Source organism: Neobacillus sp. NPDC097160, from assembly GCF_044762155.1.
Lineage (GTDB): Bacteria > Bacillota > Bacilli > Bacillales > Cytobacillaceae > Neobacillus.
Genome location: NZ_JBIWDU010000021.1, coordinates 14,286 through 100,804, shown reverse-complemented (window position 1 = coordinate 100,804; position 86,519 = coordinate 14,286). Strand labels below are relative to the sequence as shown.

Genomic DNA, 86,519 nt, shown 5'->3' with positions numbered 1-86,519 from the left:
GAGAATTGTCCAGCTCCAGCGCCCTAGCGGCTAGTGTCCTTCGCTCTCCGCCCTACGATAAGTCAACATCGAATCGCCTCCGGCTCTTCGTGTTTACTTTATCTCAGTTGGAGTGCTCCAGGCCATACGCCGCTGACCAGGGCGCTTGCGCTTTTCTTATCCATTCACAATCGTCCCGCCATTTACGTGAATCATTTGCCCGCTGACATAGGTAGAGTCATCGCAGGCTAGGAATACATAGGCAGGTGCAAGCTCATAAGGTTGTCCGGCCCGCCCCATTGGGGTAGTTGATCCAAATGTCGCGACCTTATCTTCGGTAAATGTCGATGGGATCAGCGGTGTCCAGATGGGTCCCGGGGCTACACCATTTACGCGGATCTCCTGTTGTGCGAGTGATTTTGCTAACGACCGGGTAAAGGAGACAATTGCTCCTTTTGATGCAGAGTAATCAAGTAATTGTTCATTCCCCTCATAGGCCGTAATCGAGGCAGTGTTAATAATCGATGCCCCTTTCTTTAAATAAGGCAGAGCCATTTTGGTCATATAAAAGAAAGAAAAAATATTGGTGCGAAATGTCTTTTCCAGCTGTGCGGATGTAATATTTAGCAGGCTTTGTTGTGGATGCTGCTCCGCTGCATTGTTTACAAGAATATCAAGTTTACTAAATTGATCGATTGTTTTATTAACGATCTCCTTACAAAAATCCTCATTGCCAATATCGCCTGCAAACAGGAGACAGCTGCGTCCTTCTGCTTCGATGAGCTGCTTTGTTTCCTCGGCATCCTGGTGTTCTTCCAGATAAACCACTGCGACATCCGCGCCCTCTTTAGCAAAATAAACCGCAACAGATTTTCCAATTCCGCTATCTCCTCCAGTAATAATGGCTGTTTTACCGGTTAATTTACCTCCAGCTTTATAATTGGGATCAACAAAAATCGGAAGAGGATTCATTTCACTTTCTATTCCAGGCTGATGGTTTTGATGCTGCGGCGGGAATGTCTGCTTTTGTTGATTTTGATTACTGCTCATTTCTAAAACCTCCGTAACTTTATTCATGTGTTAGTTTTAGATAAATGAGCTAATTTATGAAAAAAATAAAAAAGGCAAAAGGATTTAACTCCTTACGCCCTTATCCTTACCGGTAATTGATGAATTGGACATCGATGCTAAGGTCAGCTTCACGTACCAAAGCGATGATTTTTTGCAAATCATCTCGGTTTTTACCGCTGACCCGAACTTGATCGTCCTGTACTTGGCTTTTAACTTTTACACCGCTATTTTTAATAATCGTATTTATCTTTTTGGCATTTTCTTTATCGATTCCTTGAGCAATTTTGGCTCTTTGACGCACGGTGCCTCCTGAAGCCCTTTCGATTTTCCCGTAATCAAGATTCTTTACAGGAACACCTCGTTTAATTAATTTACTAAACAATACATCCTTTAATTGATCCATTTTATATTCGTCGTCAGAAATGAGGACCAGCTCTTCCTTATCAAGCGATACTTCACTTTTGCTGCCCTTAAAGTCGTAACGGGTACCGATCTCTTTCATTGTTGCTGTAATGGCATTTGTGACTTCGGTAAATTCAACTTTGGATACAATATCAAATGAGCTGTCTTTAGACATCATCTTAACCTCCATTTTAAATGTAATAGAAACATTAGCCTCTGCAAAAGTTTCCCTTTATGGGTACATTATAGTAAAATATATCAGTCTAAACAACCTACAGGAAAAATCTCCGAAAAAAGAAAAGGGGAGTTATATATGACACTCAACGAACTAATAGGTCAAGCAACCACGCTAACTGTTGAGCGGAAAGCGGACTTTGGCTATTTTTTATCAGATGGAAATGAAGATGTTTTATTGCATAGTAACCAAGCACATCAAGAATTAGCGGAAGGGGACGAAGTTGAAGTCTTTTTATTTGTGGATTCACAAGGAAGAATCTCCGCTTCGATGACGATTCCAGAAATATCGGTGGGCAGCTACGCCTGGGTAAAGGTGACAGACACTAATCCGAAAATCGGTGTATTTTTAAATATAGGTTTGCCTAAAGATATTTTATTAGGTGCCGATGATCTTCCTGCACATCAATCAGTCTGGCCGAATGTAGGGGATTTAGTCTATGTTACTTTAAGGGTAAATCGCAATCATCTGATTTATGCAAAGCTGGCAAGTGATCAGATCATTCAATCCATATCCACCGAAGCAACAAGAAAAGATTTTAACAAAAATGTACAAGGACATATTTACCGAACAGCAAAAGTCGGAAGCTGGGTCTATACAATTGAAGGCTTTAAAGGGTTTATTCATGAATCACAGCGGCCAAAAGAGCCTCGTTTAGGTGAAAAGGTAGAAGGGCGGATTATTGACGTCAAGGAAGATGGAACCATTAACGTTTCCATGCTAGCAAGAAAAGAGGAATCACAAGACTTGGATTCAGAAAAAATTTATGAATATTTAATGAGTAGAAATGGTGCGATGCCGTATAATGATAAAAGCACGCCGGAAGATATTCAAGAACGATTTGGCTTAAGCAAAGGGGCATTTAAGCGTGCCCTTGGAAAGTTAATGAAAGAGGGCAAAGCATACCAAGAAGGCAGCTGGACATATGTAAAAAAAGATTAATCGATTTTTACATACTCTTATTCTTGATGACAGACAATAAGATTGTTGCAAGAATTTTGAAAGGGGTACGAAAATGCCGCACACTTCTGATAACGATAAAAAAGCAAAAGACAATAATGCTCTTCACCACGAAAAGAATATGATGCGTGAAAAAAATCGTCAGGCAGGTAAAAACCAATACTCTAAAAAAACGGATCATAAATAAGAAAAGCGGAAGGGCGCTAGAGCTGGACAATTCTCAAAGTCGAAATTCTTTCTTATCTTATAAAAAAATGAGTGAGGTGACACCTCACTCATTTTTATTAATATTATGATGGCAGCTTCTTTAAAAAGAAAATGGAAATAGTGCCCGCACCTGTATGGGCCCCAATGGCTGAGCCAATCTCAGAGATATAAACTGCTTTAGGATGAAACTCTTCCTCCATCATTGCTTTAACTTCCATTGCTGTTTCTTCATTATCTGCATGACTGATTCCAATGACTTGCTCCTGCAAATTTGCCCCTCGTTCATTCATGATTTCAATTAACCTACGGAATACTTTCTTTTTTCCTCTGATTTTCTCAATCGGAACAAGTTTGCCGTTTTCCATATTTAAGATTGGCTTAATATTTAATAATCCACCCAAAAACGCGGAAGCTTTAGAAACCCTGCCGCCTTTTGCCAAATAATCTAAATCCTCGACAGTAAAAATATGCTCCATATGTTGGCTTCTAAATAGTACATCTTCTAAAATCTTTTCTTTTGAAGTATTAACTGAAGCGAGACTTGCTGCTTCTTGAACGATAAGGCCAAATCCAAGCGAAGCACATTTCGTATCGACAATCGTTAATTGAAAGTTTGGATATTTTTCCTTCACTTGGTCAAGAATCATAACAGCGGTTGAATATGTACCGGATAACTCAGAAGAAAAGGCAATGTAGATTCCATCTTCATTCTTTTCCGCCATTTCTGTAAAGACTTCCTGAAACAAAAGAGGAGATACTTGAGATGTTTTCGGAACAATCCCACTGCGGATGGCATCATAGACAGTTTTTGGATCAATGGTTTTTACATCTTCAAATTCCTGTTCATTAATTTCAACCTTTAATGGAAACAATGTAACATGATTTTCTTCATAAAAACTTTTAGGTAAATCGCATGCGCTGTCAGCGAGTATTTTTACCGGCATGAAGCTCACCTGCTTTCACAACTTATATTGTTAGTTTCAGTTTATCGGTTTAGATTAAAAAATACAATTACCTAATTTGAGATTTAAAAGGGGGACATACCAGTGATTTGGCTGCAATCGAAAAAATTATTTATTGTAATAGTAGGCGCGTTATTAAATGCGCTTGCCATGAATTTATTTCTCATCCCTGCTAATGTTTACTCCAGCGGTTTTACAGGAATTGCGCAATTACTTTCGAAGGTCATAAGTGATTATACACCAATACAGGTTTCTATGGGTTTTTTATTACTTGTGCTAAATATTCCTGTAGCCATTCTTGGATGGAGGAAGGTTGGAAAGTCATTTACGATATATAGTTTTATAAGTGTTGTCCTTTCCTCATTATTTCTCACAATAATTCCAATCCACAAATTTTCACAAGATATTTTACTTAATGCAGTATTCGGTGGTGTCATTCAAGCTGTTGGGGTTGGAATTACCTTAAAATGGGGAGCTTCCACTGGCGGTGTCGATATCATCGCTATGGTATTATCAAGGATGAAGGATAAACCCGTTGGGCCCTATATGTTTGCCTTAAACGCGATTATAGTAATGACCGCTGGGTATTTATATGGGTGGGAGAAAGCCCTTTACACCCTTGTTGTTTTGTATGCCTCGACAAGAGTAATTGATGCGATACATACAAGGCACGCAAAACTAACAGCGATGATTATTACCAAAAATGCGGAAGAACTTAAAAAAGCCATTCATGCTTCACTGGTAAGAGGAATCACGATGATTCCCGCTAAAGGGGCATTTTCCAATGAAACAAAAGATATGATGATGATTGTAATCACCCGCTATGAACTTTATGATTTGGAGAAAATAATAAGGGAAGTGGATCCCCACGCCTTTACTAACATCGTTCAAACAACGGCAGTATATGGTTTTTTTCGGCGAGAATAAAAGAAAAGCGGAAGCGCCACAACAAGGTGCTTCCGCTTTTCCCGCTATTGGATCTGTTCAAGCTCTTGTTGCATTTGTTGGAGCTGGGCTTGCTCTGCTACAGTCGAGTTTGCGAATGCAGAACTTAGGGCATTTTTTGCTTTTGCGACTGCAGAATCAAGGTCATTTGGGTTAGCGAATTTCGCCATCTCCACAAATCTTCGTGCTTCCTGGAATAATTGGTTACCCATTTTATATTCCTCCGAGCGAGGATTCATGCACATTGGCCATCTTCTGAGCTTCTGCTTCAGCGTAGGTCATGTGGTAAGGAATACGTTCGGCATGTTTGTTGACAGTATCCTTTCCTTGCTGGACAAAGCGTTTTGATTTGTTTGATTTACCCATTCGAATCCCTCCAATATGCTCAAAGCTCATATTGAAACAGCAACGCTGCCTCAAAAATAGTATGCTCCAAATGGGATAGGTTCAATTAGGTAAACAATGGTGAAAACACGTTATTATTTTATATTTAACAAATCCGCCAAATATTGACCTACTCCGTCTTCTTCATTACTAAGGGTCACATCATTGGCGATATTTTTTACTTGATCAATGGCATTCCCCATTGCAATCCCATGTCCGGCATATTCAAGCATTTCCAAATCATTATCCTCATCGCCAAATGCAACTATCCTTTCAGCTGGTATCCCAAAGTAATCAGCCGCCTTTTTTAAGCCAACAGCCTTGTTTAAACCAACCTTAATAATTTCGATAACATGCCATGGGGCTGCCCAGCTTCGTTGCTCAATCACTTCAGCATGCACCTCAGATAGATGGTCACGAATCTGTTTAAGCTGATCTTCCTCTGTGTGGATCAGCATGCTTGTAGGTGAATCGTTTAGAAAATTTTGTAGATCACCTGTGGTGATTTTTGGATTGCCAAAGCTAAAAATATCTAATAGCTTTTCATCGTGATAATGAAAATAAACATCGTCTATCACTTCGGCGATAATATTATGAAAATGAAAACTTCTGCATGCCTCGACAATGTCTTTTGCTACCTTGATATCAAGCGGCTCATGATAAAATCCCCAGTTATTGTTGCGTGGGTGATGCATGAATGCGCCGTTAAAATTAACAATTGGTGTGTCTAGCTCCAATTCGTGATAATACATTTCACTGGAACGATAAGGTCTTCCGGTTGCAATCATGACAATGTGGCCTTCCGCTCTTGCTTTTTGGATTATTTCCTTATTTTTAGGGGAAATTGTTTTATCATCTTTTAACAATGTTCCATCTAAATCTAATGCGATTAAATGTCTCTCTGCCATATGAACTCCTTCTAATTTTGAATTTCATTAAATGAAAGCAATGATTTAGGAAAAAATTTGTTTACATGATAAACTAGATTTAAGATAACTTTTTCAAACGAATAGAAACTTTTTATCTCTATACTCCCTATGTTAACAATTTTATATCTAAACTGTAAAAAAATTCACACCAAAGGCCATTAAAAGACTATATACTTTTGGAAGTAGATTTAATTAATCGCTTTTTGGAAATTGTAATAAAAACCTTCCATGAAGTAAATAAAAATATATTAAGGAGTGAATCCATATGAATGAAGAATTAAAAGAAAATATTATGGGGGCATTAGAACTAGTTATTGACCCTGAGTTAGGTGTAGACATTGTCAATTTAGGCTTAGTTTATAATGTTGAAATGGATGATGAGGGAAAAGTCTCAATCACAATGACTTTAACTTCAATGGGTTGTCCGCTTGCAGGAACAATTGTTGACCAAGTGAAAAGATCGCTGGCAGATATTCCTGAAATAAAAGAAACGGATGTAAATATTGTTTGGAATCCGCCTTGGAACAAAGAGATGATGTCACGCTATGCAAAAATTGCTTTAGGCATTCGCTAAGGAGTTAAAAAACAAATGAAAAACAAAGTGATTTTAGTTAGCTCGAACCAGCTTGGCAGGGGTGACCAAATTCTTGGTGAGAATATCCTTGAAACATTTTTTACGATTTTAAAGCAAAAAGAAGAACTTCCTGCAGCTGTTTTTTGTATGAACAGTGGTGTGTTAACGATGACCGAAGAATCATTTGTTTCGGTGCATTTGAAGGAATTGGAAGCAAAAGGTGTCGAGATTTTAGCGTGTAAAACATGTGCTGATCATTATGAAGTGACAGAAAAATTGGCAGTTGGAAAAATTAGCGGAATGGGCGACTTCATTGACCTGGCAGCAAAATATGAAGTTTTAACGATTTCCTAAAACAGCAGAAGATCTGCTGTTTTTTTTGATTCTACATACTTCACAAAACGGACATATATAATCTCAAGGTTGTGAGATAGTTCACTTTTTTCAAACATAAACACCTTTATAATACACAGTATTAAGGCTGTTTGAGTTTGAAATGGCCGTTTAGGAGGCGTTTCATTTGTCTTTTCACCGAGATTTTAATAAAGATCCATTTATCGTTATTTGGGAGCTGACACGTGCTTGCCAATTAAAATGTCTGCATTGTCGTGCAGATGCACAATACACACGAGATCCACGCGAGCTATCATTCGAAGAAGGAAAAAATCTTATCGATCAAATATATGATATGAATAACCCAATCCTTGTCTTTACAGGCGGCGACCCTTTGATGAGGGAAGATATCTTTGATATCGCTAAATATGCTGTGGAAATGGGAGTACGGGTATCGATGACACCGAGTGCGACCCCGAATGTAACAAAAGAAGCGATTGAAAAAGCAAAAGAGGTCGGTCTTTCTCGCTGGGCATTTAGTATTGACGGACCTACTGCCGAAATTCATGACCACTTCCGGGGAACTGCAGGTTCTTTTGATTTGACAATGGAACGGATAAAATATTTGCATGAGCTTGAAATTCCGATACAGATTAATACCGTTATTTCCAGGTATAATGTTGAATACCTTGATGAAATGGCAAAAATGGTGGAGGAATTAAATTGTGTGCTTTGGAGCGTCTTCTTCCTTGTTCCTACTGGAAGAGGTCAAGTTTCAGATATGATTTCACCTGTTGAACATGAAAAGGTCTTACGCTGGCTGTATGATCTTAGTAAACGGGTATCATTTGATATTAAAACGACAGAAGCAATGCATCACCGCCGTGTAGTTATTCAGCAAAAAATGCGTGAAGCAAAGGCGCAGACAGATGAAATCGACTATTTATCTGCCTTAACTGAAAAAGGCCTAACCGGCTCCATCGACGGGCTTGGGCGTGCACCTAAAGGTGTGAATGATGGTAATGGTTTTGTGTTTATTTCGCATATTGGTGATGTTTATCCAAGCGGATTATTACCTGTTAAGGCTGGGAATGTTCGCGAAACACCATTAGCAGAAATTTACCGTGAATCTCCAATCTTTAAGGCGTTAAGAAATCCAGACGGATTTAAGGGTAAATGCGGTGTCTGTGAGTTTCGCTATGTTTGCGGCGGTTCAAGGTCAAGGGCATATGCCATGACAGGTGACTACCTTGAAAGCGAGCCATTCTGCGTCTACATTCCAAAAGCATTAAGAGAGAAGCAGGAACAGAAATAATTAGTAAGTATAAAAAACAAGGCTGCCTCACGATGGTGAGACAGCCTTGTGAAAAAAAGACGTGGAATTCGTCTTATTCTATATTACAGTAAACAGTTGAGCAATTTTCACAGCCAATTTCATCTTTTAAATATTGCAAATCTAGGATTGTTATCTTCCCTTTTTTAATTTGAATAATTTTATCCCGTTTTAACTCACTAAGGATTCGGTTTGTACTTTCTCGAGAGGTACCGCAGAAGTTTGCCAATTCTTGATTGGTTAATGGCAAGTCAATTAAGATTTCATTGTCCTTTGGGATTCCATAGCTGTTGGACATCCGAATAAGCGTTGAAAATAAGGCGCCGCGTTTCCCATTTAAGACAAGGTCGCGAAATTTTGTTTGCGTTTTTCGAAAATGATCACTCATCCATTTCATGAACTCAAAGGCAAGCTTACTATTTTGGAAAATTTCACTTTCGATTACATCTTTTTTGATCGCAGCAATTTCCCCTTCTTCAAGAACCTTTGCACTTAATAAATACCTTGGATTGTCAGTAAAAAGCGTTAATTCACCACAAATATCATTGGCACCGCATATTCGGAGCGAAAGCTCACGGCCGTCTGACGTAATTTTACTAATTTGAATTTTACCAGAAATAATAATGAAAAGCTCCTCTGCTACCATTCCTTCTTGAAAAAGGTAGCTTCCTCGTTCACTTTTAAACTTCCGATCAGCAAATTTAAGTAATTCTTTTATCTCAATCGAATGTGTTGGCTTCATTGTAGTCATCATCTGATTCACCTCTAAATCATTTTTTAAACCAGTCAATTTCCTTTATGTTAGGATTCATTAGTATCATTTTATCGCAAGACTAGTCAAAAAAATGAGGTAAACAATGACAATATAGTGAAAACTTCAGCTGAAAAATAGGATTCAACCATTGTATTTTAAAATGGATAATATTTTCCAAAAACAATCGTTATTTCATGTGCAAACATCTGTTAAGATTAGAACTATATTAAAAAGTATTTTAATAGTGAATAAAGTAACAGTATTTTTGGGTAAATCCTGATACACTAACAATAAGAACTTTTTTGAAAATAATGGAGTTGATATAAATGGAAAAAACCATTATTAAAGATAAATTAAATAGACCTTTACGTGACTTAAGAATTTCTGTTATAGACCGTTGTAATTTTCGTTGCCAATACTGTATGCCTGCTGACCAATTCGGTCCGGATTTTGAATTTCTTCCTCGAAGCGCCTTGCTGACGTATGAAGAAATTGAACGTCTCGGAAAAATATTTGTTCGTTTAGGTGTAGAAAAAATCCGCTTAACTGGCGGAGAACCGCTGCTTCGCAAGGATATGCCGATTCTTGTCAAAAAACTTTCTGCTATTGAGGGCTTAAGTGATATCGGCCTAACAACAAATGGCGTCTTGCTGCCGAAATTGGCTGGTGAGTTAAAAGCGGCAGGTCTCAAAAGGGTGAATGTCAGTCTTGATACCTTAAACGATGAATTGTTTGGACAAATTAATGGACGCGGTGTTGGTACTGGCCCTGTATTAGAGGGGATCGAAGCAGCTAAACAGGCCGGTCTTGGGGTCAAAATCAACATGGTTGTAAAAAAAGGTCTAAATGATTCAGAGATTATTCCAATGGCAGAATACTGCAAAAATCATAGTCTAGAGCTTCGATATATCGAGTTCATGGATGTTGGCGCAACAAACGGTTGGAAGATGGATGATGTTGTGACCAAAAAACAGATTTATTATTTATTAAAAGAGCATTTTGAGCTGGAGCCAGTTGATCCAGCATATTATGGAGAAGTAGCAAAGCTTTATCGGTATAAAGATGCTGACGTAAACGTCGGGTTTATTACTTCCGTTTCTGAATCATTCTGTTCAAGCTGTACACGTTCACGCCTATCTGCAAATGGCCAGATTTTCACCTGTTTATTTAATGGTAATGGCCATGATATTCGGAATTTCATGAGAAATGGGGCAACCGATGAGCAAATAGCTGAGCGGGTTACCGCTATTTGGAATGGAAGAGATGACAGATATTCAGACGAAAGAACAGCAGAAACCAATAAAAATCGCAAAAAAATTGAAATGTCGTATATAGGTGGATAAAATGCAAGCTCTCTTCGTAAGGAAGAGCGCTTTTTTACAAAAACAGCCCGCTTATGGTAAGCGGGCTGTTGCTCATTACGCAATATATCTTGGGAATAAAATGTTATTTTCTAAATGTACATGCATGAAGGTCAAGCCTTCTAATGCTTCCAAGCGGGCATAGACTAAACGGTACGTACCGCAGGCATCCAATGGAAGTTCAAAGTCAGAAGTTACTTCACGGATTTGTCTTAAGATCTCGCCGGCATGATCATGTTCTTTTTCAAGCTCAACAATCATATTGATGGCTTCTTCTCGATTTTCGACTGTTCCATCTGCAAGCTGCTTAATTAATGGGAATAAAATTGCTTCTTCTTTTTCCATATGCTCAATTAATTCTTTTTTGAATTCATAAAACAATTCATTTACTTTTAATAGTTCTGGGTGGTTGTTACCATGAACACGTGATACCTTTGTTACATATGGGCTGAGCATCTTTAATTCTTCTTCAGATACACGATGATAATTTGAAATGACATGATCAATGATTGTGTTTGAGTCAGATTCAGTCCAAACCTCTACATCTTTCTCAGCGTTTTCGTATTTTTCAAAAACGACCTTTAATTCTCCTAAAAGAGAATCCATATTAAGCCCATTTTGAACAACTGCTTGTGATAAAAGAATGTTTCCGCCACAGCAGAAATCAATGCGGTTCTTTTTGAAAACATCACTTGTCTTCGGTAATTCGTTTACAATATCTTTAACTAATGAATTTTCAGTAATGGTGAAAGTCATAATTAAAATCCTCCTTGAGTTTGTAAAGGTTATTTATTTCTGACTTAAGCATAATTGATAATGAATATTATTTAGGTGACCTGCATCACACATTCACTATGATTTTAAATATTTTCCTTCATTTTGTGACATTTGATATGTTAGCAAGTTTTTAATAGGCTTATAATGAATATTAGCTGTTTAAATTTAATACATAGTTGAAATATAACCAGTATTAGGCAGGAGTTGAGGAAGTTTGTTAGAAAGAAGAAAACCGATTCCAATAGGGGATGCAGTTCAAAAAATAATGGAATTTCAATTACAGGGTGTAACGGAATATGTTTCAATAAATGAAAGCTTTGGCCGTTTTTTATCAGAGGATTTAATTGCCACAAGTGATGTACCACATTTCGATCGGGCACCATATGACGGCTTTGCTATCAGATCAATTGATACACATGAGGCATCGCAAGCCAATCCGGTTGAATTTGAAGTGATTGACCATCTTGGTGCTGGAATGGTTTCAACAAAGGTTGTTGGCCAAAATCAAGCTGTTCGAATTATGACAGGGGCGATGATGCCGGAGGGAACCGATGCGGTCGTCATGTTTGAAGTTGCACAAGACAACGAAAAAAATGGAACCCCGTATATGTCGATTAAACGAAGCTTTAATAAAGGTGATAATGTTTCCTTCACAGGGGAAGACGCAAAAAAAGGTGAAGTCTTAGTAAAAAAAGGGACATTGATTAATCCAGGTATCCAGGCCATGCTTGCAACTTTTGGCTATAAGGATGTACCTGTGGCTAAAAAGCCGCTTGTTGGTTTATTTGCGACTGGCACTGAGCTTTTAGAGGTGGAAGAAGCATTAGTTCCAGGAAAAATTCGCAACAGCAATTCCCATATGATTGCTGCTCAAATTGAAAGAGCCGGTGGTAATGTTAAATATTTCGGAAAACTGCCCGATGAATTTGATACATGCTTTGAAGCCGTAAATAATGTGTTAAATGAAGTTGATTTATTAATCACAACAGGCGGTGTATCCGTTGGCGACTTTGATTACCTTCCCGCCATTTATGACAAGCTGGGTGCAGAGGTTCTTTTTAATAAGGTGGCGATGCGCCCTGGAAGCGTGACAACAGTTGCCGAATATAAAGGGAAAATCCTGTTTGGCCTTTCCGGAAATCCGTCAGCATGTTATGTTGGCTTTGAATTGTTTGCCCGTCCAATTATTCGGAAAATGTTGTTTTCGGAAAAAGTGCATTTAAGGAAAGAAATGGCATTGCTCCAGGCTGATTTCCCAAAAGCGAATCCATTTACAAGATTTGTTCGCAGCTCCGCGTTTATTGAGGACGGCAGGCTTAAAGCAACCCCAAGCGGTTTAGACAAATCAAACATTATTATGAGCCTTGCAGGTGCGAATTCTTTAATGATTCTTCCAGGCGGAACAAGGGGCTTTACAGCTGGCAGCGAGGTGGAAGTGCTTTTGCTTGAAGATCAGACCGGCAGTGAGTGGCCGTGGTAAAACCAATCATTTTTCAAGTGGTTGGGTATCAAAATAGTGGAAAAACAACTTTGACTTCCAAACTAATTGAAACACTTTCTACCCAGGGGTTAAAAACGGTGACCATCAAGCATCACGGACATGGCGGAAAGCCGGATGTTGTGGAGCAAAAGGATTCAACAATACACCTGTCAGCAGGTGCGATTGCATCCCTTGTTGAGGGAAATGGCAGGTTGATTCTTCAAGCAGAAAAGTGTGAATTTAGTCTTGAACAACAAATAGAATTGATGAAATTTTTTCATTCCGACGTCATTTTAGTTGAAGGCCATAAGTCGGAAAATTATCCAAAGCTTTTATTGGTAAGGGACAACCGGGATTTACCTTTATTAGATTTAGTGAATAATGTTCAAGCCGTGGTGTACTGGAAGGAAGAGATGATAGATCTTATTTCTGCCAAACTCGATGTGCCTGCCTTCCTTATTTATGACGAGGCAGTGATAAACTGGACAGTTCAATTGATTAAGAAACTTGTTCATAATATGGATGAAAAAAATTAATAAATTTGTCAAATCTGTTACATTTATCACTGCGACAATGAATCAAACCCGCTACTATACAACTTAGGGGCTATGATGTTTGTTCATATAATAACTTAGTGTTTTGAAAGAAGGCGAAAGCCTTCTTTTTTACATTATTATGTGATGCTCTTCACTTATTTTTCCGAATGGCTATTTTATAGTAGGGGTAAGTAGGAATAAGGAGTGAAAGAGATGAATTTATTTTTACCGAAACAACATGGTGCTTGGGCAATGCTGATCATCCCTTTTTGGCTGGGTGTGATGGATGGAGGATTTTTGTGGCAGCAGATCCCATTTTTTATTGGCTGGCTTCTATTGTACTTGGCAACATATCCGATGCTCCTTTTATTTAAAAAGAAAAAGATCCCTTTTTATACAAAGTGGACGCTTATTTATATGGTGCCGGCGTTATTGCTATTATTGATACCACTTTTGGAAATGCTATCTATCGTTTTCTTTGGTCTTCTTATGATTCCGTTTTTTACTATAAATGCCTACTATACCTCAAAAAATCAAGATCGTGCTTTTATGAATGATATGAGTGCTATTTTCGCTTTTTCGATTGCCGGTTTGGCAAGCAGTTATTTAGGGCAAGGTGTGGTCACGTTTGAGGCGATTATTTTCACCTTTTTAACATCTGTGCTATTCTTTTTAGGTTGTACTTTCTATGTTAAATCAATGATTAGGGAAAAGAAAAATACGAAATTCAAATGGATTTCTTGGTCATACCATTTACTGTTAGTTGTAGGTTGGTTCGTATGTGGTTATTGGATTGCTGCGCTTGCTTTTATCCCAAGTTTACTTCGAGCAATCATCTTTTATGGGAAAAAGTTATCCCCAAAACAAATTGGGATTTACGAAATTATCAATTCAGCCATTTTTTTCATTATCATTGTCATTCAAATATATTTACTAAAATAAAAAAATCGGTCGAAATGACCGATTTTTTTTGAGAGATAAAATTCCACTTCGAGAATTGGCCAACATCAGCGCCTAGGGGCTCGGGGTCATAAGCCAATCAGTCAAGAAGGTTAAAGAGCAACCTTCTCGCCTGCTCGTCTTATGCCTGTCGCCCCTGTGCAAGGCGCTTCCGCTTTTCTCCTAGTCAACTTTACAAATTTCAATCGGACAATCCTCGCAATCGATTTCACGTTTTAAATAATCTAAGTCATGAATGGTTATCGACCCTTTATCGATTGAAATAATCCCAGCTTTTCGTAAATCACTAAGTAGTCGATTGACAACTTCACGAGAGGTGCCGCAGAAATTTGCCAGCTCTTGATTTGTTAATGGTAATTCAATCAAAATTCCTTTATTTGTTTTAATCCCATAACTATTACTTATTCGAATAAGAGTTGAATACAAGGCACCCTTTTTCCCATGAAGAACTAAATCACGAAACTTGGTTTGCGTTTTACGATATTGCAGACTCATCCATTTAATAAATTCAAAGGAAAGTGGGAGATTTTGTGATAATTTTTCTTCCAGCACTTCCTTCATAATCACTGCAACTTCACCACTCTCAACGACACGTGCACTTAATAAATATCTTGGAGAAGGGGAGAATAAATTTAATTCACCAACAAAGTCTCCTTTGGAGCACATTCTTAGAGTAAGTTCTCTTCCATCAGGAATAATTTTACTAATTTGAAGAATCCCGCTTTGCACAATATATAATTCATCCGCTCGCGATCCTTCTTGAAATAGAAAAGTACCTTTTTCAATCTTTTTCATATATTGAACCGTATCAAAAAGATGGGACAATGTAACGGGTATTTCTTTTACTGACTGCATACGACTAACCACCTTTAAAGGTCCGAATTAATTTTTAAAAAATAAATGCCAGTCAAGGTTGGATTTGCAAGATATTACTATCATTATATTGTTAATAAGGAATATTTAGCAATAAATGTAGAATATGTTCATACAATCGTCAAAAACTTAAATTGCCTATGACATATTTCTTAGGAAATATTGTCGGGCTTTGATGGAATTTGAAAGAAATTCCTATAATGGACAAACCAGAAAAGGAAATAATAAAAAATGTAGTAAATAAGGAGGGAAAATTGTGGGACAAAATCATCAGTTTAAATCAGGAAAAAAGGCTCCGAATAATGGTGTGTATATAGAAATTGGAGAAACCGGCGATAATGTGCTCCATCCTAAACAAATAAAGCTTAAAGCCGGGGATCCATTTCCGGAGACATCGAATCATAACAGAGTTTGGACCTACCAACGGAAACCATAATATAAAAAAATGAAAAGTCATCCAAAGGGGATGACTTTTTCCCTGTTCAAAATTTTACTTCTATTTATGAAATGTTTTATAATAAAAACAAATAGGTCAATAATGGTCAAAAAGGAGTGAGAACCATGGACTTAAACCGAATGACGGAGCGATTACAAAAAGGCATAATGGATGCACAGACCTTAGCGATTAAAGAAAATCATCAAGAAATTGATGAATCTCATCTATTTTTAACGCTCATGGATCAAGACGATAGCCTTATTGCCGCTATTATCGAAAAAGCTGGTTTGTCGTCTGAGAAGGTCAGGCAAAGCTTCATTGAATCATTGGCTAAAAAACCTCAGGTTACCGGAAGCGGGGTTGAACAGGGGAAACTGTATATTACAGCAAAACTGCAAAAATTATTGGTTAGTGCGGAGGAGTTTGCTTCAAAATTTGCTGATGAGTATATCTCGGTTGAGCATTTTCTATTGGCTGCTTCCTATGATAGTGATTCAGAAATGAAAAAAATAATCCATGCATTTGGGCGAACTCCAGAAACTATTTTAAAAGCAATAAAAGAAATAAGGGGGAACCAAAGAGTGACATCACAAAATCCGGAAGCAGGTTATGATGCTCTTAAAAAGTACGGCAGAGACCTCGTTGCCGAAGTGAAAGCGGGTAAAATGGATCCGGTTATTGGCAGGGACACAGAAATTCGCAATGTGATTCGGATTTTATCAAGAAAGACAAAAAACAATCCTGTATTAATAGGCGAACCAGGGGTAGGGAAAACAGCTATTGTTGAAGGATTGGCACAAAGGATTGTCAGAAAGGATGTTCCGGAAGGATTAAAGGATAAAACGATTTTTTCGCTGGACATGAGTTCCCTAATCGCCGGAGCAAAATTTAGAGGTGAATTTGAAGAAAGACTGAAGGCTGTTTTAAACGAAATTAAAAAAAGCGAAGGTCAAATTTTGCTGTTCATTGATGAAATTCATACCATCGTTGGAGCAGGAAAAACCGAAGGTGCGATGGATGCAGGTAATATGCTAAAGCCGATGCTTGCACGCGGGGAACTTCATTGCATTGGAGCAACCACACTCGATGAGCATAGGAAATATATCGAAAAAGACCCGGCACTTGAACGGAGATTTCAACAAGTACTTGTTCAAGAACCGAATGTTGAAGACACGATCTCGATATTAAGAGGGTTAAAGGAACGATTTGAAGTGCACCATGGCGTAAAAATTCATGATCATGCGCTAGTGGCAGCAGCTACTTTATCAGATCGCTATATAACTGACCGATTTTTGCCTGATAAAGCAATTGATTTGGTAGATGAAGCATGTGCCTTGATTCGCACTGAAATTGATTCTATGCCAACAGAACTTGATGAAGTGACACGCAGGGTAATGCAGCTGGAAATTGAAAAGGCAGCCTTAAGAAAAGAGAGTGATGAAGGCAGCAAATTAAGACTTGAAGTACTTTTGAAGGAACTTGCCGATTTAAAAGAACAAGCCAATGCGATGAGGGCAAAATGGCTTCAAGAGAAGCAAAGCATACAGAAAGTACAGGAAAAAAGAGAGCAGCTTGAAAAGCTTCGCCGTGAGCTACAGCAGGCAGAAGATAAATATGATTTAAACCGGGCGGCAGAACTCAGGCACGGACAAATTCCATTAGTAGAAAAAGAACTTAAAGAATTAGAGAATGGAGCTGCAAAGGATGAGCGGCTGCTACGGGAAGAAGTCACAGGGGAAGAAATTTCGAATATTGTCTCGAGATGGACAGGTATTCCGCTCTCTAAACTTGTTGAAGGTGAAAGAGAAAAACTGTTGAAATTGGAATCGATCTTGCATGAAAGAGTCATTGGTCAAAATGAAGCCGTTAACCTTGTGGCAGATGCGGTCCTTCGGGCACGTGCCGGCATAAAGGATCCAAACCGGCCAATCGGATCATTTTTATTTTTAGGGCCGACGGGTGTAGGGAAAACAGAGCTGGCAAAGGCGTTGGCAGAGTCCTTATTTGACAGTGAAGAACAAATTATTCGGATTGATATGTCGGAATATATGGAAAAGCATGCGGTATCACGCCTAATCGGTGCGCCTCCAGGATATGTTGGTTATGAAGAAGGCGGGCAGTTGACGGAAGCTGTTAGGAGAAGACCTTATTCGGTAATTTTAATGGATGAGATCGAAAAGGCTCATCCTGAAGTGTTTAATATTCTCTTACAAGCACTTGATGATGGGCGAATCACGGATTCACAGGGCCGGGTAGTGGACTTTAAAAACACGGTTATTATTATGACATCCAATATCGGCTCACACTTCTTACTAGAACGAAGTGAAAATGAAATTGAGATTTCGGATGCCACAAGAGAAATAGTAATGAGCCAATTAAAGGCCCATTTCCGCCCGGAATTTTTAAATCGTATTGATGAGACGATCCTATTTAAACCGTTATCATTAGGAGAAATAAAAAATATTGTTGTTAAAATGATGAAGGAACTGCAAAACAGGTTAAGACAACAGCAAATAAATATTTTGATTAGTGAGGATGCGAAAGAATTTATTGCCGTAAATGGATTTGATCCAATTTATGGGGCAAGACCACTAAAACGATTTATCCAACGAAATATTGAAACAAAGCTTGCACGTGAAATAATAGCTGGCCGGGTACATGAGAAGTCAAATGTAAAAATCATGGTAGAAGATGGAGAAGTGGCTTTGAAGCTGCAGTAAACAATCAAAAAGGTCATCCATTAAAACGGAAGACCTTTTTTACCCATTATTAATGTTTTTCAACAGGTTCATTAGGAATCACAGCAGCAGCAATGAAAATTAATACGGTTACTCCAAGAGAAACAATAACACCTGGCATAAATTCAAATTCTGCACCTGGGGTCATGGAACTAACGACATATGTAAGCATTTGCACTAAAAGAAAAGACCAGAAAAAAGTCCAAAAGAATCGCACTATTTTTTCACCTCTTACCTATTTTTCATCAATTTTAATAGTACCATACGATTTTAAAAAAATATAGATAAAATCATTTTCTGCTTATACTTTTCGAGTAAAATCAGAAAAATGGGCAAACTCCCTTTCATCTTTTGTGAAATGGCATACAATATTTTGAGGAAATATGTAAAAGGAGATTTATCGATGGAAAATCGCAATTTTCAGATGGATACCCAATGGAATATTGTTCATTACCCGGAAAAGCCTACAGGATTTGGGATCTTGATCATCGGAGATGAAAGGCATTTTGTGGACGAGAGTAAATGTTTTTGGACACAAAACGAAGGAAAGCTTGCCATTATCAACGAACTAAAAGATGCTGGGTACACCATTTTTTCCTCAAATCTTTATGGGCGAAACTGGGGGAGCGAAAGTGCTATTGAGCTTGCTCAAAGGTTATATCAGCATGTAATACGGAGCGAAATCCTAAACAATAAAATTCACATATTGGCCGAAGGTATGGGGGCGCTCGTCGCAGTCAGGTTAATGGAGAAAATGAAAGGGAGTATCAGATCGGTCATCCTACTGAACCCTATTCTTTCCTTAAAGCATCATCTTGAACAGGAGAAGGAACACAAATTCTTTTATAAAAAATTAGTGAGGGAATTAACAGCAGCACATAACATGGATCAGACAGGGATCGAAAGTACTATTTTTAGCATGGAAGATTTTGTTCATCTCGAGTTCGACAGTCCAGTTAAAATTATTCATGTCCTATCCGGCGGAAAATCATATACACAATCAAAATTATATCAGCAAATCATCAAGTCTCCAGAAATCAATCCTACTTATATCCTTCCAGAAAAAAAGCCACAGCTCGGAAAAATATTCATCAAATTTTTGAACAGTCATGAATCAGTACTTTAAGTTTGGATACTCCCCAAAAGAAATAATTCCTCAGCGAATTGCATAGGATTCATTAAGGCACGTTTGGGGAGGAAATTTTAATGGACAAGGCCGTAATTCTTGGAATCTACAATTTTGTTAGTTTTCATTTTTGCAAAACCCTGCTAAATCAAGGTGTAGAGGTGGTAGGTGTACAAATTGATAAATTAGATAAAAGCCCATTTCTCGAGGAAAAACGACTTGAAGTGGGAAGGAATGCAAACTTTAGCGAACGCTCTTTAACTGAGTGGGAAAAGAAACGAAAAGAAGACACGACACAAACAACATTAATATTTTCTTTGTACGATTTATACATGGAAAATAAAGAAATCATTTTACAAAATGAACAGATTATAAGACCAATCATTCAATTTATCGAGGAAAATAAAAATAATCCGGATATAGTATTCATTCTTCCAATTCAAATGCTCAGGTCAAAGCAAGAAAAGACAATCGAAGCTTTTATTGAACAGGTAAGGGGATTTAGGAAGAACATTCAGATGTTTTATTTACCAGCGGTGTATGGCCAATGGCAGCCACCGTCTTTTCTGTTTCAACAAGCCATTCTTTCTACATTTTTGAAGACAGACATCATAAAGGACGAAAGAGAATGGACAGGGGATGTCCTTTTCGTTGATGATGCCATTGAAACTATTATTGAAACGATTGAAACCGGTAATCATAGGGATTCCATTCTGGAAAGCGGGAGGAAGAATTATTGGGCCGAGTGTGCTGCTTATCTTCAATTAAATGAGAACATCGCACTTGACAATCGCGATCAATCATTGCAAATGGATAAGCAAATTGGCCTGGTTTCCGTGAAAAAGGTAACACCAATTGCGGATTCTATCGACGCACAAATTGAACATGTCCAGCGTTTGTTTCAAAATGGTTTGTAAGTCAATTTTTAAATATGGCAAACTCGGTCGAAGGAAAGAAGATGTGCAGGAAATTTGTCTTTTCATTTACTTGTTCAAAGGTTAGAATAAAAGGAAAATAGGCGTTTTCTTTGCTTTTAGGTTCAATATTCGATATATAATCATAGAAACATGTGATGGAAGTGGCTGCCGTATAAAGGAGTGTCTGGAATGTTTAACCGTCTCGGAATCATTCTTTTATGTCTTCTTCTACTTGGGGCTTGCGGGGAAACAAAGACAACAGGAAAATTACAAAAGGTTGGCTTGTTAGTTCCTGAAACAGTCAATGACCAAGTATGGGGAACAAAGGGCTATAAGGGAATGTTAAAAATACAGTCCAAATTTAATGTGGATGTATTTTATAAAGAAGGAATGAATTCACAGGCCGTTGTTGAAAGGGCTGTGAAGGAATTTGCGCAAAAAGGGGTCAATCTCATCTTTGGACATGGTTCGGAGTATGCGGAATACTTTAACAATATTTCTAAAGACTATCCTGAGATTCATTTTGTTAGTTTTAACGGTGATGCAAAAAATCCTAACACAACCAGCCTTAACTTTAAAGCACATGCGATGGGCTTTTTTGGCGGCATGGTTGCTGCTCATATGTCTAAAACCAATAAAGTGGGTGTTTTAGCTGCATATGAATGGCAGCCGGAAATTGAAGGTTTTTATCAAGGTGCATTGGCTGAAAATAAACAAACTCATGTAAGTATAGAATATGTGGGAAATTGGGATGATGAGAAAAAGGCGATTCAATTAGCCAATCAAATGTTGGAAAACGGTGTCGATGTGGTTTACCCGGCTGGGGATGGCTTTAATGTTCCAGTTATTGAGGAGGTTAAAGGTCAAGGCTCCTATGTGATCGGCTATGTCTCAGACCAGTCTGACCTAGGTGAATCAACAGTATTAACCAGCACCATACAGCAGGTTGACACACTATATGAAAAGGTTGCTGAACAATACAACGATGGAAAGCTAAAATCAGGTAATCTTTCTTTTGATTTTCAAGACAATGTTATTTCCCTTGGTAATTTTAGTCCATTAGTATCTAAAGATTTTATTGGAGAAATGAATAGGAAAATTGATAAATATAAGGAAACGGGAAAACTGCCTAAATAAATTTTATTAAGGAGTACATATGATAAACCAAGATAAGACCTTACAATTTATGCAGATTGCGATGAAATACTTACCAGAAGCTAAAGAGCAATTAGATCAAGCTGGGGTCGAATTATCGATGGAGCTAATTCAGCCATTTATGAATTTGTTTACAAATGTAATGCAAGAAGCCTATGACCTTGGCAGGGAAGATGCCCTAAGTGAAAAGGAAAAGAAATAAGCTGCCATATCGGGCAGCTTATTTCTTTTTCCAAAATTGTTCGATAAACGGGTAAACCTTTAAAAACAATGGCTTTAATCCCCGTACAGATTCCATTAGGTTATCGATATTCATCATTAGCTCCCCATAATCAATGGTGGATTGATTCTGAATAGGTTCTTGATGTGGCTGATGGTGGTTTTGATGTGGTTCTCTCCGAGGACCAAACATTAAATTAGTGAACCGATCTTGCACTATATGCTCTTGGGATTCCACTTGCCTTTCTAAGTCATTCAAATCTTGCCCCTTCTGCCCCTTCTGCTCAATATCTTCCATTCCTAGCTGCCTCCTTCCTGAAAGTACCTCTTGAATTAGAATATGTCTAAACGAATAAAGGGAATGTACATTAGCGGAGTATAATAGGAAGAAACAGTTGCTTAAAACAGGTTTTATTTGTTAAAATTAGTACCAAGTCATAATAATTGATATTAATCCTTATGATAAAGAAGAAAGTAAGACATTTAAAAGGAGTTGGGACTTGTGAGAGCTGGTATTGTCGGGATTGGCAGGTATTTACCGGAAAAAGTTGTCACCAATCATGATTTAGAAAAAATAATGGATACCTCTGATGAATGGATTCGTACCAGAACAGGAATCGAAGAACGGAGAATCGCAACTGACGATGTTAATACATCAGACATGGCGTTTGCTGCCGCTCAAAAAGCGATTCAAGATGCAGGAATTACTGCTGAAGAGATTGATTTAATTTTGGTTGCGACGGTTACACCGGATTCACCGTTTCCATCCGTTGCCTGCAGAATTCAAGAAAGATTAGGTGCAAAAAAAGCAGCAGCGATGGATGTAAGTGCGGCATGTGCTGGATTTATGTATGGAATCATCACAGCAAAACAATTTATTGAGTCTAGTGAGTATAAATATGTGCTTGTAGTAGGTGTTGAAAAGCTATCAAAAATTACCGACTGGAATGACCGTAATACCGCCGTATTATTCGGGGACGGTGCCGGGGCCGCAGTTATCGGCCAAGTTTCAGAAAACCGGGGCATCCTTTCTTTTGAACTAGGTGCAGACGGCACGGGTGCGAAACACCTATACCAGGATGAATTTATCATTATGAATGGACGTGAGGTTTTCAAGTTCGCTGTTCGTCAAATGGGCGAGAGCTGTATCCATGTTCTTGAGAAGGCAGGTTTAACGAAAGAGGATGTCGATTTTCTCATTCCTCATCAAGCCAATATTCGCATCATGGAAGCATCAAGGCAAAGATTAGAGCTGCCAATAGAAAAGATGTCGAAAACAGTTAATAAATATGGTAATACATCTTCTGCATCGATTCCGATTTCACTTGTGGAAGAATTAGAGGCGGGTAAAATTAAAGATGATGACCTCATTGTAATGGTGGGATTCGGCGGCGGCTTAACGTGGGGAGCAATTGCCATCAGGTGGGGTAAATAATAAGAGATAGAATGGTCACAAATAGGGAAAAGTTAGTGTAGAAAAGGAGATGTACAAATGGAAAAGCGTAGGGTTGTAGTTACTGGCATCGGTGCCGTATCACCACTTGGTCTTGATGCAGAAACAACATGGAAAGGGATATTAGAAGGTAAATCAGGCGTTGGGCCGATGACAAGGGTAAATGCTGATGAGTATCCCGCGAAGGTAGCTGCAGAAGTAAAAGATTTTAATCCAGAAGTTTATATGGAGAGAAAAGATGCTAGGAAAATGGATCGTTTTACCCAATTTGCCGTAGCAAGTGCATTAATGGCAGTAAAGGATGCAAATTTAACGATTACTGAAGAAAATTCTCCACGTGTGGGAGTATGGATTGGTTCCGGAATTGGCGGTATGGAAACGTTCGAGCAACAATTCGAGATCTTCCAAAAAAGAGGGTACAAACGGGTCAGCCCATTCTTTGTCCCAATGTTAATTCCTGATATGGCAACGGGCCAAGTGTCCATCACACTTGGTGCAAGGGGTTTCAATTCCTGTACAGTTACCGCATGTGCAACAGGGACTAATTCAATTGGCGATGCTTTTAAAGTAATCCAGCGCGGTGATGCAGACGTAATGGTAACCGGCGGTGCTGAAGCGCCAATTACGAAAATGTCTGTTGCCGGTTTCTGTGCCAATACAGCTCTTTCTACAAATCCAGACCCGGAAACAGCAAGCAGACCTTTTGATAAAAATCGTGACGGTTTTGTCATTGGCGAGGGAGCAGGAATTGTTATTTTGGAAGAATTAGAGCATGCCTTAGCACGTGGTGCAAAAATATATGCAGAAATCGTTGGCTATGGTGCAACTGGTGATGCCTATCATATCACAGCTCCGGCACCAGGCGGTGAAGGCGGTGCGCGTGCAATGAAAATGGCCATTAACGATGGAGGGTTAATGCCGGAAGATATTGATTATGTTAACGCCCATGGAACAAGTACCGAATATAACGATAAGTTTGAAACACTCGCAGTTAAAGAGGTATTTGGCGAACATGCTTACAAACTGGCCATGAGCTCAACAAAATCAATGACCGGACATCTTCTTGGTGCTGCTGGCGGTGTTGAAGCCATTTTCACTGTGCTGGCCATAAGAGACAGCATGATGCCACCGACTATTAATTATGAAACACCAGATCCAGATTGTGACTTGGACTATGTGGTGAATACTGCTCGTTCGAAAGAAATTAAGGCAGCTATGAGCAACTCGCTCGGCTTTGGCGGTCATAACGCAACAATCGTCTTTAAAAAATACGAATAAGAATAAGTCTCAGCCAGGCATATGTCTGGCTGTTTTTTGCGTTTAAGGAAGAAACCCACTAAAACAAAGCACTTCTTCTAAAAAAATTCATAAAATGTCTAGAAGGAGATCTTGAGTTAATGGGGTGAAGTAATGGGAGTCATACGAACAGATCAATGGTTACAAGAGGAGTTTGATCGCCCGTCTAAAATCTGTGAAAAGCTCCTTCCATATTTTAAGGGGCAAAAGGCAAATGAAATTTACAGTTTACTAATGGATTTTGGAATGTACCGTCCGTCAAGAGCCGCTAAAAACAACTTAAACAATATGTTGGAACATAAAGCATGGGACAAAGTGGATCGGCTTTTTTCTAAATATAAAAATAAATGGAATGGACCTGATGTGCCAATCTTTCTCTTTCCGTTAGCACAGGCAGGAGGATTTTTTTTTATCAGAGAGGAAAAAAGTAAAGCAGGCGTCTCCTTCCCTGATAAAATGTTTCTCTTTCTTTCGCATTATGAAGATCCAAAAGAAATTGAAGCACTTCTGGTTCATGAATATCACCATGTCTGCCGGTTGAGAATGTTAAATAAAAAAATGGAAGACTATACATTGCTTGACTCCATTGTCATTGAGGGACTGGCAGAATATGCCGTATTAAAAAATTGCGGAAGGGAATATTTAGCAAAGTGGTGCCGGATGTATACAGACAAAGAGCTATCAAATTTTTGGGAAAAATATTTAAAAAATCAGCTTAACAAAAAAAAGTATGAAAGAAGACACGACGAACTTTTATATGGGGGCGGGAGAGTTCCCAAATTACTCGGCTATGCAGCGGGGTATAATATAATTGGAAAATTCTACGAAAGCCATAATTATTCTACAAAACTATCTTTTACCATTCCTGCTGGCAAGTTTATAGAATAGAAAAGTAAAAAAGCCTAGTATATCAGGCTTTTTTATTTTTCATTAACACGAAAATTGCCAATTTTGTAAAAAAGTCTTGCAATTGTAACAATTCTGTAATAGAATTCTATTTAAATATAACGAATTAACAGAATAATTCAATAAAGTTAGAGGGTGTACTATGAGCATAAAAAAGTCACATCGCAAAGAGGCACCACTGCTCGAGGTGAAAAATTTAGAGACAGCCTTTGATATTGATGGAATTGATTACAATGCTGTAGACAACGTTTCGTTTCAGGTGAAACCACGACAAATTGTTGGAGTTGTAGGTGAATCTGGCTGTGGTAAATCTGTCATGAGTCTTTCGATTATGAAGTTGCTTCCAAAAGGAATTGGAAAGATCAAGTCAGGTGAAATCATTTTTGATGGAATTAATCTTGAGAAGATGTCCGAATCCCAAATCAATAAAATCCGCGGGAAAGATGTTTCAATGATTTTCCAAGAGCCAATGACTTCCTTGAATCCAGTATTTACTATTGGTTATCAACTGATGGAAGTTCTTTTTAACCATTTGAAAATTTCGAAACAAGAAGCACGGCAAAAAGCAATTGCCTTATTAAAGAGTGTTGGAATTTCTCGTCCTGAAAAAATTGTGGATGAATATCCACATCAATTATCGGGCGGTATGAGACAAAGGGTTATGATTGCGATTGCGATTGCCTGCCAGCCTAAACTATTAATTGCAGACGAGCCGACAACTGCCCTTGATGTTACGGTTCAGGCACAAATTTTGGAACTATTAAAAGAGATTCAAGAAGTCAATGATATGTCTGTTATTTTAATTACACATGATTTAGGTGTAGTAGCGGAAATGTGTGATGAAGTCATCGTTATGTATGCAGGGAAGATTGTTGAACGAACAGATGTTGATACTTTATTCCATAATCCTAAACATCCATATACAACATTACTATTGGGAGCAATACCGAAAATGGATGAAACGGAAGAGCGCTTGAGCTCCATCCAAGGAATTGTTCCATCACTTACAAATATGCCGAAAGTTGGCTGCAGATTTGCCCATCGTTGTCCAAAGGCAATGCCTGAATGCACATCCATTACCCCACTGTTAGAAGATGTCGAACAAGGCCATGAGGTTGCCTGTTTGCTCTTTGAAACAAGTAAACCAAGAGAAGGGGTGAAATGATGAGTTCAGTTTCCGTACATAAAAATAAAGAAAGCGCTTCCGTAAAATCTGACAATCTTTTAGAGATTCATAATCTTAAAACCTATTACCCTGTCAAAGGCGGATTTTTTAAACGTACCGTCGGAAATGTAAAAGCGGTTGATAATATCTCTTTTGAGATTAAGAGAGGGGAAACACTGGGACTAGTAGGCGAATCCGGCTGCGGGAAGTCTACTGCCGGCAGGACAATATTACGATTATTGAAACCAACTGAAGGCAGCATCCTTTTTGATGGAAAAGATATTACGAGAAGTCACGGTAAATCATTGCGAGAGATTCGTAAAGACATGCAAATGGTTTTCCAGGATCCATACGCTTCCCTAAATCCAATGCAAATGGTAGGCGATATCATTGCTGAACCTATTTATAACTTTACAAAGAAAAGTAAAGCTGAATTAAAAAGAGAAGTCATGGATTTACTAGATAAAGTTGGTCTACCGCAAGATGCCTATTATAAGTATGCACATGAATTTTCCGGTGGCCAGCGGCAAAGAATTGGGATTGCCCGTTCCCTTGCACTTAGACCTAAATTAATCATTGCGGATGAACCGGTTTCCGCACTGGACGTATCCGTGCAATCGCAGGTTTTAAATCTATTGAAGGATTTACAAGAAGAATTTGATTTAACCTTCCTCTTTATTGCACATGATTTAAGTGTTGTAAAACATATGAGCGATCGAATAGGCGTAATGTACCTTGGTAACATGGTAGAGATAGCGGATAAGGATCTTCTATACGCAGATCCTCTCCATCCATACACACAGGCTTTAATTTCGGCAATCCCATCTCCAGATCCAAGGATTAAAAAGAATAGAATTATCTTAAAAGGAGATGTTCCGAGTCCTATAAATCCTCCATCAGGATGCCCATTTCATCCGCGCTGTCCAATGGCAATGGAGGAATGTTCTAAACAAAAGCCAGTATTAAAGGAGGTGAAGCCTTCTCATCGAGTAGCTTGCCACCTTTACTAGAAAAGCCGAAGCGCCTTGGCGCAACAGCTAGAGGGTAGTCAAATCAAATTTTATCGAAAAAATCTTATAGGGGGGAAACAAATGAAGAAACGAAGTATGCTTATGTTAGCTGCGTTAATGCTAGTTCTATCGGCGTTTTTAGCGGCTTGTAGCGGCGGTGGAGAAAAAGCAGGTACAAAGGAAAAAGAAAAAGAAGGCACTAAGAGCGGTGAAACGGCTGATAAACCGAAGGATGGCGGAACATTAGTCTATGCACTTGATTCTGCTCCAGAGGGTAAATTCAATTACTCATTCTACGGTACAGCGGCTGATGATGAGGTTCTTCAATTCATTGATGAAAACCTAATTAAGTTTGATGAAAAATTACAAGCACAACCGAATATTGCTTCATGGAAAACTTCAGACAACAAGGTTTATGATTTTGAAATAAAAAAAGGAGTTAAATGGCACAACGGTGATGAACTATCAGTTAAAGATTGGGAATTTGCACTAAAAGTCATTGCTGATAAAGATTACGAAGGTCCACGATTTGAAAACGTAAAAACTATCGTAGGTGCGCAAGATTACCATGATGGTAAAGCTACAGAAATCTCAGGAATTAAAGTTGTTGATGATTACAACATCCAAATTACTTTTGATAAAGCCCGTGTAAATAACCTGGAAAACCTTTGGTCATATCCGATGAACCGTACTGAATTCAAAGACATGGCTGTTAAAGATATGATGTCTTCTGAACAAGTTCGTACAAAACCTGTAGGTTTAGGACCATTTAAAGTTTCGAAAATTGTTCCAGGGGAATCTGTTGAAATGGAGCGTTTCGATGATTACTTTGGCGGAAAACCTCACATCGAAAAAGTTGTCTTAAAAGTAATCGACCCATCTCTATCAGTTGGGGAATTAAAAAATGGCACACTTGATATGACTTCTTTCCATCCAAGTATTATTGATCAAGTAAAAGCACTTGATAATGTTGAAGCAATAACATATCCTGGCCTAAGCTACTACTATGTTGGATTTAGATTAGGTACTTGGGATGGCAGTCAAAACGTTATGAATGAATCAAAATACCAAAACATCAAATTACGTGAAGCAATGTACTATGCAATCAATCGTGAAGAATGGGTTAAAGCGTTCTTCTTTGGTGTAGGTAAACCTGTAAACCGTCCAGTTCCTACAAATCACTGGATTGCAGCAGACAATAAAGAACTAGAACAGTTCAAATACGATCCTAAAAAAGCAAAAGAATTGTTAGATGAAGCTGGTTACAAAGATGTTGACGGCGATGGCTTCCGTGAAGATCCAGATGGTAAGAAATTTGTTGTAAACTTTTCTCATTATGCAACACAAAATCCAACATTTGAATCACGTGCAAAAGCATTGACTCAATATTGGGAAGCCGTTGGTTTAAAATCGAAACTTACAATGACAGATGCTAACCTTTACTACGATATGCTTGAAAAAGCAGATAAATCGATGGAAGTATTCTTCGGCGGCTGGTCAACTGGTACCGATCCAGATCCAACTCCACTTTGGAGCTCTAAAGCACTTTGGAACTATCCACGCTGGGTAAATGCTGACAGTGATAAATTACTTGATCAAGCAGTAGATATGAGCGTTGTTGGGACTGACACTGATAAACGTAAAGACCTATATGTACAATGGCAAAAACTATTCATGAAGGAACTTCCTGCATTGCCAATTGCTGAACTCGAAGAAACAATGGCAGTAAGCAAACGAGTTCAAGGTGTGAAATTTGACGTATCAGGTAAAAACCGTCCAAATGAATGGTGGATTAAACAATAATTACAGCAGACTAACATGCAGTAGACTATGTTAAATACTTATATTATTTAGATTGAAGCTCAGGGAAGTAATTTGGGAGGGGCAGGGAGAATCTGTTCTCCTAGCCTCTCCCATTTTTAACGAACTTGTGTTACATAGACCTGCCTATTTAACATAGTTTAAAGACAAGGAGAATGCACATGCTGAAGTATGCATTTCGAAGAATTTTAGGCATGATTCCGATGTTATTTTTAATTTCCATTGTAGTCTTTACTTTGGCAAAATTAATGCCTGGGGACTCACTTTCAGGAGAAATCGACCCAAGAAATACGAATCCACAATATATCGCTGAGATGCGCGAAAAATTAGGCTATAACGACCCATTGCCACAACAATATGCCCGCTGGATTGGTAACTTCGTGCAAGGAGACTTTGGTAAATCCGCACGTTTTAAAATTTCGGCAGCGGAGGTAATTGGAGAACGGATACCAAATACATTGTTACTTGGATTTACTTCCATATTAATCACCTATATTCTTGCCTTTTTTATGGGAACATACGCTGGAAGAAAACCATACACTCTTGGAGATAACCTAATAGGAGGAATAAATTATTTGGGTTTATCGATTCCGTCATTTATCGCCGGGGTATTTGCCATCTTTTTCTTTTCTTTTACGCTTGGATGGTTTCCATCAAATGGATCAATTGATATAGGCATGACTGAGGGCACACTTGAATATTGGTTAAGCCGTTTGCACCATGTATTCTTACCGGCCGTGGTCCTCGGATTATTAAGTACTGCTAGCTATACCCAATTTTTACGCAATGATATTATTGAAAACAGCCGAAAAGATTTTGTCCGTACTGCCCGTGCAAAAGGGACAGCAGAAAGAAAGATTTACAACGTTCATATTTTAAGAAACTCGATTATACCGCTTATTACCTTTTTAGGCTTTGATTTAGTTGCCATTATAAGTGGGGCAATTATCACCGAAACGATTTTTACTTATCCTGGTCTTGGACAACTATTTTTGCAATCTGTTGGAACAAGAGATTACCCGGTATTAATGACGTTGACAATGTTATTCTCTTTCTTAACACTAATCGGCAACCTTATCGCTGATATCCTATACGGTGTTGTAGATCCGAGAATTAGGCTAGATTAGGGGGAAGAAAGATGGAAGTTATGACTCAGAAGGATACTAATATTATCGTAGCACCCCCGAAAAAAAGTTTATCACCATGGGCACTTGCCCGGAAGAAGTTTATTAAAAATAAACTGGCTATGATTAGCCTAGTCTTTTTATTTATTGTAGCGGTCATATCCTTCCTTGCTCCATATATTACGACGGCAGATGTTACTAGAATAAATATCGGCCAAATGTCGTTAGAGCCATCCGGTAAGCATTGGCTTGGGACGGATAAAGCAGGTAGGGATGTATTTACAAGATTACTGTATGGCGGCCGAATCTCCTTGTTAGTTGGAATGAGCTGTACATTATTTGTTATTTTACTCGGTACATTAATCGGCTCGATTTCAGGTTATTTCGGCGGTGCAGTTGATAGCTTATTAATGAGATTTACAGATTTTATTTTAAACTTTCCTTTTCTCGTATTTGTCATTGTTTTAAATGCGATTCTTTTTGGAAAAGTAAATGGGTTATGGGTTTTGATAGGAACCATCAGCATACTGAGCTGGGGTGGAATAGCACGGATTGTTAGGAGTAAAATCCTAGCAGAAAAAGAAAATGAGTATATCGTAGCTGCTATTTCTATTGGATGTTCTCCTGCTAAAATAATTGTCAAACATTTATTACCCAATATTTTATCAACCATTATAGTACAGGCAACAATTACATTTGCAACGATGATTGTGGCTGAGACAGGTTTAAGCTTTCTTGGCTTTGGTGTGCCTCAAGAAATTCCAAGCTGGGGTAATATGTTGAATTCTGCAAATGAGCCCGACGTACTCCAATTTAAGCTTTGGATATGGGTACCGCCAGCACTCATAATTACGATCACCATTTTATCGATTAACTTTATTGGCGAAGGGTTAAAAGACGCTTTCAATCCTAAATCAAGAAGATAAAAATCTACCATCCTGATATGGTAGATTTTTTTTTGTTCATATAACCTCATTCGGGTATACGAAATGGTAGACCCTCATATACATAAAGGAAAATAAAAAGACATGTTTTATTAAGGACCAGTAAATAACTGTAATTGGAGCAAAATATATATAAAGGAATAATTTTACTAAGGTCTGCCCATACTGATTGACAAACAGTTTCTTGAAGTGAGGGGTTGTACAATGTTGTATCTTCATGATGTTTGGGTAAATTGGTTTGAAGGTGAAGAAAATGGATATAATATATGCCACTTTCATGAATGGCGTAAGGATGATGGAGTGGAGCTGTTAGATCAAGCACCACTTATTAAAGTCGAGCCGATTTTATTTAATTACATTGAAAATGATCTTTCAGAGTTACCACAACAGCTTCTAGACGATATTTATCAGAAGGCATATTTAAGAAAAAATCATGAAAGAGTTCAGCTTGACTACTGCTTTGTTGTCACAGACGGAGTGGGAATATTAGCAATTGATACAATTGGCTATACTATTCCGATTCGAAAGAGCAGGTTAATACCAAGACAAGAACAGCTAGTATATGAAATGATCAGTCAGCATGAAGCAAAACCATATCATTTTTATTCCCAGCCTAAAACGAAGGATTTCCATATTTTATCTCCTGAACCTGAACTAATGAGAGGGTTAACTAGAAAGGAACGACAGTTAAAACAACTGTTATTTATGGCTCTTGATCAGTTGCTTTCATCCAGTAACGAAGCAGAGATACGGTACTGGTATACGGAATGGTGTCCGGAGCAATATTCAATGATCCAAGAAATGAACTTTGAAAATGCTTGGGAGCAATTGTTTGAGGAAACAAAGGATGGCTGGTCAAAGCGACATGAAACATTCTGTGAAAACCTAATTAAAGGACAGCCATTTTTTGAAAAGCTATGGGAAATGGAACACGGCCCAAAAGTAAACTAAAAGCCTGACCCAAAAGGGATGCAATGCACACCTTTTGCGGACAGGCTTTTTCATTATTAACGGCGTTTTCTGCCCAATCCCATCGCATTTTCCATTTTCTTAAGCGTTTTACTGGCAACCAGGTTTGCTTTTTCGGCACCGCGGTCTAAAATATCATCCAGCTCACTGGATTCCATTAAGTTGTAGTACTTTTCTTGGATCGGAATAAAGAAGTTAGCGACCACTTCAGCTAGATCACCCTTAAAATCTCCGTAACCTTTCCCCGCATACATCAATTCAAGTTCAGCAATCGATTTTCCTCCTAAAATGGAGTAGATCGATAACAAATTAGAAACGCCAGGTTTATTTACGGTATCAAATTTTACAATTCCATCTGAATCAGTAACAGCACTTTTAATTTTCTTCACTATTTGATTTGGTTCATCTAACGGAGTGATAAAGGCCTTTTTGTTTGGATCAGATTTGCTCATTTTTTTTGTTGGCTCTTGAAGTGACATGATCCGTGCACCAACTTTTGGTATGCTGATTTCAGGAATTGTCAGAATGTCATTATATTTCTTGTTAAAACGTTCTGCTAAGTCCCGAGTCAATTCCATATGCTGTTTTTGGTCTTCCCCAACAGGAACCAAGTTCGTATTATACAATAAAATATCAGCGGCCATTAACGGCGGATAGGTTAACAGACTTGCTGAAACCGCTTCTTTTCCTGTAGATTTATCTTTAAATTGCGTCATTCTTTCCAATTCACCGATATAAGAGATACATTGCATCATCCAGCCTGCCTGTGCATGCGCAGGAACCTCTGATTGAACAAACAATGTGGCCTTCTCTGGATCAATTCCTACAGCAAGATATAATGCTGCCAGACTGCGAATATTTTTCCTTAATGTTTGCGGATCCTGGGGAACTGTGATGGCATGCTGATCCACAATACAAAAGAAGCAATTGTATTCGTTTTGCAATTCCACGAATTGTTTCAATGCTCCAATATAGTTCCCAAGTGTAATCGTTCCACTCGGTTGAATTCCTGAAAAAATTGTTTTCATTTCCGTTTCCTCCTAAAAATAAATAAAAAAACCATTCATCCCTAAAAACTAATAGGGACGAATGGTTCGCGGTACCACCCTAAATTACTCAAAAAAGAGTCACTCAGATCCAAAACATCACAAGAGTTCTGGAGTCCTTTTAACGCAAGGCTAACGTCTACTCCTACTAGTTTATCGATAGGATAAATGGTTCAGAAAGAAGCTCCAAAGTCCATTCCGTATTGCTTCGTGTTTGTTTTCACCAGCCACAAACTCTCTGAATCGAAGGAAAATACGTACTACTCTTTATCATTGCTTAACAGCTTTTATTCGATTAATCACATTATAAAGGAATTGCATAATTAATTTCAAGTGAGTTAAAAATAATATGCAATAAGGGCAATCAACATAAATAAAGCATTCATTAGCCCGTGAAAAAGGAGAGGCTTTTCATCGACAGTAATCATTTCAGATAATCTTGGAATGTCTTCAAGTCGCCGTTCATCTTTCCCTCGTGAAAAGGCAAGATTAAAGGATCTAGAAATGGCATCATAGAAGCCGCTATGAATGGTATAAATTAGTAATGTTAATAAAAGTAATGCTGCAGTGAAGAGGAAAGATATATTGATATAGCTTATTAAAGAAATTTTTCGATAAGAAATAAAAGAAATAATAATTATTGCCAACTGTGTAAAAAGCAAAATATAAAGTTTTTTCTTAAAACGGAAATTCACGGAATGACCTCCAAAACATTGATTTATAAAGGAATACCTTAAGAATATTATACAAAAAAATCTTTATAAGTCTAAATTATATCACAGCTATTTGTAATCCTAACGTAAAGAATGTTTCTAATTTGTAAAATTAAATATAAAAAATTATGTACAATTAATTTTAATATATGTATAATAGGGAATGTAGTAATTTTTCAGAATAATAGAAAAGGGAGGTCTACAAGTGAAAAAATCAAAACTTTCACTACTCTTAGTTTTAACACTAGTACTTAGCATGTTTCTAGCAGCATGTTCAGGCGGCAACAAGGACACAGGCTCAGACAAACCAAAGGACAAGGGCGGCGAAAAACCAGCTGCTGAACAACTTGCCGACAAGCAGGAACTTAATGTTCTTGAATCTGCTGAAATTCCAACAATGGACAGCGTTTTGGGAACTGACGTTATGAGCTTCACAACAATGAATGCTGTTAACGAAGGCATGTATCGTTTGGACGCTGATCAAAAGGTAGTACCTGCTGGTGCTGAAGCGATGCCAGAATACAATGCAGACAAAACAGAATTAACTGTTAAATTAAGAAAAGATGCAAAATGGTCTAATGGTGACCCTGTAACTGCAAATGACTATGTATTTGCATGGCAGCGTGCAATCAATCCTGACACAGCTTCAGAATATGGTCCATACTTCATGAGCGGCAAAATTAAAAACGCTGATGCAATTGCTGAAGGAAAAGCAAAAGTAGAGGATCTAGGAATTAAAGCTGAAGATGACTACACATTAAAAATTACATTAGAAAGACCAATTCCATACATTGAATCTTTCATTACATTCCAATTGTTCTATCCACAAAACCAAAAGTTTGTTGAGGCACAAGGCGCTGACTATGCGAAAGATGCTGCACACATCCTTTACAACGGTCCATTTAAGATGACAAAATGGGATGGCCCTACAGCAACTGAGTGGGTATTAGAGAAAAACGATACTTACCATGGTGCGAAAGATGTTACATTAACTAAAATCAACTTTAACGTTTCTAAAGATCCACAAGCATCTGCAAACGCATTTACTGCAGGTGAAGCTGATATTACACCGAAGCTTGCACAAGCTGCGATCATTTCACAATTTGAAGGATCTAAAGAATTATTACAATACCAAGAACCAACAATTTTCTGGCTTAAAATGAACGAAAAGATTCCAGCATTGAAAAATGTTAATATCCGTAAAGCAATTGCTTTGTCTGTTGATAAAAAAGCAATGGTTGATGATGTATTAGCTAACGGATCTATTGCTGCTGAATTCTTAGTACCAAAAGGATTCACATTTGACACAAAAGGTAAAGACTTCCGTGAAACAACTAAGTCTTACCAAGCAATGAATAAAGATGAAGCTAAAAAGCTTTGGGAAAAAGGTTTATCTGAGCTAGGTGTGAAAGAGGTTGCTTTAACTTATGTGGGCGGCGATACTGAAACATCTAAAACTACAGATGCATTTGTTAAAGATCAGTTAGAAAAGAACCTTCCTGGCTTAAAGCTTACAATTGAAAGTGTACCGTTCAAAATCCGTATCGACCGTGAACAAAAAATGGATTATGGTTTATTATTCAGTGGTTGGGGTCCAGACTATGCTGATCCAATGACATTCATGGATTTATACCTAACTGGCGGAGATCACAATAAAATGGATTATAGCAATCCAAAATATGATGAGCTAGTTAAAGCTGCACAAACAGATTTAGCTGCTAAAGACGAAGAACGTTGGAAAGCACTTCAAGATGCTGAAAAGATTCTTTTAGAAGATGATGCAGCGATTGCACCAATGTATCAACGTTCAGTTAACCTTTTAATCAATCCTAAGGTTAAAGGCTTTGCTCACCATGCATTCGGTCCTGATTATAGTTACCAATGGATTAAAATCCTTAAATAGTAGCTATCTTAACCAAATAGAAAGAGAGTATATTCAAAAAAATATACTCTCTTTTTACCTGTATCGAAATTGTCGAAAAACGTCGAATATTTAACTAATTAGGAGGTGTAGGCATGGCGAAATATTTATTGCAACGTGTTTTGTATATGATTATTACACTGTTTTTAGTTGCATCCATTACTTTTTTCCTCATGAAGTTAATTCCTGGAAGCCCGTTTAATAACTTCCAAAAACTTTCAGCAGTCCAACAGAATATTCTGCTTGAGAAATATAGCTTAAATGACCCATTGCCTGTTCAATATTTTAATTATATGAAGAGTATGGTAAAGGGTGATTTGGGAGTCTCCTTTCAATTTAATAATACCCCTGTAACAGAACTACTCGCAAACCGAGTTGGTCCTTCTGCTATACTAGGTTTGCAAGCCATGGTTTTTGGTGCAATCGCAGGTATCTTTTTAGGTACGATTGCGGCATTAAAGCAAAATACCTGGATTGATTATGGATCTACTTTTATTGCTGTTGTTGGTAAATCAGTTCCATCGTTTATCTTTGCTGGGTTATTACAGTATTACATTGCAGTTAAATTGGGCTGGCTGCCGGTCATGTTATGGCGTGGACCGGAATATACAATCCTGCCAACCATTGCATTGGCGATGTTCCCAATTTCGATTGCTGCCCGATTTATGCGTACTGAAATGATTGATGTTTTGGGTTCTGATTATATAACCCTGGCAAAAGCAAAGGGCGCCAGCCGCTTTCAAATAAGTGTTAAGCATGCACTTAGAAATGCGTTAATTCCAGTTGTTACCGTAATGGGACCTTTGGCTGTAAGTTTAATGACTGGATCGCTAGTAATCGAGCAGATTTTTGGTATTCCTGGTATCGGGGAGCAGTTTGTAAAATCAATTAACACAAATGACTACCCAGTAATAATGGGGACAAACCTAATGTTTGCTGCTTTATTCGTGGTAGTTATCCTTATTGTTGATATTTTATACGGAGTCATCGACCCACGTATTCGTATTTCGGGGGGGAAAACTAAATGATGGATAAAAAAGCTATCATTACAAAAGATTTGTTTGAACCTGCCCATATTGACCCATCAAATAGCGAAAAGATTTCTAAGCCAAGCTTAAGTTTTTGGCAGGATTCTTGGTTACGGGTTCGAAAAAATAAAGGTGCGGTTATCAGTATAATTATTCTGGCAATCCTAATTATTATGGCTTTCGTTGGTCCAATGATTTCTCCTTATACCTACGATAACCAAAATACAAAACATAACAATCTTCCGCCTCGAATTCAAGGCTTAGAAAATGTCCACTGGTTGCCGTTTGATGGAACATTAACACGACGCAATGGAACAGAATTCAACGCCTATGAAGTGCGCAAAGTTGATGCATATTACTGGTTTGGAACTGATAACCTAGGCCGCGACCTGTTCGCTCGTACTTGGAAAGGGACACAGGTTTCCTTATTCATTGCCTTCATGGCTGCATTAGTTGATATGCTTATTGGGGTTTCCTACGGAGCTATTTCCGGCTACCTCGGCGGCCGTACTGATAGTGTGATGCAGAGGATCATAGAGGTTATCGTCGGGATACCAAACTTGATTATAGTTGTATTAATGATTCTGATCTTAAAGCCGGGAATTTTACCAATTATTATTGCCTTAGGGATTACTGGATGGACAAGTATGGCTCGTGTTGTTCGGGCGCAGGTTTTAAAATATAAGGGTCAGGAATTTGTTTTGGCTGCAAAAACATTGGGGTCATCAGATTCTTCCATTATATTCAAGCATATGATTCCAAACATGTTTGGTATTATCATTATAAATACAATGTTTTCGATCCCGAGTGCCATTTTCTTCGAAGCATTCTTGAGCTTTATTGGACTGGGATTACAAGAACCACATGCATCATTAGGGACATTGGTAAATGACGGATTTAAATCGATGATTGCATTCCCATATCAAATGATTATTCCTTCAATCGTGATTGCATTAATCATGGTTTGCTTTAACTTAGTAGCAGATGGATTACGTGATGCACTTGATCCAAAAATGCGTGATTAGAAGGCAGGTGAACTGTAATGGAGAAAATATTACAAGTAAAGGATTTAAACATATCGTTTCATACTTTTTCTGGGGAAGTAAAAGCCATTCGTGGAATAAGCTTTGATTTGCTAAAAGGAGAAACACTAGCAATAGTTGGTGAATCAGGTTCGGGGAAATCTGTTACCACAAAATCAATCATGCGCTTACTTCCGGAACACAATTCTGAAATAAAAAGTGGGGAAATCCTTTTTGGTGGAAAAGACCTGACAAAATTATCAGATAAACAAATGCAAAAAATTCGTGGTCATGATATCTCGATGATTTTTCAAGATCCAATGACATCCTTAAATCCAACAATGAAAATCGGAAACCAGATTATGGAGCCGCTTATTAAACATCAGAATATGAGCAAGCATACTGCGAAAGAAAGAGCCGTTGAATTATTAAAACTGGTTGGAATTCCGAAACCGGAAATCCGGGTAAATCAGTACCCGCATCAATTTTCCGGCGGGATGAGACAAAGGGTGGTTATCGCCATTGCTTTAGCGTGTAATCCTCAAGTTCTGATCGCGGATGAACCGACAACGGCACTTGACGTGACGATTCAAGCGCAAATTCTTGAGTTGATGAAGGATCTGCAAAAGAAAATCGATACATCAATCATTTTTATCACGCATGATCTTGGTGTTGTTGCCAACGTTGCAGACCGTGTTGCGGTTATGTACGGGGGAAAAATTGTTGAAATTGGAACAGCAGATGAAATTTTTTATAACCCGCAGCATCCATATACATGGGGCCTGATCAGTTCCATGCCGGACATGGATACGGACGATGAGGAGTTATACTCAATTCCAGGTACACCTCCAGATTTATTGAATCCACCAAAGGGTGATGCGTTTGCACCGCGTAACCCATACGTAATGAAAATTGATTTGGAGCAAGAGCCGCCATTCTTTAAAGTATCAGATACGCATTATGCTGCAACTTGGCTATTACATCCAGATGCGCCAAAAGTTGAGCCGCCTGAGGCTGTAAAAAGACGTCAAAGTCAATACGTGGGCACTGCAGGAGCCGTAAGTGGTACTTTACTGTTGGGAAAAAGTCAGTCTCCTGGTATAAAGGAGGGAAAATAAATGGCTCAGAGAGAGAAACTGCTTGAAATAAAAAATTTAAAGCAATATTTTAATGAAGGAAAACCGAATGAAGTAAAGGCAGTCGATAATGTTTCCTTTGACATCTATAAAGGTGAGGTAATGGGACTTGTTGGTGAGTCAGGCTGCGGTAAGTCAACAACAGGAAGAACCATTATTCGTTTGTATGATGCCACTGACGGGGAAGTTTTGTATGACGGTGTTAATGTCCATGGAAAAAAATCAAAAAAACAATTAAAAGATTTTAATCGTAAAATGCAAATGATTTTCCAAGATCCATATGCCTCATTAAACCCAAGATTAAAGATTGCTGATGTTATTGCCGAGGGAATTGATATTCATGGCTTGGCAAAATCAAAGCAAGAACGGATGAATCAAGTATATGAGCTTTTAGAAACCGTTGGGTTAAACAGAGAGCATGCTAACCGCTATCCACACGAGTTCAGTGGCGGTCAGCGTCAACGGATTGGTATTGCCCGTGCACTTGCGGTTCAGCCGGAATTCATCATCGCAGATGAACCGATTTCTGCTTTGGACGTTTCGATACAAGCTCAGGTTGTAAACTTAATGAAAAAACTGCAAAAAGAAAAAGGATTAACATATCTTTTCATTGCACATGATCTTTCGATGGTAAAATATATTAGTGATCGTATTGGCGTTATGTATTTTGGGAAAATGGTTGAGCTAGCGCCGGCAGAGGAGCTTTATAAAAATCCGCTGCACCCGTATACTCAGTCACTTTTATCAGCAATCCCAGCACCAGACCCAATCAGCGAGAGAACGCGGAAACGTAAATCCTATGACCCGGCAAGTCATCAATATGATGATAATGAAGCCATTGAATTTAGGGAAGTAACCCCAGGTCACTTTGTTCTTTGCTCGGAAAAAGAATTTAAGCAATATCAAGCACAATCAAGGTAATAAAAAACGATCTCAAATATTTGAGATCGTTTTTTAACGTCATTTTTTAGTTCCCCCAACAGCTTTCCATCCTGTCCGGTATTTAGCACTTTCATCTGTAAATTCGGTTCGACGTTTCCCGCCAAAAACTTTTTCACCGATACTGTTTGTTATAACACCCATTAGGGCTGTAATTGCAACGATGAGCAATGCAACCATAGTTAAATCTGCTATGTATCCACCCATGATAAAACCCCTCCATTTAAGCTAATCAGAATATTCACCATGCCAATTAAATATCCCCATAGTTATATATTAAAAGAACTTGTGCTTTATTGAAAGAGGAAAATAAATAATCAATTAGAAATACCTTAAAAAATGAATGCGTTTTCATTAAACTTCGTTAATTGAGAATGATGTTAATAATAAATTAAGGAAAAATAGATATAATGAAGCATGCCAACCAAGAAAGATATTATTTTGAAAAACACCCTCAAAAACTATGCCAATGGAAACGAACTTTTTGAAAAAGAAATGAAATGATTACAAAATTATTTCAGTTGAAAAGGGTAAAATTTTTGAAACCTTTAGAGAAATCATTCGTCTAATAGTATGTAACCGAAAAAATTGATTGTTTTTGTCCATTCAATAATTTTTAAAAAGGGATACCTTTTTGAGGAACAGTGGTGTATAATTAATGATATAAATTACTTATTTATAATAATTTTAATTATGATTGCATAATGTTTCACATTAAAGAGTTTCAAATCCATTATATAGGGTATTCATACAATAAATCGTAAATAATTGAGGAGTGTGAAGAACGAATGGTAACATTATACACTTCACCAAGTTGTACATCATGTAGAAAAGCTAAATCATGGTTAGAAGAGCATGAAATTCCATACACAGAAAGAAATATTTTCTCTGAACCATTATCAATGGAGGAAATTAAAGAAATCCTTCGAATGACTGAAGATGGAACTGATGAAATTATTTCCACAAGATCAAAAACGTTCCAAAAATTAGATGTAAACTTAGATGCAATGCCGCTGCAAGATTTATTTCGTTTGATTAAAGATAATCCTGGGCTGTTACGCCGACCAATCATTATCGATGAAAAACGATTGCAGGTTGGTTATAACGAAGATGAAATTAGACGGTTTCTGCCAAGACGGGTGAGAACGTTCCAATTACGTGAAGCACAACGCATGGTTAATTAAATAATAAGACCTTCTAAATTGGAGGTCTTTTTTTGTATATATGCCGGAATGTTTGTGGTTTAGGATTCATTTTGTTACAATAAACAGAATATCTTAAGAATAACAAATAGGCATTATAATGGTTTTTAAGAATTTAGCGTTTTTTATTTCCCTTATTAGTACTTTTGTCATAAAATGAAAGTACAAGATTATTTGCTTTTTTAGAAGCATTTATTTAATGGCAAGATCTGCTTGGGGGTATTTAGTCCCTTCAATCTGGAAAACGGAAGGGAGAGGTAATGATGGAGATTGAACGCATTAATGAGAATACCGTGAAATTCTACATTTCCTATGGTGATATTGAAGAAAGAGGTTTTGATCGCGAGGAAATTTGGTACAATCGTGAACGTAGTGAAGAACTCTTTTGGGAGATGATGGATGAGGTTCATGGTGAAGAGGAATTCGCCGTCGAGGGTCCACTTTGGATTCAAGTTCAGGCACTTGATAAGGGTTTAGAGGTTCTTGTAACCAAAGCACAGCTTTCAAAAGATGGCCAAAAGTTTGAGCTCCCTATTCCTAATGATAAAATAAAAGACATTCCTGTTGATGATAAAATTGAAGAGCTCTTGGATCAGCATTTTAATCCAAATCATTCTGAGGACGATGACATTTTGCTTGAGGAAGAAACATTGGAATTCCTTCTTGCATTTAAAGACTTTGAAGATGTTATCAGCCTATCGAATCGAGCGGGATTAGATGATTTAGTGACTAAACTTTATCACTTTGAAGGAAAATATTATTTATATACAGAATTTCCGGAAGACTTATATGAAGAAGATGAAATTGATGATCTGCTGAGTGTTTTACTCGAATATGGTTATGAAACACAGCTAACGATTCATCGCGTACAAGAATATGGAAAAGAAATTATCTCAAAAGATGTTTTTGGCGAATTACGAAAATATTTTAGCTAATAAAAAAACCGATTTCATATTTGAAATCGGTATTTTTAGTATTTTATAAAATGAAAATTTTGGTAGGTGAGTCCTTTGAAAAACACGGTAAGGGTTATTATATTTTTAGCGGTTTTATCCGGGCTCTTATTTTTCTTTAAGGATCAATTGGAAAGTGGAATATTTGGATTCTTAAGCGTTTTAATTTCGTTGTCGGTTATCTTTATTGGGTTTGTTATTTTCCTTGAAAACCGCCATCCTACACAAACCATCACATGGTTAGTAGTGCTGGGGAGCTTTCCGCTTATTGGTTTTATTTTTTATCTGCTATTTGGACGAAACTATCGGAAAGAGAAGATGTTTAGAAAGAAGTATTTTCTTGATAAACAAGCTTTTCTAACAGTTGAAGGGGATGATGATCCAAGGAATGAGGAGAAGCTCAGCCTAATGGGTGAGCATCAAGGGAAGTTATTTAATTTGGCTCAAAAGCTAGGCAACAGCCCTATTTCTTTTGATACCTCTACAAAGGTACTAACCAATGGCGATGAAACATTTAGCCATATTATCGAACAATTGAAAAGAGCTAGGCACCATATTCATCTTGAGTATTATATTGTCCGTCATGATCAAATTGGACAGGAAATCAAAGATATACTAATTGAAAAAGCCAGACAAGGAGTTAAGATTCGCTTCTTGTTTGATGCTGTCGGTTCTTGGCAGCTATCAAAGACATATATAAATGACCTCCGAAATGCCGGTATCGAAACAGTTTCGTTCGGGCCTGTGAAGCTGCCTTTCCTAAATAATAAATTTAATTTCCGAAATCATCGGAAGATTATTGTGATAGATGGAACGATTGGTTTTGTTGGCGGATTAAATATTGGTGATGAATATTTAGGAAGGGATAAGAGTATAGGCTTTTGGCGTGATACACATTTAATGCTTAAGGGTGAAGCTGTTCGGACCCTTCAGCTAATTTTTTTGCAAGATTGGTATTACATGACAAATCACAGCTTTTTAACAGCCGAATACTTATCCCCGCAAATTGATCATAAAAGTCATGGCGGTGTTCAGCTGATTGCAGGAGGCCCTGATAATGAATGGAGCATCATTAAAAATATTTATTTCTCAATGATTGCTTCTGCGAAAAAATCAGTATGGATTGCATCACCGTATTTTATTCCAGATGAAGATATTTTTTCCGCAATCAAGGTAGCAGCGCTTAGTGGTGTTGATGTAAGGCTGCTTGTACCAAACCGACCTGATAAACGAATTGTCTTTCATGCGTCACGCTCCTATTTCCCAGAACTTCTGGAAGCGGGGGTTAAGGTATACGAATATGAACGGGGCTTTATGCACAGTAAAATTGTGATTGTTGATGATGAACTTGCCTCGATTGGGACATCCAATATGGATATGCGCAGTTTTCACTTAAATTTTGAGGTTAATGCATTCTTATTCCGGACCAAAAGTACACAAAAACTTGTTGAGGAATATGAAAAAGACCTGGAGTATGCTAAGCAGTTAGAGCTAAAAACTTTTGAGGAACGGCATATTGGCTTTAGATTATTAGAATCAACAGCGCGATTACTTTCACCGTTATTATAAGGTTGTCAGTAGAAAATCCCGTCGAATTTCGACGGGATTTTCTTTTTTTAAAAGCAGGTATTTAGCGGAATTTGGCGAATTAGTTAGTAAAAAGGAGGGGAGCTTTATTGTTAACCGCATGTACAAAAACAGGTAAAAAGCTTTGTCTTGGATTTGATTATAGAAAGGAAACTCTTTTGGATTTGCGAAGGAAAGAAGAATTCGTTTGTCCGGTATGTGGAGAAGGTGTATTGCTGAAATTAGGTGATCAGCGAATCTTTCACTTTGCACATAAGCAGGGGAGCAGCTGCCGTGATGAATTTGAAAATGAATCCTCATACCACATGGAAGGGAAACGGCAGTTATTTCAATGGCTTATCAGACAAAAGATTCCTTCCGTCTTAGAGTACTATGATAGGGAAATTCAGCAGCGTCCAGACATTATGTTCAAGCATAAGGGAAAGAAATACGCCTTAGAGTATCAGTGCTCTACGATACCGGAAAAAATTTTTCAGAAGAGGACGAAAACCTATCTCGAGAATGATTACGTCCCATTATGGATTATCTCAAGCAGCCACATACATCAAAAAAGAAAAGAAATAATCGCTCTGTCGAACTTTCATTATTTATTTCTAAGAAGTACTTCGTCCGGAAATCTTTATATTCCTACTTATTGCCCCGAAAAACATCTTTTTCAATTAGTAGAATCGATTACTTCCTTCACAATCAAAAATGCTTTCGTTGAATCTTTCAATTATCCACCATTTAAAGTTGAACTAGATGCCCTGTTGGAACCAGAGAAGAAAATTCACCTGAATCTATCAAGATGGAATTCAGAGAATGAAAGATTTATTTTGAATTGGGCTCTTCACCCACAATCGGGACAAAAAATATTTCTCCATGAAATTTATAATCGAGGCCTCAACCTTTTCCTATTACCTCCTGAAATCGGTCTCCCTGTTTCTCACTCGTTACTTATTCAAACGCCTCCAATTATTTGGCAAACTTATTTATTTCTTGATGTTTTAGCCAACAAGAACCCCAACGATTCCATTACTTTTCAGGAGCTTACCTTTCATTTTAACAAAAGAATACAGAGAAAAAATATTATTTTAAGAAAACTGCCCCAGTTGGAGCAGTTAAATCCCATCCTCGCTCAAATTGAATATTTACAAGCCCTAGAGCATTTAGGGGTTTTGCAACGTAAAGGAGAAAATGCCTTTCAAGTGCAGCGGAAAATCATTATACCAAAATCAAATCGAGAACGAGAGGAAGCAAAACAGCTTTTTTATCAAAAAAACAGCAATATCCTTTCGAAAAATAAATGAAAAGTGAGGAATGGGCATAATATAGTGGGGTGCATTGTCTTTTCCAACAAATTAAAGAGGAAATAGAAGGGAAAAAGAGAATATAATTTATGAGTGAATTCTTATCGCTTACTGAAATTTGAATGGAGGATGAATCATGGCTAATGAAACTGCTGTAAAGTCGCTCCCGGCGAGAAACGAAATCGCTGTGGAAGACACATGGAAATTAGAAGATATTTTTGCAAATGATCAGGAATGGGAGAAAGAGTTTCAAGAGGTTAAAAATCAAATTTCCGGGATTAAAGAATTTGAAGGGAATTTAGCAGAAAGTGCGGAAATACTCTATAAAGCTCTTCAGTTCCAAGATAAATTGTTAGAGCGGATTGGTAAGCTTTATACATATTCACATATGCGTTATGATCAAGATACGACGAACTCCTTTTACCAAGGTCTAGATGACAGAATGAAAAATCTTTACTCTCAGGCTGCGAGTCAGTTAGCTTTTATCGTGCCGGAAATTCTTTCGATAGACGAAAGCAAGGTGACAAGTTTCTTGAATGAGAAACAAGAGCTAAAGCTTTACGAACATGCTCTTGAAGAAATTAATCAGCAAAGGCCCCATGTGCTAAGCGCCGAGCAGGAAGCCCTATTAGCGGAAGCAGGCGAAGTGATGGATGCTTCTAGCAACACGTTTGGGATGTTAAACAATGCCGATCTTGAATTTCCAACGATTAAGGATGAGAATGGGGAAGATGTTGAAGTTACTCATGGACGCTACAGCCGATTCTTAGAAAGCGCAGACCCGCGTGTTCGCCGCGATTCCTTTAAAGCCGTTTATAAAACGTATGGTAATTTTAAAAATACATTTGCAAGCACTTTAAGCGGCAATGTGAAAAAGGACAATTTCAATGCAAGGGTAAGAAAATATTATTCCGCAAGACATGCTGCCCTTTCAGCAAACAATATTCCTGAAAGTGTATATGATAACCTTGTTAATACGGTAACAGATAATCTTCACTTATTACATCGCTATGTGAAGCTTCGGAAAAAAGTATTAGGATTAGAAGAGCTGCACATGTATGACCTGTATACTCCTTTAGTAAAAGATGTGAAAATGGAAATTAAGTATGATGAGGCTAAGGATTTAGTGATTAAGGGATTGGCACCATTAGGCGAGGAATATTCGAAGATTTTAAAAGAAGGATTTGAAAATCGCTGGGTTGATGTCCATGAGAATAAAGGGAAACGCAGTGGCGCCTACTCCTCAGGAGCATATGGAACACATCCTTATATTCTGATGAACTGGCAGGATAATGTGAACAATTTATTTACATTGGCCCATGAATTCGGCCATTCTGTTCATAGTTACTATACACGGAAATCACAGCCGTATCCGTACGGAAATTACTCGATTTTCGTTGCTGAAGTGGCTTCCACGTGTAATGAAGCACTGTTAAATGATTATCTGTTAAAAACAATTGATGATGAACAAAAGCGTATTTACCTCCTAAATCATTATTTAGAGGGTTTTAGAGGCACTGTATTCCGGCAGACAATGTTTGCTGAGTTTGAACATTTGATTCATCAGAAAGCACAAAATAATGAGGCATTAACAGCAGATGCTTTAACCGAGGCCTATTATGCCATGAACAAGAAGTATTTTGGTGAAGAAGATATTGTGATTGATGAGGAAATCGGCTTAGAATGGGCGAGAATTCCGCATTTCTATTACAATTATTATGTGTACCAGTACGCAACAGGCTTTAGTGCAGCGACCGCCTTAAGCAAGCAGATTTTAGAAGAAGGGGAGCCGGCTGTTAAACGATATATTGAGGAGTTCCTAAGTGCAGGAAGCTCAGATTATCCAATTGAAGTACTCAAAAAAGCCGGTGTCGACATGACGAGTGCCGATCCAATTAAGGATGCATGTAAGGTATTTGAAGAAAAACTAAATGAATTGGAACAGCTTCTATCATAAAGAAAAAAGGGATGGTGCTTTTGATGGCTTCCATCCCTTTTTCAAAAACCCCTAAATCGTTTTCGGTTATTAAGATAAATAAGTAAAATTAAAATGGAAATAAACAAAATAGGGGTACTAAGGAACAGCGGGAAAATCTTTATTAATGCAAGTAAATGGAGAAAAAAAGCAAACAAAATAAAGAGAATCAAAATAATAAAAGGAATTTTGCCCACAATAGTTTCCACCTTTTTAGAGATGATCACTACTATGTCTATTGTCCATTCCGTGAATATATGACTTTTTCCCGCATTAACGGGCAGTAAGCCCCCTTCTTCAAGACTTTGATGTATAAAGGATAATCGGGGGGCAACTGCCCGTAAAAGCCCGATTGGTTCAACTAACCATCAGTGGGGGAAAAACTCCCCACTGATGGAAGTTTCACTTTATGACAATATTGTGAAATAAAGCACATACTTATTGTCAGAAGGTAAAATCGCATGGTATATTTAATGCGTGAAGTTGATCACTACAAACATATACCCCTTTGTTTGACCGTGAAAAATTTCTCCCATCCCCTTTGTTCGTATTAATAGAAAAATGCCTTGCAGAGCTAAATGCTGCAAGGCATTTTCGTTTTCACGAATGAATTAAGAAATGTCGGTTCACGACAAACCGACATTTGATTAATCTTCAATATATCTCCAAAATGTTCCGTATTTTGCAGGAATTTGTTCCACTACTTGCTTTAACAGCAGCTTTTTCATTTCCCGTTCAATTTGCGTAATTGACATATTGTACACAACGGCAATTTCTTTTGAAGCCACAAATTTAAAAAACATCATAAACGTTTCTAAAGGCGGCGGTGAAGATTTTACAGGCTTTTCAGAAAGCATTTCTTCTAATATTTGAACATACACCTCGTATGGATAGGAACCGGTAATTTTGATCCCTTCATCCTCTGAATTTTCATTAAAGAATACGAGAGTAGGAATTTCAAAAACATCCATTTCAGAAGTAATTTTCAAATCACATTGGAAGGCTTTGGCGGCACTTTCAGAATGAATATCTGCCATGAACTCTTCTACATCCAATCCTGAATGGTCGGCACACTCTTTTAACACCTCAAGATCAGAAGTATTTTGCTTTTCTAAAAATAACATTTCTTGAATTCTACGAAGAAAACGAAAGCCGGCGCGCCTTCCTTGTAATTCAGCTGCTTTTAGGGCGATTGAAACGGTATAAGGATTATCCACTGGATTCTCTAACCACAAGCTGCCATCACATGACATTCCCGTTCTGCTTGCCGTCTTTTCCCAAAGGTGTGCAATATTTTCATAGTTCTTTTTTTTACTTAAATTTAAATCGGCTAACCGACCGCTTAAAACATGTTTTATTGAAAAATATCGTCCATATTCAATTTGCAATTTTTTTAAAATCGGCTCAAGTGCCCAACATTCAGGGCATAGAGGATCAATAAACATATAAATTTCAATAGGTTTTTTATCACTGCCGCTGCAACGCTTCTTGGAGCCGGGCAATTTAGAATTACTCACTATTTTCACCTTGTATCTCGCCTTCATCAGGCGTGTTAATCATATGCTGCGCTGTAAGATGAAGCCGATAGTAAAATTCATCTCTAAGTGGACCTTGTAAGCCAATCATATCCATTGCGTTTTTCATACAAGATAACCATGCTTTTGCACGTGTTGCTGTAACGGGAAATGGCAAATGACGCGCACGCATCATCGGATGTCCATGCTCCTCTGTATAAATCGGCGGACCGCCTAAATATTGTGTTAAGAATTGTTTTTGCTTTCTTGCTATTTCTGTAAATTGATTCGGGAATATTGAAGCAAGATCAGGATGTTGTGCAACGAGGCCATAAAAAGTGTCGACAAGACGGTTTAATGTATCTTCACCAATGGCCTCAAATGGTGTAAGCTTTTTCTCAATCATGTTGACAACCCCTTTAATGTCTTTTGTATTCATATTTTAACAATGCCTATTTCATATCTCAAATGAATTGCCTAGAAAAGGGTTATTTTTAAGCTAAACACGTTATTAATGTACACAATGTGTTAGTTTCTTAGTGAAAAGAGGAGGAACTAATCAAATGGTAAAAAGCTCCTTTTTTAATGTCGTCAGTTTATATTTCATACTGTTTGAATTTTTGATAATAAAAACGATGAATTTTATTTTCAGTTTTACGTTCTGGTATCATAAATTGTGCAAGGAGGTCTTTAAAAAATTTCAGTCCTGCTTGATAGTCTTCAACTTCATATTCTAATTCATAATCTTCCATACCAAGATAGGAACTATGGTCGAAAACAAGTACTCCATTCTTGTAGTCAATTTCAACCCTATGTGTGACCAGCGAGCCAAAATACTCCATTTTGGAAAAAGGGATTCCATTTTCCTCAATTAATTTTTGGACGATTCCGTCTGGAAGACTTCCAAGTTTAACTGCCAAAGACGTTTCATCTGCAGTTAAATTTTGATTGGTTTCAAGAAGTCCAACCGCAGCTGGCTGCTTAAGGGTCATCTCGTAAGCTCCGTCTTTTTTTCGAATTCTTAATGCGGCCCCTAAGCTCTTTAAAGCAAAATCAGGTGTATCAAAGTAGTGGTTTTCCTGAGAGAAAATTTGCGTTTCATCAATGTTGAATTCCTTTAGTAACCGTTCATATTCCTTTTTTGTGAGCATATTTTTAAATTCGATTTCAATATTTTGTGACATCGTAAGTCATCCTTTCACAAAGGTGTAATTTAATAATATCTATGAACGTTGATGACTGTCCACCTTCAGCAGCATCCGCTTATATTTAAACTGCAATCCTTGGGAGAAATGGGTGAATTATGCTAAAATAGGAAGGTGAAAGATGGAGGTAAAGAGATGAAGAAAAGAATAACAATCCTAAAGGCAATCATAACAGAAAATACGCTATTAGTAGAAACTAATGAATCCATTAATGGGTTAATTCCAGGGGGACAGATTCTTGTGGATTCTGACCAATCCTCATTCATTTACATTATGGAGGATCAGGAAGATTATACATATATCGTTTTACCTGAACATATCTGGCCGTTCCTAAAGGATGCAAATGAGGAAAAGAAACCAATATGGCTATCATTTAATGAAGAACAAATAGAGCTAATCAATTTTCATGAGGAATTAGAATATGTAATTAGCAATATTAAAGGTAATAGTAACTATGGTGATGATATGGTTAAAAAAGTTGAGGGAATCTTCACTGTCTAGCTCCAGCGCCTAGGGGCTCGAGGTCACAAGCCAATCCGTCGAGAAGGTTAAAGTGCAACCTTCCCGCCGTCTCGTCTTGTGCTGGTCGCCCTGACCAAGGCGCTTGCGCTTTTCTAAACACAATTTGTTTGCATCGAGGTGGAATCATGAAGCATTGGGATCAATTTCTAGCCCCATATAAACAGGCTGTTTCAGAGCTGAAAATAAAATTAAAGGGAATGAGAGGGCAATTTGAACTGGATTCTTCTCATTCACCAATTGAATTTGTTACAGGCCGTGTTAAACCAATCGCAAGTATTCTCGATAAAGCGAATCAAAAAGGAATTCCGCTTGAGAGTTTGGAAGAAGAAATGCAGGATATTGCTGGCATGCGGATCATGTGCCAATTTGTCGATGATATACATATGGTTGTCAATTTATTAAGAAACCGCAATGATTTGGAGATCGTGGAGGAAAGAGATTATATTTCCCATAAAAAGACGAGCGGATACCGCTCATACCATGTTGTCATTCGATACCCCGTTCAAACCATTCATGGCGAAAAGAAAATTCTTGCTGAAATTCAAATTAGAACGCTGGCGATGAATTTTTGGGCGACAATTGAACATTCGCTTAACTATAAGTACAAAGGGATATTTCCAACAGATATCCAAATGAGACTGCAAAGAGCTGCTGAAGCGGCTTTTCGTCTTGACGAGGAAATGTCGTTAATCCGCGGAGAAATCCAGGAAGCTCAAGCCTTTTTTACAAGAAAGAAAGAATTGAAGCAAGAGGAAAAAAACTAGTGAATAGACCGTCAATTGAAAGCCATTCAATACAAGGAGCATAAAAATATGAAATTTGCGATTACTTCAAAAGGAGATCAAAAATCAAACATATTGATGCACAAAATGAGGACGTATTTACTTGATTTTGATCTTATTTACGATGAGGACCAACCCGATATCGTTGTTTCCATTGGCGGAGATGGGACGTTGCTTTATGCTTTTCATCGCTATAGCAGCCGTTTAAGTAAAACTGCATTTGTTGGAATCCATACCGGTCATCTCGGTTTTTATGCCGACTGGATTCCAGATGAAATCGAAAAGCTTGTGATCGCTATTGCTAAAACTCCTTATCAAGTCGTCGAATACCCGTTGCTTGAGGTCATCATTCGCTACTCGCATGCTGGGAAGGAATCAAGATATTTAGCACTTAACGAATCCACTGTAAAAAGTGTTGAGGGGACACTCGTTATGGATGTCGAAATCCGTGGACAGCATTTTGAACGGTTTCGCGGCGATGGTCTATGCGTTTCAACCCCTTCGGGCAGCACGGCTTATAATAAAGCACTTGGCGGGGCGATTATCCATCCGTCGATTTCTGCCATTCAAGTGGCGGAAATGGCATCGATTAATAATAAGGTGTTTAGAACTGTAGGTTCACCGCTCATCCTTCCGGCACATCATAACTGTATGCTGAAACCCGTTAACCGCTCTGATTTTCAGGTTACAATTGACCACCTGACATTGCTTCATAAAGATGTAAAATCGATTCAATTCAGGGTGCCGGAAGAAAAAATTCGTTTCGCCCGCTTCAGACCGTTTCCATTCTGGAAAAGAGTTCATGACTCGTTTATTTCGGATTGAGGGAGGGGACCGGTATGACGCCTTCTCGATTTCAATTGAATTGGGTAATTGATGATAGCGATGCAGGACAGCTCATTAAGGATTTTTTAAAAAATGAAGAGATCTCTCGTACTGCCTTAACCGATATCAAGTTTAAGGGTGGGAGCATTCAAGTAAATAAAGAAGAAGTAAATGTCCGATACAAGTTAATAGCGGGTGATGTGCTATCAGTTATTTTTCCTGCAGAGCAGCCAAGCGAGGGCGTTCAGGGTGAGGATATTCCTTTAACCATTTTATTTGAAGACGAATATCTTCTTGTTGTCTTCAAACCCGCGGGTATGAATACGATTCCCTCGAGGGAACACCCTACAGGGAGTCTTGCCAATGCGCTTGTCGGTTACTATGGGATCATTGGGCTTGAGGCGACATCTCACATCGTCACCCGGCTTGACAGGGATACTTCCGGGATTGTGTTGATTGCCAAGCATCGCCATGCCCATCATTTGTTAAGCAAAATGCAGCAAAAGGGGCAGGTTAAAAGGACTTATGAGGCTTTTGCAGGTGGGTTGCTTGCAGCTGACTATGGTACAATTGAGGAACCGATTGGCCGTAAAGAAGACAGCATTATTGAAAGAGAAGTACGTGAGGGCGGTCAATATGCCTGTACCCATTACCAAGTAATTGAGAGGCATCGTCTGTTTACATATATTGAGTTACAGCTTGAAACGGGCCGTACACATCAAATTAGGGTTCATATGTCCTATCTCGGCCATCCATTGCTCGGTGATGATTTGTACGGGGGAGATGTATCGTTAATTGGCAGGCAAGCCCTTCATTGTAAGAAAATCAAATTTAAGCACCCATTTTCGGGAGAGGAAATGATCTTTACGACACCACTCCCTTTGGATATGAGTGCAATTTTAGAGGCTGCCCGGCTTTTCTAGAGGGGCAGTCTTGTCTTATTTTTCAATCAAATTGTTTAAATTTTCCCTCGACATATGGCATAGTAGAAGAAACAGAAATCAATTCCATTTCAGGGTACCTTAATGCGGTAAGCTTGCCGCCGAAAACGGCACCGGTATCGATGTTATATGTATTATTGAGGATTCGCGGCTTAGTAACTGGCGTATGTCCGTAAACTATAGAGAAATTGCCGTGATAGGATTTCGCCCAATCTCTTCTAACAGGTGAGCCGTCAGGATGCTTTTCACCGGTAATATCGCCGTAAAGAACAAATTTTTTGACTTTTACATGTGTTTGCCCGATAAATTCCTGCTTAATTCCAGCATGGGCAATAATCAGCTTTTCATTGTCGAATACTAAATAAAGTGGTGCCTTTTCATATAGCTCAATAAATTTTTTTCGAATGGATTGCTGATCTTTTTTATATAATGATTCATATTCTGCGACAGTTGTTTCGAGACCGTGGGCAACTTGTACTTTGTTCCCGAGAAAGAAGCGGTATAACTTATTGCAATGATTTCCGGGTGTGTAGTATGCCTGTTTAAGCCTGATTACCAGCTCCCATACAAGCTCAATCACCTTTATAGATTCTGGCCCTCTGTCAGTTAAGTCACCAACGAAACCGAGCACCCTGTTTTCAGGGTGAACGGGGATTCCAGTTTCCCATCTGTAGTCTAGCTTTAACGTAAGCTCCTTAAATTCCGTAAAACATCCATGGATATCACCGATTATATCAATTTTCATAAGATGGCACCTCCTGTTTATTAGTTTTTGTGAATAAGTTTATTTTTATTATTAGATTGAGAGGTGGTACAAAAATGGAACAACATGTATCCGTCATTTCTTTACTTGTTGTTGTGACAATGGCATTTTTGACTCCAATAATCCTGCATCGATTTAAATTGAATTTTATCCCCGTAGTCGTTGCTGAAATCATTATGGGTCTGATCATTGGAAAAAGCGGCTTCAATGTCGTTCATCAAGATGTGTGGCTCTCCACTCTTTCGACGCTCGGCTTTATTTTTCTTATGTTTTTAAGTGGACTTGAAATAGATTTTACTGCTTTTACTGGCAGCAAAAAGCGGGAGGTCCTCCCAAATGGAAAAAAGGAACCAAATGCCTTTGCTGTTGCAACGGCCATTTTTACGGGAATCTTTATCTTTTCTCTTGGACTGTCCTATTTCTTTGTCATGGCAGGTTTTATCGATAATGCCTTCTTAATGACATTGATCATTTCGACTATTTCATTAGGTGTGGTTGTCCCAACCTTAAAAGAGGCCCACCTAATGAAAACAGTAATCGGGCAAATTATTTTACTGGTTGCCGTCATTGCTGATTTAGTAACCATGATTTTACTTGCCATATTTGTCTCACTTAATGAAGCGGGGCATGGAAATACATGGCTGCTTTTGATTTTGTTTGCAGCAGGTATCGTCCTTTATTTTGTTGGAAAAAGGTTTAAAAATCATACCTTTATCGAGACATTATCGACAGGAACTGTACAAATCGGAACAAGAGCCGTGTTCACACTTATTATTGTATTAGTCGGTTTATCCGAAACAGTCGGTGCTGAAAACATCCTCGGTGCCTTTTTAGCGGGAGTTCTCGTATCGTTATTATCTCCCAACCAGGAGCTTGTACATAAGCTGGATTCCTTTGGATATGGGTTTTTAATTCCTATTTTTTTCGTGATGGTTGGGGTAAATCTCGATATTTGGTCGCTTTTTAGTGAAAAAAAGCTTCTGCTTTTAATCCCGCTCTTATTGATTGGGCTGCTCCTATCAAAGCTTGTACCGGTATATCTTTTAAAAATCTGGTACGATGTAAAAACAGTTATTTCTTCCGGCTTTTTACTTACTTCCACCCTTTCACTCGTCGTCGCTGCAGCAACGATTGGAGAAAGGATTGGGGTTATTACTGAGCACATGAAGGGGACACTTATTCTTGTGGCTGTCATCACGTCCATTTTTACACCAATTGTTTTTAAAAAGCTGTTTCCTAAGGAAGCTGCAGCAATCAAAAAAGTCAATGTCGCTTTCTTAGGAGCAAATCAGGTCACACTGCCGGTATCATTGGAGTTAAAGTCCGGACTTTACGATCCGATTCTTTATCATACAAAGATGGAAAAATCCGAAAAACAAATTGCCAATTCCTTATTTAACATTGTGGAAATCCCCGATTATTCAATCGAAACGATTGCAAAAACGAAGGTGTATCAATCAGAGGTTGTGGTCATTTCAACCGGGGATGAGAATTTGAATGCAACACTGTCGATTGCGGTGAAAGAGAATCGAGTACCAAGAGTTATCGCTCGAATTGAAAGTCCTGATTTAGAGCAAAGTCTGCGTGAGCATAAAATCGAAGTGTTCTCTGCCTTTAAATCTTCGAAGACGCTTCTCCGGGCGTTAATCGAATCACCAACCTTGATTAACATCCTCACGAACGAGGAGGAAGGTCTTTTTGAAATTGTCATGCTGAATACACAGTTTGAGGGGATGCCATTACGAAGATTTCCCTTTACGGGTGATATCATTTTTGTGAGGATTTTTAGGGAAAAGGATTCGATTGTACCCCATGGTGACACAGAATTGCAGATGCATGACCGTCTGATCGTAACCGGCTCGAAGGAATATGTAGCCGAGTTGAAAAGGGAATTGGAATTTTGCGAAACATGTTAAAAATGTAAAGATCTTTTTTGAAAAATCACATGCTTTTCATTTGTGACGATTTAGTGTAAGATTAGTACCAAGTACTAATAACTTGTATTTATAGTGTAGGAGGACTTTTTATAATGAATCTTTCTTTAACAGGAAAAACATTTGTCGTAATGGGTGTTGCCAATAAACGAAGTATTGCATGGGGAATTGCCCGCTCACTGCACAATGCGGGAGCAAGATTAATTTTTACCTATGCAGGTGAAAGAATTGCGAGCAGTGTTCGTGAATTAGCTGATTCTTTGGAAGCAGAAGGAACACTTGTACTACCATGTGATGTAACAAGCGATGAAGCTATTGCAACTTGTTTTGCAGAAATAAAAGAGGCAGTTGGTACAATTCATGGTCTGGCACATTGCATTGCCTTTGCAAAAACAGAGGAGTTAAAAGGGGAATTTGTCAACACATCCAGGGATGGATTCCTGCTAGCACAAAATATCAGTGCCTTTTCTTTAACAGCTGTTGCAAAAGAAGCACGCGGCTTGATGGCTGAAGGCGGCAGTATTGTAACGTTAACCTATTTAGGCGGCGAACGTGCCATTCCGAATTATAATGTTATGGGTGTAGCGAAAGCGTCCTTAGATGCAAGCGTCCGTTATTTAGCTGCTGACCTTGGAAAAGACGGGATTCGTGTTAATTCTATTTCCGCTGGCCCAATCCGTACCTTATCAGCAAAAGCGATCGGAGAATTCAATTCCATTTTAAATGAGATTGAAGAAAGAGCACCATTACGCAAAACAACTACACCAGAAGAAGTCGGTGACACTGCCTTATTCCTTTTCAGTGACCTTTCTCGTGGAATTACCGGCGAAAACATTCACGTTGATTCCGGATTCCATATTCTTTAATAAAAGGAAAAAAGCCCGCTTAAAAAAAGCGGGCTTTTGTTATGTATTCATATATTTGAATGAAATTCCTTGTGAACGGGTATAGGCATTTCGCATACATATAATGTGTAGGATTACGTTAAATAGGAGGTGTGATGCATGTCGAAAATAAGGAGTAAAGGACCGCTTTTATATGTCCATCAGCCTTTTTCAAGGACTCCAACAAATAACAACATGCAGGAAATATATACAAACAAGGAGAAACAGGAACCACAAGAAGAACTGCCACTCGGAAACGAAAACCAAAAGAAAATTTCCCTTGCGAAAAAGGAGCTTTTCCAAGAACTTATACCAATTGAAGTAGTTAAATCAGAAAATCCGCAAGCTGTCCATCAACAGCGAGCTTCATTTAGCAGGGTTAAACCCTTTAAAGAAATGGAATTAAAGGAGCGCTTAGACTACCTAATCAACTTCCCAAAAGTACTTCCCCCTGTTCCATGCAACTTTTATACCACTGAAGAAAATTATCAAGGTTACTTAAAAGAGTACGACCATCATCAAGTAACCATTCAATTCCATGATCAAACATCCAAGACCATCCCGTTCGAGGAATTAAAGGATGTCATCATGATTGGGATTAAAAAGGTTTAGAAAGTAAAAAAGCCAGCCGATTTACGACTGGCTCATTTCAGGTGGCCGCTTTTATTTTGTCCAGCTTCAGCGCCTAGGGGATCTGGGGTCTACAGCCAAGCAGGCAAGAAGGTTAAAGAGCAACCTTCTTGCCTGCTCGTCTAGACTCACGCCCATTGTCAAGGCGCTTCCGCATTTCTTAATTAAACAGTCCTAGGTTAACGTCTGCGATACATTGAACTGCACAGAAGCATCTTAAGTCGACTGTAATACAATCTCTGCTAGCGCGGAATCTGTCAACCTGGCAAACCTTTGTAAGGTCTACGCAACACTTGTCGCTGCTAGAAACAAGGTTTACCGGAGCAAAGTGTCCACTGCTATCGCGGTGTCCAGGCACTAACACACGAAGTGTAGCACAACAATTGTCAAATACTTCTTCTACGCGGAAGTAGATGGATACACAAGCATTGCCTTCGTGCGTTAAAAATGCATGAAATGGCGACCCATCAGCCGTACTTAATACAAATACCCGTGTATCAACCGGTTCTCTCCTAGCCGGTGACACCATAGCTCCTAATGGTTCGGTAAAACAACTGGAACATTCTGAAGATTCTTCTTCTTCTACAGCATTATCTTGGATATCTTTGATGGCACGAACTACTTCACACACGCAGTTACCACTGCGAAAATCGTCATGATTATTTCCACAACCCATTTATTTTTCCTCCTTATTCCGTGATATATATCTTACATTACTAACATATTTCACAGAGCGCTTTTGGGTTACGGACAATTGCCTTGTTTGGAAAAATTAGGCGGATGTAAGCAGTAATTGTAAAAGAAAGGATCAATTCGTTATGAAAATTACCTTTTTAAACTTGCTTATTTTATCACTGGCAACTTTTAGGCTGACAAGATTACTTGTTTTTGATAAAATAACCGAATTTATTCGCGATCCCTTTTTTGATGAAATAAAGGAGGAAGATGAGGTTGGGGAAATGGAGGTTTATTACCTTCCAAAGAAAACTGGGGTCAAGAAATTTTTTGGTGAACTACTCAGTTGTTATTGGTGTTCCGGTATCTGGGCGGCAGCCCTCATTGTAGCTTTATTTTATCTATCTCCAGCCATTGCTGCACCAATTTTGCTTATTTTAGCTGTTGCAGGTATTGCTTCGATATTGGAATTAGTTGTACAGTATTTTATCGAAAAATAATTCTTTCGCTGAGACAAGACATTTATTTTCTTCATATTCTAACTAGTAGGAAAAGAATTGATTAGCCGAGGGAGAGAAAAAATGAATCACAAAAAACAGAGCAAGCAAACAACGAAAACCAGTCAATCGTCAAACTCAAAAAGAAAAAAAGGCTGCGGATGCGGAAAAAAGACATCCAAGTAAAAGGTAAAACTGCTGGAGATCTGGCAGTTTTTTTTTGCAAATGTGATTGGAAAGCAAAAATTAAGGAATCTAGTCATAATTTTTGGCAATGTGAAAAAACTACTTGATAATAGTAACTTTAAAAAATGGAACAAGGAAAGGGATAAAATGGCCACAAGATATCGATTGGTTTTGCTCACTTGTTTATTTTTATTGGCAGCCTGTTCTCATAATCAACCGCAAAAGGAAAGTAAATTAGCACTGTTGAAAACGACGAATCCTAACCCGGTCATGACGGACAAAACGAAAAGCAGCAACAGGGTGGATGAAATTAAAAAGGACGTAAGCGCGTTACCTGAACTTTACGATGTTGCCGTTGTGAAGGGTAAAAAGGATACACTCGTTGTTTATAAGGTGAAGCATTTGCACCGGTTTAAAATGAAAAAAATCGAAAAGAATGTAAACAAAATGCTTGAAGAAAAATATCCGAAAGAAAACTTCACTGTATCAAGCGATTATAAGATTTTTCTGGAAACCATAAGGCTTGATGAGCGAATGAATTCCGCAAAGTTTTCACAGCAAGAGGCTGAAAAGCGTTTTAAGAAAATCGTGAAAATGACAGAAGACTTAAAGTAGGAAAGGAAGAATGAGGATGGCAACCAAGGAACAAAAACAAAATATGACTCCTCAGCAGCGGAATTATCAAGCACTGCAGCAAAAACATGAGTTAAAGAGGCCGATATTGAAAAATTGTATCAAGGCATTTTTTGTTGGCGGTCTTATATGCATGATTGGCCAAGCCGTCAGTTATTTTTACATATATTTTTTTAATTTTACAGAACAGAGTGTAGGAAATCCTACTGTGGCAACGATGGTCTTTTTCTCCATGTTACTAACAGGATTTGGAGTTTACGATCGTCTTGGGCAATTTGCAGGTGCAGGAAGTGCTGTGCCTGTTACCGGTTTTGGAAACGCTGTGATCTCGGCAGCGATTGAACACCGGACCGAAGGGTTTGTGCTAGGTGTAGGCGGGAATATGTTTAAGCTTGCAGGCTCAGTAATTTTATTTGGAGTATTCTCTGCTTTTGTTGTTGCATTGGTTAAATCGCTACTCGTTATTTGGGGGGTTTTGTAATTGCTAAGAGGGCATCAATCATGGGTTTTCGCAAATCGGCCAATGATCACAGCCACTGGTGTAACGGGTGGACCATTTGAAGCAAATGGCAAATTGGCGAATGATTTTGATTTATTATATGAAGACTTATGGATGGGAAAAGAGTCCTACGAAAAAGCACATCGTTTATTGCTTGAAGAGGCCATTAAAGTGGCCTTGCAAAAAGGGAATGTCCAAAAAGAACAGGTGCAATTTTTATTTGCCGGGGATCTAATTAATCAAATAACACCAACGAGTTTCGCCGCAAGAACGATGCAGATTCCTTATTTCGGTCTTTTTGGGGCTTGCTCTACCTCAATGGAAGGGTTAGCCCTCTCCTCTTTTGTCGTAAACTACCAGGGGGCAAAATACGTTCTGACAGGTGCTTCAAGCCATAATGCAGCAGTAGAAAAGCAATTCCGCTATCCGACAGAATATGGCGGACAGAAGCCTCCAACAGCACAGTGGACAATAACCGGTGCCGGAGCAGCCCTTGTCGAGCCTAATGAGACTGGGAAGCAGCATCCCGTGACAACCTCAGCAACCATCGGGAAAGTCATTGATATGGGCCTAACAGACCCATTTAATATGGGCGGGGCGATGGCCCCGGCCGCAGCAGATACAATTATTGCACATTTCCGTGACATGCAATTGGACCCATCACATTATGATTTAATTGTGACTGGTGACCTTGGCAGAGTCGGCCATGACACTGCATTTGAATTGCTCAACAAAAGCGGCCTGAATTTGCAACGAAAACAATTTCAGGATTGCGGCTTATTAATGTATAAAGAGGATCAACCGGTTCAGTCTGGGGGAAGTGGTGCAGGGTGTTCAGCAACTGTTTTATATGGACATCTCCTAAATCAGTTAAAAAAGGGGACGTATAAACGAATGTTAGTAGTAGCAACGGGAGCATTATTGTCTCCGCTCAGCTTTCAGCAAAACGAATCCATTCCATGTATTGCCCATGCAGTAGCGATTGAGATGAATGAAGAAAAGGGGTGAGTCAATGCTTGCAATGTTTTTTTGGGCATTTGTTGTCGGTGGGATCATCTGTGTCATTGGGCAGCTATTATTTGATGTAGCAAAACTAACTCCGGGACATACCTTAAGCCTGCTCGTCGTTATTGGAGCGGTATTGGATGGATTCGGGCTGTATGAGCCATTGGTTGATTTTGCCGGTGCCGGGGCGACCATACCGATTACCAGCTTTGGAAATTCCTTAGTCCATGGGGCAATGCAGGATGCGGAGGTGCATGGAATCATTGGAGTATTAACAGGAATGTTTCAAGTGACAAGCTCTGGAATCTCCGCTGCCATTATTTTTGGATTTATTGGGGCACTTATTTTTAAACCTAAAGGGTGAAATGTACATTTTATATCCTATATTTTGAATAGGTTGTCATGCCTATACACATTATTAAGTAATTTCATATGTTATTAATGAGAATACTTAAGTGAGGTGACAGTCTATGTGCTTTGGATATGGCGGCTACGGCTACGGCGGTGGCGGTTACGGTTACGGAGGAGGTTCTACTTTCGTATTAATCGTCGTATTGTTCATCCTTTTAATCATTGTCGGTGCAAGCTTCATTTAATAAACACTAAGCTTGCTTCGATGGAAGGGGTTGGCCTCAAAATGGGCCAGCCCTTTCTTTACCTTCTATTCACAAATTCCTTCTCCCTTCATACAATAAAGTAGTTTATGAAGGAGTGTGAGTTTTGAATATGGATAATGGGTTCTTTAAAAACATAGAAAAGAAAACGGGAGTTAACATGAAAGATATCTTTGATTTAGCTAACTCCTTACAGCATGCTAATTTTAAAGACGAAAAAACGGTCCGTAGTGTCATTCGAAGAGTTTCTCAAATTGCCAATAAACCGGTGAGTAAAGATATGGAAGATCAAATTGTTAAATCCATCATTAACGATGGAAAGCAGCTTGACTTTAATACAATCGCAAACATGATGAATAAAAAATAAAAAAAGAAGATCTGTTCCTAACTTTAGGAATCGGTCTTCTTCTTTTTATTAATGGGGGCTAAGAACCTTGAGCGGTTTGCCTTTTTTCCTCTTCTACTGCTCGGCACGGAAATAAAAAGCTTCTCCTTTGCACGAGTCATCGCAACGTAAAATAATCTTCTTTCTTCTTCGATTGCCGTAAAGTCGCCATTTCGATAAGCTTCCAGGGCAAAATCATGTGGCAAGCTGCCATCTACAGCACCGATCATATATACCGTTTTGTATTCAAGTCCTTTCGCCCGGTGGATGGTGCTAAGGCTAACAGCATCCGAAAAATGCTTGCTTAAATTCTTTATTTCCTTATTCATTGCTGACATATGCTCGGCATGTGCCAGCAATGCCTCGATTGTATCAAAGCTCTTTGCCGCCACTTTAAGATCCTTAAGGTCATCTGACCCTTTCTCAAGCTTACTTGACTCATTTCCTCGCTTCTTAAGAAAATCAAGAAAGCCAATGTCTTGTTCAACTTTTTCAAGGGCTGAAGCAGGTGACAAATGCTTTAGTCCACGAATGAGTGTTACCGCCTTTTTTAATTTTTTTTCTTGAAAGGCATGCGCTGTTTTCAAGTGTGAAAGGGCATCAAGAAAACTGCAGTCTTTGAGGATGCTTTCCGCTTTTAAATCTTTAAGGACCGTCTGTTTTAAAAATAATAACGGTAAAATATCTGCTAGTGCCTGCGGGTCATCTTCGTTCAAGCTGACCCTTAAAAACGAAAGGGCGCTTCGGACAATGTAGCGATCGTAAAAGCTTTCCGCATCTTGGTCAATTTTAAACGGGAGGTTCGAGCTGGCTAAGCGCTCAAACACCGCACGGGAGGCGGCATTAGTTCGATAAAGAATCGCAAAATCGGCAGGGTTCGCTCCCATAGATATTTGCTCCTGGATATCCGTAACAATCATCGTCGCTTCTTCTTCTTCATCATGTGGAAAACATAACAGTGGCAGCGTTCCGGAAGAAAATTGCGCCTTCATCTTCTTTGTTCTTCTCACTTTATTCGCGGCAATCATTTGATTGGCGGCACTCACAATTTCATGCGAGGATCGGTAATTTTGGTCTAAGGTAACCATTTTGGCATATGGAAAGTCGCTTTCAAACTTAAGCAAATAGGTTGGATCACTTCCCCTGAAAGAGTAGATCGCCTGATCATCGTCACCAACTGCACAAACATTTCGATGTTTTCCAGAAAGCAATTTGATGAGCTCATATTGTACCTTGTTTACATCTTGAAACTCATCAATTAAGAAATAATGAAAGTGATTCTGATATTGTTCGAGCAGTTCAGGTGATGTGCTCAAAAGCTGATAGCAGCCGATGAGCATGTCATCAAAATCAAACAATCCCTGTTGTTGTTTGTATTGTTCATATTTTTGATAAAGGAACTTTGCCTTTTCTTCCCATTCGTTTTCGGGCTTAACCTCATTCGGAAACAGAAGCGAGTTTTTCCAAAAGCCGATTTGCTGCAGTGCTAAATCATAGGCAAATTCTTTTTCAGAGAGGCTGAGCTCCTTACCGGCTTCCTTTAGGATTTTATCTCGCTGCCATTCTTTTTTCAGCAGTTTATTGGACGACCAATTCGCACCATCATGGAACATAAGAATACGATAAAAAATACTGTGAAACGTACCAGTAACGAGCCGATTGATTTTTTCCCGTTTCATATTTGGATAGGAAAGCAACCGGTTCTTCATTTCGGCAGCTGCTTTAGACGTAAAGGTAACAAGCATGATTTTACGTGGGTCGATTTGTTTAACTTCCAGCATAAAAGCTGTCCGTGCTGTTAATACCCTTGTTTTACCGCTTCCTGCACCAGCAAGAACTAGTAACGAACCCTCCGTTTCCATGACTGCTGCTGCCTGACTTTTATCAAGAATGGTTCCATTTTCAGCAAGCTCTTGTAAATAGGATGGAAAATCATTTTGAATTTCTCTGATTGTTTGTTTAAACGGAACGGCATATTCTATGTTTTTTGCAGGTTTGAAGAGTTCTAGGTCTTTAGAGGTTGCTGTAATGGTCCTTCCTTGCGGTATCTTAAATCCATTTCGCTCGATATAGTATTCGGTATCTTCCGTATTAACGCTTGGAGTAATTGGCTCCGCACATTGCTTTTCTGGAGAGTGAACGTGAAAAAAATAGGGATTCCTCTGTATACCAAGAAACAATCGCACCTTCTCATTGCAACCAGGGCAATGGAGTTCACCATTTTTTCCAGCGAGAAATATTTTTTGATATTGACCTCGAGCAAGTTTCTCCAGATCAATTGTTTGATTTTGATAGATAGCTGTTTTCATATATAAACCTCTATTTCTTTAAGTAAGACATGTTCTATCATAACAAAACCGGCTGGGAACGGAAAGGAGATTGTAAGTCAAAAGTAGAATTACCAAAAAAGCTTTTGAAATATACGGGGGTATTGGAGAATCCTGAAATCGCTGCAAAAGAGAGGGTAAAGCTTACTTCATCAATGGTATAGGAACACTTTATGGGGAAAAACCAGTGAGAAAGTATTCCAATCAAGGTTATAGGAACAGTACCTGGGGGAAAGCAGGGAAGAAAGTGTTCTAATCAAAGGTATAGAAACACTAATAACGGTTATAGGAGCCCGAAACGAAAGAAAAAGAGAGGGAATGGTCGCTTATAGAGGTTATAGGAGCCCGAAACGAAAGAAAAAGAGAGAGAAAGGTCGCTTATAGAGGTTATAGGAGCCCGTAACGATAGAAAAGGAGGGATAAAGGTCGCTTATAGAGGTTATAGGAGCCCGAAACGAAAGAAAAGGAGAGGGAATGGTCGCTTATAGAGGTTATAGGAGCCCGAAACGAAAGAAAAAGAGAGGGAATGGTCGCTTATAGAGGTTATAGGAGCCCTAAACGATAGAAAAAGAGAGAGAAAGGTCGCTAATAAAGGTTATAGAAGCCCGATCCAATAAAAAAAGCAAACAATCGGTATCCAATCGTGGTTATTGGAGCCGGAAACCAAGAAAAAATGGTAGCCAATTGGAATCGTTAGTACTGAAACAAGAAAATGACGAGTGCTAAATCCACTCATCATTTCCATGTTTTGCAACCGAAAACCTTCAATCCAGGCAAGTGCAAAATATACGTTACACTTCTTTAATCATCGTTTTATGGGGAATACCTGCATCCAAAAATTCCTCTGAGACAACTTCATAACCAAGGCCAGCATAGAAAGGAATGGCTTGAGTCTGGGCATTTAGCTTTAATTTGTGTAAACCTTGTGAATCAGCATAGCCTTCGATTGCTCTCATAATCGACTTGCCGGCGCCCGTCTTCCGTGCTTCCTCCATAACACAAATCCGTTCAACTTTCCCGTAACCATCAACGACACGGAATCTGCCAGCACCAACAGGCGTATCGTCTTGGTACATGACAAAATGTGTTGCTTCATCCTCGTATTGATCGATTTCCTCATCAAGCGGGACATTTTGCTCTTCGACGAAAACAATCTTTCTTACTGTAAAAGCATCATTTAGTTCTTTTTGATTTTCAACAATTTTAACGGTCACCTTAACCTATTCCTTTCCAAGACGAAATGTTTCATAAACGGTCCAAGAACCATTTTCTAATTGATAAAGCAGATGGAAGCGATCAATCGTTTCTTCATGATTTACTTTTGTCATCCGCAGTGAACCAAATACATCTGAGTGCTCATCGTTGGAAAGATTTTGACCAATCGTAATATGGGGCACGAAGGCATAATCCGAATTTTGTCTGCCAAATTCATGATTGATTTCAGAATGTAGGTTTGTAAGTTCTTCCGTTGGATCTATTTTAAAATAGATGACATTATTTACAGGCTGAAAAGAGCTGATTTTAGATGTTTTTAATGAGAATGGCTTTGTATCACTAGCAATTTGCCGTAATTTATCGGTAAAATCCTTTGCATCTTCTTCCGCTGCTTCAAAGGCATTTTTTAACGTTAGGTGTGGAGGAATAAGGGCATAATGCGGATCATAGCGTTTACGATAAGAATTCACTAAGTCTTGAAGCTTTTTTGATGGGAAAATAACTACACCAAATTTCATACGGTTACCTCCAATTAAATGAAATTATTTTTTCAGAAAAATAAGCTTTCTCATTATTATAGCAAATTTTCAAAATATATAAAATAACTTAGATAACTTGCTGAAAACTTATGCCAAAAGTCGTAAGTCTAAAATAACATTTTAAGCGCTCGTTTTAAATCCGGCTGCCAGTGGGTCCATGTATGATTCCCATTAAATTCTTCATAAAAATATGTAAAAGGTTTATCTACAATTAGTTTTGAGAGCTCCCGGTTGGGGCTAAGGAAATCACTTGTTTTTCCGTCTGTCGTTTTTACTTCTGTTTCTTGAGTACCAATTACATGATAAATTTCAACAAGCTGTGCTTCCTGAAAGTCATTGACCAATTTCAATACCTGTTCGTTAACAAAAGGCGACTGGAGCAATACCTTCCCAAAAGTATGCGGGTACTCAAGGGCAGTCATTAACGAAACTGTGGCACCTAAAGAATCGCCAATTAGCGCTCTTGTCGAGCCCATATGATAAGTAGGAAATTCTTTATCAAGAAAAGGAACTAATTCATGTGCAAGAAAGCGAATATATTGCTGATTTTGGTCACCATTTGGGTGGTATTTTCTCCGGCGGTCTTCCACATTCTTATAGGGTACCCCAACAATGATGATATTTTCAATTTCTCTTTCAAACAGAAACTCGTCTGCCAATCGTCCGATTCTGCCTAGTTGAAAATAATCCCGGCCATCCTGGGCGATTAACAGAGAGTATTTATATAGCGGTGAGAAGTTTGCGGGCAGATAGACAAGGAGCTGCATCTCCTCACCAAGTTCCAAGCTTTGAAAGGTAAGTTCTTTAATTGTGCCTTTTGGAAATTCCATTACGACAAATCCCCCTATATTCGAATAGTACAAGTGCATTTTATCATAAGTGTTGAGGAAAAGCTTTTGATAGTAGGTTGTATGTTAGTGGGGGTAGAGTGAGAATTAATGAAGATAGCGATGCTTGGAACGAGATTCAGGCATAATCGATAAAATGTTTTCCCGTTTGAAGGTGCGCATTTGTTTTCTGGTCAAACAATAGGCGCGAATGTAGTCATCATGCACTTCTTTTACAATGAGCTTACGCTGTGATATTTCTTGGTTCGCAGCAAGATAAATCATCTCTAACGGCATATGTTCTTCGATTGCCCGGAACAAAAGTCCATCCATGTGAAACACTCCTTTCTACTTTATAGAAATATTATAACCGAACATTAGTTCTTCATACAAGTAAAATAGGAATATATGTTCTCGTAATAAAGTGGATTCATTTAATGTATTATTAAAGTGGGAGAAATGATAAAAAGATATTGACATTCTTGAGAATTTTAATATAATTATATTTGTACTTAATAAGCGATCTGTTAGCTCAGTTGGGAGAGCGCAACCTTGACAGGGTTGAGGTCGGGGGTTCGAACCCCTCACAGGTCATCATTTTAAAAAGGCTAAAAGCTTTGATTTATCAAGGTTTTTAGCCTTTTTTTTTACCTAGGGTATTGTATGTGTTGTTTATATTTTGCCTATTGCTAACATTTTGCTAACAATCATTATTTAAAAAGTTTTCAAATGAGATTGCAGCGTTTGCATCCATAGCAGGAATAGAGTGAGCATAGAAATTAAGCGTTGTAGATGCCCGACTATGTCCTAAGCGGTCTGCGACGACTTTAATGTTTTCTCCATTTGTTAACATCAGGGTCGCGTGTGTATGCCTTATGCCATGAAAGGATATCCTTTTTACTCCTGCTTTTTTTGTTAATCGTTCCATTTGTCTTAGTAAATTTCTTGGATCCTTTCTTCCGCCTAATTCATCTGTAACAACTAAGTCCTCATCATTAAAAATTAATCCTAATCGTTTCTTTAAACTATCCTGTTGTTCTTTATGTGCTAATAACACGTTGATGACAAATGGGGAAATTGATATTTGTCTTCTTGAACTTTTAGTCTTAACTTCTTTAAGAATTAAACCATTATCTGTACAGGCAAGGGATCTACGAATATTAATCACCTGGGTCTTAAAATCAATATCCGTCCATTTTAAGCCTAGTACCTCACCTCTCCGTAAACCTGTATATATAGCGATAACAAAGGCTATATAAATTGATTCACTTTTGATACATTTTAAAAAGCGGCTAACCTCATCTTTTGTCCATGTAGCAATGTCACAATCTTTGATTGGAGGAGGAGATGCATTAATAACCGGATTGAAATTGATCATATTCCATATCTTTGCTTGCTCAAAAGCCTGCCTTAATAGATTATGCATTATACGAATATAAGCAGGGCCCAAGCCTTCATCCAGTTTTATATCATAGAAGTCATCAATATCTTTTGTAGTAATTTTGGAAATCGGTTTGTTACTAAAAATGTTATCTTCAATTAAATGCTTTTTAACAACATATTTCTTACTGTTATATGTTGTAATAGAAACTCTTTTTGCATAATGCCGGAAGAACCATTTCTCAAAGAAGGTAGAAAAAATTTCTTTTGAAGGTTCGAGATATCTATCTTCTTCGACTTTCATTAATAGCTTCCTTAATGATGAGTCAGCTTCCTTCTTTGTTCTAAAGCCCCCTTTAGACTTTTGTTTCCTTTTACCGGTTTTGGGATCCCGACCTATATCGACTACGTAGGTCCAGGTGTTTCCTCTTTTAAAAACGGTACCCTTCATAACAATCCTCCAATCATACGAATATGTTATTTTAGTTGAGCAGGTGGTCATATGGTCATTTTGGTCATTACCGTAATGATTTATAATTTTTTATGACTAATAAAAATAATATTAATGAAATGTCTTGAATTTAAGACCTTTAAAAATGATTGTGAATTGTTACACTTAAACTAAACCAGCTAATAGTTTGTCAATATTTTTCAATAAAAATTTAAAATATCTCATGCTATATTAAAAATGTGCATGCCAAATATCCTTCCGTTAGACTAATTTTGGAAGGATATGTGTTTTTTAGTTAGATATAGGTTTTAATCTATATCTTGGAAAGTTGTTTTATTCTTTAGAAGGGCAAATATCCAATGTAAGAGCTTATTTACACAGGCAATGACAGCTACTTTAAAGGGTTTTCCTTCTTCACGTTTCTTATCATAGAACTCTCGTAATTTCCTATTACGAGGAATGATCTCAACGCTTGTTTTGCTCTTGCGACAGTCACGTATAGCACATCGAACGGCCATATATAAGGCGTGACGAAACCTGCTGGATCCTCTTTTTGTGATTCTATTCTTAGTGGCTGTAAACTTACCAGATTCAAATACACTAGGATCAACTCCAGTGAAAGCTACCAGCTTTTTAGGATCAGTTAATCGATCTATCTCCCCAATTTCAGAAATGATTGTTGCAGCGATCTTTTCTCCGATACCAGGGATAGATTTGATAATATTCTATTCTTCTACTTCTTTTGCAAGGACATCTATCTCTGACTTTAACTTGGATAGGTGCTCTTTGTATTGAAGAATGATGTTTATATACATACCAAGACTCAATATATGACTCTGATACAAAGTCTTTTCAAACGGATTTCGGTTTGCGGCAGCTTTGAGTTGAATAGCTTTTTCATTAGCCCAACTGTATGAACGACTTTTACATAATTGAGCGATTTTGTCAGATATTGTTTCTACACTTACCTCTAATATATCTTCAGATGAGGGGAACTCTGAAAGAGTTAAGAGTGATACCACTGAATATAAGTCGCCAAAAACCCCTCTATATTCAGGAAAGACCTGGTCCAGAATGGCTTGAAATTGTAGCTTTGTTTGGATTAATACCCCAGTCATATTCTCGTGCTGTCTTGTTAGATTTCGAAGGTTTAAAAGTTGAATTCCTCGCTTTTTATATGGCTCTAGATCCTCTTTATAAAACAGTTCGCAAAGAAGGTAAGCATCAACCGCATCTGTCTTTACTTTTCGAAGACTTGAACTTTTAGCCTTATAAGAAATCAATGGATTAATAATAATCATTAAATATCCACGGTCCTCTAAGTATTGAACAACAGAGGAATGATAATGTCCTGTTGCCTCTAAAACGACAGGTGGTTTCTTACCTGTTTCTCTCTTAACTTCCTCAAGAAAACCTACAAGTAAACTAAGACCTTCTAGGGTATGAGAAACTTTAAAACTCTTACGATATGGTTTGCCTTTATCTAAAAATGCTTGAACCTGACTTTCCCCTTTTGAAATATCCAGACCAATGACTGGATTCATTTCTAAATCCTCCTCCTAAACTAGTAATTTGCCAGTACCCCTAATTCCTCCATGCAGTGTCACAGCTTCGCTTGTTATACGAGATCTAAGTCCCAACCAGCCTCAATCATGTTTCTACAAGTAGGGGGCGAACCGTTTAGCTGACGGGGTCAAAGCCCCACGGGCAGTTACGTTCTACCCTGGCTACTGTTATAATAAGACCAAATAAAAAATGGTCAACCAGGAATATTTAGCATTCTGGCTAACCTTATAATACGAACGGGGCAGTTTAGTTTAATAAGAATCGACTTTTATAATAAAAAATAAATTATAATTAGGATAACGTTTACGGATAGTAGGTGATGGTTTCTAATGCTTGATGGTGTAGGTCCAACGTTATTAGCCTATTCAGACTTGTTTCTTGTTCAGTGTCCTAAATGTAGGAGTTGTGCTAGAATTTTCACTCCAAATAAAGCAAAAGGTAAAGATAATCCTAGATATTTGGGACATGAATCAAAACGGTTGTTATGTGTCAAATGTGGCTACACCAAAGATATTCATCCGAAACGAAGATGGGATAATCTTTGGGCTTTTAGCCACGAATTATATGATGTGAAACAAGGAGTGGATTGGTACTTTGGCTTGCCATTGTATCTTCAAACTCAATGTTGCGGACATAAACTTTGGTTCTTTAATTATGAACATCTTTTCGATATAGAAAATTATATTAAAGAACGAGTGAGACCTTCTGGCTTATATTATTTAAGTGCTGAAAGTAGACTACCAAAGTGGATGAAACTTTCGAAACATAGAGGAGATGTCCTTAAAGCAATAACAAAATTAAAATGTCTTTAATGGAGGTCTCATGATCACCAATGGGTGCAAGAGTTAAAGAATGGGATAGCTGCAGCAATCCCTTTTTTATTGCACTAAAGTGGCAGTTTAGTGAAAGAAGGAATTAGAATATTGTTTCAAAGGAGAGGTTCATATTGTCAAATAAAGAACTAAAAGAGAAATACAATGAATTATTTAATTTAGTTAAAAAAAGTGTTAATTATTGGGATCCGATTGGTTTACTACCATCAGCCCCCGATGATGAATATGATATGGAGATAGGAAGGATTGTTGCTTTACTTGGTAAAGTTGACTCTATAAATACTCTTGCAGAAGGGATTGATGAAATCTTCACGAAAGCTTTTGACTGGAGTTTCACTAAAGAAGAGTGTTTACCTATTGCACAAAAAATATGGGAAGATGTTAGAAAGATATAATGTATTCTAATTCAGCCAACGGGTGCTCGAGTTTTATAAAGAGTTGCTGCGGCGATCCTTTTTCTTATTCTACTAACGGAGCAGTTTAGTTGAACAATCGTCATTAGCTTTTTTTCAACAATCGGGACATTTAACGGATTAAGGAAAAGTATTATTAATGGCAAAACAAAGTGGTTTGATCAGAGAATATTTTTGTTCATAAAACGGATTTAGTATTCTGAAAATTCATTGCAACAGGAACACACGTTTGTTAAAATGAAGTAAACGGCAAAGGGGGAGTTTGATGAGTAATATAATGCTTCGGAATGTAATTGAGGATGATCTTCCTATTTTTTTTAAGCATCAACAGAACCATGAAGCGAACCATATGGCAGCCTTTACGAGCAAAGACCCCAGTGATTGGGATGGCTTCACTACACACTGGAACAAAATTCTTAAGGATAAGGAAATTATAAAGCAGACGATTATTGTCGAAAAGAATGTGGTTGGGCATATTTCATGTTTCGAGCAGTTCGGAGAATCAGAAGTTAGCTATTGGATTGGAAAGGAATATTGGGGAAAAGGAATCGCAACAAAAGCTTTACGGGAATTTCTAAAGCACATTACAATTCGTCCCCTTTATGCTCGTGCCGCGAAAGACAATGTCGGATCTCTTAAGGTTCTAGAGAAATGTGGATTCATGATTACTGGTGAGGACAGTGGGTTTTCTAATGCACGTGGCGAAGATGTGGAGGAGTTTATTCTTACCCTCAATTAAAGAAATCTAAAAATAAAGTATGTATTACGTTATAGGGAGCAATTCTGCAGCAAGAATTGTGCTCTTTCTTTGGGGCAAATTGTTAAGGCTTATTGAGCTAAAGGGGCAGCATTCCTGTATTAAATGAACTTTAAAAGGATAAGTTTGTGAAGAATTACACTTAAACAAACGGATGCTAGAGTTGCATCTAAAGCTGTCATTTTGGCAGCTTTTCTTAATGACTTTTTTCATCACAACGTCAATAAAACGGATATTAAAATGAACTAGGAATAAACTAAAGAATGCAGAAAAAACTTATAATGAGGTGAAAGAAATTGGGGTTAGCTTGGAAGTTTTTGAATATTACTTTAGAACGCATTACTAATGTTAGGACTGGTGATGACCCAGGACCAGATTTAGAAATATACGGTGACCTGTATATAAGCAGAATGATGAACGACGGAACAAGAAAAATAATAGAAACATTCCGTATGTGGCATAGAAACTCTACCGATCGTATTGTTCTTAATGAAGGTGATAGTCTCTATGTTAATAACCAAAAAAAAATTGTAACTTTTAGTAACCAATTTATAGTATTGCACGGTACTTCAATGTATGAGCATGATACTTGGCCCAACCCTGATGATACTTTTACTGATGCGACCGAGTATTTAAGTTTTGAAAGTATTCATACCGATGACTACCATGTAAGTTTTATGGAGGATAGTACAACCAAGGAGCTTTTTTGGGCAATGTATAAGATAGAGGTACTTGATTCGGGGATTGGTCGCGTGCCCTCGGATATAGATAATCAATTGTAGTTAACGGAAGCAAGCCAACAAGCAAAACGAAGGAATTGATGCAGCAAATGAAAAAAGCATTGCAACGCATAAAAACTTTGACTTTGTTCATTCAAAGTCATTTGGTGTTTATTGGTTCATCTTTGCTAAAAATCCGCCAAGCAAATCATCTGTATCTTCTTCTTCCGCAAGATCCTCTGGTTCAGCTTGCTTCTCAGCTTCATTATGTTTAGAGTAGTCCCATTGAAAATCGTCTAAATCATCATCCTCAAAATTAAGTGGTTCAGGCTTTCGGATTTCCACTTTTGGTGAAATTTCAGTAGGCTCAGAAATTACCTGGTAAAGTCCTTCTGATACACCCCAACAAATCCGAATTGCTGGTGTTTTTCTGTTAATTATTTAGCTGAAAGTTCGTCTTCAGTTACCCATTTATGATTGGTTACTTTTTCTCCAGTTGTAGAAGTGTAATCAACCATATAGACAGTGGTTTGTTGGGCAGTATCAATTACTGCTATTGCACCTTTCATTCCCTTCATATGGTCTGCCTCTACAATCACTCCATCTCCAGGTTTATACGGTTTATCACCAGCATCCTTAATTTCTTCATGGATAATCCATTTATGATTTGTTACTCTTTTTCCACCAGTTGTTGGGTCATACGAGATCGAATAAACCGTAGTGTCGTACGTACCAACAATGGTTGATTCAGGACCGTTCATTCCTTCCATGTGGTCGGTATGAATGATTGCTTTACTTCCAACCTTAAATTTAGGATTTTCGGCTACCTTTAGACCTTCTGGAACCTTACCTGAATCTGAATGATTCATTTCTCCATGGTCCATACCTTCCATGCTTTCATGGTCTAATTTGTCTGTATCCTTTTTCTGCTCAGTTTTTTTACCGTTATTCATATTTGAATGGTCATTTTCCTTATCGCCATTAGAGCATGCTGCTAAAAATACAGCAAGCACTAAGGTTAAAAAGATGGAACCGCTAAAGCAATTCCATCCCTAGATAAAAACTCAAAATAAACTACTTATAGATCTGATCTAATTATGAACTTCCAACAAATTAGTTTAATCGTTTATTCCAATTACTTTGCCTTTCATAATAATTGGCGAATTATAATCAATTGATGTGAGTTGACGTATTATTTCTCTAAGTTGTTGTCTGCAAAATTCAATAGACACAAAGGTCTCAAAAACGCTCGTTTTTCAGACGGTTATTAACAAATCCTTATTGAAGTAAAGGGCAGTTTAGTTGAAGAAAAAATTTTTAACTTGTTCCACAATCGGGCCATATAGTGGAGTAATCTCAGTAGCTGGAAAATGTAAAAGAATAGTTCGCATACTGGAATTTTGATTTGGACTACGACCAAAGTCGTATAACGATTTAGTTCATAGCCTGATGTAATATTCTAACCAAAACTTTATAATGATTAATGAATAAAGGTTTGTTAAATATTACGATACAAAGAGGAGTAAATTTTAAATGGAAAATAAGGGATTCAAAATATTGATTCATGCTAGTACTTGGTTTGCACCTATACTAGTTCCCATTCTCACATATTTTATTATTTCAGATCGAGAAATTAAAAGCTTATCCTTACAGGCTTTGGTATTTCATATTGTGATTGGTATTTTAATCTCAGTGTCTGCTTTTTTTTCTTGGATATTAATCGGGATTCCATTCCTCATTATTTTTGGACTTATTGCTATAATAGCTCCGATTGTTGGAATTGTTAAAGCATTTAATGAGCGTCCTTTTCGATATCCTATTATTGGTTCATGGTTTTGATTAAATCTAAACGAATCTAATCGTTTTAATGATGATGAATAGTGGTATTTAAATCGCTTAATCTTCATAAACACCATGCCACCGTAATTCATGCGAATGTAAGCTCTGCACGGATACTTGAAAAGAATAGATATGAGGGTGCATTGCTTCAATAACGTTCTTCCATAAACGGGCACGATTGTGGAATAAGCGTCCCTTTTCTTATTTAACTGACGGGTGCTTAAGTTTAAAAGGGTTTGCTGCGGCAGCCCTTTTTTCTTGTTCCACTAACGGAGCAGGTTAATTGAATAAAGAATGTCGTTGCCTGTCCCATACAAAGACCCCTTTAACCATTATAGAAATACTTAATGATGTTTCACAACAAACGCTCAGAATTAGCTTCTGAGCGTTTGATTCCTTGATTCCAAATTATTTGTTAAAAATGGATTTAATTTAAAATACCATCGAGTGAATATTGTCCTGCCCCCGTTAGAGCTACACCAATTGCTACAACTAATACAGCAAGACAGTATTCATATCCACCCTTTGTAATCCAGTAACCATTTGGTCCGTGAACTTTTAAAATCCCTACTACCATTGTTCCAGCAATCACAATGCCTGCAAGTGGGGTAAGTAACCCTAACGCAAACATAGCTCCACCTATTAATTCCGATAGCCCAGCGAGTAACGCCATTGTTACCCCTGGTCTTATTCCTAATTTTTCAAAATGCTCCCCAGTTACTTTTAAACCGCCGCCTCCACCAAAGCCGAATAACTTTTGGGCTCCGTGAGCTATGAATGACAATCCAATTACTAAGCGTATTAACAATAAACCAAACCCTATCATCTTTTTGCTCCTTTAATTTTCTTTATTTAATTTGTTCGTTGTTGAGTTAATCAAATTCATTCAACTATTTCCGTAAATCTTTAATCTACTGGAGTTTCGAATTTACCCTCCTGATAATCCCGATAAGCCTGTCGAATTTCTTCTTCTGAATTCATTACCAAAGGTCCATATGCTACAACAGGTTCTCTGAGAGGTTCACCTGCAAAAAGAACAAGACGTGATTTTACGTTTGCAGAAATGTGAATACTGCTCCTAAACCCATCATTTGCGGAACCTAACCACATTGCTTGCCCTTTTCTCGCCTCAACTTTATTTTCACCAAATGATCCACTTCCTTCTAATACATAAATATAGCCATTATAGGTACCAGGAAGGTCTTGACTAATGGATGCTCCTTCTTCCAACACCATTTCTACAAACGTGACAGGTGCGTAATTCAGGGTGTTCGATACAATATCTCCAGACGAACCTGAATATACTCGAATTAAGGCACCGTTCTCTTGATGAACAGGCATATCTTTTGCATGCATATTTTGATAACGGGGTTTTACCATTTTATATTTACGAGGTAGATTAACCCAAAGCTGAAGAAGATGAACTGTTTCACCGTCAAGTGGTGATTCATTATGGATCACTCCTCTACCAGCAGTCATAAATTGAAGGTCCCCTTTTTCTAGGATTCCACCCGCCCCCGTAGCATTGTCATAATGATTAAGCCTTCCGTCAATGATAAATGTTAAGGTCTCTATACCACGATGAGGATGCTCACTAAATGCTCCTTTTTGAAATTTATCTTCCATTAGTAATAAGAACGGATCATAGTCTACCCAGTTGCCAGGTGCAAGGATAGGACTTGCGGTATGAATATTGCTTATTTTTTGTTCGGTTACTGTCCATACTTTTTTTATTTCACGACGTTTAATATTTTCGGTATTCATATTAATTGCCCCCTTTTCATGATCATAATAAACCATTAAAATCAATTATATAAGTATGCACTTTGAAGATATATAGTATGTAAAAAGATACTATTGGAGGTAAAGATGAAAATAAAACCTGAATTTTGTAAAGTACACGATGCTCTTTCCATCTTGGTTGGGAAATGGAAGCCTATCATCTTATTGTATCTAATGTCGGAAGGCACAATGAGATATGGAGAATTAAAAAAAGCACTTGTAGGCATTACTCCCAAAATGCTAACAAATCAATTACGTGAACTAGAGGAGGAGGGGCTCATAAGTCGAGAGGTATATCGTGAAGTCCCACCTAAAGTGGAATATTCTATAACTGAGTATGGAATGACATTGAAACCGATTTTAGATTCAATGCACGAATGGAGTATGGAACATAAAAAGAGAAAATTGAAAAATACAATTGATTAACATTTCCTTCCTTGTGATTATGAAGACATAAATACATTTTCTGAATATAGTTCATCAACTAACGGGTGCGTTACTTGAAGATCCAGCTACCATAAATGGTGGCTTTTTTGTTATTCAACTTTAATGTCGGTTAGTGGATGAAGGAAAATAATATGAGTAAGTAGAAATTATTATTTATCTAATTTTGGAAGGAAGAATGTAACAGTGCCAAGTGAAAAAGCAGATATTTTTGTATTAGCAAGGTTTGGGGATTTTGAAAAATTTAAAAACCATTTCAATTTAGACGATATCCATAAAAAAGAATATGGTCACAGCTTATTACACCAATCAATAGCAGGTCGGCAATTCGAGATATCGTTGTTCTTAATAGATAATGGCATCGATATAAATATGACGGATGAAGACGGTTTTACTTCGTTACACTACATTGCAATATATCCTAATCTGACTGTTGCTAAAGAAATTCTTAATCGAGGCGGAGATATTAATATTAGGAATAAATATGGAAATAGTGCGTTAATGACAGCTATTGTTGAATGTAAAGGAAGGTATTATGATTTGGTAGAACTTTTTTTGCAGTATAATCCCGATACAACACTAAAAAACAATACAGGTCTGACTCCAATAGAATTGGCTAAAAAGCGGGGATATGAAAAATTGATTAATATGTTAGAGAAATAATTTTCATTAACTGGTGCAAGAGTTTAAGATCAAGCTGCCTTTTTTGGTGGCTTTTCTTATTGAAGTAACGGGCAGTTTAGTTTAACAAGGATTTTTCAACATTTTTATAGAATATACCTTTAATACCAATGCTTTTATCTAATGATATGGAGAGGAATTCTTATGAATATAAGATTTGCTGAAGTAAAAGACATTAAGCAATTAACAAGAATGAGATGGGATTTTTCAATTGAACATGATGAAAGTAAAAAAAACGAATCATTCGGTGATTTTGAAAAAGAATGCCAAACTTTTTTAGAGAACGCTCTTAATAGAAACCAATGGTTTATTTGGATTGCGGAGGATAACGGAAAAATTGTTTCGCATATATTCATAGAATTAATACAAAAGGTGCCTCGCCCTGGTAGGATAACATATCCATTTGCTTATATGACCAACGTATATACAGTTCCAGAGTATAGAAATAAGGGGGTAGGAAGTAAATTACTAAACTCAATAAATAAGTGGATTAAAGAAAACAATTATGAATTTGTTATTGTATGGCCAAGTGATGATTCAATTAATTATTATAAGAAAAATGGTTACGTTCATTGTACAGAACCTATGGAATTTTTCCCTTCATAAAGTAATGGGAGCATTAATCCAAGAAGGCTTAATGCTCTTTTTTGTTGAAGTTTCTTCTTGAGCTAACGGGGCAGGTTAGCTTAACAAGGGCACACAAAAAATCTAATGATAAAAAATCATTATGATAAACTTTAATTTATATAACTAAAGGCACTAATCGGAGGATTTAAGTATGTTTGACTAAATTAGAAGGACGTTCAATTTTGAACGCCCATTTTTTAACGATGGATTTTTTAACGATGGTTTAAATTTGATTAAAACCTTTGGGCAGTAAAGGTATTTCTGCTTTCAGGACCCCAATTTTCTCCCCTAAAACCTGTTCTTCCTTCTAAATTAACAAAGCAGGGTAGTACCGTATATTGAACACTAGGTGTAGCGTTTATGTTAAATGTTATTAAAAATCTTGTTTTTGAATTACCAACTGGAGTAATTCTTGCCATGTTAGGTCTAAGGCTATTGGTAGGGAGAAGATTCATATTACCTCTTTCAACTGTTGCAATGTCGGATGGTCTATCTAAATTATTTCTAATCCAATAATTTGATACATTGGTTGCAGATGCTAAATCAGTTGGACGGTCATAAGTTATTTCAATTTGATTAGGGGCTGTTTGTCTTGCTAAGGTAAGAACAGGGTGTGGAACCATTTGCGGATCTCCAAACATTTGTCCATCATTTGGCATCATTTGTCCTGAATACATTTGAGATGGCATTCCAGTATAGGGCATCATTTGTCCTGAATACATTTGAGATGGCATACTAGTATAGGGCATCATTTGTCCTGAATACATTTGAGATGGCATACCAGTATAGGGCATTTGTCCTGAATACATTTGAGATGGCATACCAGTATAGGGCATCATTTGTCCTGAATACATTTGAGATGGTGCATAAGTGTAGGACATCATTTATTTTTTTCCTCCTTGGAATAATGAGTTACCTGACTATAATTAATGTATGAACGAAATTAAAAGATGTTAAAGATTACTATATATAACACATATAGAAATTTACTATGGGTGCTACCCCTTATTAGAGTTCAACAAATGAGAGACAGATTTGAAGGAGTTTGTGAAGGAATATACTTAAAGTAACGGGTGCTTGAGCGAAAAAAGGTTAGGTTGCTACGGCATCCTTTTTCTTATTGGCTCTAACGATTCAGTTTAATAAGAAGCATAAAATAAACCTCATTTCTGAGGTTTATGGCTTAAAATTCAATAATCCCAAGAATTTGCTTGTTTTGCCTTGAAATTTAAAGAAATGTGGTTGGTTCTCATTGTCAAAAATCAATAAATATGGCTATTCTTGAACAGGAAAAATAATCATTACTTCATCTACAAGGTCATTGAACCATTGATTTTTAACCGTAACATTAGGTTCTAAAGGGATTTTTATCACAAACCCATTATTAGGATATGGGTTCAATTTCACGTAAACCCCTGTTATTCCTTCAAGAAATTTCTCTACTTCTTGTTGTAAATCAGGGCTTTTTTGAACATTTTTTATAACTTTACCTTTTTTTATATCGATAATTTGTATTTGATGATTAGTTTGAGCCATAGCATTGGTTGTATATAGTATAAAAATACAAAAGCTTATTAAAACCTTTTTAATCACTCTAATCACCTCAAAGGTATTTTCCCCAATAATTAAGGTGGTATTAAAATGTCGATTAGGTAGCATAAATTTTGAGTTTGTGAATAATTGTACTTAAACAAACGGGTGCTTTTGTTTAATAAGATAACTAAAGACTGTAGAGAAAGTGGTCTTTTATTTTACTATAAACAGAACTTTTGTTCGTGTATAATATTATCGAGGTGATTATTATGGCGATTCGCGACCGAGGTAAAATCAAATGGGCTGCGGCATATCTCCAACCCGAACAAGCAAAGATGCAGCGGGATTTTTGGCTCGATACTGAACGGAGAAGGAAGTCTATCATTGACGAACATGAGAGAGAGGAATTCGACCTGCGTATAATTTACTCGATGGAATATAACCATTCCGTAAAGCTGAAGGTATGGGATGACGGATTTACTTACGATATTAATGGTCGAGTTCATTACGTAGATCCAATTACGCATGAGCTACGCATTGAGGTGAAGCCTGGAGAATTTGAGAGGGTGGTCTTCGATAGTGTGGTAGGAGTGAAGGTGATGGATTAAGGGGGCATCATGCATAGCGTCAGCCTTAAGCGGGTAGGCGTTATTATTTTTTATTGATCTAAAGGGTGATTTAATTGAGTAAGGATCACAGAAATTATCAAACCTTTTTATTAGAGGATGATTCAATTGAAAATAGAAAAAGCGTGTTTTGATCAATTGATTTTTAAAACACGCTTTTTCTATTTACTCTTTTATCAAGGTTTATTAAATTAATTTAATCAAACTTTATTCCAAGGTTACATTAAGAAATGACTGTTGCAGTAATTTACTAAAAGTCCCTTGTAGCTTACTACGTAACAAAAAAGGCTAAGTTAAAATGTACCTTTAATTTTCCAAACGGTATTTTGATGCGAGACATATTTTCCACCAAGTTCTACTCCTCCAAAAAGGGAGGGAAAGGTAGCTTCTGATTTAATAAAATCATCAATGCCAAAATCATTATTATATTCCATTGCTAATTGAAATTCTTTTAACCCATAATTCATACGATCATTAGTTAGCTGTTGCCATGAAATCTCGTTATGAAACCAACTTAACTTTTCAGGAAGGGATGGTTCTTTGCCTTCTAGGGTTGCTTTATAAAGAATATTAGTTGATTCGGTTTTGGTACTATTTATATTTGACTTAGTTGATGATACTCCAATATCCACTTTTATATTAAAGGATGATTCTCTTTTTAAGCCACTTAAGTATTCTACCTCGATTTCTTTGGCTCCAAGGCTAGACAATAAATTGATCAGCTCAAAGTATTTCGTTTCTAAAGTTAATGGATGAAAATTTGCTGCTGGATAATAAACTCCAATTAATAGAGGATGAGCTATATATAATATATTTTTTTGGGGATGGCCAATTGGTAATGTAATTTCGTGGGCATCGTCAATTAACATCGGTTTTATTTTATAGTCGAACCATTCTCTTTTTACAGCATCCCACTCATCAGTTCCGCCGTTTCTATATGCCAAACCGAAAGGTGTTTTAGTCGCTTTTTCTACTATATCTCTATAGAGACGATCATAGCGGTCTACAAATGTAATATACTGTCTTTCTCCATATGCTAGACTATTCAATAATGGAACCATATTTGGATTTTTTTCTTTTACTCTACATTCCATTTCATCGTAAATAAAAGTATCACTCATCATAATTTCTCCTAATTTTTTATTTTAATTTCTCCTAATTATTCTAAACACGAATTACTATCCTCTGTCTTAAAAACATAATTCGCTTATATTTAAAACTTTATTGCAATCCAGCGCTTCTGTCTACTAATTGTAATTTTAGAAGGTATTAGGAAATAGCTCTAGATTGTCAGTAAAAAAACAAATCAATGTGTTATGATAGTTTTGAATTTGTTTGTATTATTCAGAGTAATAGAAAAGGAAATATATTTAAGTTTATACATAATTTAAGGGGGGCATTATGAGAAAAATTTTATTATTCCTATGTCTAATGGTTGCACTTATTAGCATTTCAGCATGTTCTGCTGAAAAAGATACAAATATGCTAAAAGTAAGCAAATCTTCAGATGAAATAGTTGGAGAAAATTATCAAACGGTCATTTCGCAATTGAAAAAAACAGGATTTACCAATATTAAGACTAAGGTACTGGACGATTTAATTACTGGTTGGCTGACAAAGGATGGAGAAATTGAACAAGTAGAGATTAATGGAGATACTGAGTTTAGTGCAAATGATAGTTTCAAAAAAAATTCCAAAATAGTCATTACATATCACACATTTTCAAAAGAAGAGAAAAGGGACACCAAATCTACTGATGAAAAGAAAAGGGACACCCAATCTACTGATGAAAAGAAAAAGGATACCAAATCTACTGATGAAAAGAAAAAGGACACCAAATCTACTGATGAAAAGAGTTCTAAGACAGTTAAACAATCAATCAATGATACATCTGCGAAAAGCAATCAGGAAATATTAACGGTAAAAAATAATGAAGCTCTTGCAGCTGTTTTGGCAGTCAAGGATGAAAACGATCCAATTATCGGTGAATTTGCAAAAAAATATGCTGGTAGAACCATTGAATTTGATGGAAATATAGCACATATTATGAAATATAAGGATTATAAAACGAGATATGACATTTTAATTTCTGCTGGTGATTATAGTGAAACAACTTTAAGCGGACCTAGGTTCAAATTCAAAAATGTCAGTATCTTTGATTTAAAGTTTACTGGTTCTGAAATACCAGAAAATATTGGAATGGGACAAAATCTTCATATTACTGCTGAAGTTAAAGAATACAATGAAACTGATGGACTTTTCTTTCTTAATCCAATTTCTACCGAAATAAGATAAAAGTTATTGAAGGGTGCAAGAGTTGAACATTTGTTGGCCATTCCTGGTCAGTGTTTTTTTCTAAAGAGTGCATTACTGGAGCAACGGTAATGCTTTTTTTTATTCAAGTAACGGGAGCTTTAGTTGAATTATGCGGCGAGTTTTCTTGTTATTCATACCCACTACAGCGTAAAAAGACATTTTTTTTGATTGGATGGCTAATCTAAAAACTTGCTGAGATCAACCTCTGTTACACCGTACGAACACGGACCCGGATTAATTTCTTCTATACACATAAAGAATGCATCTACATATTCTTCAGGTATCCAATATTTTATCTGCGGGCGTTTTTCGTAAGTAACCCTGTCAACTTCCCACGTAGTGGTAGTTTCATTATTAAATACTCCTCTTAACCCTCCATATTTTTTCTTGTGTACCATTTTGCGATGTTCGTGCCTGATCGATTGGTCTTTCTTAGCGTCTTCTAACGTGTAAACATCGTTTATTAATGATTCATTAATATCACCTTCATAGACTTGAACCTGTCCCACAAGATTGACATACCAAGTATATTGTTTCATTTATTATCCTCTCTTTACATCTTAATCAAAAAATCCTTTTCTCCCTAATTATATTCTAACTTACACTTTCCGATTCCTTTACATTCGCTATATTAGTCCTTATTTCACTTTTCTGTTATTCAGCAAAAAGGTGCAAGAGTCAAAGAAATGGACGCTACTGCTGCCCTTTTTCTTATTCCACTAACGAAGCAGGTTAATTCAATAAGAAGGAGAAACCTATTTGAATCTCGAATTAATCTATTAAAATAGGAAGAAATACCTACCAGGGATTTTAGATAAAAAGGATAAATTGTAAACAATGGGAGAGAAAAATGGATAGAGTACCCTGGAGTTCATTGTATTAATTTCAACGGGAATCATTGATTTACTAGTATCTAGGAAGATTCAGTCTGAAAAGACAAAGATCAGATTTAGAATGATTTTATTGGGGAAATCTATTGTCATTTACTTGGTTTTATGGTTACTAGGGTAATACTACTAAAAACTAAGTAGATTAGGAAGATGTTAAAAGCCAAGGAGAAAAATAATGAAAAGTAAATTTAAAAAGAATTTTAGAATCGTGCTTGTAATGTTGGTTTTATTACTTTTAACAGTTATGGTATCAACTGCTCCTTCTGAAGAACAATTCGAAAGTTGGACTTTACAAAAGTTAGATATTAAATGTGAGAAATCAAACTACGGGTGTGTAAAAGACGGTAAGAAAATTATATCTGGGTCAGGAATGTTTGGAGAAAGGATTATTTATAATATTTTTGAAAGAGAACGCAACCTTGAAAACGGCACAATTATAACTATTAAGGCTGTTGGCATATTTGGAAACTGCTATGAAATGAAGGATGGATGGTTATGGGGGTTTTTATCGTTCAGCGTTTTATAACAGATATACATTGTTCTACCTTCATCATTTGTGAATAAATGTACTTAAACTAACGGGTGCAATAGTGAAAAGGCAGCGGAAATCCGTTGCCTTTTTCCATCTAATTAATATTTTCTATAAAATACTTTTCTAATGTTTCCACTTAACTGAGCATAAATCCTAGTTGTTTCGCTTTTTTCGTGTCCTAGTAAACGTTGAATAACATCAATAGGAGCTCCATTGTTCAATAGGTGTGTGGGATATATTAGAGGAATTATTGCCTTGATTATAGAAACGGAAACGTTAGAAAGGTATTGAAGTAACTGGGGCAGTATAGTGCAACAAAGAGATAGCGTCAAACTTTAAAGAGTTGCTCAATAAAAAAGAGAGGCATAACCTCTCGAAATACCTGCTTTATTGTTTAAAAACTGTTCTCTAAACTTTCATTGATGGTTATCTTTTTCGCAATAATTATTTAATTAATCTAATATTACTTTAGGTTCCCTTTTTTATTTTATCGTATAATGAATCTTTCTCTGTAATTTCGCCGAAATAAATTAAATCCCTCTTTGCTTCTTCCCATTCTTCCTCGGTGTATTGATAATATGTTTTTCTGGCATCATCACAAGTTTTTCCATTTACATTTACTCCCCACCAAGTATATGGATTTTCACATTTCTCAATAAATTCATATGCTTCTTCTCTTTCTCTTTCTTTCTTTTCCGCAACCAACTCTTTTGAACAGCGGGATATATACATTAAAAAAAATACAAACATAATACTTAGAATTAAATATTTTAGGACTTTTCCTAAAAAAGTGACTGTTGTTTGCCAATTCCCCTTCTTTTTCAATTTCAATTTCAATGTTGTTCCCCCTATGATGTATAGCTTTATTTATTATTCTATCATTAAGGAGATAATGTTGGCGGCCTTTTTCTTGTTGTACTAACGGAAGGAGTTGTTTTTGCAAGGACATTATTTATCAACTAAAAGGACTTTCCTTGAAGAGATGACTGCTAATTAATATAACTAAATTCTTCTGAAATAAGTAAAAATATTACAAAATATGATATTGTTATACAAAGATAGAAAAAATACTATGAGGGTTATTGAATTGAAAAAGTATTTATTAGGTTTATTTGCTTTATTTTTAATTTTTAGTTTAGTTGCTTGTTCATCTGAAAGTTCAAATACCTCAAAAGAAGAGGATAATAATGCGGAAAAGAGTTCTGAGGACAAAGCAAAGGAGGAAGCAGAAGCTAAAGCGAAAACAAAGGCAGAAGCAGAAGCCAAAGTGAAGCAGTAGTAGATATTACAATATTTAGAAATACTAGATTAATATATAATATATAATAAGATAATTAACACTTACGGGGTGAAAAGGAGCAAAGGAATATGCAAAAAATAGTAAAAGACAAGAGGATATTATGGTTTTTGACAATTGTAATGACCTCAATCAGTGTATTATCGTTAAGTCTATCCGCATCCGCAGCAGACTTTCAAAGAAGTGAACATACCTTTCAGTATGTATTAAATGGGGATGGAATTGAGATTACAGGTTATGAAGGACCAGGCGGAGTTGTAAAAATCCCAGATGAAATCGAAGGACAACAAGTAACTAGTATCGGACGAAGTGCTTTTGCAAGTAAACAATTGTCGGAAGTATCCCTTCCAACAGGTTTAAAGAGTATTGGAGATTATGCGTTTCAGTTTAATCAATTAACTGAAGTAGAATTTCCAGAAGGTTTGTCTAGTATCGATTACGATGCTTTTAGATATAATAAATTAACCAAAATCGCAATCCCAGAGGGCATAACGCAGATCTCTGGTGGGGCATTTGCTTTTAATCAATTAACCGAAGTTGATTTACCAGCAGGTATAACGAGTATCGGAACAGAAGCTTTTGTTTTTAATAATTTAACAAAAATGAACTTCCCTGAGAGTTTAATTGAAATCGGACAAGGAGCCTTTTTCCGTAATCAATTATCTGAGATTTTTTTGACAAAGAATATAAAGAAGATAGGAGCTCATGCATTTGAAGGTAATAATTTAAGTGAAGTCACGATTACACCGAATGTTACTTATATTGGAGTAGATGCGTTTAAATCTAACGCTGTAAGTGATAATGAATTTATTATCTTTGGAGTAGCAGGTTCTAGAGCTGAAAGTTATGCTAATACTTTCAATCATACCTTTAAATCGATTGGAGAAATAATCGAAGAAACTACAACCGAAGAAATCCCATATACCACGGAAGAAGTCTTTGATGCAGAACTAGACCAAGGGGTAACAGTGATTGACCAAGTGGGTGAAGTTGGTCAGAAGGTAATCACATATGAAGTAACCTACATTAATGGTGAAGAAGTTAACCGTGAAATAAAATCAGAAGAAGTCACGAAGTCTCCAGTAAATGAAATTGTTCGTATTGGAACGAAAGTGACAGAAGTTAAAGAAGAAACTTCAACCGAAGAAATTCCATTTACCACGGAAGAAGTCTTTGATGCAGAACTAGACCAAGGGGTAACAGTGATTGACCAAGTGGGTGAAGTTGGTCAGAAGGTAATCAAATATGAAGTAACCTACATTAATGGTGAAGAAGTTAACCGTGAA

General features: G+C 37.5%; 97 protein-coding genes, 1 tRNA gene, 2 pseudogenes and 1 other annotated feature. Of the genes and pseudogenes, 63 read left to right on the top strand and 37 right to left on the bottom strand.

Features of this window, described 5'->3' with window-relative positions; genetic code table 11:
* Window positions 1-156 precede the first annotated feature (156 nt).
* Complete coding sequence (locus ACIQXV_RS25135) at window positions 157-1,029, bottom strand: SDR family oxidoreductase (RefSeq protein WP_402963605.1); 873 nt, start codon at window positions 1,027-1,029, stop codon at window positions 157-159.
* Window positions 1,030-1,135: 106 nt separating this feature from the next.
* Window positions 1,136-1,627, bottom strand: coding sequence for a YajQ family cyclic di-GMP-binding protein (locus ACIQXV_RS25130; RefSeq protein ID WP_402963624.1), 492 nt, complete (start codon window positions 1,625-1,627; stop codon window positions 1,136-1,138).
* Window positions 1,628-1,765: 138 nt separating this feature from the next.
* Between ACIQXV_RS25130 and ACIQXV_RS25125 the strand changes: the two genes are divergently transcribed.
* Window positions 1,766-2,629: a CvfB family protein gene (locus tag ACIQXV_RS25125; protein ID WP_402963602.1), complete on the top strand. Its 864-nt coding sequence runs from the start codon at window positions 1,766-1,768 to the stop codon at window positions 2,627-2,629.
* Between the two features lie 73 nt (window positions 2,630-2,702).
* Complete coding sequence (locus ACIQXV_RS25120; protein WP_007087076.1) at window positions 2,703-2,834, top strand: DUF3941 domain-containing protein; 132 nt, start codon at window positions 2,703-2,705, stop codon at window positions 2,832-2,834.
* Between the two features lie 103 nt (window positions 2,835-2,937).
* Here the strand turns inward: ACIQXV_RS25120 and ACIQXV_RS25115 are convergent, their stop codons facing one another.
* A complete protein-coding gene (locus tag ACIQXV_RS25115) occupies window positions 2,938-3,798 on the bottom strand; it encodes a DegV family protein (protein ID WP_402963598.1) in 861 nt (286 codons plus the stop codon).
* A gap of 102 nt (window positions 3,799-3,900) precedes the next feature.
* Between ACIQXV_RS25115 and ACIQXV_RS25110 the strand changes: the two genes are divergently transcribed.
* Complete coding sequence (locus tag ACIQXV_RS25110; protein WP_402963595.1) at window positions 3,901-4,743, top strand: YitT family protein; 843 nt, start codon at window positions 3,901-3,903, stop codon at window positions 4,741-4,743.
* A gap of 44 nt (window positions 4,744-4,787) precedes the next feature.
* Here ACIQXV_RS25110 and ACIQXV_RS25105 read toward each other — a convergent pair whose 3' ends face one another.
* The 3 genes from ACIQXV_RS25105 to ACIQXV_RS25095 form a co-directional block, all read right to left on the bottom strand.
* Window positions 4,788-4,973: a DUF3813 domain-containing protein gene (locus ACIQXV_RS25105; RefSeq protein ID WP_402963592.1), complete on the bottom strand. Its 186-nt coding sequence runs from the start codon at window positions 4,971-4,973 to the stop codon at window positions 4,788-4,790.
* Window position 4,974: 1 nt separating this feature from the next.
* Window positions 4,975-5,127: a hypothetical protein gene (locus tag ACIQXV_RS25100; protein ID WP_169802772.1), complete on the bottom strand. Its 153-nt coding sequence runs from the start codon at window positions 5,125-5,127 to the stop codon at window positions 4,975-4,977.
* Window positions 5,128-5,240: 113 nt separating this feature from the next.
* Complete coding sequence (locus ACIQXV_RS25095; RefSeq protein ID WP_402963589.1) at window positions 5,241-6,053, bottom strand: Cof-type HAD-IIB family hydrolase; 813 nt, start codon at window positions 6,051-6,053, stop codon at window positions 5,241-5,243.
* A gap of 286 nt (window positions 6,054-6,339) precedes the next feature.
* On the opposite strand from ACIQXV_RS25095, the gene ACIQXV_RS25090 reads away from it, so the two are divergent.
* From ACIQXV_RS25090 to ACIQXV_RS25080, 3 genes are all read left to right on the top strand, one after another.
* Window positions 6,340-6,648 carry a metal-sulfur cluster assembly factor gene (locus ACIQXV_RS25090; protein WP_402963586.1) on the top strand — a complete coding sequence of 103 codons (309 nt, stop codon included), beginning with the start codon at window positions 6,340-6,342 and terminating at the stop codon, window positions 6,646-6,648.
* Between the two features lie 15 nt (window positions 6,649-6,663).
* Window positions 6,664-7,002 carry a DsrE family protein gene (locus tag ACIQXV_RS25085; protein WP_402963583.1) on the top strand — a complete coding sequence of 113 codons (339 nt, stop codon included), beginning with the start codon at window positions 6,664-6,666 and terminating at the stop codon, window positions 7,000-7,002.
* A 166-nt stretch (window positions 7,003-7,168) separates the two neighbouring features.
* Window positions 7,169-8,296: a TIGR04053 family radical SAM/SPASM domain-containing protein gene (locus tag ACIQXV_RS25080; RefSeq protein ID WP_402963580.1), complete on the top strand. Its 1,128-nt coding sequence runs from the start codon at window positions 7,169-7,171 to the stop codon at window positions 8,294-8,296.
* Between the two features lie 73 nt (window positions 8,297-8,369).
* On the opposite strand, the gene ACIQXV_RS25075 is transcribed toward ACIQXV_RS25080, so the two are convergent.
* On the bottom strand, window positions 8,370-9,068 hold the full coding sequence (locus ACIQXV_RS25075; protein WP_402963577.1) for a Crp/Fnr family transcriptional regulator: 699 nt from the start codon (window positions 9,066-9,068) through the stop codon (window positions 8,370-8,372).
* A 326-nt stretch (window positions 9,069-9,394) separates the two neighbouring features.
* Here ACIQXV_RS25075 and moaA point away from each other — a divergent pair, with 326 nt between their 5' ends.
* Window positions 9,395-10,411 (top strand): GTP 3',8-cyclase MoaA, encoded by a 1,017-nt coding sequence (gene moaA / locus ACIQXV_RS25070; protein WP_402963574.1) that lies wholly within the window; start codon window positions 9,395-9,397, stop codon window positions 10,409-10,411.
* 75 nt (window positions 10,412-10,486) lie between these two features.
* Here the strand turns inward: moaA and ric are convergent, their stop codons facing one another.
* Window positions 10,487-11,185 carry an iron-sulfur cluster repair di-iron protein gene (gene ric, locus ACIQXV_RS25065; protein WP_402963571.1) on the bottom strand — a complete coding sequence of 233 codons (699 nt, stop codon included), beginning with the start codon at window positions 11,183-11,185 and terminating at the stop codon, window positions 10,487-10,489.
* A gap of 235 nt (window positions 11,186-11,420) precedes the next feature.
* Between ric and ACIQXV_RS25060 the strand changes: the two genes are divergently transcribed.
* The 3 genes from ACIQXV_RS25060 to ACIQXV_RS25050 all read left to right on the top strand — a co-directional run bounded on the left by ACIQXV_RS25060 (window position 11,421) and on the right by ACIQXV_RS25050 (window position 14,164).
* Window positions 11,421-12,686: a molybdopterin molybdotransferase MoeA gene (locus ACIQXV_RS25060; protein ID WP_402963568.1), complete on the top strand. Its 1,266-nt coding sequence runs from the start codon at window positions 11,421-11,423 to the stop codon at window positions 12,684-12,686.
* Window positions 12,680-13,222 carry a molybdopterin-guanine dinucleotide biosynthesis protein B gene (gene mobB / locus ACIQXV_RS25055; protein WP_402963565.1) on the top strand — a complete coding sequence of 181 codons (543 nt, stop codon included), beginning with the start codon at window positions 12,680-12,682 and terminating at the stop codon, window positions 13,220-13,222. Before ACIQXV_RS25060 ends, mobB begins: the two co-directional genes overlap by 7 nt.
* Window positions 13,223-13,435: 213 nt before the next feature.
* Entirely contained in the window at window positions 13,436-14,164 is a 729-nt protein-coding gene (locus ACIQXV_RS25050) for a YwiC-like family protein (protein WP_402963563.1), read from the top strand.
* Window positions 14,165-14,344: 180 nt separating this feature from the next.
* On the opposite strand, the gene ACIQXV_RS25045 is transcribed toward ACIQXV_RS25050, so the two are convergent.
* Window positions 14,345-15,037, bottom strand: coding sequence for a Crp/Fnr family transcriptional regulator (locus ACIQXV_RS25045; RefSeq protein WP_402963561.1), 693 nt, complete (start codon window positions 15,035-15,037; stop codon window positions 14,345-14,347).
* A 274-nt stretch (window positions 15,038-15,311) separates the two neighbouring features.
* Between ACIQXV_RS25045 and ACIQXV_RS25040 the strand changes: the two genes are divergently transcribed.
* Both ACIQXV_RS25040 and clpB read left to right on the top strand, forming a co-directional pair.
* Window positions 15,312-15,491, top strand: a complete 180-nt coding sequence (locus ACIQXV_RS25040; protein WP_402963558.1) for a YjzC family protein — start codon at window positions 15,312-15,314, stop codon at window positions 15,489-15,491.
* A gap of 125 nt (window positions 15,492-15,616) precedes the next feature.
* Window positions 15,617-18,211, top strand: a complete 2,595-nt coding sequence (gene clpB, locus ACIQXV_RS25035; RefSeq protein WP_402963555.1) for an ATP-dependent chaperone ClpB — start codon at window positions 15,617-15,619, stop codon at window positions 18,209-18,211.
* Between the two features lie 49 nt (window positions 18,212-18,260).
* Here the strand turns inward: clpB and ACIQXV_RS25030 are convergent, their stop codons facing one another.
* Window positions 18,261-18,446, bottom strand: a complete 186-nt coding sequence (locus ACIQXV_RS25030) for a YjzD family protein (RefSeq protein ID WP_402963552.1) — start codon at window positions 18,444-18,446, stop codon at window positions 18,261-18,263.
* Window positions 18,447-18,632: 186 nt separating this feature from the next.
* Between ACIQXV_RS25030 and ACIQXV_RS25025 the strand changes: the two genes are divergently transcribed.
* From ACIQXV_RS25025 to ACIQXV_RS25010, 4 genes are all read left to right on the top strand, one after another.
* Window positions 18,633-19,355, top strand: a complete 723-nt coding sequence (locus tag ACIQXV_RS25025; protein WP_402963549.1) for an alpha/beta fold hydrolase — start codon at window positions 18,633-18,635, stop codon at window positions 19,353-19,355.
* A gap of 80 nt (window positions 19,356-19,435) precedes the next feature.
* Window positions 19,436-20,272 carry a hypothetical protein gene (locus tag ACIQXV_RS25020; RefSeq protein WP_402963546.1) on the top strand — a complete coding sequence of 279 codons (837 nt, stop codon included), beginning with the start codon at window positions 19,436-19,438 and terminating at the stop codon, window positions 20,270-20,272.
* Window positions 20,273-20,461: 189 nt separating this feature from the next.
* On the top strand, window positions 20,462-21,409 hold the full coding sequence (locus tag ACIQXV_RS25015) for a BMP family ABC transporter substrate-binding protein (RefSeq protein ID WP_402963543.1): 948 nt from the start codon (window positions 20,462-20,464) through the stop codon (window positions 21,407-21,409).
* Between the two features lie 19 nt (window positions 21,410-21,428).
* Window positions 21,429-21,629 (top strand): ComZ family protein, encoded by a 201-nt coding sequence (locus tag ACIQXV_RS25010; protein WP_402963540.1) that lies wholly within the window; start codon window positions 21,429-21,431, stop codon window positions 21,627-21,629.
* Between the two features lie 18 nt (window positions 21,630-21,647).
* Here the strand turns inward: ACIQXV_RS25010 and ACIQXV_RS25005 are convergent, their stop codons facing one another.
* The gene (locus ACIQXV_RS25005; protein ID WP_402963537.1) at window positions 21,648-21,944 is read right to left on the bottom strand and encodes a hypothetical protein; all 297 of its coding nucleotides are present in this window, start codon (window positions 21,942-21,944) and stop codon (window positions 21,648-21,650) included.
* A gap of 204 nt (window positions 21,945-22,148) precedes the next feature.
* Here ACIQXV_RS25005 and ACIQXV_RS25000 point away from each other — a divergent pair, with 204 nt between their 5' ends.
* The 9 genes from ACIQXV_RS25000 (at window position 22,149) to ACIQXV_RS24960 (ending at window position 32,316) form a co-directional block, all read left to right on the top strand.
* The gene (locus ACIQXV_RS25000; protein WP_402963534.1) at window positions 22,149-23,081 is read left to right on the top strand and encodes a beta-ketoacyl-ACP synthase III; all 933 of its coding nucleotides are present in this window, start codon (window positions 22,149-22,151) and stop codon (window positions 23,079-23,081) included.
* 57 nt (window positions 23,082-23,138) lie between these two features.
* Window positions 23,139-24,377, top strand: a complete 1,239-nt coding sequence (fabF, locus tag ACIQXV_RS24995) for a beta-ketoacyl-ACP synthase II (protein WP_402963531.1) — start codon at window positions 23,139-23,141, stop codon at window positions 24,375-24,377.
* A gap of 132 nt (window positions 24,378-24,509) precedes the next feature.
* A complete protein-coding gene (locus ACIQXV_RS24990) occupies window positions 24,510-25,283 on the top strand; it encodes a DUF2268 domain-containing putative Zn-dependent protease (protein ID WP_402963528.1) in 774 nt (257 codons plus the stop codon).
* 160 nt (window positions 25,284-25,443) lie between these two features.
* On the top strand, window positions 25,444-26,466 hold the full coding sequence (locus ACIQXV_RS24985) for an ABC transporter ATP-binding protein (RefSeq protein ID WP_402963525.1): 1,023 nt from the start codon (window positions 25,444-25,446) through the stop codon (window positions 26,464-26,466).
* Complete coding sequence (locus ACIQXV_RS24980) at window positions 26,466-27,476, top strand: ABC transporter ATP-binding protein (RefSeq protein ID WP_402963621.1); 1,011 nt, start codon at window positions 26,466-26,468, stop codon at window positions 27,474-27,476. Before ACIQXV_RS24985 ends, ACIQXV_RS24980 begins: the two co-directional genes overlap by 1 nt.
* 81 nt (window positions 27,477-27,557) lie before the next feature.
* Entirely contained in the window at window positions 27,558-29,279 is a 1,722-nt protein-coding gene (gene opp4A, locus ACIQXV_RS24975) for an oligopeptide ABC transporter substrate-binding protein (protein WP_402963522.1), read from the top strand.
* A 179-nt stretch (window positions 29,280-29,458) separates the two neighbouring features.
* Window positions 29,459-30,424 (top strand): oligopeptide ABC transporter permease, encoded by a 966-nt coding sequence (gene opp4B / locus ACIQXV_RS24970; RefSeq protein ID WP_402963519.1) that lies wholly within the window; start codon window positions 29,459-29,461, stop codon window positions 30,422-30,424.
* 11 nt (window positions 30,425-30,435) lie between these two features.
* Complete coding sequence (gene opp4C, locus ACIQXV_RS24965; protein WP_402963516.1) at window positions 30,436-31,347, top strand: oligopeptide ABC transporter permease; 912 nt, start codon at window positions 30,436-30,438, stop codon at window positions 31,345-31,347.
* A gap of 222 nt (window positions 31,348-31,569) precedes the next feature.
* On the top strand, window positions 31,570-32,316 hold the full coding sequence (locus ACIQXV_RS24960) for a YjbA family protein (protein ID WP_402963513.1): 747 nt from the start codon (window positions 31,570-31,572) through the stop codon (window positions 32,314-32,316).
* A gap of 56 nt (window positions 32,317-32,372) precedes the next feature.
* Here ACIQXV_RS24960 and trpS read toward each other — a convergent pair whose 3' ends face one another.
* Both trpS and ACIQXV_RS24950 read right to left on the bottom strand, forming a co-directional pair.
* Window positions 32,373-33,362: a tryptophan--tRNA ligase gene (gene trpS / locus ACIQXV_RS24955; RefSeq protein ID WP_402963510.1), complete on the bottom strand. Its 990-nt coding sequence runs from the start codon at window positions 33,360-33,362 to the stop codon at window positions 32,373-32,375.
* A 50-nt stretch (window positions 33,363-33,412) separates the two neighbouring features.
* Window positions 33,413-33,663, bottom strand: a binding site (T-box leader).
* Between the two features lie 55 nt (window positions 33,664-33,718).
* A complete protein-coding gene (locus ACIQXV_RS24950) occupies window positions 33,719-34,075 on the bottom strand; it encodes a DUF3899 domain-containing protein (protein ID WP_402963507.1) in 357 nt (118 codons plus the stop codon).
* A gap of 223 nt (window positions 34,076-34,298) precedes the next feature.
* Here ACIQXV_RS24950 and ACIQXV_RS24945 point away from each other — a divergent pair, with 223 nt between their 5' ends.
* The 5 genes from ACIQXV_RS24945 to ACIQXV_RS24925 all read left to right on the top strand — a co-directional run bounded on the left by ACIQXV_RS24945 (window position 34,299) and on the right by ACIQXV_RS24925 (window position 40,121).
* Window positions 34,299-35,996 (top strand): peptide ABC transporter substrate-binding protein, encoded by a 1,698-nt coding sequence (locus ACIQXV_RS24945; protein ID WP_402963504.1) that lies wholly within the window; start codon window positions 34,299-34,301, stop codon window positions 35,994-35,996.
* Window positions 35,997-36,109: 113 nt separating this feature from the next.
* Window positions 36,110-37,042 carry an oligopeptide ABC transporter permease gene (opp3b, locus tag ACIQXV_RS24940; RefSeq protein ID WP_402963501.1) on the top strand — a complete coding sequence of 311 codons (933 nt, stop codon included), beginning with the start codon at window positions 36,110-36,112 and terminating at the stop codon, window positions 37,040-37,042.
* Window positions 37,039-38,067 carry an oligopeptide ABC transporter permease gene (opp3C, locus tag ACIQXV_RS24935; RefSeq protein ID WP_402963498.1) on the top strand — a complete coding sequence of 343 codons (1,029 nt, stop codon included), beginning with the start codon at window positions 37,039-37,041 and terminating at the stop codon, window positions 38,065-38,067. Before opp3b ends, opp3C begins: the two co-directional genes overlap by 4 nt.
* A 17-nt stretch (window positions 38,068-38,084) precedes the next feature.
* Window positions 38,085-39,182 (top strand): ABC transporter ATP-binding protein, encoded by a 1,098-nt coding sequence (locus ACIQXV_RS24930; RefSeq protein ID WP_402963495.1) that lies wholly within the window; start codon window positions 38,085-38,087, stop codon window positions 39,180-39,182.
* Window positions 39,183-40,121, top strand: a complete 939-nt coding sequence (locus tag ACIQXV_RS24925; RefSeq protein WP_402963492.1) for an ABC transporter ATP-binding protein — start codon at window positions 39,183-39,185, stop codon at window positions 40,119-40,121.
* 39 nt (window positions 40,122-40,160) lie between these two features.
* Here ACIQXV_RS24925 and ACIQXV_RS24920 read toward each other — a convergent pair whose 3' ends face one another.
* Window positions 40,161-40,346, bottom strand: a complete 186-nt coding sequence (locus ACIQXV_RS24920; RefSeq protein ID WP_402963489.1) for a hypothetical protein — start codon at window positions 40,344-40,346, stop codon at window positions 40,161-40,163.
* 581 nt (window positions 40,347-40,927) lie between these two features.
* Between ACIQXV_RS24920 and spxA the strand changes: the two genes are divergently transcribed.
* The 5 genes from spxA to pepF all read left to right on the top strand — a co-directional run bounded on the left by spxA (window position 40,928) and on the right by pepF (window position 47,127).
* The gene (spxA, locus tag ACIQXV_RS24915) at window positions 40,928-41,323 is read left to right on the top strand and encodes a transcriptional regulator SpxA (RefSeq protein WP_402963486.1); all 396 of its coding nucleotides are present in this window, start codon (window positions 40,928-40,930) and stop codon (window positions 41,321-41,323) included.
* A 281-nt stretch (window positions 41,324-41,604) separates the two neighbouring features.
* Window positions 41,605-42,276 (top strand): adaptor protein MecA, encoded by a 672-nt coding sequence (gene mecA, locus ACIQXV_RS24910; protein ID WP_402963618.1) that lies wholly within the window; start codon window positions 41,605-41,607, stop codon window positions 42,274-42,276.
* Between the two features lie 75 nt (window positions 42,277-42,351).
* Window positions 42,352-43,863 carry a cardiolipin synthase gene (gene cls, locus ACIQXV_RS24905; protein ID WP_402963483.1) on the top strand — a complete coding sequence of 504 codons (1,512 nt, stop codon included), beginning with the start codon at window positions 42,352-42,354 and terminating at the stop codon, window positions 43,861-43,863.
* A 107-nt stretch (window positions 43,864-43,970) separates the two neighbouring features.
* Window positions 43,971-45,170 carry a competence protein CoiA gene (locus ACIQXV_RS24900; RefSeq protein WP_402963480.1) on the top strand — a complete coding sequence of 400 codons (1,200 nt, stop codon included), beginning with the start codon at window positions 43,971-43,973 and terminating at the stop codon, window positions 45,168-45,170.
* Between the two features lie 136 nt (window positions 45,171-45,306).
* Window positions 45,307-47,127: an oligoendopeptidase F gene (gene pepF, locus ACIQXV_RS24895; RefSeq protein ID WP_402963477.1), complete on the top strand. Its 1,821-nt coding sequence runs from the start codon at window positions 45,307-45,309 to the stop codon at window positions 47,125-47,127.
* A gap of 665 nt (window positions 47,128-47,792) precedes the next feature.
* Here pepF and ACIQXV_RS24890 read toward each other — a convergent pair.
* From ACIQXV_RS24890 to ACIQXV_RS24880, 3 genes are all read right to left on the bottom strand, one after another.
* On the bottom strand, window positions 47,793-48,671 hold the full coding sequence (locus ACIQXV_RS24890) for a ClpXP adapter SpxH family protein (protein WP_402963474.1): 879 nt from the start codon (window positions 48,669-48,671) through the stop codon (window positions 47,793-47,795).
* A complete protein-coding gene (locus tag ACIQXV_RS24885) occupies window positions 48,655-49,065 on the bottom strand; it encodes a globin domain-containing protein (protein WP_402963471.1) in 411 nt (136 codons plus the stop codon). The genes ACIQXV_RS24890 and ACIQXV_RS24885 overlap by 17 nt, the downstream gene beginning before the upstream one ends.
* Before the next feature lie 190 nt (window positions 49,066-49,255).
* Window positions 49,256-49,843, bottom strand: coding sequence for a CYTH domain-containing protein (locus ACIQXV_RS24880; protein WP_402963468.1), 588 nt, complete (start codon window positions 49,841-49,843; stop codon window positions 49,256-49,258).
* 156 nt (window positions 49,844-49,999) lie between these two features.
* On the opposite strand from ACIQXV_RS24880, the gene ACIQXV_RS24875 reads away from it, so the two are divergent.
* The 4 genes from ACIQXV_RS24875 (at window position 50,000) to ACIQXV_RS24860 (ending at window position 52,916) form a co-directional block, all read left to right on the top strand.
* On the top strand, window positions 50,000-50,365 hold the full coding sequence (locus ACIQXV_RS24875; RefSeq protein WP_402963465.1) for a UPF0738 family protein: 366 nt from the start codon (window positions 50,000-50,002) through the stop codon (window positions 50,363-50,365).
* Window positions 50,366-50,511: 146 nt separating this feature from the next.
* Window positions 50,512-51,150 carry a GTP diphosphokinase gene (yjbM, locus tag ACIQXV_RS24870; protein WP_402963462.1) on the top strand — a complete coding sequence of 213 codons (639 nt, stop codon included), beginning with the start codon at window positions 50,512-50,514 and terminating at the stop codon, window positions 51,148-51,150.
* 48 nt (window positions 51,151-51,198) lie between these two features.
* Window positions 51,199-51,993 carry an NAD kinase gene (locus ACIQXV_RS24865; protein ID WP_402963459.1) on the top strand — a complete coding sequence of 265 codons (795 nt, stop codon included), beginning with the start codon at window positions 51,199-51,201 and terminating at the stop codon, window positions 51,991-51,993.
* A 14-nt stretch (window positions 51,994-52,007) separates the two neighbouring features.
* Window positions 52,008-52,916: an RluA family pseudouridine synthase gene (locus tag ACIQXV_RS24860; protein ID WP_402963456.1), complete on the top strand. Its 909-nt coding sequence runs from the start codon at window positions 52,008-52,010 to the stop codon at window positions 52,914-52,916.
* A 22-nt stretch (window positions 52,917-52,938) separates the two neighbouring features.
* Here the strand turns inward: ACIQXV_RS24860 and prpE are convergent, their stop codons facing one another.
* Window positions 52,939-53,679 (bottom strand): bis(5'-nucleosyl)-tetraphosphatase PrpE, encoded by a 741-nt coding sequence (prpE, locus tag ACIQXV_RS24855; RefSeq protein ID WP_402963453.1) that lies wholly within the window; start codon window positions 53,677-53,679, stop codon window positions 52,939-52,941.
* Window positions 53,680-53,753: 74 nt separating this feature from the next.
* Here prpE and ACIQXV_RS24850 point away from each other — a divergent pair, with 74 nt between their 5' ends.
* The 3 genes from ACIQXV_RS24850 (at window position 53,754) to ACIQXV_RS24840 (ending at window position 57,127) form a co-directional block, all read left to right on the top strand.
* Window positions 53,754-55,613 (top strand): cation:proton antiporter domain-containing protein, encoded by a 1,860-nt coding sequence (locus tag ACIQXV_RS24850; RefSeq protein ID WP_402963450.1) that lies wholly within the window; start codon window positions 53,754-53,756, stop codon window positions 55,611-55,613.
* Window positions 55,614-55,726: 113 nt separating this feature from the next.
* Complete coding sequence (gene fabI, locus ACIQXV_RS24845) at window positions 55,727-56,497, top strand: enoyl-ACP reductase FabI (RefSeq protein WP_402963447.1); 771 nt, start codon at window positions 55,727-55,729, stop codon at window positions 56,495-56,497.
* Window positions 56,498-56,635: 138 nt separating this feature from the next.
* Window positions 56,636-57,127, top strand: coding sequence for a CotO family spore coat protein (locus ACIQXV_RS24840; protein ID WP_402963444.1), 492 nt, complete (start codon window positions 56,636-56,638; stop codon window positions 57,125-57,127).
* A 178-nt stretch (window positions 57,128-57,305) separates the two neighbouring features.
* Here ACIQXV_RS24840 and ACIQXV_RS24835 read toward each other — a convergent pair whose 3' ends face one another.
* A complete protein-coding gene (locus ACIQXV_RS24835) occupies window positions 57,306-57,821 on the bottom strand; it encodes a CotY/CotZ family spore coat protein (protein WP_402963441.1) in 516 nt (171 codons plus the stop codon).
* Window positions 57,822-57,963: 142 nt separating this feature from the next.
* On the opposite strand from ACIQXV_RS24835, the gene ACIQXV_RS24830 reads away from it, so the two are divergent.
* From ACIQXV_RS24830 to spoVIF, 7 genes are all read left to right on the top strand, one after another.
* Window positions 57,964-58,320 (top strand): DUF1360 domain-containing protein, encoded by a 357-nt coding sequence (locus ACIQXV_RS24830; protein WP_402963438.1) that lies wholly within the window; start codon window positions 57,964-57,966, stop codon window positions 58,318-58,320.
* A 330-nt stretch (window positions 58,321-58,650) separates the two neighbouring features.
* The gene (locus tag ACIQXV_RS24825) at window positions 58,651-59,118 is read left to right on the top strand and encodes a YhcN/YlaJ family sporulation lipoprotein (protein WP_402963435.1); all 468 of its coding nucleotides are present in this window, start codon (window positions 58,651-58,653) and stop codon (window positions 59,116-59,118) included.
* Window positions 59,119-59,134: 16 nt separating this feature from the next.
* On the top strand, window positions 59,135-59,617 hold the full coding sequence (gene spoVAC, locus ACIQXV_RS24820; protein WP_402963432.1) for a stage V sporulation protein AC: 483 nt from the start codon (window positions 59,135-59,137) through the stop codon (window positions 59,615-59,617).
* On the top strand, window positions 59,618-60,643 hold the full coding sequence (gene spoVAD, locus ACIQXV_RS24815; protein ID WP_402963429.1) for a stage V sporulation protein AD: 1,026 nt from the start codon (window positions 59,618-59,620) through the stop codon (window positions 60,641-60,643).
* Window positions 60,644-60,647: 4 nt separating this feature from the next.
* Window positions 60,648-61,004 carry a stage V sporulation protein AE gene (gene spoVAE, locus ACIQXV_RS24810; protein WP_402963426.1) on the top strand — a complete coding sequence of 119 codons (357 nt, stop codon included), beginning with the start codon at window positions 60,648-60,650 and terminating at the stop codon, window positions 61,002-61,004.
* Between the two features lie 106 nt (window positions 61,005-61,110).
* Window positions 61,111-61,236, top strand: coding sequence for a YjcZ family sporulation protein (locus ACIQXV_RS24805; RefSeq protein WP_402963423.1), 126 nt, complete (start codon window positions 61,111-61,113; stop codon window positions 61,234-61,236).
* A 130-nt stretch (window positions 61,237-61,366) separates the two neighbouring features.
* The gene (spoVIF, locus tag ACIQXV_RS24800) at window positions 61,367-61,621 is read left to right on the top strand and encodes a sporulation-specific transcription regulator SpoVIF (protein WP_402963614.1); all 255 of its coding nucleotides are present in this window, start codon (window positions 61,367-61,369) and stop codon (window positions 61,619-61,621) included.
* Window positions 61,622-61,644: 23 nt separating this feature from the next.
* On the opposite strand, the gene ACIQXV_RS24795 is transcribed toward spoVIF, so the two are convergent.
* The 6 genes from ACIQXV_RS24795 to ACIQXV_RS24770 form a co-directional block, all read right to left on the bottom strand.
* On the bottom strand, window positions 61,645-63,948 hold the full coding sequence (locus tag ACIQXV_RS24795) for a UvrD-helicase domain-containing protein (protein ID WP_402963420.1): 2,304 nt from the start codon (window positions 63,946-63,948) through the stop codon (window positions 61,645-61,647).
* Between the two features lie 613 nt (window positions 63,949-64,561).
* Window positions 64,562-64,720 (bottom strand): hypothetical protein, encoded by a 159-nt coding sequence (locus tag ACIQXV_RS24790; protein WP_402963417.1) that lies wholly within the window; start codon window positions 64,718-64,720, stop codon window positions 64,562-64,564.
* 37 nt (window positions 64,721-64,757) lie between these two features.
* Window positions 64,758-65,180 carry a GNAT family N-acetyltransferase gene (locus tag ACIQXV_RS24785; protein ID WP_402963414.1) on the bottom strand — a complete coding sequence of 141 codons (423 nt, stop codon included), beginning with the start codon at window positions 65,178-65,180 and terminating at the stop codon, window positions 64,758-64,760.
* A gap of 6 nt (window positions 65,181-65,186) precedes the next feature.
* On the bottom strand, window positions 65,187-65,699 hold the full coding sequence (locus tag ACIQXV_RS24780; RefSeq protein ID WP_402963411.1) for a YjcG family protein: 513 nt from the start codon (window positions 65,697-65,699) through the stop codon (window positions 65,187-65,189).
* A gap of 128 nt (window positions 65,700-65,827) precedes the next feature.
* On the bottom strand, window positions 65,828-66,550 hold the full coding sequence (locus ACIQXV_RS24775) for an alpha/beta hydrolase (protein WP_402963408.1): 723 nt from the start codon (window positions 66,548-66,550) through the stop codon (window positions 65,828-65,830).
* A gap of 105 nt (window positions 66,551-66,655) precedes the next feature.
* Complete coding sequence (locus ACIQXV_RS24770) at window positions 66,656-66,880, bottom strand: WYL domain-containing protein (protein ID WP_402963405.1); 225 nt, start codon at window positions 66,878-66,880, stop codon at window positions 66,656-66,658.
* 188 nt (window positions 66,881-67,068) lie between these two features.
* Here ACIQXV_RS24770 and ACIQXV_RS24765 point away from each other — a divergent pair.
* Window positions 67,069-67,141: transfer RNA gene (locus tag ACIQXV_RS24765), tRNA-Val, on the top strand.
* 106 nt (window positions 67,142-67,247) lie between these two features.
* On the opposite strand, the gene ACIQXV_RS24760 is transcribed toward ACIQXV_RS24765, so the two are convergent.
* Entirely contained in the window at window positions 67,248-68,378 is a 1,131-nt protein-coding gene (locus ACIQXV_RS24760; protein WP_402963402.1) for a site-specific integrase, read from the bottom strand.
* 308 nt (window positions 68,379-68,686) lie between these two features.
* Window positions 68,687-69,922, bottom strand: a pseudogene (locus ACIQXV_RS24755) (IS110 family RNA-guided transposase).
* 351 nt (window positions 69,923-70,273) lie between these two features.
* Here ACIQXV_RS24755 and ACIQXV_RS24750 point away from each other — a divergent pair.
* The 4 genes from ACIQXV_RS24750 (at window position 70,274) to ACIQXV_RS24735 (ending at window position 72,729) form a co-directional block, all read left to right on the top strand.
* Complete coding sequence (locus ACIQXV_RS24750) at window positions 70,274-70,756, top strand: hypothetical protein (protein WP_402963399.1); 483 nt, start codon at window positions 70,274-70,276, stop codon at window positions 70,754-70,756.
* A gap of 134 nt (window positions 70,757-70,890) precedes the next feature.
* On the top strand, window positions 70,891-71,172 hold the full coding sequence (locus ACIQXV_RS24745; RefSeq protein WP_402963396.1) for a DUF1871 family protein: 282 nt from the start codon (window positions 70,891-70,893) through the stop codon (window positions 71,170-71,172).
* A gap of 283 nt (window positions 71,173-71,455) precedes the next feature.
* On the top strand, window positions 71,456-71,929 hold the full coding sequence (locus ACIQXV_RS24740) for a GNAT family N-acetyltransferase (protein WP_402963393.1): 474 nt from the start codon (window positions 71,456-71,458) through the stop codon (window positions 71,927-71,929).
* A gap of 314 nt (window positions 71,930-72,243) precedes the next feature.
* Complete coding sequence (locus ACIQXV_RS24735) at window positions 72,244-72,729, top strand: hypothetical protein (protein ID WP_402963390.1); 486 nt, start codon at window positions 72,244-72,246, stop codon at window positions 72,727-72,729.
* Between the two features lie 108 nt (window positions 72,730-72,837).
* Here ACIQXV_RS24735 and ACIQXV_RS24730 read toward each other — a convergent pair whose 3' ends face one another.
* On the bottom strand, window positions 72,838-73,011 hold the full coding sequence (locus ACIQXV_RS24730) for a hypothetical protein (RefSeq protein ID WP_402963387.1): 174 nt from the start codon (window positions 73,009-73,011) through the stop codon (window positions 72,838-72,840).
* A 92-nt stretch (window positions 73,012-73,103) separates the two neighbouring features.
* A complete protein-coding gene (locus tag ACIQXV_RS24725) occupies window positions 73,104-73,619 on the bottom strand; it encodes a YdhK family protein (protein WP_402963384.1) in 516 nt (171 codons plus the stop codon).
* Window positions 73,620-74,199: 580 nt separating this feature from the next.
* Here ACIQXV_RS24725 and ACIQXV_RS24720 point away from each other — a divergent pair.
* Window positions 74,200-74,505 (top strand): magnetosome magnetite crystal formation protein family, encoded by a 306-nt coding sequence (locus tag ACIQXV_RS24720; protein ID WP_402963382.1) that lies wholly within the window; start codon window positions 74,200-74,202, stop codon window positions 74,503-74,505.
* Window positions 74,506-74,932: 427 nt separating this feature from the next.
* Here ACIQXV_RS24720 and ACIQXV_RS24715 read toward each other — a convergent pair whose 3' ends face one another.
* Both ACIQXV_RS24715 and ACIQXV_RS24710 read right to left on the bottom strand, forming a co-directional pair.
* On the bottom strand, window positions 74,933-75,331 hold the full coding sequence (locus ACIQXV_RS24715) for a DoxX family protein (RefSeq protein WP_335696737.1): 399 nt from the start codon (window positions 75,329-75,331) through the stop codon (window positions 74,933-74,935).
* An 80-nt stretch (window positions 75,332-75,411) separates the two neighbouring features.
* Window positions 75,412-76,269 (bottom strand): pirin family protein, encoded by an 858-nt coding sequence (locus tag ACIQXV_RS24710; protein ID WP_402963379.1) that lies wholly within the window; start codon window positions 76,267-76,269, stop codon window positions 75,412-75,414.
* Between the two features lie 105 nt (window positions 76,270-76,374).
* Here ACIQXV_RS24710 and ACIQXV_RS24705 point away from each other — a divergent pair, with 105 nt between their 5' ends.
* From ACIQXV_RS24705 to ACIQXV_RS24695, 3 genes are all read left to right on the top strand, one after another.
* Entirely contained in the window at window positions 76,375-76,713 is a 339-nt protein-coding gene (locus ACIQXV_RS24705) for a winged helix-turn-helix transcriptional regulator (protein WP_402963377.1), read from the top strand.
* A gap of 204 nt (window positions 76,714-76,917) precedes the next feature.
* Entirely contained in the window at window positions 76,918-77,394 is a 477-nt protein-coding gene (locus ACIQXV_RS24700) for an ankyrin repeat domain-containing protein (RefSeq protein WP_402963375.1), read from the top strand.
* A 162-nt stretch (window positions 77,395-77,556) separates the two neighbouring features.
* Window positions 77,557-78,018 (top strand): GNAT family N-acetyltransferase, encoded by a 462-nt coding sequence (locus ACIQXV_RS24695; RefSeq protein ID WP_402963373.1) that lies wholly within the window; start codon window positions 77,557-77,559, stop codon window positions 78,016-78,018.
* Window positions 78,019-78,272: 254 nt separating this feature from the next.
* Here the strand turns inward: ACIQXV_RS24695 and ACIQXV_RS24690 are convergent, their stop codons facing one another.
* Together ACIQXV_RS24690 and ACIQXV_RS24685 are read right to left on the bottom strand one after the other, a co-directional pair.
* Window positions 78,273-78,923, bottom strand: coding sequence for a polyadenylate binding domain-containing protein (locus ACIQXV_RS24690; protein WP_402963371.1), 651 nt, complete (start codon window positions 78,921-78,923; stop codon window positions 78,273-78,275).
* A 391-nt stretch (window positions 78,924-79,314) separates the two neighbouring features.
* Entirely contained in the window at window positions 79,315-79,632 is a 318-nt protein-coding gene (locus ACIQXV_RS24685) for a hypothetical protein (RefSeq protein WP_402963369.1), read from the bottom strand.
* 182 nt (window positions 79,633-79,814) lie between these two features.
* Between ACIQXV_RS24685 and ACIQXV_RS24680 the strand changes: the two genes are divergently transcribed.
* Window positions 79,815-80,180, top strand: coding sequence for a YolD-like family protein (locus tag ACIQXV_RS24680; protein ID WP_402963611.1), 366 nt, complete (start codon window positions 79,815-79,817; stop codon window positions 80,178-80,180).
* Window positions 80,181-80,491: 311 nt separating this feature from the next.
* Here ACIQXV_RS24680 and ACIQXV_RS24675 read toward each other — a convergent pair whose 3' ends face one another.
* Window positions 80,492-81,322, bottom strand: coding sequence for a hypothetical protein (locus ACIQXV_RS24675; RefSeq protein ID WP_402963366.1), 831 nt, complete (start codon window positions 81,320-81,322; stop codon window positions 80,492-80,494).
* Window positions 81,323-81,599: 277 nt separating this feature from the next.
* On the opposite strand from ACIQXV_RS24675, the gene ACIQXV_RS24670 reads away from it, so the two are divergent.
* Entirely contained in the window at window positions 81,600-82,493 is an 894-nt protein-coding gene (locus ACIQXV_RS24670) for a DUF4839 domain-containing protein (protein WP_402963363.1), read from the top strand.
* A 197-nt stretch (window positions 82,494-82,690) separates the two neighbouring features.
* Here the strand turns inward: ACIQXV_RS24670 and ACIQXV_RS24665 are convergent, their stop codons facing one another.
* On the bottom strand, window positions 82,691-83,053 hold the full coding sequence (locus tag ACIQXV_RS24665; RefSeq protein ID WP_402963360.1) for a hypothetical protein: 363 nt from the start codon (window positions 83,051-83,053) through the stop codon (window positions 82,691-82,693).
* Window positions 83,054-83,579: 526 nt separating this feature from the next.
* Between ACIQXV_RS24665 and ACIQXV_RS24660 the strand changes: the two genes are divergently transcribed.
* Entirely contained in the window at window positions 83,580-83,930 is a 351-nt protein-coding gene (locus ACIQXV_RS24660; protein ID WP_402963357.1) for a hypothetical protein, read from the top strand.
* A gap of 104 nt (window positions 83,931-84,034) precedes the next feature.
* On the opposite strand, the pseudogene ACIQXV_RS24655 reads toward ACIQXV_RS24660, so the two are convergent.
* Window positions 84,035-84,172, bottom strand: a pseudogene (locus ACIQXV_RS24655) (tyrosine-type recombinase/integrase); the annotation flags it as partial.
* Between the two features lie 232 nt (window positions 84,173-84,404).
* Window positions 84,405-84,773: a hypothetical protein gene (locus ACIQXV_RS24650; protein ID WP_402963354.1), complete on the bottom strand. Its 369-nt coding sequence runs from the start codon at window positions 84,771-84,773 to the stop codon at window positions 84,405-84,407.
* Window positions 84,774-85,023: 250 nt separating this feature from the next.
* Between ACIQXV_RS24650 and ACIQXV_RS24645 the strand changes: the two genes are divergently transcribed.
* Both ACIQXV_RS24645 and ACIQXV_RS24640 read left to right on the top strand, forming a co-directional pair.
* The gene (locus ACIQXV_RS24645; RefSeq protein ID WP_402963351.1) at window positions 85,024-85,215 is read left to right on the top strand and encodes a hypothetical protein; all 192 of its coding nucleotides are present in this window, start codon (window positions 85,024-85,026) and stop codon (window positions 85,213-85,215) included.
* An 89-nt stretch (window positions 85,216-85,304) separates the two neighbouring features.
* Window positions 85,305-86,519, top strand: a 1,215-nt coding sequence (locus ACIQXV_RS24640) for a leucine-rich repeat protein (protein WP_402963348.1), incomplete at its 3' end; no start/stop codon positions are given.

Coding starts and splice junctions, on each gene's coding strand:
- ACIQXV_RS25135 (WP_402963605.1), bottom strand. CDS start 1,029: ATGAGCAGTAATCAAAATCAACAAAAGCAGACATTCCCGCCGCAGCAT.
- ACIQXV_RS25130 (WP_402963624.1), bottom strand. CDS start 1,627: ATGTCTAAAGACAGCTCATTTGATATTGTATCCAAAGTTGAATTTACC.
- ACIQXV_RS25125 (WP_402963602.1), top strand. CDS start 1,766: ATGACACTCAACGAACTAATAGGTCAAGCAACCACGCTAACTGTTGAG.
- ACIQXV_RS25120 (WP_007087076.1), top strand. CDS start 2,703: ATGCCGCACACTTCTGATAACGATAAAAAAGCAAAAGACAATAATGCT.
- ACIQXV_RS25115 (WP_402963598.1), bottom strand. CDS start 3,798: ATGCCGGTAAAAATACTCGCTGACAGCGCATGCGATTTACCTAAAAGT.
- ACIQXV_RS25105 (WP_402963592.1), bottom strand. CDS start 4,973: ATGGGTAACCAATTATTCCAGGAAGCACGAAGATTTGTGGAGATGGCG.
- ACIQXV_RS25100 (WP_169802772.1), bottom strand. CDS start 5,127: ATGGGTAAATCAAACAAATCAAAACGCTTTGTCCAGCAAGGAAAGGAT.
- ACIQXV_RS25095 (WP_402963589.1), bottom strand. CDS start 6,053: ATGGCAGAGAGACATTTAATCGCATTAGATTTAGATGGAACATTGTTA.
- ACIQXV_RS25090 (WP_402963586.1), top strand. CDS start 6,340: ATGAATGAAGAATTAAAAGAAAATATTATGGGGGCATTAGAACTAGTT.
- ACIQXV_RS25085 (WP_402963583.1), top strand. CDS start 6,664: ATGAAAAACAAAGTGATTTTAGTTAGCTCGAACCAGCTTGGCAGGGGT.
- ACIQXV_RS25075 (WP_402963577.1), bottom strand. CDS start 9,068: ATGATGACTACAATGAAGCCAACACATTCGATTGAGATAAAAGAATTA.
- moaA (WP_402963574.1), top strand. CDS start 9,395: ATGGAAAAAACCATTATTAAAGATAAATTAAATAGACCTTTACGTGAC.
- ric (WP_402963571.1), bottom strand. CDS start 11,185: ATGACTTTCACCATTACTGAAAATTCATTAGTTAAAGATATTGTAAAC.
- ACIQXV_RS25050 (WP_402963563.1), top strand. CDS start 13,436: ATGAATTTATTTTTACCGAAACAACATGGTGCTTGGGCAATGCTGATC.
- ACIQXV_RS25045 (WP_402963561.1), bottom strand. CDS start 15,037: ATGCAGTCAGTAAAAGAAATACCCGTTACATTGTCCCATCTTTTTGAT.
- clpB (WP_402963555.1), top strand. CDS start 15,617: ATGGACTTAAACCGAATGACGGAGCGATTACAAAAAGGCATAATGGAT.
- ACIQXV_RS25025 (WP_402963549.1), top strand. CDS start 18,633: ATGGAAAATCGCAATTTTCAGATGGATACCCAATGGAATATTGTTCAT.
- ACIQXV_RS25020 (WP_402963546.1), top strand. CDS start 19,436: ATGGACAAGGCCGTAATTCTTGGAATCTACAATTTTGTTAGTTTTCAT.
- ACIQXV_RS25015 (WP_402963543.1), top strand. CDS start 20,462: ATGTTTAACCGTCTCGGAATCATTCTTTTATGTCTTCTTCTACTTGGG.
- ACIQXV_RS25010 (WP_402963540.1), top strand. CDS start 21,429: ATGATAAACCAAGATAAGACCTTACAATTTATGCAGATTGCGATGAAA.
- ACIQXV_RS25005 (WP_402963537.1), bottom strand. CDS start 21,944: ATGGAAGATATTGAGCAGAAGGGGCAGAAGGGGCAAGATTTGAATGAC.
- fabF (WP_402963531.1), top strand. CDS start 23,139: ATGGAAAAGCGTAGGGTTGTAGTTACTGGCATCGGTGCCGTATCACCA.
- ACIQXV_RS24990 (WP_402963528.1), top strand. CDS start 24,510: ATGGGAGTCATACGAACAGATCAATGGTTACAAGAGGAGTTTGATCGC.
- ACIQXV_RS24985 (WP_402963525.1), top strand. CDS start 25,444: ATGAGCATAAAAAAGTCACATCGCAAAGAGGCACCACTGCTCGAGGTG.
- ACIQXV_RS24980 (WP_402963621.1), top strand. CDS start 26,466: ATGAGTTCAGTTTCCGTACATAAAAATAAAGAAAGCGCTTCCGTAAAA.
- opp4A (WP_402963522.1), top strand. CDS start 27,558: ATGAAGAAACGAAGTATGCTTATGTTAGCTGCGTTAATGCTAGTTCTA.
- opp4B (WP_402963519.1), top strand. CDS start 29,459: ATGCTGAAGTATGCATTTCGAAGAATTTTAGGCATGATTCCGATGTTA.
- opp4C (WP_402963516.1), top strand. CDS start 30,436: ATGGAAGTTATGACTCAGAAGGATACTAATATTATCGTAGCACCCCCG.
- ACIQXV_RS24960 (WP_402963513.1), top strand. CDS start 31,570: ATGTTGTATCTTCATGATGTTTGGGTAAATTGGTTTGAAGGTGAAGAA.
- trpS (WP_402963510.1), bottom strand. CDS start 33,362: ATGAAAACAATTTTTTCAGGAATTCAACCGAGTGGAACGATTACACTT.
- opp3b (WP_402963501.1), top strand. CDS start 36,110: ATGGCGAAATATTTATTGCAACGTGTTTTGTATATGATTATTACACTG.
- opp3C (WP_402963498.1), top strand. CDS start 37,039: ATGATGGATAAAAAAGCTATCATTACAAAAGATTTGTTTGAACCTGCC.
- ACIQXV_RS24930 (WP_402963495.1), top strand. CDS start 38,085: ATGGAGAAAATATTACAAGTAAAGGATTTAAACATATCGTTTCATACT.
- ACIQXV_RS24925 (WP_402963492.1), top strand. CDS start 39,183: ATGGCTCAGAGAGAGAAACTGCTTGAAATAAAAAATTTAAAGCAATAT.
- ACIQXV_RS24920 (WP_402963489.1), bottom strand. CDS start 40,346: ATGGGTGGATACATAGCAGATTTAACTATGGTTGCATTGCTCATCGTT.
- spxA (WP_402963486.1), top strand. CDS start 40,928: ATGGTAACATTATACACTTCACCAAGTTGTACATCATGTAGAAAAGCT.
- mecA (WP_402963618.1), top strand. CDS start 41,605: ATGGAGATTGAACGCATTAATGAGAATACCGTGAAATTCTACATTTCC.
- pepF (WP_402963477.1), top strand. CDS start 45,307: ATGGCTAATGAAACTGCTGTAAAGTCGCTCCCGGCGAGAAACGAAATC.
- ACIQXV_RS24885 (WP_402963471.1), bottom strand. CDS start 49,065: ATGATTGAGAAAAAGCTTACACCATTTGAGGCCATTGGTGAAGATACA.
- ACIQXV_RS24880 (WP_402963468.1), bottom strand. CDS start 49,843: ATGTCACAAAATATTGAAATCGAATTTAAAAATATGCTCACAAAAAAG.
- ACIQXV_RS24875 (WP_402963465.1), top strand. CDS start 50,000: ATGAAGAAAAGAATAACAATCCTAAAGGCAATCATAACAGAAAATACG.
- yjbM (WP_402963462.1), top strand. CDS start 50,512: ATGAAGCATTGGGATCAATTTCTAGCCCCATATAAACAGGCTGTTTCA.
- ACIQXV_RS24865 (WP_402963459.1), top strand. CDS start 51,199: ATGAAATTTGCGATTACTTCAAAAGGAGATCAAAAATCAAACATATTG.
- ACIQXV_RS24860 (WP_402963456.1), top strand. CDS start 52,008: ATGACGCCTTCTCGATTTCAATTGAATTGGGTAATTGATGATAGCGAT.
- prpE (WP_402963453.1), bottom strand. CDS start 53,679: ATGAAAATTGATATAATCGGTGATATCCATGGATGTTTTACGGAATTT.
- ACIQXV_RS24850 (WP_402963450.1), top strand. CDS start 53,754: ATGGAACAACATGTATCCGTCATTTCTTTACTTGTTGTTGTGACAATG.
- fabI (WP_402963447.1), top strand. CDS start 55,727: ATGAATCTTTCTTTAACAGGAAAAACATTTGTCGTAATGGGTGTTGCC.
- ACIQXV_RS24840 (WP_402963444.1), top strand. CDS start 56,636: ATGTCGAAAATAAGGAGTAAAGGACCGCTTTTATATGTCCATCAGCCT.
- ACIQXV_RS24835 (WP_402963441.1), bottom strand. CDS start 57,821: ATGGGTTGTGGAAATAATCATGACGATTTTCGCAGTGGTAACTGCGTG.
- ACIQXV_RS24830 (WP_402963438.1), top strand. CDS start 57,964: ATGAAAATTACCTTTTTAAACTTGCTTATTTTATCACTGGCAACTTTT.
- ACIQXV_RS24825 (WP_402963435.1), top strand. CDS start 58,651: ATGGCCACAAGATATCGATTGGTTTTGCTCACTTGTTTATTTTTATTG.
- spoVAC (WP_402963432.1), top strand. CDS start 59,135: ATGGCAACCAAGGAACAAAAACAAAATATGACTCCTCAGCAGCGGAAT.
- spoVAE (WP_402963426.1), top strand. CDS start 60,648: ATGCTTGCAATGTTTTTTTGGGCATTTGTTGTCGGTGGGATCATCTGT.
- ACIQXV_RS24805 (WP_402963423.1), top strand. CDS start 61,111: ATGTGCTTTGGATATGGCGGCTACGGCTACGGCGGTGGCGGTTACGGT.
- spoVIF (WP_402963614.1), top strand. CDS start 61,367: ATGGATAATGGGTTCTTTAAAAACATAGAAAAGAAAACGGGAGTTAAC.
- ACIQXV_RS24795 (WP_402963420.1), bottom strand. CDS start 63,948: ATGAAAACAGCTATCTATCAAAATCAAACAATTGATCTGGAGAAACTT.
- ACIQXV_RS24780 (WP_402963411.1), bottom strand. CDS start 65,699: ATGAAATTTGGTGTAGTTATTTTCCCATCAAAAAAGCTTCAAGACTTA.
- ACIQXV_RS24775 (WP_402963408.1), bottom strand. CDS start 66,550: ATGGAATTTCCAAAAGGCACAATTAAAGAACTTACCTTTCAAAGCTTG.
- ACIQXV_RS24770 (WP_402963405.1), bottom strand. CDS start 66,880: ATGGATGGACTTTTGTTCCGGGCAATCGAAGAACATATGCCGTTAGAG.
- ACIQXV_RS24760 (WP_402963402.1), bottom strand. CDS start 68,378: ATGAAGGGTACCGTTTTTAAAAGAGGAAACACCTGGACCTACGTAGTC.
- ACIQXV_RS24750 (WP_402963399.1), top strand. CDS start 70,274: ATGCTTGATGGTGTAGGTCCAACGTTATTAGCCTATTCAGACTTGTTT.
- ACIQXV_RS24740 (WP_402963393.1), top strand. CDS start 71,456: ATGAGTAATATAATGCTTCGGAATGTAATTGAGGATGATCTTCCTATT.
- ACIQXV_RS24725 (WP_402963384.1), bottom strand. CDS start 73,619: ATGAATAACGGTAAAAAAACTGAGCAGAAAAAGGATACAGACAAATTA.
- ACIQXV_RS24720 (WP_402963382.1), top strand. CDS start 74,200: ATGGAAAATAAGGGATTCAAAATATTGATTCATGCTAGTACTTGGTTT.
- ACIQXV_RS24715 (WP_335696737.1), bottom strand. CDS start 75,331: ATGATAGGGTTTGGTTTATTGTTAATACGCTTAGTAATTGGATTGTCA.
- ACIQXV_RS24710 (WP_402963379.1), bottom strand. CDS start 76,269: ATGAATACCGAAAATATTAAACGTCGTGAAATAAAAAAAGTATGGACA.
- ACIQXV_RS24705 (WP_402963377.1), top strand. CDS start 76,375: ATGAAAATAAAACCTGAATTTTGTAAAGTACACGATGCTCTTTCCATC.
- ACIQXV_RS24695 (WP_402963373.1), top strand. CDS start 77,557: ATGAATATAAGATTTGCTGAAGTAAAAGACATTAAGCAATTAACAAGA.
- ACIQXV_RS24690 (WP_402963371.1), bottom strand. CDS start 78,923: ATGATGTCCTACACTTATGCACCATCTCAAATGTATTCAGGACAAATG.
- ACIQXV_RS24675 (WP_402963366.1), bottom strand. CDS start 81,322: ATGATGAGTGATACTTTTATTTACGATGAAATGGAATGTAGAGTAAAA.
- ACIQXV_RS24670 (WP_402963363.1), top strand. CDS start 81,600: ATGAGAAAAATTTTATTATTCCTATGTCTAATGGTTGCACTTATTAGC.
- ACIQXV_RS24665 (WP_402963360.1), bottom strand. CDS start 83,053: ATGAAACAATATACTTGGTATGTCAATCTTGTGGGACAGGTTCAAGTC.
- ACIQXV_RS24660 (WP_402963357.1), top strand. CDS start 83,580: ATGAAAAGTAAATTTAAAAAGAATTTTAGAATCGTGCTTGTAATGTTG.